Source organism: Cetobacterium sp. NK01, from assembly GCF_024506395.1.
Lineage (GTDB): Bacteria > Fusobacteriota > Fusobacteriia > Fusobacteriales > Fusobacteriaceae > Cetobacterium_A > Cetobacterium_A somerae_A.
The window spans coordinates 230,227-345,569 of sequence record NZ_JANIBO010000001.1 but is presented as its reverse complement, the minus strand read 5'-3'; the positions used below and the strand labels follow the sequence as shown (position 1 = coordinate 345,569).

Genomic DNA, 115,343 nt, shown 5'->3' with positions numbered 1-115,343 from the left:
GGGATAGGAAATATGATACCATATGTGGGATCCATTGTTGCAGGGACAATAGCAACTTTTTTAATATTATTAGCAGCACCTTTAAAAGTAATATATCTTTTTGTGGCGATTGGAATAGGTCAAGCAGTAGATGGATTTATAATAGGTCCTAAAATAATGGAAGAGTCAGTTGGAATGAGTAGTTTTTGGACTATAGTAGCTGTTATGGTTTGTGGAAGTTTTTTTGGACCTTTAGGAATGTTTTTAGGGGTTCCAGTATTTGTAATAATTAAATTTATATATTTAGAGTGTTTAAAAAAAAGGAGTGAGTAATGAATAAAAAATATAGATTAATAGCATCAGCAACAATGGGATTAGAAAGTGTTGTTAAAGATGAATGTAAAGAACTAGGGTTTCAAAATGTAGAAACATTTAACGGAAGAGTAGAATTTGATGGAGATGAAAAAGATATAGTAGAAGCTAACTTACATCTTAGATGTGCAGATAGAGTTTTTATAAAAATGGGAGAGTTTAAAGCATTAACATTTGATAATTTGTTCGAAAATATTAAGAGGCTACCTTGGGAAAATATTATATCAATTGATGGTGAATTTCCTATAAGTTGGGTAAGTTCTGTAAAATGTAAGTTATTTTCAAAATCAGATATTCAAAAAATAGTTAAGAAAGCAATAGTTGAAAGATTAAAGGTAGCTTATCAAACACAAAAACTTGTTGAAACAGGAGCTCACTATAGAGTTAAAATACAAGCACATAATGATATTTTCTTAGTTATGATTGATACAAGTGGGGAAGGGTTACATAAGAGAGGATATAGAAATTTAATTAATGAAGCACCATTAAAAGAAACAATGGCAGCTGCTTTAGTATTGTTAAGTCGTTGGAAGGGTGGAGATAGACCTCTGATAGATCCTATGTGTGGAACTGGAACTATAGCTATTGAAGCAGCTATGATTGCTAGAAATGTAGCTCCAGGAGTAAATAGAAATTTTGCATCAGAAAAATGGAATATTATACCTGAAAATCTTTGGGTTGATTTAAGAGACGAAGCTTTTTCAAGAGAGGATTACGATAAAGAAGTGAGAATTTTTGCTTCGGATATAGATGCAGAAACAGTAGAAGTTGCTAAATTAAATGCAATAAGAGCTGGAGTAGAAGAAGAGATAGAATTTAAATGTATGAACTTTTTAGAATTAGAGAACATGGCTGAAAAGGGATGTATAATATCAAATCCGCCTTATGGAGATCGTTTGTTAGACGAAGATGCAGTTGAAAGATTGTATGGTCTTATGGGAGATATATTCCAGATGAGATTCCCTAAGTGGTCATATTATATAATTACATCTTATGAAAATTTTGAGAAGGCTTTTGGAAAAAAATCTACAAAAAATAGAAAGTTATATAATGGTGGAATAAAGTGTCACTATTATCAATATTATGGTGCAAGATAATGAATAGATTTGATTTAATAGTTGTTGGAGGAGGCCCTAGCGGTATTTTTGCAGCTATTACTGCAGCTCAAAGAGGATTTAAAGTGGCTTTATTAGAAAAAAATAAACGTATTGGAAATAAGATTTTAGTTGCTGGTAGTGGGAAATGTAATTTAACTCATACTGGAAAGCCAAAAGAATTTTTAGATAAGTATGGAGCAAATGGAAAATTTTTAAAAGAAGCTTTAAATAAGTATTCTCCAGATGCTTTAAAAATCTTTTTTAAGGATAATGGATTACCATTAACTTTAGTAGAGGAAAGTGGAAAATATTTTCCTCATACATTTAGTTCTTTAGATGTTCTAAATTTGCTAAAAAAACAGATGTTAAACTTAAAAGTTGAAATAATAGAGAATATAAAAATTCAGAAAATTGAAAAAAACTTAGAGGAATTTTGTATTCAAACAGATTCAGAGACTTATTTCTGTGAAAATTTAGTTTTATCTACAGGAGGGAAATCATATCCAGGAACAGGCACAACTGGAGACGGCTATATAATTGCAAAAGAGCTAGGCCATAAAATAGTACCTCCTAGACCTGCATTAACACCACTATACGTAAAAAACTATGTTTTTCAAGATCTTTCAGGAATAAGTTTTCAAGATGTAGAGATTGTAATTTGGAAAGATAATAAAAAAATAGTTGAAAAAAGAGGGCCTGTGTTGCTAACACACACAAATTTTAGTGGGCCAGGAATTCTTGATAATTCAAGGTATGTTGAAAATGAAAGTTATTTAGAAATAAACTATGTTAATAAAGAATATGAAAGTTTAAATAGAGAGTTAATAGATGAAACAAATATAGATGGGAAAAAAAATGTAAAGAAGTTTTTATTAAAATACTCTTTACCTGAAAGATTTGTAAAAATAGTTTTAAAAGAGATTGAAATAGATGAAGCTTTAAAGTTAGCGGAACTTTCAAAAGAAAAAAGAGAAAGTTTAGTGAGATATTTGACATCGTACAAAATGGAGATAACTAAAGTAGGAAGTTTTGAAATGGCTATGGTAACTAAAGGTGGTATAGCCTTGGATGAAATTAATTCTAAAACTATGGAATCGAAAAAAGTAAAAAATCTTTATTTAGTAGGAGAGATTGTAGATATAGATGGAGATACAGGTGGCTATAATATTCAAGCTGCATGTTCAATGGGAGTTTTAGCTGGAAAATCTATGAAAAGAAAGGAAAGAGATTAAATGAAGAGAGATGAATTTATACTGTATGCTCAAGAAGTTATTTTAACTGTTTTAAAAACAACATCTTTACAATTGGATAAATTAAAAGAAATAGGAGATTTATCTGGAGTAGAGATGTTGGAAGAAAAAGTTTTAGTTCCGTACGAAAGAATCTATGGAGCACTTTTAGAAATGAAAATAGATAAGATGGATAGTAAAGAGTTTGAAGCTTTTGAAAATATGATAGAAGAGATTAGAGAAAAAAATAATCTGTCAATAGACGTGGTTAAAGAAAATTTAGAAAAAAGAGAAAAACTTGAAGGTAAATCTGGAGCTATAGTTGTAAAAAGATTTTTTAAATATAATTTAAATAGACTCTTAGATAGAAAAGATAAAATAGTTGAAAAATACAATAAGTTAGCAATAGAAGAACAAAAATTAGAAAACTTATTAAAAGATACTATACAAGAAGAGGAACAATTTGATATAATTTATAAACTGCAACCAGTTAGAGAAAAACTTAGAAATATAGAGGATAAGTACTTATTAGTTGAAAAGGATATCAATCAATTAAAAAAGAAGTTAGAATCTAAATGGCCTTATGAAATTTACGGGGTTGTTTCAGAAGAAGAACTTCTAGAAACTTATAAAGAAGCTTTTAAAATGGAGGACTAGTTAAGAATGGAAAAAGGATTCAAACAGATTTTAATTTTATTGGCAGTATTTATTGTCTTTTTTCTTTCAAAAAAGATGTTTGCAAAACCAAGGGTTGTTTTAGGAAAAAATATGGAGGTAAAAAATATGAAACAAGTAAAATTAAATGCTAAAATAGTTACAGCAAGAGGGGATATTAATTTAGTACTTTTCCCAGAAGTGGCACCAGTAACAGTTTTAAACTTTGCTCATTTAGCAATGAGAGAGTATTACAATGGAATAAAATTCCATAGAGTAATTGAGGATTTCATGGTTCAGGGTGGAGATCCTACAGGAACAGGAACAGGTGGACCTGGATATCAATTTATAGATGAGTTTAAAGAAGGAGTTGTATTTGACAAAAAAGGAATCTTAGCAATGGCTAATGCAGGTCCAGAGACAAATGGATCACAATTCTTTATTACACATGTTGAGACTCCATGGTTAAATTACAAACATACAATTTTTGGAGAAGTTGTATCTGAAGATGATCAAAAGGTTGTAGATTCAATAAAACAGGGAGATATTATTGAAAGAATAGAAATTACAGGTGATGTAGAAGAGTTCTTAAAAAATGAAGAAAATGCTGAATTTACTGCTCAAATGGATGAAATTCTAGATTCTCAATTTCCAAATTTAGTACAGTACTAATTTCAATGTAGGGGGAGGAGATCTCATGATAAAAATTGAGAATGAAAAATTAGTTGTTTTAATAAATAAGTTCGGTGCGGAATTAAAAAGTGTAGTTAATAAAGAAAATAACATTGAATATATTTGGCCAGGAACTGACGGAAGTTTTAAAAAGAGTGCTCCCAATCTTTTTCCTTTTATAGGTAATATATTAAAAGGTGAAATAGATTATCCTTTAGGCAAAGATGAGAGAGTATCTTTGCCAATGACAAAGCATGGATTTGCTAGAGATTTAGATTTTGAAACTTTAGAAATAACAAAGACAACAGCAAAGTTCCAATTGAAACCAAATGAATATATAAAAGAAAAATACCCTTATAACTTTTCTTTAATAATAGAGTACATATTAGAAAATGATACATTACATCATAATTATGTAGTAAAAAATAATGGTATAGTTGAAATGTATTATCATATAGGTGGACATACAGCTTTTTATTGTAACTATAATGGAGACAGTAAATTTGAAAATTATTATTTAGAATTCAAAGAAGAGAAGTGTAGTTTTTATAAAATTGATGAAACTAACAATTCTTTTTTATCTGAAATATCTGAAGAGTTAATCGTAACAGAAAAGTTTGTTTTATCAAAAGAAAAATTTTCTAAAGATGCAATAGTGATAGATGGATTAAAAAATAATGTTGTAAATTTAAGACATACTAAATCTAATCATGGATTAGAGTTTAAATTTGAAAATTTACCGATTTTAACTTTATGGACAAGTACTGATTCTAGTGAGTTCATATGTTTAGAGCCATGGGCTGGAATTACTGATTTTACAAATGGATCAAATAGAGTTGAAGATAAAAGGGAAATTCAGAAACTGAATTCAAATGAACAAAAAAAATATTCGCAAATAATTAGATTTTATTAAAAATGAGAGTCTAATCTAGAAATTTAATTTTTAGATTAGACTCGTTTTTTTTATAATAAAAATTTATTTTCCAAATGAACAATGAGGAAAAGTACATACAGGACAATCTAAGCATAATCCTCCATGACCATACGAAGCAATATCATCAAAGTTAACTCTTTCGTCGGCTAAAATTCTAGGGAGAACTAAATCAAATGCTGTTCTTTTGGAATGCATAACGCAACCAGGTAGCCCTAAAATAGCCTTTTTACCATGATATGCTAATAGGAGCATAGCACCAGGTAGGACAGGAGAACCATAAGTTATTAGTTCACCGCCCATTTCTCTAATAGCAAGAGGCGTTCTATCATCAGGATCCACTGACATACCGCCAGTACAAAGAATTAATTCAGCATCGCTATTTAAAGCTTCTTGTATTTTTTCTTTTATCATCTCTTTATCATCTGATGAAAAAGCATGATAAATAACTTCGCAGCCGTATTCTTCAACTTTTTTAGTTAAAATAGGACCAAATTTATCCTGAATTCTTCCATAAAAAACTTCGTTTCCAGTAGTAATAATAGCTATTTTTTTTGGTTTTATAGGTAAAATTTTAATAATTTCTTTTTTTGCAATCTCTTCCATTTGAATTATTTTATTTTCATCAATAACTAAAGGTATAACTCTAGTGCCTGCAACCTTAGTTCCCTTTTTTATAGGTGTATTATTATGAAGAGTCGAAACAATAATCTCTCTTAAGCTGTTTATTTTGAAGAGTTCAGTTATATCGATTTTTAAAAGCCCGTCCATGTTGGCAATAAAGTCTATTTTTCCCTCTTTAATAGTAGAGAAATCTAGTCCGCTGCCAGCAATATGATCTTTTATTCTAATAGCAGCATCATTTTCGTGAAGTGTTCCCTCTTTATGCTCCCATACATAAAGATTATCTTTTCCAAGTTTTAAAAGTTCAGGAATGTCCTCCTTTTTTATAATGTGTCCTTTTTTAAAGGCAACACCTTTAAATTCTCCAGGAACAATTTTAGTTATATCATGGCATAAAATCATTCCAGTTGCGTCAACAGTTTTAACCGTTTTCATAAAAACCTCCCTAAGTATATTGTTTTATAAGAATTTTAAACTTTCCCTTTTTATTTTCCCCCAGGTTTTTGTCTAAAATAAATTTACCTTTTTTTCTAATTGTAATAATAGATCCTATTTCTACTTGTTTGTTTTTGCTTTTTTCAACATTATAGTTAATAAAAACTTCTCCAGAGTCAATTAAATCAATGCTAATACTTCTAGAAATATTAGCAATAGAAGCTACTATAGAATCTAATCTAAAAGATGAGACTGTATCTGTAAATTCTTTAAATTGAATGTTAGGAATATCGTTAGAAGAAACCTTACTTATTTTACTTGGAATACTATTTATTTGTTTAAGGTTGGTTTCGATAATTTTAAAAATTTCTTTTGTTGAAACACAGTAACCGATATTATCCTTTACTAAAATATCTCCTAAAGTTTCTCGTTTTAATCCTAAACTCATAATAGTTCCTAAAAAATCTTTATGATGTAAGGTTTTAAACTTATTAGAACAATCAATTTTAAAGTGCGTTACAATAGGTTCTACATTGTTAAGATCGAAATTTTTAGGAACAAAAACAATTAGTTTTTTTTCACTAATTTCTGTTAAACCAAAAGTTAAAATATTTAAATTTGTTGTTTTTAAAAACTCAGAAATTTTTATCCAAATATGAGGTGGTAAAAATACCGTTCCATATACAGGATAATCAATATCTAAGCATAGTAAAATATCTTCCCAAATAGATGCGATTAGATATTCATCCTCTTTTGGAAAAAGATTAAAAAAATAGTTTTTATTCATATATAACTCTCTTTCAATTGGAATATTTTGAAAAACATAGATATATTGATTTTATATTATATATGTGATAAAATCAAATAGATTTGTAAAAATAGGGAGATGATTAAAAATGGTAGAAAGAAAGTATATTGCACCTAATGCAATTACAGCAGCGAATATGTTTTTAGGATATCTAAGTATCACAGCTTCCATTGCGGGGGATTTCTCAAAAGCTATTTGGTTTATAATATTAGCTATGGTATGTGATGGTTTAGATGGAAAAACAGCAAGAAAACTTGATGCATTTAGTGAATTTGGAAAGGAGTTTGATTCTTTCTGTGATGCAATATCTTTTGGATTAGCACCAGGAATATTGGTTTATTCGGTTTTAAAAAGTTCTGACGGGATGAAATCTTTTGTGATTCCAATTTCATTTATATATGCATTATGTGGAGTTATGAGATTAGTTAAATTTAATATAGTAACGACAGCGTCAAGTGAAAAAGATGACTTTAGTGGAATGCCAATACCATCAGGAGCATCGGTTGTATGTTCTTACCTTCTGTTTGTAGAAGTAGTAAAAACAAACTTTGGAATGAACTTATTTTCAATAGAGGTATTTGTAGGATTAACATTATTAGCTGCTATTTTAATGGTTAGTACGATACCGTTTAAAACCCCAGATAAAGTATTTGGATTTGTTCCTAAAAAAATGACAATACCATTTATCGTATTGATTTTAGCAACATTAAAGTATAGTATGTTTATTGTGACATGTTACTACATACTAGTTAATTTAACAAAATTTTTTACAGAAAGATCAAAAGAAGAAGTTGAATAAAAAATAATTGATTATGATACCCGATAAAATCCAAAAAAACTATTGGAAAATCGGGTATTTTATTTGAATAGTCATATAATTATATGGTATAATTTTAAAGGAGTAAAATATGAGTATATTAGATAAATTAAATGAAAAACAAAGAGAAGCAGCTCAAAAAATCCAAGGACCACTTCTAATTTTAGCAGGAGCAGGATCTGGAAAAACTAGAACGATAACTTATAGAATAGCGCATATGATAAATGAAAAAGGAATTTCTCCATATAAAATTTTAGCTGTTACATTTACTAATAAAGCAGCAAGAGAGATGAGAGAAAGAGTTGAACTTTTAATAGGTGATGATGCACATAAAGCTATGATCTCAACATTTCACTCATTTGGAGTTAGATTGTTAAGAGTATATGGAGATAAATTAGGTTATAATGCAAATTTTACAATTTATGATACAGATGACCAAAAAAGAGTTGTGAGAGGTATCATGAAAGAATTAGTTGTCAATGATAAATCTTTAACTGAGGGTGCAGTAGTTTCTATAATATCGAAACTAAAAGAGAATGGTGTAACTGTTTCTGATTATGAAAAAGAAAATAGATTTGATGCTAATTATAAAATAGTTTTAGAATGTTATAGAAGATATAATAGTATTTTAAAAGAAAATAATGGTATGGATTTTTCAGATATTTTAGTAAATCTTCATAAATTATTAGAAATTCCAGAGGTATTAGAAAAACTACAAGAAAAATTTCAATACATAATGGTGGATGAATACCAAGATACAAACAATATACAATATAATATTATAACAAAAATAGCTTCTAAATACAGAAATATATGTGTAGTTGGAGATGAGAATCAAAGTATATATGGATTTAGAGGAGCTAATATAAAAAATATTCTTGATTTTGAAAAAGAGTATAAAGACGCTCTAGTAGTTAAATTAGAAGAAAATTATCGTTCAACATCAGCTATCTTAACTGCAGCAAATGAAGTTATAAAAAATAATAAAACTGCAAGAGATAAAAATTTATGGACAAAAAAACCTCAAGGTGAACTAATAACTGTAAAAGAGTGTTTAGATGGACGTGAAGAGGTAAACTATATAATTGAAGAAATTGTAAAAAGAAAAAATATGGGAAAAAACTATAAAGAATTTACAATTTTATATAGAACAAATGCACAATCAAGACTTTTTGAAGAAGGATTATTAAAATATAATATTCCATATAAAGTATTTGGTGGAATGCAATTTTATCAAAGAGCAGAGATTAAAGATATAGTAGCTTATTTAACAGTTATTAATAATCCTCAAGATACGATAAATTTAAATAGAATAATAAATGTTCCTAAAAGAAAAATAGGAGATAAAAGCATTGAAAAAATAAGAGATTATTCAAATGAGATGGAAATATCTATGTTTGAGGCCTTAGGAAAAGGTACAGAGATACCTGGGTTAACATCTGGAGTAAAGATAGCATTAGATGAACTTTACACAATATTAAATGATTTAATAGATTTAAGTAGAGAGGGAAGTGTAAGTGAAGTATTTGATGAATTAATAAAAAGAATTGGATACTTTTCATATTTAAATGCATCTTATGGAGTAGAGGCTGAAGGAAGAATTGAAAACGTAGAGGAATTAAAAAACTCAATAGTAGAGTTAGAAAAAACAGTAGATTTTTTAACTTTAAGAGAGTATTTAGAAAATATATCTTTAGTAAGTGCAACAGATGAGTTAGAGGGAGAGGCTGATTATATTAAACTAATGACTATCCATAATTCAAAAGGATTAGAATTCCCAGTAGTATTTTTAACAGGAGTTGAGGATGATATTTTTCCAGGATCTAAAAAAGTTTTATTTAATCCAGAAGAATTAGAAGAGGAAAGAAGATTATGCTATGTTGCAATAACAAGAGCAGAGGAAAAATTATATATATCTCATGCAAAAAGTAGATTTGTATATGGTGAGTTTTTAACAAAAATAAAATCAAGATTTATAGAAGAGTTGCCAGAAGAAGTTTTAGAAAGAGTTGAAAAACCTAGTGAAACGTTACCAAAATCACGAATTTCGTCAGAAACTAAAAAAATAACAGGATTTAAAAATATAATAGATGCAGAGGATTTGAAAAAGATGAAAAATATTTCGAATTCACCGTTTGCTATGGGAGAAAAAGTAATTCATACAAAGTTTGGATTAGGAAAAGTAATTGAAATTTCAGAGAAAAAAATTGGAGTTCAATTTGTGGATGGGAAAAAGGATATTGCTATAGTTTTAGCTACAAAGTTTTTAACTAAAGCATAATTTAAAAGGAGAGAGAATTTATGAAGAGAAAAACTCTTAATAAAGAAGTTCAATATAATGGAATTGGCTTACATAAGGGAGAAGAAATAAAAATGAAGTTAATTCCTTCTAAAGATGGTGGAATAATCTTTAAAAGAGTGGATTTAGAAGATGGAAAAAATATAATTACAATGGCAATAGAAAATACATTTGATTTAACAAGAGGAACAAATTTAAAAAATGAATTTGGAGCAACAGTTTATACAATTGAACATTTTTTATCTGCTTTATATGTAACTGGAATTACAGATTTAATAATAGAGTTAGATGGAAATGAACTTCCAATTGGTGATGGGAGTGCAAAAGTTTTTCTAGAGGTTATGGAGAATGCAGGTATAATAAATTTAGATGAAGAGGTTAAAGAGATTGAAATAAAAGAACCTCTAAATTTAACTGTCGGTGATAAACATATCATAGCATTACCATTTGATGGATATAAGATAACATATACTATAAAATTTGATCATACATTTTTAAAAAGTCAAATGCTAGAAGTTGTTGTAGATTTAGATTCATATAAAAATGAAATAGCAAATGCTAGAACTTTTGGATTTGATTATGAAATAGATTATTTGAAAAAAAATAATTTAGCATTGGGTGGAACATTAGAAAATGCTATTGTTATAAAAAAAGATGGAGTTTTAAATCCAGATGGTTTAAGATATAGCGATGAATTTGTAAGACATAAAATATTAGATTTAATAGGAGATTTAAAAGTTTTAAATAGACCTATAAAAGGACACATAATAGCTATTAAAGCAGGACATGCTTTAGATATAGAGTTTGCAAAATTACTTAAAAAGCAGGAGGAAAAAATATGTTAGATGTTATGGAGATAATGAAAAGAATACCACACAGATATCCGTTTTTATTAGTTGATAGAGTTTTAGAGATGGATAAAGAAGCGCAAAAAATAAGAGGATTAAAAAACGTAACTGTAAATGAGGAGTTTTTTAATGGACATTTTCCAGGACATCCAATTATGCCAGGAGTTTTAATAGTTGAGGGAATGGCTCAATGTTTAGGTGTATTAGTTCTGGATGATACAGAGGGAAAAGTGCCTTATTTTGCTGCGATAGAGAATGTTAAATTTAAAGCTCCAGTTAGACCAGGAGATCAATTAATATATGAAGTTCAAGTTGATAAATTAAGAAGAAACATAGTTAAAGCTACAGGAGTAGCAAAAGTAGATGATAAAGTGGTTACAGAGGCATCATTTACATTTACTATTATGGAAAAATAGAGAGTAGGGTGAAAAAATAGTGATTGAAATTCATAGCACTGCTATAGTTGAGGATGGAGCAATACTGGAACCAGAAGTAAAGATAGGTCCTTTCTGTATAGTAGGAAAAGACGTAAAAATTGGTAAAGGTACAGTATTACAATCTCATGTTGTAGTTGAAGGAATAACTGAAATTGGAGAAAACAATACAATTTATTCATTTGTTTCTATTGGAAAAGCTTCACAAGATCTAAAGTATAAAGGTGAACCAACAAAAACTATAATTGGAGATAATAATAGTATTAGAGAGTTTGTAACAATTCATAGAGGAACGGATGATAGATGGGAAACAAGAATTGGAAGTAATAATCTATTGATGGCTTATGTACATGTTGCTCACGACGTTATTGTTGGTAATAATTGTATATTAGCAAATGGAGTTACTTTAGCAGGTCATGTTACAGTAGATGATTTTGCTATAGTTGGTGGATTGACTCCAGTACATCAATTTTGTAGAATAGGATCTTATTCTATGACTGGTGGAGGAAGTGCAATAAACCAAGATATTTGTCCATTTGTTATGGCTGAAGGAAATAAAGCTGTTATAAGAGGATTGAATACAGTAGGACTTAGAAGAAAAGGATTTACTGAGGAAGACCGTTCGAACTTAAAAAAGGCATATAGAATTATATTCAGAAATGGAAACCCTTTAAAAGATGCTTTAGTTGAACTTGAAAATGAATTTCCTAATGATAAAAATATAAAATATCTTGTAGAATTTATAAAAACTAGTAATAGGGGGATTACAAGATAATGAAAAAAGTTGGAATAATAGTAGGTAACGGTAAGTTACCTCTATATTTCCTTAAAGAAGCGGAAGCTCGAGGGATAGAGGTATACTTAATAGGACTTTTTGATACCATTGAAGAAGAGATAAAAAAGCATAAAAACTATAGAGATTTTAATATTGGAGAAATTGGAGAGATTACAAGATATTTATTATTAAATGAAATAAAAGAAGTTGTTATGCTTGGAAAAGTTGAAAAATCAATACTGTTTAAAGAGATGAAACTAGATTATTTTGGTGAGAAATTAATGGAAAAGCTTCCAGATAAAAAAGACGAGACTCTTTTATTTGGAGTTATATCTTTTTTAAGACTAAATAAGATAAAAGTTTTACCTCAAAATCACTTATTAGGAAGTATGATGTTTAATGAAAAATGTTATACCAAAAATGTTCCATCTTCAGATGATAGTAAAACAATAAAAATAGGAATAGAAGCAGCTAAAGCATTAAGTGAAATAGATGCTGGACAGACAGTTGTGTGTAAAGATTCCTCTGTTGTTGCATTAGAAGGTATTGAAGGTACAGATAAAACTATTGAAAGAGCTGGAGAGTATGCAGGAGAGAATTGTATAATCATAAAAATGGCAAGACCTCAGCAAGATATGAGAGTAGATATACCTGCAATAGGAATAGAAACAATTAATAGAGCAATTGAAATAAAAGCTAAAGGGATAGTAGCTGAAGCAAATAAAATGTTATTTTTAGATATGAAAAATTGCATTGAGTTAGCAGAAAGAAATAATATCTTTATTATTGGAGTGAAAATATGAAAATATTTGTTTCAACAGGAGAGGTATCTGGAGATTTACATTTATCCTATTTGGTAAGAGAAGCTAAAGAGTTAGATAAAAATGTGGAGTTCTATGGAGTTGCTGGAAAGCACTCTAAAGATGCTGGAGTTAATGTAATTCAAGATATTGATGAGTTAGCTATTATGGGATTTACAGAAGCTATAAAAAAATATAGCTACCTAAAAGAGAAAGCTCAAGAATATCTTAATTTTATAAAAGAACAAAATATCAAAAAAGTAATAATGGTAGATTATGGAGGATTTAATCTTAAATTTTTAGAACTTTTAAAAAAAGAGATAAAAGATATTGAAATTTTTTACTATATTCCTCCAAAACTTTGGATTTGGGGAGAGAAAAGAATTGATAAACTAAAATTAGCTGACCATATTATGGTTATTTTTCCTTGGGAAGTTGATTTTTATAAAAAACATAATGTAAATGCGATTTACTATGGAAATCCATTTACAGAGAGATATAAAAAAATAGATAGAACTGGAGACAAAATTTTATTGCTTCCAGGTAGTAGAAAACAGGAGATAAAATCTTTAATACCTGATTTCATGAATCTTGTAAAAAAGAATCCAAATGAGAAATATCTTCTAAAACTTTCTTCAAAAGAGCATTTAAAGTGGATAGATGAAAACTTAGCAGATTTAAAAAATTTAGAAATTTGTTATGATATATCTTTAAATAAAAGTGTTAAAGAGAGTAAAATTGCGATAGCTGCATCAGGAACAGTTACTTTAGAGCTAGCTTTACTAGGTATTCCAACAATAGTAGTTTATAAAACTAGTTTTATAAATTATGTAATAGCTAAATATATTTTAAAAGTTGGTTTTGTATCTTTACCAAATTTAACTTTAAATGAAGAGGTTTTTCCAGAGTTATTACAAAAAAGATGTAACTCTGTGGAAATAGAAAAAAGTATGAAAACTGTTTTAGAAAATTTAGACTCTGTTCAAGAAAAAATTCAACGAATAAGAGAGAAGCTTTCTGGAGTAGATATTACAAAAAGATATGCTGAATTTTTATTGAAAGGAAAATAAAATGGAAAAAATTAATGAATTAGATAGGAAAATAATGGGGTTTTTTAAAAATAAATCTTTAAAAACTTTCTTAAAATATAGTTTGAAATATAAAACAGCTATGTTAGGAGTAATATTATTATCTACTGTAACATCTTTGATGAGTGCAGTGCCTGCATGGTTAAGTAAATATTTAATAGATGATGTTTTAGTGAAAAAAAATGCAAAAATGATGATGATTGTTATTGGAGCTATTTTTGCATCTACTATTTTGAAAGTTATAACAAACTATTTTGCAGATATTTCATCAGGATATATAACAGAAAAAATAAGAAGAGATATTAAAATAGATGTATTCTCACATTTACAAAAGTTACCGATAGCTTATTTTAAACAAAATAAGTTAGGGGATTTAATGGCTAGACTTTCAGGAGATTCAACAACTCTTGGAAGAATAGGATTTATGTTATTTGATATGTTAAAAGAGTTTGTAACTGTAATAGCACTTTTATTTAGAATGTTTCAAGTTGATTTTATATTAGCGTTAATATCTTTAACAGTTTTACCAGCTATACTTTCTATGGTAAAAAAATATACTAAAAAAATTAGAAAATCAGGTAGGGTTAGACAAGATACAGTTGGAGATGTAACAGCATTTGTTCAAGAAGCTTTGTCAGGTATATCTGTTATAAAAGGATTTAATAGAAGTGATAAAATTATAGATAAATATATGGATGTAACTCAAGAAGAGTTTGATAAAATTTATAAAACTACAAAAATTAAAGCTAAAATATCACCAATTAATGAGGTCTTAGCAACAATAATGATTCTTTTAGTTGCAGGATATGGAGGTTATCAAATAATAGTAGCAGAAACTATGACTCCTGGAGATTTAATATCATTTATAACTGCTATTGGACTTATGCAGCAACCTTTAAAAACATTAATTAAAAGAAATAGTGAACTACAAGAAGCTTTACCATCTGCAGATAGAGTAATTGAAATTTTAGATGTGGAATTAGAACCAGACCATATAGGAGATACAGTAAAAGAGGTTCCAGAAACTATAAATACAATTGATTTTATAGATGTAGATTTTAAATATGATGATGGAGATGAGAAGGTTCTTAAAAATTTTAACTTAAATGTTAAAGCAGGAGAAGTTATAGCTTTAGTTGGAAAAAGCGGAAGCGGAAAAACTACTTTAGTAAATTTATTACCAAGATACTATGATATAACTTCAGGAAGTATAAAAATAAATAATATAGATATAAGAGAGATATCATTACAAAAATATAGAAATCATATAGGGATAGTGCCTCAAGAAACATTTTTATTTAGTGGAACTATAGGAGAAAATATAGGATTTGGAAAAGATAATGTTTCTGAAGAAGAGATAATAAAAGCGGCTAAAATGGCAAATGCATATAATTTTATAATGGAATTACCAAATCAATTTGAAACAGAAGTTGGAGAAAGAGGAGTTTTATTATCTGGAGGACAAAAACAAAGAATAGCTATAGCTAGAGCACTTATACAAAATCCAAGTATAATGATTTTAGATGAAGCCACATCTGCTCTAGATACTGAATCAGAGAGATTGGTTCAGGAAGCTTTAGATACACTTATGAAAGGAAGAACAACTTTTGTTATAGCTCATAGATTGTCCACAATAATAAATGCTGATAAAATTGTTGTAATGGAGAATGGAGAGATAAAAGAGGTTGGAACTCATCAAAAATTACTAGAAAATAACGGAATATACAGAAAGCTTTATGAAATTCAATTTGGGAAGATAGAACCAATAGAAACAGTGGATTTAATTGAAACTCAAAAACTGGAAGAGTTAGAGCAGTATATATAGAAAGGAAGAGAAATGATAAGATTAGACGGAAGAAAAACAAATGAAAAAAGAGAAGTAAAAATTACGAGAAACTACACTATGTATGCTGAGGGATGTGTTTTAATAGAGGTTGGAAATACAAAAGTTATTTGTACTGCAACTGTTGTAGAGAAGGTACCACCTTTTTTAAAAAATCAAGGTAAAGGATGGATAACAGCGGAATATTCAATGTTACCAAGAGCAACAGGAGAGAGAAACCAAAGAGAAGCTGCCAAAGGAAAATTAGGTGGAAGAACAATGGAGATTCAAAGACTTATAGGAAGAGCTTTAAGAGCTTGTATTGATCTTGAAAAATTAGGAGAAAGAACAATAACTATTGATTGTGATGTTATTCAAGCAGATGGTGGAACAAGAACTACATCAATAACAGGTGGATTTATAGCTTTAGAAATGGCAATGAGAAGACTTATGGAAAAAGGACTATTAGCAGAAAATCCTATTATAGCTAATATTGCAGCAATATCTGTAGGAACTGTAAAAGGAACTCCAGTACTTGATTTAATGTATACTGAAGATTCAGAAGCAGAAGTAGATATGAATGTAATTATGAATGATAAAGGAGAGTTTGTAGAGATTCAAGGAACTGGAGAAGAAGCGACATTCTCGAGAAAAGAGTTAAATGAATTATTAGATTTAGCTGAAAAGGGAATTTATGAGTTAATAGATATTCAAAGAAAAGAGATAGAGGAGGAGTTTTCTAAGTAATGAAAATATTTTTGGCCACAGGAAATAAGAAAAAAATAGATGAAATGTCAAAAATTTTATCTGGATTAGATTTTGAAATACTTTCTATAAAAGATGGAATAGAAATTCCTGAGGTTATAGAAGATGGAAATACTTTTGAAGAAAACTCAAAAAAGAAGGCATTAGAGATAGCAAAGTTTACAAATATGATCACAATTTCAGATGACTCTGGCCTTTGTGTTGAGGCTTTAAATGGCGAACCTGGAGTTTACTCTGCTAGATACGCTGGAGAAGATGGGAACGATTTAGCAAATAATAAAAAGCTAATAGAGAACTTACAAGGGATAGATAATAGAAAAGCAAAGTTTGTAACTGTGATAACTTTAGGAAAACCAAATGGAGAGTATCACTCATTTAGAGGTGAAATAGAAGGGATAATTATAGATGAAGCCAGAGGAAAAGAAGGTTTCGGATACGATCCTCATTTCTATTTACCAGAGTACGATAAAACATTTGCTGAAATGCCTGAAATAAAAAATCAAATTAGCCATAGAGCAAAAGCCTTAGAAGCTTTAAAAAATGGAATTGATAAAATATTAAATATAGGCTAACCTAAATGGGTTAGCTTTTTTTAAGACAAAAGTTATTAGGGAGAGAGAATGTATTTAAAAGGTGTAGAAATTTACGGATTTAAATCCTTTGGTGAAAGAATAAGAATAGATTTTGATGGAGGAATAACCTCTATTGTTGGACCAAATGGAAGTGGTAAATCAAATATATTAGATGGAATATTATGGGTTTTAGGTGAACAGTCATATAAAAATATAAGAGCAAAAGAAAGCAAAGATATTATATTTTCTGGAGGAGAGGGAAAAAAGCCAGCAAATTATGCAGAAGTATCACTTTTTATAGATAATAGAGATAATTTTTTTCCAATTGAAGCAGAAAGTATAAAAATAACAAGAAAAATGTCTCAAAATGGAGATAATGATTATTTAATAAATGATAAAAAAGTGAGATTGAAAGATATAGGAGAACTATTTTTAGATACAGGAGTAGGTAAAAGTGCATACTCAGTTATAGGGCAAGGTAAAGTTGAAAGAATAATATCTTCATCTAATAAAGAGATTAAAAGTATAATAGAAGAAGCAGCAGGAGTAAAAAAGTTTCAACAAAAAAAATTAGAATCTGAAAAAAGATTAGAGAAGGTTCAAAATGAGCTGGAAAAAATAGAGCTTGTATTAAGTGAAATCGGTGAAAATAGATCTAGAGTAGAAAAGCAATCTAAAAAGGCAATTGAATATTTATCTATTAAAGATGAAAAAAATCTCTTACAAAAAGGAGTTTTAACTTTTGATTTGAATTTAAAAGAAGAAATTTTAAAATCGGGAGAAAAAGAAAAAGAAAGATTAGCAGTAATAACTAATTCTTTAGAAGAAGAGTTGAAAAAAACAGAATTAGAGTTAAATAATATCGAAAATAGACGAAAAGATTTATATTCAAAAATAGAAAATTTCTCAGAAAATAACACTACTTTAAAATCTGAAATAGAAATGTTAGAAAAAGAAGAGATTAGGACAAAGGAAAGAATCACATCTTATTTAAGAGAGTTAAAACAAAAAGAGGAAGAAAAAGTATCTTTAGAAAAGGTATTTGATTCTAAAAAAGAGATCCTAATAAAATTAAAAGAAGAAGAAGAAAGAGTTAAAAAAAGAGTTTTAGAGATAGAGGGAAAAAATAAGGTTTTTGAAAAAAGTATAGAAGAAAAAGAGACATTAAAAAGAGATAAAGAGATAGGAATTGAATTAAAAAAAAGAAAAATAATGGATTTAGAAGTTGAAAAATTAAAACTTTTAAATGAAATAGAAAGTTCTACAAGAAGAATGAAGGGAAGCGAATTTAAAATTTCATCTCTAAAGGAAGAAAAGGAAACTTTTCATATTAAAATAGATGAAAATTTAAAAGAGCTAGAAAAAGCTTTAAAAAACAAAGAACTAAAAGCAAAAGAATTAAAAGAAACAGAAGAAAGACAAATAAAATTAGAACAAGAGATTACTGAATTAAGTAGAGATATGAATAAAGCAGCAGAACTAATAAGAAATGCTGAATTTGAAGAGAAAAGAGCAGCTGCTAAATTACAAGGTCTCTATAGAGTTCAAGAAAGTAATGAGGGATTCTATAAAGGAGTAAAAGAAGTTCTAAATGCTAAAATACCAGGAGTTGAAGGAGCAGTAATATCACTATTAACAGTTCCAGAAGAATATCAAAAAGCTATTGAGGCAGCTATACCTGGAAATTTACAAGATATAGTTGTGTCTACAAGTGACGTAGCTAAAAAAGGGATAGAAGTTTTAAAGGAAAAAAAAGCAGGAAGAGCTTCATTTTTAGCATTAGATACAATTAAAGTAGGTTCTATGAAAGAGGTTCCTAAAAAAGATGGTGTTATAGGAAGAGCCTCAGATTTAGTATCAGTTGAAAAAAAATATTCTAAAATATTAGATATGCTACTTGGAAATATTTTAGTTGTAAATGGAACTGATGTAGCTTTAAAAATTTTAAAAGAAAATAGTTATAATGGAAACATAGTTACACTTTCTGGAGAGCTACTTAGTTCTAGAGGTAGAATAACAGGTGGAGAGAACTCAAACTCTATTGTAAGTCAAATATTTGAAAGAAAAAAAGAGATAAAAGTATTAGAAGATAATATAAAAGATATGTCTAATAAGCTAAAAGAGTGGAACGATAAAGTTCAAATTATGAGTAAAAAATTAGAGAAATATGAGGATGAAATAGGTGGAATAGACGCCTTAGAGGATTCTTTAAGAAAACAAACTAAATTAGCAGAAGAGTTATATTTAGATTTAAAATCTAAAGGTGAAAAATTAGAGAAAGAAAAAAGAGTCGTTGATATTGAAATACAAGAAGAAGAAAATTATAGTAAAGAATACGCTAAAAGAGTTGAAAGTTCACAAAGTGAAAAAGAAATAACTGAAAAAATTGTACTAGAATTAAAAAATGAATTAGATAGTGAAAATTTAGCTATTCAAAATTTAAATGAAGAGATAAATAATTTGAAAAATCAATTCTCAGATATAAGAATATTATATTTAAACAGTAAAGATAGGTTTGTTCAAATTGAAAAAGAAAAAGAAAAAGAAATATTTGAACAAAAAGAATTTAAAGAAAAAAAGGAAAAAGTTTCAAATATTTTATTAGAAATAAAAAAAGAACTTGAAAAATTAGAAGAAAAGGCTCATACTATAGCAGAAGATATAAAAAATAAAAATATAAAATTTGAAAATGAAAATCAAGAACTAAAAGAGATGAAAAAAGAAGATCATTTATTAGAAGAGAACTCTAAAACCTTAATGAAAAACTCTAGAGAAATAGAATCTACTTTATTTAAAGAAAGAGAGATTTTAAATAGAGAGATTGAGAGAAAGGAAAGAATATCAAAAGAAGTAGAGGAAATTTTAATTCAGTTAGAGGAACTTTCAGAAGTTTCATTATCGCTTTTAAATGAAGATGAAATAAAACTTGCTAGAACAAAAGTAAGAGAGTTGGAGTTAAGATTAAAAGGTTTTGAATCTGTAAATTTACTTTCAATTGAAGAATTCAAAGAATTAGATAATAAATATAAATTTATTGATCTTCAGAGAGAAGATTTAGTAAAAGGAGAAAAGAGCTTATCTCTTTTAATAAAAGAGATTGACGAAACAATAGAAGAAAAATTCTATGAAGCTTATGAAGAAATAAATAAAAACTTTAATGAGATGTGTATAGAGACATTAGATAACTCTGAAGGAAAATTATCTTTACATAATGGAGAAGATTTTTTAAACTGCGGAGTTGAAATATCAGTAAAATATAAAAATAAAAAAAGACAAGCACTTTCACTACTATCTGGTGGAGAGAAATCTATGGTTGCAATAGCTTTTATAATGGCGATATTTATGTATAAACCTAGCCCATTTACATTTTTAGATGAGATTGAAGCAGCTCTTGATGAAAAAAATACAAGAAAATTAATTGGTAAATTAAAAGAATTTACAGATAGATCTCAATTTATTTTAATAACACATAATAAAGAAACAATGAAAGCTTCAGATTCTCTATATGGAGTAACAATGAATAAAAAAATTGGAATTTCTAAATTAGTTCAAGTAAAAATTTAGTAAAGAGAGGAAAAAATGAAACTTTTATCGTATATATATTTTTTAATAACCTCAATACGAAATTGGCTTTACGATAAAAGGTATCTTAAAATAAATGAGATACCAGATGTTGATATTTTATGTATAGGAAATATAACTGTTGGAGGTACTGGAAAAACTCCAGCAGTTCAATTCTTTGCAAAAAAACTTTTAAAAATGGGAAAAAAAGTTGCTATAGTATCAAGAGGATATAGAGGAAAAAGAAAAGTAGATCCATTAATAGTAAGTGATGGAAAAAAAATTCTAGTAACATCAAAAGAGAGTGGTGATGAACCATATATTCATGCTTTAAATTTGAAAGTACCAGTAATTGTGGGAAGAGATAGGTATGAAGCGTGTAAATTAGCAGTAGAAAAATTTGGTGTGGATACTATAATATTAGATGATGGATTTCAGCATAGAAAATTAAAAAGAAATAGAGATATTGTTTTGATTGATGCAACAAACCCTTTTGGGTGGGGTGCTTTATTACCTAAAGGAACTTTGAGAGAGGACTTTCAAAAAGGTGGAGAGAGAGCAAGTGAATTTATAATAACAAAATCAGACTTAGTATCTGAGAGCGATTTAGAAACACTAAAAAGATTTTTAAAAGTAAAGTTTAAAAAACCTGTTTCAGTTGCAAAGCATGGAGTAACATCTTTATGTGATATAAAAGGAAATGCAAAACCTTTATTTTGGGTTGCGGGAAAAAGAGTTCTTCTTTTTTCTGGACTTGCAAATCCACTTAATTTTGAAAAAACAGTAATCTCTTTAAATCCAGAGTATATTGAGAGAGTTGATTTTATGGATCATCATGATTTTAAAGAGAAAGACTTTGATACTATAAAAAAAAGAGCTAAAGCTATGGATGCAGATTTTATAATAACAACAGAAAAAGATTTAGTGAAACTTCCAAAAGATATAGAAATAGATAATTTATTCGTTCTTAAAATAGAGTTTACAATGTTAGATGACAATAGTTTAAAAGGAATTGGTGAAATATATGATAAATAAGATACAAGAAAGAGTTGCAAAAGTAATTGAAAGTGCAGAAATTCTTGATAAAAGAGCCTATTTGACAATAGATAGTGAAGGTGTAATAAAAAGAAAATGTGCAAATTTAACAATCCCAGCTATGGTATTTTGTAAAGATGATATTATTTTTTATGAAACTTTAGAAAAAGAAAGTAATAAAGTTGAAAGAGTTAAAGAGAAAAAAATTGATCGATTATCAAATGTATCAATAGATAAGTTAAAAGAAAATTTTGTGAAGTTAGTTATAAAGGGTGATTTAGAATTCTCTAAAAAATATGGTAAGGAATTAGCTTTAAAAGATAAAGAGGAATTTTTTAAAACTTTATTTAATTTAGCATTAATGGATAATATAGATTTTAATAAACCTTTAATGGCATTAGCTATAAGAGAGATTGTAAATACATTAGGTTGGATTGATGAAATAGGATATCTTGTAATTAGTTATTTTACAAAACAGAGATATGATTTAAATGGATTAGAATGCGCAATAGAATTAGAGGAAGAAGTAGATGAAGTTCCAGAAGTATTAGAATTAATAGCATATAAAAAAGTTTTAGAAAGTTATTCTTATAAAAATGAAAAAAAATACAAAAGTATTTTATTGCAAGGGATAAAAGAAAAGAAAGAAAAAAGCAACGATCAAGTTAAAAATGAAATTTTGAATAGTATAAAGCTTTAAAAGGGGGCAACAAGTGTTAAATTATTTTAATGTAAAAATGATTAACATTCTAGATAATAAATCTGTATCAAAAGATGAGATATTAAAAAAATTAGTGTTTAATATGAGTGAAAATAGTAATTTGATTGTAGATAGAGATATTTTTTATAAAGAGGTTTTGCAAAGAGAAAATGTAGGAACTACAGGAATTGGTATGGGCGTTGCGATACCTCATGCTAGAACTGAAGTAGTAAAGGATATAGTTGTATCAGTTGCACTTTTAAAAAATCCCATTGATTTTAATTCATTAGATGGTGAAAAAGTAAAAATAGTTATATTAGTAGGAGTACCTAAAGGTGAAAGCAAAAAATATTTAGAATTACTATCATCACTCTCTAGAATATTTAGAGATAAAAAGATAAGAGAGAGTATTTTAGAAAGTACAACAACAGAGTGCTTAATCGAAGCTATTGCGGAGATAGGATAAAATGAAAATTGGGATATATGGTGGGAGCTTTAATCCTATACATAACGGACATATATATATGGCAAAATTTATTATAGATTATTTAAAATTAGACAAACTTCTTATTATACCTGTAGGTATTCCATCACATAGAGAAAAATTAATGGTAAGTGGGGAATTGAGGCTTGAGATGTGCAAACTTGCATTTAAATTAGATCCTAAAATAGAGGTTTTAGATTTAGAAGTTAAATCTAATAAACTTTCATTTACTTATGATACTCTTTTAAAAATTATAAAAAAATATCCTAATAATGAATATTTTGAAATTATTGGAGAAGATTCAGGAGCATATTTTCATAAATGGAAAAAATACCAAGAAATTTTAAAATTATCAAAAGTTGTTGTTCTACAGCGAGAAGGATATACTACACTTTTAAAAGATCCAAATCTTTTGCAAGTTAAAAATCCATTTTTAAATTACTCTTCAACAAGAGTTAGAGAATCAATAATGAATGGAGTATCTATAGATAACATGGTGCCAAAAGTGATAGCAGAGTTCATAAAAAGTCATAATTTATATCAAAAGTAAAAGGAGGTAGCATAAAAACTACCTCTTTTGTTCACTTAGAGATCATTTTTTTTATGGAAAAAATGTTCTAAATATGGTAAAATTTAGTGATTTATCGAGAGGAGAAAAAAATGAAATTAGATATACCAAATCATATAGCGATAATTATGGATGGAAATGGTCGTTGGGCAAAAGAGAAAGGTATGCCTAGAACTTACGGACATAAAGCAGGAGCAGATACTTTGAGAAAAATATTAACCTCTTGTGGTGAATTAGGTGTTAAATACTTAACAGTTTATGCTTTTTCAACAGAGAATTGGAAAAGAGCAAAGGAAGAAGTAGACACTTTAATGTTTTTATTTAAAACTTATTTAAAAAATGAAAAAAAATTATTAATGAAAAATAATGTTAGATTTATAGTATCTGGAAGAAAAGAGGGTATTAGTAAGGATCTTTTAAATGAAATTGAAAAGCTTGAAAATGTAACAAAAGGAAATACTGGAATAACATTGAATATAGCTTTTAACTATGGAGGAAGGGCTGAGCTAATAGATGCTATAAAAGAGATTATAAAAAATGATGAAAAAGAGATAACAGAGGAGATTATAGAAAAATATCTATACAATCAGTTACCTGATCCAGAGTTACTAATAAGAACAAGTGGAGAAATGAGAATTTCTAATTTTTTATTGTGGCAGATAGCCTATTCTGAGATATATGTAACAGATACCTATTGGCCAGATTTTAATAGAGATGAATTAATGAAGGCTATAGAAAGTTATCAAAAAAGAGATAGGCGTTTTGGAGGAGTAAAATAGATGTTAAATAGAATATTAGTAGCTTTAATAGGAATTCCACTTTTAATGATGGTATTATTGAAGGGTGGATTTTTACTATTACTATTTGTAAACTTTGTTATTTTAGTAGGGCTTTTTGAGTTTTATAAAATGGCAGAAATTGGTGGAAAAAAACCTGATATAAATTTAGGATATATTGCAGGTTTATCAATACCAAATATAGTATACTTTGCAGATGTAGATAACTCTACTTTGATATTTATGCCAATTACATTGTTAGTGATAGCATTGATAGGAAAGAAGGTTTTACAAAATAAAGTAGAAAATTCAAGCAGAGATATTGGAGTAACACTGTTAGGTGTAGTTTATGTTTCAGGGTTATTTACGCACCTATTGCTAATGAATTATCTTCCAAACGGAGGGAAATGGTTATTAACAATTCAAATATTAGTTTGGGTTTGTGATTCTTTTGCATATTTTGTTGGAATGGGAATTGGAAGAAAAATATTCAAAAAAGGTTTTAGTTCTATAAGTCCTAAAAAATCCATAGAAGGATCTATTGGAGGAACAGTTTTTACAATGGTAGCCATCTATTTAATCAACAAATATTTTAATATTTTTGGAACTGAAGTAAATATATTTATAGTACTGTTGTTTGGATTTTTAATTAGTATTGTTGCGCAAATTGGTGACTTAGGTGAATCGATGTTTAAAAGAGAGTTTAAAATAAAGGATTCAGGAAAGTTATTAGGTGAACACGGTGGCATACTAGATCGTTTTGATAGTATGTTATTTGTAGTTCCAGTTGTATATTATTTATTAAAATTTATTTAGAAGAAGGTAGCTTAAAAAGCTACCATTTTTTTAGAGAAAATATATGTAAATTAAGGAGAGGGAAATGAAGAAGATAACTATTTTGGGATCTACTGGGAGTATTGGAACAAATGCGTTAAAGGTTATAGGTGCAAAACAAGAAGAGTTCCAAGTGTTAGGAATATCAGGTTATTCAAATTTTGAATTGTTAAAAGAACAAATTGAAAAATTTGATCCTAAATATATTTGTATAGGTAGTAAAGATAAGGCAGATATTTTAAAAAATTTATATCCAGAGAAGGTTGTTTATTTTGGTGATGATGGCTTAAAAACTATGGGAGGACTAGAGGAAGCCGATATTGTATTGACTGCAATTAGTGGAGCTATCGGGATTGAAGCAACAGTAGAAGCTATAAAAAAAGAAAAAAGAGTAGCACTAGCTAATAAAGAAACAATGGTAGCAGCAGGAGAATATATAAATAATCTTTTAAAAAAATATCCAAAAGCAGAAATTATACCAGTTGATAGTGAGCATTCAGCTTTATTTCAAAGTATACAAGGTAGCAATTATAAAGAGATAAAAACGCTAATTATAACAGCTAGTGGTGGAACATTTAGAGGAAAAACATTAGAAGATTTAAAAGAGGTGACTGTAGAGCAAGCATTAAAACATCCAAACTGGTCTATGGGAAGAAAGATAACTATAGATTCATCAACTTTGATTAATAAGGGGCTAGAAGTTATTGAAGCACATATGCTTTTTGGAATAGACTATGACAATATAGAAGTACTGGTTCATCCACAGAGTATAGTTCATTCGATGGTGGAGTTTGTAGATAACTCTATAATTGCTCAAATAGGAGTACCAGATATGAAACTTCCAATTCAGTATGCGTTTACATATCCTAATAGAGAAGGTAGTTGTGAATTAGAGAGATTAAATTTAAAAAAATTAAAAGAATTAAGTTTTGATCAAATTAATAACAATGTTTTTAAAGGGGTTGAGTTAGCATTTTATGCTGGTAAGACTGGAAAAACAATGCCATGTGTATTTAACTCTGCTAATGAAGTAGCTGTGGAGTTATTTTTAAAAGGGAAGATAAAATTTTTACAAATATATGAAATAATAAAGAAAGCTATGGAGCAGCACTCTATAGAAGAAGCAGATAATTTAGAGACAATAAAAAAAGTAGATAAAGAGACAAGAAAGTGGGTATATGATAATTATGGAGAAGATTAAAAAAGGGCGATTAATAGTAATAGAAGGAACAGATTCAAGCGGGAAAGAGACTCAAACGGCTATTTTGTATGAAAGACTATGTGAAAAAATCAAAAAAATCAAAAAAATATCTTTTCCTAATTATAATAGTCCAGCATGTGAACCAGTTAAGATGTATTTAGCAGGAGAATTTGGAAAAGATGCAGAAAAAGTAAATCCATATCCAGCATCGACAATGTATGCTATAGATAGATATGCCTCATATAAAACAGATTGGGGAAATTTTTATAATGAGGGCGGAATTATTGTAACAGACAGATATACAACTTCAAATATGGTACATCAAGCATCAAAAATAAATGATAAAAAAGAAAAAGAAAAATATCTAGATTGGTTAGAAGATTTAGAGTATGATAAAATGGAAATCCCAAGACCGGATTTAGTAATATTTTTAAATATGCCAACAGAAACTGCTCAAGAATTAATGGCGCAAAGAAAAAATAAAATAACTGGTGAAGATAAAAAAGATATCCATGAAAAAAATATTGAATATTTAAAAAAATCACATGAAAATGCCTGTGAAATATCTAAAAAGTACTCTTGGTCAGAAATAAAATGTGTTGAAAAAAATAGATTGAAAACAATAGAAGAGATTTCAGATGAAATATTTGAGCTTGTAAGTAAAGTTTTATAACAGGAGGAATAATGGATATAATAATAGCGTTGTTATTACTAGGAGTAATAATTTTTATACACGAGTTAGGACATTTTCTAGCAGCTAGATTTTTTAAAATGCCTGTTTCAGAATTTGCAATTGGTATGGGACCGGAGTTATACTCTTACTACAATGGAAGAACTTTATATTCTATAAGAGTTATACCAATTGGAGGATTTGTAAATATTGATGGAATGGAAGTTGGAAGTAAAGTTGAAAATGGATTTAATAGTAAATCTCCTTTTGCAAGATTTATAGTTTTATTCGCAGGAGTTTTTATGAATTTCATGCTTGCTTTATTAGTAATTTTAGGAATAACTTTCACAAGTGGAAAAGCGATTCAAAATACCAATCCAGTAATTGGAAATGTGATTAAAGAAGCTAAAGCATCAACTGTTTTAAAAGAAAAAGATATTATAAAAGAGATTGATGGAACAAAAATATCTACATGGTCTCAAATAGGAGAAACAATATCAAAAGATTCTAAAGAGAGAGAAAAATTGAATGTAGTTATTGAAAGAGAAGGAAAAGAACTTAATCTTTTAGTACCTTTAACAAAAATAAGTGATGATAAGGCTCCAATGATGGGAATAATTCCAGAATATAAGTTTGAAAAATATGGACTAATAGACGGAGTTAAGCAATCATTTAAAATTTTTATAGGAGTTTTTGAAGATACATTAGGTGGAGTAAAAATGCTTATAACAGGAAAGGTAAAAGCTAAAGATATAAGTGGTCCTGTAGGTATTGTAAAAGTAGTTGGAGATGCAAGCAGAAGTGGAAGTTCAGGAATTTTAATTTGGTTATTAGCTATTTTATCAATAAATGTAGGAATATTTAATTTACTTCCTTTTCCAGCTTTAGATGGAGGAAGAATAATATTTGTAATTTTAGAGTTAGTTGGAATAAAAGTTGACAAGAAATTAGAAGAGAGAGTTCACACTATAGGAATGATAATGTTATTTGGTTTAATTATATTTGCAACAGCTAATGATATATTTAATATTTTTAAATTTTAATAAAAACTAAGGACGTGAGATTGTGACGAAAAGAGATCGTATAAAAAGAACTGCAACTATTTTATTTGCAGCTAATGGAATTAGAAACACAAAAATAGAAGATATAGCTAATGTTTTAGGAATGGCAAAGGGTGGGTTTTATTATTATTTTAAAAGTAAAGAAGAGCTACTATTAGAAATTATGGATAACTCTGTAATAAGTAGAAAAGAGTTTTTAAAAGAAGTTGGAGATTTAGATGTATCTTTTGAAGAGAAATTAAAAATGATTGTTAGAAGAAGACTAACATTAAAAGATGATAGATATAATTTATTTTTATTTGCTAAAATATATGAAAATGGAGAGATTGGCTTAACTCATGATGATTATATGAAAAGAGATATTATATTTAGTGAATTTTTAACTGTTAATAGAGAACATATAAAAGAAGAATATAGAAGTGAAATAGAAAAGATAAGAACTATGTTGAGTGCATCTTTAACAACGCTTTTACTTTACTTAATAACACAAACAGGAATTGAAGTAGTAGATGAAGAAAGCTATAAGAGAATGGTTGAAAAATATTCAACAATTGATATTTCTAGAGAAATAGAGATGTTTTATAATCTGTTTTTAAAATCTATGTTGAAATAATATATATAAAAAAACAAACATAAATTATAAAATATATTAAAATTAAAAAGGAAAAAATGAGAAAAACTAGAACTAATGTTTAGAGTGAAACTCTTTGAAATAATCTAGAACAGAATTTTTAAAAAAAGTCTTGAAAAATAACAAAATATCAATTATAATACATTGTTAACGAAAATAGAAAGTAGGAGGAAAGGGATGAAAAAATCAATATTAGTAGTTTCAGAAAGAAAAGAAACTTTAAAACAAGTAAGAAAAGCTTTATCAGAAGTTTATGAAATAATAACATTTAATAATTTATTAGATGCGTTAGATATGTTAAGAGAGAGTGACTTTGATGTAGTTTTATTAGATGAGTACTTAACTTGGTTTAATTTCTCAGAAGCAAAAAGAAAATTAAATGGTATAGGTAAAGATTTTGTAGTTATTGGATTATTAGATGAAGAGAATGAGACTTTAATTCAAGAGATGAAGGAAGCTGATATTTATAACTATTTATTAAAACCAGTAGATGTTAAAGAGATGAATAGAATAATGATACCAGCTCTAAGAAACTTAGAGATAGTAAAAGAGAAAAGAAAGTTAGAAGAAAAGCTTTCTGATACAGAAGACGAAAATGAAATTATAGGTCAGTCTGCAAGAGTAAAAGAAGTAAAAAATTTAATAGAAAAAGTAGCTGAAAGTGATTTAACTGTTTTAATAACAGGAGAAAATGGAGTAGGAAAAGAATTAATTGCTAAAGAGATATTCAAAAAGAGTGATAGAAGAAAAGAAAACTATATTACAATATCTTGTGCTTCATTACCAGAAGATTTAATTGAAAGAGAACTTTTTGGTTATGAGAGAGGTGCTTTCTTAGGTGCTACAACAAGTAAAAAAGGAATTTTAGAAGAGGCAGATGGAGGAACTGTATTTCTTGATGAAATATCAGCAATGGATTTAAAGGCTCAATCTAAAGTTTTAAGAGTTATTGAGTATGGAGAGTTTAGAAGAGTTGGAGGAAATAAATCAAGAAGAGTCGATGTAAGATTTATAGTTTCAACAAACAAAGATCTAAAAGAAGAAACTGAAAAAGGAAAATTCAGAAAAGATTTATACCACAGATTAACAGCTTTCCCTATTGAGGTTCCACCTTTAAGAGATAGAAAAGATGATATTCCAATGTTAGCTAACTATTTCTTAAATAAAATTGTAAAAGATTTAAGAAGAGAAATACCTGTTATTTCTGGAGATGCTATGAAATATCTGATGGAATATTCATACCCTGGAAATATAAGAGAGTTAAAAAATATGATAGAAAGAATGGTAATTTTATGTAACGATAGAAATATTGATGTTGAAGATTTACCATTAGAAATAAAAATGAAATCTGATACAGTTGAAAATAAAACTGTTATCGGAGTAGGACCTTTAAAAAATATATTAGAGCAAGAAATTTATGCTTTAGATGAAGTTGAAAAAGTTGTAATAGCAATGGCTTTACAAAAGACAAGATGGAATAAGCAAGAGACTTCTAAGCTTTTAGGAATTGGAAGAACAACTCTTTATGAGAAAATCAGAAAATATGGTTTAGATACAAAATAATAATCTTACAAAATTTTTCGGAGGGTTTAAGTATGGCAATTAGAAAGTTTAGAAGAAACATGAAACCTGTAATTTGGGTAGTAACAATATTCTTTTTCATAAGTTTAATAGCCGGTTATGCGATGTCGTTTAAGAATACTTCATCTAATTCACAATTGGCATTTAAATTGAACGGTAAAAAAGTTACTATGGTAGAAGCTCATAGATCAATGGCTATAATGTCAGAAAATTATAAAAGATATTTAGGAGCTAATATAGATCCAGAGTTAATGAATACAATTGCTTTTAATGAACTTATAAATAAAAATCTTTTGTTAGAGATGGCAGATAAATTGAAAATTAAAGTTTCTAATTCAGAAGTTGATGCTCAGATGGATCAAATAAAAGCAGCTTTTCCAGATAAGGAGCAGTTCAAAAATGCACTTCTAAGTCAAGGATATACAACAAAGACTTTAGAAAAAGAGATAAAGGAAAATTTGATACTCCAGAAAGTTTCAGAAGCTATAACTGGAAATGTAAATATTACTCCTGAAGAGATTAACGAATACTATTCAGACTATAAGTATACAATGTTTCAAGGAAAACCTTTAGAAGAAGTAAAGGCTCAAATTGAACAAGCTTTGAAAACTCAAAAGGGAGCAGAAGTATATGCAGAAGATATGACAGAAGCTAGAGCTAAAATGAAACTTCAAGATTTAGATAAAAATTTTGATGCTTATGTAGAAAAAGAAGCTTTTGAATTTGATGGGGTTAAAGTTAATAATGTAGAATATGCAAAGAGAGTATTAAATGCATTGACTATGACAAAAGGAGATTTAACTCAAGCAAAAGAGTTAGCAAAATCTTCAATTGAGTCAGAGATAAAACTTTTAAAAGCTGCAGAAGCTAAAGGAGTAAAAGTAAATGAAGCTTTACCATTAGATCTTCAGGTTGCAAATGCAGTAAAAGAACTTTATAGTAAGTTAAAATCAGAAATTACTTATACTCAAAATGATTTAAAAGATTTTTTCCAAGAAAATCAAATAAATTATGATACTTTAAAAAGTGCTGATGCAAATATAGCAATTTTAAAAGTTCAACCAACTGAAGAAGATGATGCAAAAGCAAAAGTTAGAGCAGAAGAGTTATTAAAAAAAGTAAATAAGGAAAATTTTGCAGAGATGGCTAAAAAATATTCTGAAGGACCAAGTGGACCAAATGGTGGTGCATTAGGAACATTTAAAAAAGGAGATATGGTAAAGCCTTTTGAAGATGCGGCATTTACAGGAGTAGCTGGTGAAGTTTATCCAGAAGTTGTAAAAACTCAATTTGGATATCATATAATTTTTGTTGAATCTAAAGATAATAAGAATGAAACAGTTACAGCTAGTCATATTCTAATAATTCCTGAACCTTCAGAAGAGACATTAAATGCAAAAGATGCTCAGGTTTCTGAAATAGTAAAGGATTTAAACAATAAAACAATAACATTTGAAGATTTAAAAAATGATAAAGATATTGTTTTCTCTGAAAAAATAGATGGAATAACAGAAGAGGGATATGTACCTGGATTAGGATATAATGAAGAGTTAGCTAAATCTATATATGATTCTAAATTAGGAGAAGTAGGATTTATAAAGGAACAAAAAGATTTTATAATTTATAGAAAAGACTCTCAAGTAGATGAGAAAAAAGCTAATTTTGAAGAGTTTGAAAACCAAGTAAAAGCTGATTATGTTAATACAAAAGCGCAAGAAGCTTTGAAAGAGATTGAGTTAAGTACTCAAAATACAGAAAATTAAAAATTTGAAAGAAGGATTTTTTAAATCCTTCTTTTTATTTTTAAAAAAAAATTGCATATTTACTAGAAATATAATATAATTTAGGATAGAGCGGTTTGCTCTTAAATATTTTTTACTTAAAAATCTAAGAGATTAGGAGAATATTAATGAAATATAAATCAGAAGATATTGATTTATTGTTACAACAATTACATATTGAAGAAGTTGTAGGAGAGTTTGTTGATTTGAAAAAGGCAGGAGCTAATTATAAAGGTTTATGTCCATTTCATCAAGATAATCATCCATCATTTGTAGTTAGTCCAAACAAAAATATTTGTAAATGTTTTGTTTGTGGTGCTGGTGGAAATCCTATTAAATTCTATTCAGAATATAAAAAAATATCTTTTGTTGAAGCAGTTGAAGAATTAGCAAAAAAATATAATATTCCAATAACAAAAGTAGGAAATAGTAAAATTAATGAAAATAAAGAGTATTATGATATTATGGAAGAAGCTCATAATTATTATAAAAATGAGATATTCAAAAATACAGCTAGAGATGCTTTAGAATATTTATCAAAAAGAAAAATAAACCCAAAATTAATAAAAGAAAATGAAATTGGTTATGCGCCAAATATATGGACAGGACTTTATGATTATTTAATAACAAAGGGGTTTGAAAAAGAGAAAATATTTATTTTAGGATTAGCTAAAGAGAGTGAAAAAGGTATATATGATACCTTTAGAAATAGAGTAATATTTCCAATATACTCAATAGCTGGTAAGGTTATAGCTTTTGGAGGTAGATCATTAGAAGATAGTAAAGAGATTCCCAAATATATCAATTCTCAAGAAACTCCTATTTTTACAAAAGGAAGAAATCTTTATGGTTTCATTCAAAAAGGAAGTAATATTAAAAAGAAAAACTATTCTATATTAATGGAAGGTTATATGGATGTTTTATCAGCTCATTCATATGGTTTTGATGTAGCCTTAGCTCCTTTAGGAACTGCTTTAACAGAAGAGCAAGCTCAGCTTTTAAAAAAATATACAAATAATGTTATATTATCTTTTGATATGGATGAAGCAGGACAAAAAGCTACAGAAAGATCAATTTTAATATTAAAATCTGAAGGATTTAATATTAGAGTTTTATCATATAAAGATGCTAAAGATCCAGACGATTATTTAAAAAAATATGGTAAAGATGCATTTTTAAAAGTTGTTAAAGAATCTTTAGAAGCTTTTGATTATTTATATTTAAGATATTCATCAGAGTATAGTTTAGAAGATCATATGTCAAAACAAAACTTTATAAATAGGTTTAAAGGGTTTTTTCAATGTTTAGATAGTGATTTAGAAAAAAGTTTATATATTGATAAGTTGAGTAAATCATTAAATATAGATTTAGAAATACTAAAAACAATTTTAATAACAAATAATAATAAAAAAAGAATAAAAAATACTTACGAAAAAAAAGAGGAAAGTAAGGATTTAGACGAAAAAGGACTATATAATCTAGAAAAATTAACATTAGCATTAATTCTTTCTCATAATGAATATTTTATAGACTTTAAAAATAAAGAGATTGTAAGTAGTTTAGGAAAAAAAATATTTCAATACATAGAATTTCTACAAGAAAATGCAGAAAAAAGTACAAATATAATAAAAGATATAATTTTAACAGGAAATCTGACACAAGATGAAGAAAAGGAGTTGGTAAATATATCCTTACTTTCTATAGATGATTTTTCAAATAAATTAGATATTGAGAAGGGATTCCAGATTATTTTTATGTCGTGGTTTATATTAGAATTAAAAGAAGCGTTAAAAGAAAGAAGTAACTTATTAAAACATATTAAGCTAAAAAAAATAGAGGATAAATTGAAACAACATATTGAGTTCAATGACCTTCGTGCATTGTATAGTGAGTTTAAAAATATCAATGCTTAAAATTTTGAAAGATAATTTATTCAATAGAGGAGGCTTCAACTAATGAAGGAGTTTATAAAAAATGAAAAGGTTTTAGCTTTATTAAGAAAGGCAATGGAAAATAAAGTAATAAGCTATGAAGAGATTAATAGCCAATTAAGTTCAGATTTTCCACCAGAAAGAATAGAGTTTTTAATAAATGGAATGACAGAACAGGGAATTAAAATAATTTCCCAAGAAGAAATTAAGAAACAGGAAAATATTAAGAGAAAAGACGAAGGAAGAAAAGATTTAAAAAAAGTTATAACTCCAATAGTAAAAAGACCTGTTGTTGAATTAGATGAAGAAGAAGAGGAAGAAGAAAAAGCAGCAGATTATTCAGAGGAATTTGATTTTAATCCAGATGATATAGAAGAAGTTAGTGAAGATGACTTAGTAAATGATGATTTGTTTAGTATTACAGGAGAGATGGAAGTAGACGAGCCAATTAAAATGTATTTGAGAGAAATTGGACAAATTCCTCTATTAACTCATGAAGAAGAGTTAGGTTATGCTAAAGCGGCATTAGAAGGAGATGAATATTCTCAACAACAACTTATAGAAGCTAACTTAAGACTAGTTGTAAGTATTGCTAAAAAGCATACAAACAGAGGATTAAAACTATTAGATTTAATTCAAGAAGGAAATATAGGATTAATGAAAGCTGTTGAAAAGTTTGAGTATAGTAAAGGATATAAATTTTCTACTTACGCAACATGGTGGATAAGACAAGCTATAACAAGAGCAATAGCAGATCAAGGAAGAACTATACGTATTCCAGTTCATATGATAGAAACAATTAATAAAATTAAAAAAGAAGCTAGAATTTACCTTCAAGAAACAGGAAAAGACGCTACTCCAGAAGTTTTAGCAGATAGATTAGGGATGGAAGTTGAAAAAATAAAAAGTATTCAAGAGATGAATCAAGATCCAATATCATTAGAAACTCCAGTTGGAAGTGAAGAAGATAGTGAATTAGGAGATTTCGTAGAAGACAATAAAATGCAAAATCCTTATGAGTTAACAAATAGAACTTTACTTAGAGAGCAATTAAATGATGTGTTAAAAACTTTAAGTAGTAGAGAAGAACAAGTTTTAATCTTTAGATATGGATTAAATGATGGTGCACCTAAAACTCTAGAAGAAGTAGGAAAAATCTTTAAAGTAACAAGGGAAAGAATTAGACAAATAGAGGTAAAAGCACTTAGAAAGTTAAGACATCCAAGCAGAAGAAAAAAACTAGAAGATTTTAAAGTATAAGACAATATGGGGGTAGTTAAAACCCCCATTTTATATTATTTATATTAAAAAAAGGGGATAAAAATGAAAATAAGAGAATTTGAAAAAGAAATATTAAAAAACTGTATTGAGGATAAAGACTTTATAAAATTTTTAAAGCAAAATTCAGCTTTAAAATTAGAGTTTGAAAATATAGATATAAGAAAAGAAGAAAAAGTTGAGGATAATAGCTATGTTGTAGAAGGAATTGTAGGTGAATATTTAGAAGAGATATCTTATATTCAGCCTCTTTCAAAAGAAGAGATAAGTAATCTTTTAGAAACTTTAGATGAAGAAGAAAGTGTTCATAAATTAGTAGAAGGTAATTTAAGAGAGGTTGCTAATATCGCTTTTGATTATTTAATTGCAGGAATTGATTACTTAGATTTAATTCAAGAAGGAAATATAGGAGTTATAAAAGCTTTAGAAGAGTATAGACCATCGAATGGAGATGTATTAGAATACATAAAGTTATGGGTAAGAAGAGAAATGATATTATTCATTGATGAAAAAGTTGAAACAGAGAAATACATGTATAAAGGGTATTTTTCTAAAAGAAAAGAGGAGTTACTAGAGCATGAAATAGTAGCAGAGTTAGAAGAAGACGATGAAATTCCTTTAGATGAAAAATCAGAAATTATTGAAGAGAAAATAAATGAAGTTGAAAAACTAGATTTTACATCTGTTCCTAAAAAATTATCTCAAATGGAAGAGGAAATTTTAAAAAGATACTATGGGTTAATAGGAGAAAAAAGAGAATCACTTTTTGAAATTGAAAATGAATTAGATTTAAAAAGAGGAGAGGGAGAAATACTTTTTGAAGAAGCATTAACAAAAATATCTTTAGGAGGAGGAAGAAGTTTAAAAATATGAAATTAAGCAAATTAATAAACTTTTTAGAAGATAAATTTCCAATGTTTTTAGCTGAGGAATGGGATAATGTAGGTTTACAAATTGGAAAAAGAGATTCTAAAATTAATGGAATTTTATTATCTTTAGATTTAACAGAAAAAGTTATAGATAAGGCCATAGAAATAGGAGCTAATTTGATTATAACTCACCATCCTCTAATTTTTAAGCCATTAAAAAATGTATCAAGTGATACTTTAATAGGACGAAAAGTAATAAAGTTAATTGAAAATGGTATTTCAGTATATTCTATGCATACAAATTTAGATTCTGGAAAATCTGGATTAAATGATTTTTTAGGTGAAAATATATTAGGATTAAAATTAGGAAAAATACTAAATCCTTTAGAACAAAATGGTAGAGAGTATGGAATTGGAAGAATATATAAGCTAGATGAACCTTTAAAATTGGAAAAAATATCAGAAATATTGAAAGAAAAACTAAAACTGCACAGTATAAATGTAGTGAAATCAGATGATGATAAAGAGATAAAAAAGGTAGCAATAGTTACTGGTGCAGGGGTATCTTATTGGAGAAAAGCTAAAAAATTAGGAGCACAGGTTCTAATTACAGGAGACATAAAATATCATGAGGCTATGGATGCACGAGAAGAGAACTTTAACTTAATTGATATAGGTCATTTTGAAAGCGAATGGATTTTTTCAAATTTATTAGAAAACTTAATAAGAAAAGAGTTTGAAATAACCATCACAATTTATAATGACGGTCCAGTATTTGAAAAAATGTAAGGAGAACAACGGATGCTAAAACAAGTGGTAATAGGAACGATAATATTTTCTACTTTGGTCCTTGGAAAACTAAATGATTATAGAAATGTTTTTACTGGAGACACAAAGGAAAAGATAGCAGAAGCTATAGAAAACTTTCAAGATAAAACAGGAAATAAATTATATTTAAATACTTTAGAAGAAAATGAAGGTTTTGAAGCAGAAGAGCAGGAAAAAGCAGTAATAATAAATTTAATAAAAAATAATGATAGTGAAAATGGAGTGTTGAAGGTTCAATTAAAAATTTCTCAAGATCTAAATCCAGAGGATATTTCTTCAGATTTATCTCTTTTATTAACAAATGTTGAAGAGTATGTAGGGGAAAAAGATGAGGGACTTGTGGCAATAAATTTAGTTGAAGGTCTTCAAGAAGTTTTTATAACAGTATCTGATTCTCAAGAGGATAGTAAAGATTTAGAACAAATGACCCTAGGCACTAAGGTATTTTTAGGAATTTTATTGACATTTTTAGTATTATCTATTAGAATAATACAGGTAAAACAAAAAAAAAGAAAATATAAGTTAAAAAATGATAGGTATTAGAGTTAATCGCTTGCATTAGTAAGAGGAAAGTCCGGGCTCCGCAGAGCAAAAGGGTAGCTAACGGCTACTAAAGGAAACTTTAAGGAAAGTGCCACAGAAAATAGACCGCTGTTTTATACAGTAAGGGTGAAAAGGTGGTGTAAGAGACCACCAGTTCTTTAGGAGACTAAAGAAGCTAGGTAAACCCCCTTTGGAGCAAGACTAAATAGGAGAGAAATAGGGGTTGCTCGTCCTCTCTCAGGGTAAGTTGCTTGAAGCTATAAGCAATTATAGTTCTAGATAAATGATTGACAAATACAAAACCCGGCTTATTTAATGCCTATCAATAAGAAACAACTGAGTCAAGAAATTTTGTGAAAATTCCTTGACTTTATTTTTTATATAAAATCTTATTAGGAGAAGTATGAGTATGAAAAAGATGAAAATAGTAGTAGGAATTATATTATTGAGTTTAATAGGATGTACACCTTTAGAAAAGAAAATGAGTGAAGAGGATCGTATCCTGTTGCCTACAGTGACAAAACAAGCTTATGATGTGAGTATATCGACTATGTCAGAAGGAGAATTTATACCGCAAACTGATATAATTCATACAGGACAAAATGTGGCCTTAGCAGAAAGTGCAGTAACTGAAATAACATTAAATGGTATTGATCAGGTTAATATAGGAAAGAAACAAGTTAGAAACAAAATAGCGTATAATGGAAGCTCTACAGTACCATTTACAGGAACTTTTGCTGCTGTTGTAGGAGTTCATAAACATTATACAGAAGAGTATAAAAATGGTAAGTTAAATGGTTATAAAACTTGGTATTCAGAAGCTGGAAGAGTTGGATTAAAAGAGATGTATGTAGATGGAGTTAGAAACGGATTACAAGAAAGTTACTATAGAAACACAGGAAATATTCGTTCTAGAATATCGTATTCAGGTGGAAGAGTCTCAGGACCTGCAACTTGGTATGATAATGCAGGTAAAATATTACATCAAGAAGACTTTAAAGGTGGAAATGGAGAATGGGTAGCATATTGGGATAATGGTCAAATAAGAGAAAAAGGAAGACTTGCAGGAGGACTTCCTAACGGAGAATGGAGAAATTATACATCTAAAGGTGAATTAGAAAAAATTACAATTTTTAGAAATGGATCCCCAGTATCACAAGAGTGGTTGAAATAAATAAGTTGACAAAATATGAAAAAAATGATATGATAAACAGTAGATTAAGCTTGGATAAGGTCGTCAGCAACCGAATCTAGCGATCTTTATACTTTTGGAGGTGTTAGAATGTACGCAGTTATAAAAACTGGAGGAAAACAGTACAAAGTTGCAGTAGGTGAAGTATTAAGAGTTGAAAAACTAAATGCTGAGGTTAACACAACTGTAGAATTAACAGAGGTTCTTTTAGTATCAAACAATGGAGAGGTTAAAGTTGGAACTCCTGTTGTTGAAGGTGCTAAAGTAGTTGCAGAGGTTGTTGCTCAAGGTAAAGGAGCTAAAGTTGTTAACTTCAAATACAAGCCAAAGACTGGATATCACAGAAAGAAAGGTCACAGACAACTTTTCACTGAGATCAAAGTTACTGCAATCAATGCATAATTAATTTATGACAAAGATTGAAATAGTTAAAAAAAATGGTAAAGTAGTTAGATACAGAGCCAATGGTCATGCTGAATATGCTGAGTACGGGCAAGATATTGTTTGTGCTGCAATTTCCATGGCAATGCAATTCCCGTTAGGAGGATTGCAAGAGATTTTGGATATTACACCAAAATTTGAAATTGACTCCGATGGGTACTTAGACGTTGATATGAGGGGAATGGATTTTTCAAATAAAGAAAAAGAGGTTCATGTATTATTAGATACAATGGTATTAATGTTGAAAGAACTATCTAAGGGTTATCCTAAACACATAAAGCTTGTAGAGAAGGAGGAAATTTAGATGCTATTTACATTAAATATACAATTATTTGCGAAGAAAAAAGGACAAGGTTCTGTTAAGAACGGAAGAGATTCTAATCCAAATTACCTTGGAGTTAAGAAGTATGATGGAGAGGTTGTAAAAGCTGGAAACATCATCGTTAGACAAAGAGGAAACAAATTCCACGCTGGAAACAACATGGGATGTGGAAAAGATCATACTCTATTCGCATTAATCGATGGATACGTAAAGTTCGAGAGATTAGGAAGAGACAAGAAGCAAGTTTCAGTTTACGCTGAAAAAGCTAACTAAGATTTCAAAAGGAGAGATTAATAATCTCTCCTTTTTTTCATATAGTATTATTTTTTACTAAAAATACCAAGTAATCCTCCTGATATTAAAAGAGCGATATCTTTAAGTAAAGAAGCTAAATTAAAGTGTCCTGAATAAGCAAGATATTTTGATTCCCAGTGGGGAGCAAATTTATCTTTAAATTGTTTTAAACCCTCAAAATTATAAAAGTTACCACCATGATTAAATAGAAATACACTTAATCTATTCCATAAAGGAGCTAAATCACCACCATAGATACCAGCTAGTGGAGCCATTCCTAAACTAAAGTAGTTATATTCATTCTCCTTTGACCAATTTATTATTTTAATAAATAGATATTCCATAGTTCCTGATGGTGCAGAATCAACATATCTCATTAAATCAATAGCTATTTCATTTTTAGTATCAGTTGTTAATAAGTTAGAAAAGGCAATTAACTCGTTATTTTCATTATACAAAAGAGCTATTTTAAAATTTTTAAGATAATCTAAATTAAAGTTCCCTAAAGAAAATCCCTTCTCCTTAGCTTTTTTATTTTTCAACCAATTATCTGAAACTTTTTTTAGTTGAGATTCTAGGCCATCTATAGAGTCAACAACTGTAAATGTAAAGTTTAATTTTTCAAATTTATTAAATGTATATCTTATTTTTTTATATAAAGGTGTAGAAATATCGTATTGTTTTAAATCAACAATAGCTTCTTCTCCTATTTTAATTATTTTAAGACCTAATTCTAAATATTCAGAAAGATGATCTTTAGAAATTTCATAAAAAGCTATATTTTTTCCACTTTGTTTTCCTATTCTATAAAAGTCTTGTATAATCTCACGAAAATGTTTTTTATCACCAATAGGGTCTCCCATAGATATTAGATTTCCAGAAGTATTTCCATACATAATATATGAACTTTTACTTTTATCAAAAATAATTGATTTGTCAGGAAGTAAAGCTAAAGATGAGTAACTATTATCACTGGTTTTAATTATTTTTTTTATTTCGTTTATAACTTTAGAGCTTGGAACTTTTTCAACACTTAAAACAGTATTAAAAAAGTTAAAAACTAAGAAAAGACAAAATATAGATAGTGAGATAAAACTATTTCTTAAAAAAATAGTGTAGTGTCTATTTAAAGCAATATGCCACCATACTTCTTTTTGATATTCAACAGTTTTAAAGGAATAAAATCCAAAAAATATACTTAGCAAAATAACAAATAATGTAAAAAGAACCCAACTTATAGAAAGTTTATCTTTTAAAATAGATGATTTTCTATAAAATCTATCTTTAGATGGAATCAATAAAATAAGAATAAAACTAAAAAAAGCTGCTTCTAAGTAGTTAAAGCCTTTGAAAAAACTAAAAAATATAGCAAAAATAAAGGCGATGACAGAGAGATAGTATGCGCTATCTAACCTTCGATAGATTCCATAGGCTAATATAAGTAAAAAAGTTCCAATTATATTAGAGGAAAGATGAGACAAAGTTATAACATCTCCTGGAAGGATGGAATAAATAAATTTAATATATCTTAAATCTAGTTTAGATGAATTTGAAAACATAATAAGTGATCCAGATAGAAAAATTAGAATACTTAGAATGTCTGGAAAAATTCTTTTCAAAATAAAGTGTAATTTTTTCATAAAATAAAAAACCCCTCCTTAAAATAAAAGGTGAGCTATATTGCTCACCTAAAAAATTATTAATCATTAAGTTTAAGGACAGATACGAATGCCTCTTGTGGAATTTCAACGTTTCCAATTTGTTTCATTCTTTTCTTTCCTTCTTTTTGCTTTTCTAAAAGCTTTTTCTTTCTAGAGATGTCTCCACCATAACATTTAGCAAGAACGTTCTTTCTGTAAGCTTTAATAGTTTCTCTAGCTATTATTTTGGCACCTAATGCAGCTTGAATAGGAACTTCAAATTGTTGTCTAGGAATAATCTCTTTTAGTTTTTCACAAATAGCTCTTCCTCTTGAAGCTGCATGATCAGTGTGAGCTATAAACGAGAACGCATCAACAACATTTCCAGAAACAAGAATATCTACTTTAACAAGAGAAGATTCTTTATATCCAATCATCTCATATTCAAATGAAGCATATCCTTTAGTTCTTGATTTTAATTTATCATAGAAGTCGATAACAATTTCCGCAAGAGGCAACTCATAAATTACCATTGTTCTATTATCATCTATGTACTTCATATCAATGTATGTTCCTCTTTTTTCTTGACAAAGTTCCATAACATTTCCAACGTAATCTTTTGGAGTAAGAATACTTCCTTTTATATAAGGCTCTTCTACACAGAACTTAGCTCTTCCACCTTCAGGGAAATCACAAGGGTTATCTATAACATAAGTTTCTTTTCCTTCTAAAGTTATTCTATACTCAACTGACGGAGAAGTAGAGATTAGATCAATGTCATACTCTCTTCTAAGTCTTTCAACTATAATTTCCATATGTAGTAATCCAAGGAATCCACATCTAAATCCAAATCCTAAAGCAAGTGATGTTTCTGGAATAAATGTTAAAGAAGCGTCATTTAATTGAAGTTTTTCTAAAGCTTCTCTTAAATCTTCATAGTCATCTGTAGAAATAGGATATAATCCTGCAAAAACCATTGATTGAGCAGGTCTAAACCCTTCTAATGGCTCAGCACAAGGTCTTTTAGCATGAGTTATAGTATCTCCAACCTGTGTATCTTGAATTGTTTTTATTCCAGTAATGATGTATCCAACTGATCCAGAACTTAATTCAGGTTGCTCTTTTTTTGTTGGAGCAAAGATTCCACACTCAAGTACATCAAACTCTTTTCCAGTAGACCAAATTTTAATTTTATCTCCTTTTTTGATAGAACCATCAAGAACTTTAACATAAGTTATAACTCCACGATAATCATCAAATAAAGAGTCAAAAATCATAGCTTTAAGAGGCGCATCTTCATCAAACGTTGGAGCAGGAACTCTTTCAACAATAGCTTCTAAAAGCTCAGCGATTCCAATACCAGCTTTAGCAGAAACTAAAACGGCATCATCAGCAGGTAATCCAATAATATCCTCAATTTCGTTTTTAACCTTATCTACATCTGCTGCAGGTAAGTCGATTTTATTAATAACAGGAACAATCTCAAGATTATTTTCAAGAGCTAAATAAACATTAGCAAGAGTTTGAGCCTCAACTCCTTGAGCAGCGTCTACAACTAAAAGTGCTCCTTCACAAGCAGATAGTGAACGTGAAACTTCATATATAAAGTCAACGTGTCCAGGAGTATCAATAAGATTTAATTCATACTCATTTCCATCATTAGCAGTATACTTTAAAGTAACAGCTTGAGCTTTTATAGTAATTCCCTTTTCTCTTTCTAATTCCATTGAATCAAGAAGTTGTTCTTTCATTTCTCTTTCAGTAACAGTACCAGTAGCTTGAAGTAGTCTATCAGCTACAGTTGATTTACCGTGATCTATATGTGCTATAATTGAAAAGTTTCTTTTAAATTTTTGTAACACAATATCCTCCTCTAAATATATTTCTTCACACTATATTATAAAAGAATTATCAAAAAAAATCAATCTAAATTAAATTATAGCTTGACTTTATGAAGGGGTTTAGAATATCATTAAAGATGATAATAAAAAATAAGGGGGATTAGAAATGATCTTTGGACAAATTAATGAATTGAAGTTTTATAAAGGAATCTCTAAGGGCTTAGATATGGCGATAGAGGCTATTGAAAACGGAAGCTACAAAACTGGGGCAATAGGTAAAAATGAAATTGATGGAGACAATGTATTTTTTAACTTACAAGAGTGTAAAACTAAGGTATTAAACGAATGCTTTTTTGAAGGACATAAAAAATATATAGATATTCATGTGGTGATTGATGGAGAAGAAGGAATTGGATATTCATTAAAGAACTCTTTAAAAGAAAAGACAGAGTATAATGAAGAGAGTGATTTCCAAGTTTTAGAAGGTGAAGAGGAGTATAGATTAAATATGAATAAAGATAACTTTTTAATAGTATTTCCTGATGAACCTCATATGCCGTTAATTTCAAAAGATGATAAACCAAAAGAATTAAAAAAAGCAGTATTCAAAATAAAGTACTAAGAAGAAGGTAGAGATGGAACAAATTAATAAAAAACTGTTTTTATGGATAAGTTTATTAGCTTTTTTAGGTGGAGGAATGAATGCTTTTGCAATATTGCAGTTTTCTTTAACAGCTAGCCATATAACAGGAAGTGTTACAAGAATCTCTACAGATTTAGCTTATTATAATATACCGCATTTAAAGATAATGATAGGATTAGTAATCTCATTTTTTAGTGGAGCAATAGTTTCAGGAGTTATTATAGGATCAGGAAGAGATTTTGAGCTTAGAAAAAGATATGGAGATACTTTTATATTTATAGGAGTGCTTCTTAAATTTTTAGAGATGTATCTTTATACTGAAGTTCTATTTGTTTTTATCCTTGCTTTTTCTTTAGGTTTGCAAAATGGATTATTTATACGTTATAGAGGTATGGTTATAAGAACTACCCACATGACAGGAACAGTTACAGATCTTGGAGTTGTAATAGGTCATTATTTAAGAGGAAATCGAGAGATTACATGGAAGATGAAATATTATGCAATGAATATTCTTTCTTTTATAACAGGTGGACTTTTAGTGGGATTAGGTTTAAAATATTTAGGTAGAAATACTATAAACTATATGTCAATAGCTTATATTTTAAGTGGTGCATTCTATTTCTTATTAAGAGATAAATATTATAAAATGAAAAGGTAGGAGAAGATAAATGGAAAAATATTTTATAACAGAAGAGGAAAAAAAAGAGATTATTGAGCAATATCCAACGTTAGAGTGTAAAAATTCAATAGGAGTAATGATAGAGGATTATATGTCTATAAAATGTAAAATTTTATCAGGAACATGTACTTATAGATTAGGACAAAAAAATGAATATAAAAATTGTAAATTACTAAATAAATAGTAAAAAAAGTTTATGAGGTGAAGTAAATGGATATGAAAACACTTTATTCAGCAGGAATGAACTTTGACGCATTTATGGGAACTGGAATAAAAAGTGAAAGAGATAGAATACCTAAAAATTATTCAAGAATTATAATGAGCGAAGAAGAAATAGAAACAGTAAAAAATATTGAGAGAAAAATAAATTTTTTAGTTTCAGGAGAACCTTGGTGCATGGATTTTCAGTTAAATGTAACTGTTTTAAAAAAATTTTGTGAACTAAATCCAAATTTTGATATGACAATTATAACTAAAGCTAGAGGAGAAAAATTTTTAAAGCCATTAATGGAAGTTGAAGAGTTTAAAGTTCCATTCATTGTTCCTCTAACAGAAGAATATGAAGTTTGTGGTGAGATTTTTGTTGAAAGACCAAAAGAAGTAAAAAAATATGTATATGAAGACGTAAAGATGGATTATTTAAAAGGGCAGTATTTACAATATACTGTTAAAGATTTAATTGAGATGATAACAAAAAAGTAGATGTTATTTAACATCTACTTTTTTCATATTTTCATAATAGTTTCTCATACTGGCTTTATTATATTCAAAATTTTGAATTTTTTTACTAATTCCAATCCCATCAATTTTGTAAACTATAGGAATTATAGGATTTTCTTCTAAAATTAATTCTTGAATCTCTTGATAATAAAATTTTCGTTTTTTAGAGTCAGTTGTAGACCTAGCTAAATCTATAAGGTCATCTAATTTTTTATTGCTATAAAAAGAACGATTTCCTTCTGCGCCTATAGAATTTGAATGAAAAAGTGTAGTCACAACAGTGTCAATATCGCTAACTCCTAAAATCCATGTTGTTAAAAGAATATCATGAGCTCCTTCAGAAGTCTTTTTTAAAAAAGTTCCCCATTCTACGATCTCAATATTAGATTCAATACCAATCTCTTTTAAATTAGCCTGTATAATTTGTGCTATTTGAACTCTTATAATATTTTCACTTGTCCAAATTTTTAAGGGGGCTAATTTTTTATTTTTTGTTTCATTAGCTACGATTTCTTTTGCCTCCTTTAAATTTCTATTTAAAAGAGGTAAATTCTGATAACTTCCAAAGATGTTTGGATTTATTGGTGAAGTCGCAATAGAGCCTTTATTTAAAAAGATTGCTTCTAAAATACCAGATTTGTCAATGGCTAGATGTATAGCTTTTCTAATATTTTTATTATCTAAACCTGGTTTTTTTACATTTAAAACCATAAGCTCTGTAGTTGTAGTGGTTTTATGTAAAAGATTTAAATTAGGATCCTTTTCAACAATTTGAAAGTCAATGGGAGAAACAGCATAGATAATATCAACTTCTCCAGTTTCTAAAGCAGCTAAACGACTAGTGTTTTCAGTTATAATTTTAAAAATCAGACCATCATTTTTAGGTTTTCCCTTAAAGTAATCATTAAAACTTTTCATAACTATTTTATCCCCATCACCCCAATTTGTAACCATGTAAGGACCAGTTCCCACTGGATTTAAAGCAACATTATTTCCTTCTACTATATATTTTTTATTCATAATAGCAGCAATAGGAAGAGTTAAGTTAGCTAAAAAAGGAGCTGAAGGTTCATATAAAGTTATTAAAACTTTATTATCTTTAGTTTTTGTGATATTCTTAATATCTTTTAGTATAACTCTGCTTCCAGGTTTTTCCATCATTCTTTCTAAACTAAATATAACATCATCAGTATTTAAAATTTCTCCATTATGAAATTTAACATTATCTCTAATTGTAAATAAAATTTCTGTGGGTGATAGATAAGTAAAATCTTTTGCTAGTTCAGGGACTGGAATTCCTTGATCATTTAAAGTAACAAGAGTATTAAAAATATGTTCTGTTATTCCCAAAGTAGGGAATTCGTTAAAAGTATGTGGGTCTAAAGATTTTGGTTTAGAACCTTGGGCTACAATGATAATATTGTTTTCTTTACTAAAAGAAGTAGTAAAGAATAAGTTTAAAATTAAAAATAAAGTAAAAAATTTGTAAATAGTATTTTTCATAAATTCTCCTAAATAAGTTATTGTAAAATTCCTAAATGTAAATTGTAATAGAATCCTTTTTGAGCAGCTAATTCATCATGAGTTCCTTTTTCAATAATACCATCATCAGTTATAACAACAATTGTATCGGCATTTTTAATAGTAGATAATCTATGAGCTACGACTATCGTAGTACGATTTTTAGAAAGCTCATCTAAAGATTCTTGAATAAGTTGTTCAGTTATATTATCTAAGGCAGAAGTAGCTTCATCTAAAATCAGAATAGGAGGATTTTTTAGAAAAATTCTACCTATAGCAATTCTTTGTTTTTGACCACCAGAAAGTTTAACTCCTCTTTCACCAACCTCAGTATTATACCCCGCAGGTAATGTTTCTATAAAATCATGAATATTAGCTTTTTTAGCAGCTTCTATAATTTCTTCATCAGTAGCATCTGGTTTTCCAATAGTTAAATTCTCTTTAATACTTCCAGTAAAAAGAAATGGATCTTGTTGAACTATACCAATATTTTTCCTCAGTGAATCAATTTTAAAATGATATATGCTTTGTGAATCAATTTTAATATCACCGCTATCAATATCATAAAATCTTGGAATTAAATTACATATTGTTGTTTTACCTCCACCTGAAGGTCCAACAAGAGCTAAAGTTTCACCCGCTTTTATATTGAGAGAAAAATCTTTTAAAATAATTTTTTTATCATGACTAAAATACACATTTTCAAATTTAATATCTCCTTTAATACCTTTAATTTCTTTAGCATCTATTGAATCTTTTTCTGTATCTTCATCAAGCATTTCTTTAAAACGTTTAAAACCACTCATCCCATTTTGATATTGTTCAACAAACCCTACAAGTCTTTTTATAGGTTGACTGAAAATTCTGATATATAAAAGATAAGCTAAAAAATCTCCAAAGTTGATTTTTCCTTGATAAGTAAATATAGCACCAAAAATTAATACAAGGTAATCTAACATATCTGTAAGAAATGTCATACCAGAAACATATTCAGCCATAACTTTATAGGCTCCTTCACGAGCTTTTTTAAATTCAATGTTGCTTTTTTTAAATTTTTCTAATTCATCTTCTTTATTGACAAAAGCTTTAGAAACTCTAATTCCACTGATACTATTTTGTAAAGTTGAATTAATCGTACCTATTTTTTCACGTGTTTCTAAAAATGCATCAGACATTCGTTGCCTTCGATTAATTGTAAACCATACAATGAATGGAATTACTGAAAAAACAATAAGAGTTAAAGGAATATTTATATTTAAAAGAAGAATGAATGACCCTAAAATCATTATAATAGAAATAAAAAGATCTTCAGGACCGTGGTGAGCAAGCTCAGAAACTTCTTGTAAATCATTAACAATTCTAGACATAATACTACCTGTTTGGGTATTATCAAAATATTTTATGGGAAAATTTTGAAGTTTTGTATAGACATCTTTCCTCATATCACCTTGCATTCTAACACCAACAACATGTCCCCAATAATTCATAAAGTAGTTACACAAAAGTTTAACTAAATATATAACAAAAAGAATAACAGCCAAAATAAGAATATTTTTATAATGTCTATTAGGAATATAATCGTTTACAGCAATTCTACTTAACATTGGATATATTAAATCACACATAGAAACAGTTATGGCAGCTAATAGATCTAAAAAAAACAGTTTTTTATAAGGTTTATAATAACTTATAAATTTTTTTATCATATTTTACCTCCAAAATTTATATATTCTTCTAAAAAGAAATGATTGTTTCCAAAATAAGAGATTTCATAGCAAGTAGAAAAAGACGCAATATTAGTTGGCTTTTTTAAATTAATAAAAAAAACAGCATCATACTTAGGAACAGTGATTTCCCAGTTAATATTTTGAAAAATATTGATTAAAGTTATATTTTTAACACCATAGTTTAAAGTAATAAAACTTTTTAAATTTTCACTAACCCATAAATTATAGCTAGAATCAACAAGAAGAATATTTTTTTCTTTTCCATATTGATACATATATTTTCTTTTTAATGTTTTTAGAAAAAATGAGAAAGTAATAATATCATTGTAATAAATAGCATTTTTTTCTTTGTTTATTAAAAAATCAACTTTTGATATAAAATTTAAATCATCATTTGATAAACTTTTAGTTGGAAGAGAAAAATGTAAAAGTTCATACTTCTTTTTAAAGAGATATGTTTTTAACATATTTTTTAAAGTTAATTTATCTTCATCAGAAAAATTAATTTTAAATAAATTTTCTAATTTTAAAATAATATCAAAAATATACGGATGGAAAAATTTATGTGTTTTAAGAGCATTAACAGTATTTCCAACTAATAAAATAGCCAAAAACTCTAAGTTTAATTTATTAACAAGATCAAAATTTTCAAAATTTTTAAAAATATAGAAATATTTATCTACATCTTTTTTTAATCGTTTTCTCTTATTATAAAAATTGCTTGGTAATTTATAAGTATTATGAATATGGGAAAAAATTAAGGCGGCATAAAAACTTTGAAAACTAAAAATATCAGAATTTAAATTAAGAGTTTTAACCAATGTTTTTAAAAAGAAAATCATATTTTTTTGTGTTTTTAAATCAACAAAACAATTAAAGTATTCAAATAAATTAGGGTTTGTAATATTAGAGTATTGATTATTTATATCAAGAGTTAAAGATTGTTCAAAGAGTATTTTTGTAATATATTCTATTGAAAAGAAACAAAAACGATCACTATTAGAATTTAAAGATATTCCTTCCCATTGTTTACTTTCTAAAATTAAATCATAAGTTTTTAGAATAGCTTTAACTTCTTTTAAATCGTTGCTTATAGTTAATCTAGTAACATTAAATATTTTAGCTATTTCAGTTATCTTAACTTTATTTTGAAAAATTAAATTCATAAGAATATAATCAATTCTAATTTTTTTTGTTGAGAGATAACTAGTTGTTAAGTTTTGTGAAAAATCTTCAAAGAAAATATATTTTTTATCAGAAGGAAATTGGAAATATTTACCAGTTTTTATAATTTCAAAGTTATAATTTAATTTTAAATAAGTATTTATTTTTTTTATAGATTGTCGAACATAGACATCACTCAAATTAATAAATTCAGTAATTTTTTTAATAGTACAGTTATTGTTATAAATAATGTATCTTAAGATTTTCAAATCATTATCTTTTAAAAAAATGTTCATTATTCCTCCCTTGAATTTCATATTTATGTCCAATTAGTTAATTTTAAAAGAAAAAAGCTTAAAAGTCAAAGAATATTAGAAAGTATATGTATAAAAAAATTTAAAAAAAATAAAATAAAGTTATAAGTGTCATAAGTATTACAAAAATAGTATAATTAATGGTTAAAATCAATTTAAGAAAGGAGAATAATGAATACAACAGTAACAAATATTTTAAAACTTTTAAGTCAATCAAAAATGAGTATAGAGGATATACTTCATTATGTAGATGTAGAAAAAAGTGCTGTTCAAAAAAGCATTAATCAATTGAATGAATTTTTAGGAACTCTAAATTTGAATACAATAAAAAAAGTTAAAGAAGAATATGTATTAAAGCTTCAAAAAAAAGAGTTAGAGTACTTGTATTCAAAAATGAAATTTTTAACTGCAGATGAAAAAATAGATTACTTATATTTAAAATTCATATATAAAGGATTTCTTAATTTAGAAAAAGAAAAAGAAGTATTAGATATTTCAAGGAGTACAATATTAAGATGTTTTAAAAGAGTTAAAGAAACTCTTGATAAAAATGGATCAAATTATGATTATGTATGTGGAAAAGGGTTAAAATTAAAAACTATAGGTGAGAAAGAAAAAGGATATTTTTGTAAAAAGTTAATGAAATATTTTATAGAAAATAGTTACTTGTCATCACCTTTAAAAGATCTAATAGAAGAGATTAGAGACGTCAATATAGATGAAAGAATTCATAAAATAAATATTATTTTGGAAAAATTAAATATTGTATCAACATATCCTTTTATGGCATTTTTGGCTTCATTAGAACCTTGTGTAAAAATTTTTAATGGTTTTAAGAAATATAGTAAAGAGATTAATTGTGACAACATATTTTATGATATTTTAAATATAGTAACAGAAGTAGGAGATGATTTTAATTTAGAGTATAAAAATCAGATGGCTTGTTGTTTAAGAAGTTATGTTTTTAATGATTCTTTAGAATACAATTTAAAAGAAAAAGCAGATTTAATAATAAACGAACTAAAAAAATATTTGAATATAGATAATTTAGAAAGAGAATTAGAGGAAGTTTTATATTTTAAAATATATATTGCTCTTTTTAAATATGAAAATAAAATTTTAAAAATAAATAGAGTTAATTTCAATACTAATAAAAGAAAAGTTTTAAATGTATTGAATTTAATTTTAAAGAAATTTAATGCGGAAGTTTATTATTATGACAAATATTTAATTGTAAATATAATAAGAGATATTATTATTACCAAAAAAATATTGGAAATAAAAAAAGTTTTAATTGTTTTTAATGAGTTAGCTTTGGTAGAAAAATCATTTTTTCAAAGTGGATTGAAAAAAATTTTACCACATATAGAGTTTAATTTCCAAACAAGTTTAATGTATAAAAATAGAGTTGAATTTTATAAAAATAATTATGATTATATTATAAGTGACGAAATACATGATGAAAATATTATAAAAATAGATTTTTTTGATAAACTTTTAATAAGTGAAGTTTTAGAAAAAAAGACTTTTGAGAAGGCGTTAAAAGATTTAAAATAATATTAAAGAAAGAAATCCTCTAAAAAAAAAGTAGAATATTACATGAAGAAAGTTTAATGTTAGGAGGATTTAATTTTATGAATAATATAGGATTAGTTTTAGAAGGTGGAGGACTAAGAGGAGCCTATACTTCAGGAATTTTAGATTATTTTTTATCGAAAAAATTATATTTTAAATATACTATTGGAGTTTCAGCGGGAGCAATTTATTCAGCTTCTTACGCTTCTAGGCAAAAACGAAGAAATATAGATATAATTTTAAAATATTTAAATGACGAAAGATATATGGGGTACAAGTATTTAATAAAAAAGGGGAGTTATATAAATATAGATTTTGCTTATAAAAAAATGACTTATGAGTTATCTCCTTTTGATTTTGAAACTTTTCATAGTTGTGATTTAGAGTTTAAAGTTGGAGCGTTTAATTGTATAAAGGGAAAAACTGAATTTTTTAGTAAGAAAGATTTTAAAAGAACAGATGATTTACTTGAGTCATTAATAGCATCTGGAAGTCTTCCTTTTTTTTCAAAAGAAACAGTTATAAATGATAAAATTTATTTAGATGGAGGTATTGCTTCACCTATTCCTATAATGCAATCAATATTAGATGGTAATAGTAAAAATGTAATTATTTTAACAGAGGATGAAAGCTATAAAAAAGAACCATTAAAACTTCATCCATTAATAAAGTTATATTATAGAAAATATCCTAAAGTAGCTGATGCTTTAATAAAAAGACATTTAGTTTATAACAAAACATTAAAAGAAATACGAGAACTTGAGAAAAAAGGTGATGTTTTTGTATTTAGACCAAGTAAAATTGTTGTAGTTGATAGATTAGAAAAAGACTTAAATAAAATCAAATCTTTATATAATCTAGGAATAAAAGATGCAGAGGAAAATTATGAAAGATTAATAGAGTGGTTATATGAAAACTAAGAGAGCCTATTAGGCTCTCTTTTAAAATTTTATTGTTGTTTAGTAGGTTCTGCAACAGGAGGATTTTTCATCATATCGTAATTTTTTTTCATCATTTCTGTTTGCATTTTAGCTCTAATTTCACCAATTTCTTTATTAAGTTTTTCCACTTTGTTCCAATCTACTTTATCATCTAGCATAGCTTTTTTTATATCTAATTCTTTCTGTTCAATATCAATCATATTTTTTTGCATTTCAGGAGTAGCATACATCATATTACTTTTCATCATTTTTTTATCAGCTTTCCATCCAGGCATTTGTGACATGTTTTGCATCATATTACATTTAGGGCAGTTTTCTTGGGATTGCATCATAGGCATATTATTATCATTCATCATATTTTGTTGAGAATGATTTTGATGACTATCATGAGATGCAGCAAAAGTAAAAGCGGAAATAATAAAAGATCCTATTAAAAAATATTTTTTCATAAAAAACCTCCTGAATATAGTTTATAATAAATTATATTTCTATTATTAAGAAAAAGTTTAATAATTCCTTTAATAAAGTGTTAAATAACTTTATATTCTTTTAATAAATCTTTAAAAAATTCAACACCATGTACAAGAGCTTCATTATCAAAGTCAAATCTATTATTATGAAGTGCGCAAACATGACCTTTTTCTTCATCTCGAGTACCAATTAAAACAAAAAGTCCAGGGGTTCCATTTTTGGAATAAAAAGAAAAATCTTCAGATCCACTTAGTGAAATATCTGTAAAAACTTTTTTGTTTTTTAATACATTTAAAGCTTTTTCAAAAAGAGAGGCATTATTAAATATAGGTGGGTAAAAAGGTTGAAAAGTCATCTCTATCTTAACATCAAAAGCGATTTCAAATCCTTTATTAATGTGCTCTATCCTTTCTTGAATAAATGGAATTAAAGAGGTATTCTCAAGTCTTATAGTTCCTAACATACTTAGGCTGCCTGGAATTATATTTCTTACTGTTCCTGCATGAAAAGATCCTATTGTTAATAAAAAGTGCTCATATGAAGGGATATTTCTAGATTTAATTGATTGATAAGCTTCAACTAATTTAGCTCCAACTAAAATACAGTCTGTTCCTTTATGAGGTTGAGCGCCGTGACATCCTTTTCCAGTTAAAGTGATATCTAAGTTTATATTTTGAAGAGAAACATACCCTGTTTTTACAGCAAATTCTCCTACATTTATTTCAGGATAAACATGTAAGGCAAAAATTGCTTCAATTTGCTTAGATTTATAAAAATCATCAGCTATTATAAAACGTGCCCCTCCTGCTCCCTCTTCTCCAGCTTGAAATATAAAAAGTAAAGATTTATTTAATGTTGTTCCATGAAGCATTAGTTTTTTAATCTCTTGAATAAAAGTTAAAAGAATAGAAGTATGACCATCGTGTCCACACGCATGCATCATTCCTGGAATTTTAGATTTAAAAGGATTATTACTTTCTTCTTCTAAAGGAAGAGCATCAATATCAGCTCTAAAAGCGATACAAGACTCACTTTCTCCTGGGATAAAAGCGATTGTACTCGTACCAACATTATGATATTCCACTTTCTCTTCATCTAAAATTTTTCGAATATATGCTGCAGTTTTAAACTCTTTTAAAGCAATCTCTGGTATTGTATGAAGATAGTTACGATGGTTATTTAAATTGTTTATCATAAAATCACTCTCCTAGAATTGTTAATAAATTAATACCATATTTTTTATACTTTTGTCATATTTATTTTTTGAATACCTTAAATATAATAATGGAAAAAATTTAAAATTCAAAAGAAATTAATCTCTCTTTTGGTAGTATAATCATATACAAATAATTAATAAAATATAAAGGAGATAAAAAGATGAAAATTATTATAATTATTTTAGCAATTATTTTATCGGTAACATCTTTTTCTACAGATAACACACCAACTACAAATACAACGAATACAAAAGGTCCAACTGTAGATAATATATCAATATCAAATATAGCAAATGAAGAACTTATACAAAATGTAATGGGAAGTATTGATGAAAATTCGGAAGAGATGAATAAAATGAATGAAATAGGAGATTTAGTTGATGCAGAAGTACAAAAACCAAATCCAGATTGGGTTAAAGTTGAGCAGCTATATAATGAACTTTCTATGTACACAAACAAGTTAGCTGTAAATATGATGAAAACTTTAAAAGAGGGTGGCTTAGATAAAACTGAGCCTGATTTCGAAGAAGAAATAAACAATGAGTTAATGTCAGATATGGTCCTAGATGAAGATACTTCAAGTAATAGTTTAGATGAAAAAGAGATAATGAAAGCTATAAAAAAAGAGATACCAGATAGAGAACTTGAACGAATGGAATATTTAAGTTCAAAAATAGCAAAAGAAATAGAAAGACCAAATCCAGATTGGGTTCAAGTGGAAAAAGATTACAATGAATTATCAAAATATACAAATAAGGTAACAGTAATAATAATGAAGGTTGAAAAAAATAAAAATGGAGCTAAAGAATAGCTCCATTTTATTATTATTATCCTAAAGCAACATCTAAAAACATCATAACAGCAAAACCGAGCATAACGCCAATAGTTCCAGAGTCATCATGTCTAATCTCTTTAGCTGTTGGAATAAGCTCTTCAGCAACTACGTATATCATAGCTCCAGCAGCAAATGCTAAAGCATAGGGAAGTAAAAAAGTCATTTTTATAACAAAGATAGCCCCAATTACTCCAGAAATTGGTTCTACAATACCAGAAGCTTGTCCATAAAAAAAAGCTTTTCTTCTACTCATTCCATCTCTTCTTAAAGGTATAGAAACAGCAGCTCCCTCTGGGAAATTTTGAAGCCCTATACCAATTGCTAAAGCAATTGCAGAAACTAATGTAGAGGAAGATTCAGGTCCAGTGACAGCTAGAGCACCAAAAGCAACTCCGACAGCCAATCCTTCAGGAATATTGTGAAGAGTTATAGCTAGAACCAAAAGAACGCTTCTTTTCCATTTTGTTGAAATACCTTCAGCATTGGATATGTGTTGATTTTGATGCAAATGTGGCAAAAATTTATCAATACACCAAAGGAAAATTCCACCTCCAAGAAATCCAATAACTGCAGGTTTCCAACCAGGTAATCCAATATTTTCAGCCATTTCAATTGCAGGATTTAATAAGGACCAAAAGGAAGCTGCAATCATGACACCAGAAGCGAATCCAAGCATTCCATTTAAAACTTTTTGATTTATAGTTTTAAAAAAAAATACCATACCTGCTCCAAGCATCGTAACAAAATATGTAAATAATGTTGCTAAAAGAGCTTGTAAAACAGGATCTAAATTTTTTAAAGTTTCGTACATAAAATCCTCCTTAAGATGTAAAATGTCTTATATATTTTACTTTTACAAACTAATTAAGAAAATCCTTTAAATTAAAAAGGAATTTAGACAGTTTGATATAATAATATGTTACATACTTTAGTACAAGGAGGGTTAGAAAAAATGGATTTTAAAAATATAAATATAATGGTAGGAATAGCAGCACTTTTTTCAACAGTTTCTTTAAATTCACCAGGAAGTGATTTAAATGAAAATCATAGTCATAAAATGTCTAATTATGAAATAAAGTCAGATAGCAAAATCTACACAGTACTCACTCCTTTAAAAGATATTATTCCACAAAATTTGAGAGGATTTAAAGAGTATGATGAATATGCACATAGTTTAATGATGTCAAATAGCTCACAGATATTCTTAACAAAAGATGTAGGAAATAACTTTGTAATATATATGATACCACATCATGAGGCAGCAATTATAACAAGCATTGGAGTTGTAAAATATACACAAAATTTAGAAGTTAAAAACTTAGCAAATAGAATAATCCATGCTCAAGAAAAAGAGGTTGAATTTATGCAAAAATTACTTGAGACTGGAGAACTAAGAGGAAATGATAATGCTCAATTTTTAGATAAAATGAAGAAGATAATGATAAAAATGATGAAAAATATGAAGCCTTATAGTGATCATGGTAATAATTCAGAGGAAATAACAAAAAATTATTTGAGAAATATGATTATTCACCATGAAGGTGCTGTTAGTATGGCAAAAGAATATTTAAAATATGGTAAAAATCAAGAATTAATAAAAATGTCTCAGAAAATTATTTTAAGTCAAGATGAAGAGATAAAAGAAATGAAAAAAATATTAAAAAAGGCAAACTAAATTGTTTGCCTTTTCTTTTATTAAAAATTTTTTAGATCTTCTTCTACACTACTAATAGTTCCTAAATTAAAGTTATCAATTAGAACTTGAAGAACATTAGGACTCAAAAACGCAGGAATAGTCGGTCCAACATGAATATTTTTAAATCCAAGATATAGTAAAGACAAAAGAACTAAAACAGCTTTTTGTTCATACCATGCAATATTAAATACAATTGGAAGATCATTTACATTATTTAATCCAAAAGCTTCTTTTAATTTTAATGCAATTACAGCTAGAGAATAGCAATCATTACATTGTCCAGCATCTAAAACTCTTGGAATACCATCAATATCTCCTAAGTCTAATTTATTATATCTATACTTAGCACAACCAGCAGTTAAAATTACAGTATCTTTAGGTAGAGCTAAAGCAAATTCAGTGTAGTATTTTCTATCTTGCATTCTAGCATCACAACCACCCATAACATAGAATTTTTTTATTGCTCCAGATTTAACAGCATCAACGATTTTATCAGCTAAAGCTAGAACTTGATTGTGAGCAAAACCAGCTATGATTTCACCATGTTCAATTTCAACAGGTGGCTTGCATGCTTTTGCCTTTTCAATAATTTCTCTGAAGTCTTTATAACCTTTCTCATCAGCAAGAATATGTTCACATCCTTCCATTCCAGCAGAGTTTGTAGTATAAACTCTTTCAAGATATTCAGCTAAAGTTCCTCTAGGAGGCACTAAACAGTTACTTGTAAATAGAATAGGACCATTAAAATCAACAAACTCTTTTGTTTGATGCCACCAAGAACCGCCATAGTTACCTACAAGGTTATCGTATTTTTTAAAGAATGGATATGCATGACCAGGAAGCATTTCTGAGTGAGTATAAACATCAACACCAGTACCTTTAGTTTGCTCTAAAAGCATTTCTAAATCTTTTAAATCGTGTCCAGATATTAAGATTCCAGGTTTATTTCTAACTCCAATATTAATTTTAGTTATTTCAGGATGGCCATATGACATTGTATTAGCTTTGTCTAAAAGAGCCATTGCATCAACACCAACTTTACCAACATTTAAAACCATTTGAACTAGTTCTTCACTAGATAAAGAATCATCATCAACATTAGCGAGTGTTTCCTCGATAAATTTATATATGGAAATATCCTCATAACCTAAATTAAAAGCATGCTCAACATAAGCACACATTCCTTTTAAACCATAAATTATAGTTTCTCTTAAAGAACGAACATCTTCATTTTCAGTTCTTAAAACACCAACTTTTTCAGCATAGTCTAAAAGAGTGTCATCAGAACTTAAATCAGTCGGACAATTAACATATTTTGCATATTTTTCAGGAACAGAAATTTTATGATTTAAGAGTTCGATTTCTAAAGCAGCTCTATACATTTCTCCTGTTTCAATCTCTCTTATAATAGCATCATCATGGAAGTTAGCATTAGTAATAGTTATGAAAAGAGCATTTACAATCCATCGGTGTAAGTCATCAGTTATAGGAATTTTATCATTTAAAAGTTCAACATAAGCAGAAACAGTTTTAGCTGTATGAATTAATAAATCTTGTAGATTTGCAGTTTCAGAAGTTTTACCACAAACTCCTCTAACAGTACATCCCTTATTCATTGCAGTTTCTTGACACTGAAAACAAAACATAGACATAAATAACCTCCTAAAAAATTTCTTTATATATTTAACAGTAAAAAAAACTGAGGTATTGAAAATTACCCCAGTAAAAAAAAGTTATTCTTTTTCAAATTCGTCTTTTCCAGCTCCACAGATAGGGCAAACCCATTCTTCAGGAACTTCTTCCCAAGTTGTACCTGCAGCAACTCCATTATCAGGATCTCCTGTAGCAGGGTCATAAATCCAATCGCAAACTTTACATCTCCATTTTTCCATAAAAAATACCTCCTATGTATAGTTAATGTATCTGTGATATTTCTACAAAAAAAAAAAGAATTTCCTTTAAAATTAAAAAAAATTAAAGGATATTTTTGATAAATCTATAATATAAATTACATAGGAAGTATGTTTTGGGAGGAGTTAATTATGGAAACACTTAATAGTTTATTACAAATTAAAAATAGTTCAGGAGAGCCTTTACTACAAACTTTAGGCCACGATGCGATTGAGTTTTTAATAAGAGTATTTGTATTTGTAATTATTTTATATTTAGGATCATATTTTACAAAAAAAGTAGATAAATACATTGATAAAATTCCAGTTGTAAATCAAGATATAAATACAAAACAATTTACTAAGTCTGTTACAAAGCTAGGATTAAATGTTACATTTTTCTTAATTGGATTATTAGCTTTTGGATTTAGTGAAGCTTCAATAGCTACTATGATTAGTGCTATCGGATTAGGTGTAGGTATATCACTAAAAGAATTTCTATCAAATTTAGCAGGAGGAGTAGTTCTATTTTTTACAAGACCTTTTAGTATAGGAAACTTTATAAAGATAAATGGTGTAATGGGTGAAGTAGCTAAAATAGAGGTTTTCTCAACATACATAACTAGTTTAGATGGTAGAAGAATAATCATCCCAAATAATGTAATGATTAGTGGTAATATTATAAATTATGATGCAAATCTTTTTAGACGTATAAAATTAATGTTATCTGTATCTTATGATTCAGATATGAAAAAAGTATTAGCTATATTGGAAAATATAGCTAATACTTATGAAGGATTAAGTAAAGATAGAGAAAATTTTATCCATACGATGGAATATGGAGATTCTAGCATAAATATTTTATTTATGGTATGGACACCAACAAAAGGTTACTATAAAGTTAGAGGAGAGCTAATGGCATACATATTAGAGGTTTTTAACAAGGAAGGAGTAAATGTTCCATTTAATATTTTAGATGTGAATGTAACTGAAAGCAAATAGAGAGGAGGAGTATATGAAAGACAGAATAGTGAGAGCTCTATTTTTTTCAGTATTTTCAATTTTAACAGGATTAATTGTAGGATTAATAGATGTATTTTTTTCAAAAGGATTGATATTAGCAGCAAATTTGCGTGTGGAATATTTTAATAAACTAATTATTTTTTTACCTTTTGTAGGAGTTTTAATGATATTTTTATATAAAAAATATGGAAAAGGTTCTTTAAAGGGAATGGGATATGTATTTGAAGCGGCACATATGGAAAATGTGATTATTCCTAAAAGATTAATTCCGTTTTCAATTGTGTCAACATGGGCTACACATCTTTTTGGAGGTTCAGCTGGTAGAGAAGGAGTAGCAGTGCAAATTGGAGCAACAGTAGCAAATACAATAACAATATATATTGAAAGAAAAATTAAATTGAATATAAATGATCTAAAGAAAATTTTGATTTCAACAGGAATTTCAGCAGGATTTTCAGGACTTTTTGGAACTCCTTTTGCAGCAACTATTTTTTCTTTAGAAATTTTAAATATGGGAATTGTAGAATATAAAGCTTTGTTTCCTGCATTTTTAGCAGCCTATACAGCTTTTGGTGTATCTGAATATTTTGAGATGAAACATTTTCATTTTTTAGTAGAAAAGTTTCCTAAAAATGATATAAGAAATATAACTTTATTTTTAATGGCAACATTTATTTTTGCAGTTGCAGGTTATTGTTTTGCTTTTTTCTTAAAAAAATTTAAGAAGAATAGATATATGATTGGTTTAGATCCTATAAAAAAAATATTTTTCGGAGGAATAATATTAGGTTTTTTAATCTGGTTAGTTTATGGAGGGAGATATAGTGGACTAGGAACTAATCTAATTGATATAGCTTTTTCAAAGGAGCAGTTATATTCATATGACTGGATATTAAAGATGTTCTTTACTGTATTCACTTTAGGAATAGGATTCCAAGGGGGAGAGGTTACACCAATTTTTGCTATAGGAGCATGTTTAGGAGGAGTATTAGGAGGTTGGTTTGGTATTCCTGTGGAGTTTTTAGCAGCAATTGGATATTGTGCTGTATTCGCATCTTCTACAAATACATTTTTAGCCTCATTTTTAATAGGAATAGAGATATTTGGTTATAATATGGCAGGTTATCTTTTTATAGCTTGTGCAATGGCTTATCTATTTAGTGGAGAGTTAAGCATATATGAAGGACAAAAAAAAGAGCATTTAAAAATTTAAATGCTCTTTTTTTATTTTAAAGTTTCAATAATATTATCTATATCATCAAAATTCATATTATTTTTAAGGTATATAGCGTATTCTAAAGATGTCATTCCCCAACTATTTTTAATATCTAAATTGGCACCATTTTCTTTTAAAAAATTTACCATTTGTAAATCTTTATTAAAAATAGCAAGATTAATAGGTGTATTACCTTGTAGTGGTTCTTGGATATTAATATCTGCATTATAATCTAAAAATAGTTTAACAATATCAATATCTTTTAATAAAACAGCTTTATGTATAGGATATCTGTACTCACCACTTCTATCATTAACATCAATTCCAGATTCTAATTTGGCTTTTAATTTTTCTAAATCTCCATTTTTTAATGCGTTTTTAAATTCAATCATAAAATCCCCCTTAATCAGTAAAACTATTCAGAACAAACACAAGGATAATTTGGTGTAGGTTCATCACTTAAGTATTCTTTAATTTTTTCAATTCCAACGTAGTTCGTAACACTTTCCCAATCTTCAACTACTAAAGTAGGAGCAGTAGTAACATCAAGTTTTTGTGCTAACTCTTTAGCTTCAGTTAAATCATAGATAGCTAAATCATGTCTATTATTGAATAAACTTTTAACTACATCACAACTATCACAATTTTTAAGTATAAACAGTGTTTTTTTCATAATAGTCTACCTCCGTTATTTAATAAAAAAATTATAACATATTAATAGAGATTTATATTAAAATTTTTAACTAAATTTTTTAAAAAATTATTCTCTGGATTTACTGATACAATGAAGTTAACTTGATTTAAGTCACAAACTTTATAAAATTTAGAAGTATCGAACTTTTCATCTGTAACTAAAAAAATATTTTCTAAAGAGTGTTTTAAAGCAGTTTTAGTAACTAATGCTTCATCGTGATTGTGTGAAGTAACACCATTTTTTAAAGATAAACCATCTAAGGTTAAAAATGCTTTATCAAAAAAATAGTTACTAATATCTAGAGATGTTTTGACTCCAGATGTTGATAAAAGATTTAGTTTAACCTTTCCACCAATTAGAAATATAGAGTGAGTATGGTCAATACTACTGAAAAAATTTACAAACTCATTGATAACAGAGAGAGAAACAGTAACAATTTTAAGATTTTTTTTACTTTTTAAATAAGGAATCATTTTAGAAATTGTAGTTCCAGTATCTAAAAAGATTGAATCACCATCATTAATAAGGGAAACACCTTTTTTAGCTAAAATATTCTTCTCGTTAAAAAAAAGTTCATTTCTTAAACTATAACTTTCATCAACTATGTTAGAGGAGCTTTTTAAGGCTCCTCCATAAACTTTTCTAATATCACTATTTTCATTTATAATATCTTCTAAATCTTTTCTGATAGTTTCCATAGTCACACTATATCTTTTTGCAAGCTCTTTAACATAAACTATATTTTTAATATTTATTTCATCTAAGATAAGTTGCCTACGCTCTTCCATTAACATATATTATCTCCAAAACATAGAGTTTTTGATAGAGTTGATTAAAGTATCAATATCTGTAGGATAAACCTCTCCAATATTACCAATTCTAAAACTCTCCTCTTTTGTTAATTTACCAGGATATATAACAAATCCTTGCTCTTTAAGTTTTGAATAAAAATTTTCAAACTTATAATCAGGATGATTTGGAGCATAGAATGTAGTTATAATAGGAGATTGTTTTTCTAAAGTGATAATAGCTTTAAATCCAAGAGTGTCCATACCTTTAACAAGTTTATCTTGGTTTTCTGTGTATCTTTTTTCTCTAGCTTTAACTCCACCTTCAGCTTCTAATTCTAAAAGGGCTTGATAAAAAGCTCTTACAACATGGGTAGGAGAAGTGAATCTCCATTTTCCATTTCCATTTTCCATAACTTTCCATTGATCAAATATATCTAAAGAGTGAGAACGAGCCTTTCCTTCACATTTTAAAAGTTCAGATTTTCTAGCTATAATAAATCCAAAACCAGGAACTCCTTGGATACATTTGTTAGATGAACTAATTAAAAAATCAATTTGGTACTCAGGAATGCTAAAATGAATTCCCCCAAAACTAGACATAGCATCAACTATAAAAGTTTTATTGTGGTTTTTAACAATTACTCCAATCTCTTTAATTGGATTTAAAATTCCTGATGTAGTTTCACAGTGAACAACAGCAACATGAGTAATCTCTTTATCTTCCTTTAAAATAGATTCTAAATGAGATAGATCATAAGTTTCAGTTTGTTCAATTTTATAGATAGTATTTTTAACTTTTGCTGTATCACAAATAGTTTTCATTCTATCTCCATATGCACCGTTTGAAAGAATTAAAACTTTTTCATTCTCTCCAATAACACTAGTCAAAACAGCCTCAACAGAGAAAGTTCCACTTCCTTGCATAGGAATCATAGTATAGTCATCTCCAGCTTCAGCAACATCTAAAACTCTTTTTCTCATATCTTGAACTAAAGAGTTATACTCGTTATCCCAAGTACACCAATCTTTAAGCATAGCTGATTTAACTCCAGAAGATGTTGTAAGTGGCCCAGGTGTTAAAAGAATATATGGTTTATCTGTTAAGTTATTGTTATTCATTGTTGTTTCCTCCAAATAGTTTTATATTTTCAATTTTTATGCTTTTTTCAAGAATTTCAAGAGCTTTTTCAAGTTCATGTTTTTCAATAATAAGTGGTGGTGATAGTGTTAATATTCCACTAGAAACTTTGAAACTAAGACCTAAATCAAGGCAATTATAAAGAATTTTATCAGCTTCAGATTCAGCTTTTTCTTTTGTTTTTCTATCTCTTACAAGTTCAATTGCAAAGAGTAGTCCAATAGCTCTTACATCACCGATAATTTCATATTTATTTCTTAATATATTTAATCTATCTAAAATAAATTTCTCCATATTAGATGTTTTTTCTAAAATATTATTGTTATCAATAAAATCTATGGCAGCATTAGCAGCAGCACATCCAACAGAGGATTTCTCATGAGTATAGTGTCCTAAAGATGTATATTGACCAATATTAAATTCATCTTTTGTTAAAAGAGCAGAGATTGGAAATATTCCACCGCCAAGTCCTTTTCCAATGACAACAATATCAGGGTCAATACCATAGTGTTCAAAGGCGAAGAATTTTCCAGTTCTTCCCATAGCAATTGCAGTTTCATCTAAAACTAAAAGGGTATTGTGTTTAGTACAGATATCTCTTATTCCTTTCATAAGTTTATATGATGGAATCTCCACTTCAGTATTTCTAATAGTTTCCATAAAAAAAGCTGCAATATCTCCATGCTTTTCTAAAGTATAATCTAAAATAGTTAAAAAAGTATCTTCATCAAAAATGGGTCTATAGCTATTATAAGGGATTAAATGCTCGCACCCAGTTAGAAGACTTCCAATACCATTTCTAAAATGAGCAGTTCCTCCTAAAGAGATAGCATCTATTGAAGCTCCATGGAAAGAGTCCCAAAAAGATAGAAAACCATCTTTTCTAGTTACAAGTCTAGCTAGTTTCATTGCTATTCCAATAGAAGAGGTTGCTCCTGGTGAAAATAGAACTTTATTTAAAACACCATTTGTTTTATCAGAAAGCTTTTGAGCTAAAATTATAGCAGAGTTATTTGTATATCTTCTAGGAGAAAATGGAAGTTCTTCCATCTCATTAATAATGGCATTTTTAACGTCTTCATTTCCAAATCCAACTTGGTGTACATTATTTCCATGAAAATCCATATAGATTTTTCCAGAGATATCTTCTAGGTAGATACCCTTAGATTTTTTTAAAACATTTAAACAAGGAGTTGAAAGAGATTGATGAAGAAAGATATCTTCATCATCTCTAAGAACACAACTAGTTTCATAGTTTATATTTTTATCTTGCCAATTTTTACGATTTGAAGAGGTATTCACATCCCCTTCAGATGTAATTTTATTCATTTTAAATAACCTCTTCAGAATTCATTCTAGCATTTATAACATCAATTATATGTGGTAAATCACCAACTTGCTCAACAACATAGTCAGCTCCAGCAGAGTATAATCTCTTTGCAGTTGCATCCATTAATTTTTTTAACTGAGCATGGTCCATAGTTTCAACCTCTTTTTGTGAAAGACCAAGTTCACTTCCACCCTTTAAGATACCAACAGTCCAAACACCAGCATTTTTACCCTCTTTCATATCAACAGTTGTATCTCCAATTTTTATAATAGAGTTCCTATTTGGAATTGCTAAGGTAATCATATTTTGATAAATCATATATGGATATGGTCTACCAGCAGGAACTTCAGTTGATGTGATTCTAAAATCTGGACAGTATCCAAAAGCTTTAGCTTTTGGAGCAACAATATCTAACATCTCTTTTGTATATCCAGTTGTGCTTCCAATTTTTAATCCTCTCTCTCTTAACTCTTTTTGAAGATCCAACATTCCAGGAACAGGTTCAGAAAAGTTTTCTAAAGAAGCGAATAAAACTTTTTCAAATCTTTCGTATAAAGAGTTAATATCCTCCATAGTGTAATCTCTATTAAATTTTTCTAACCATAAAGAGTGTATTCTTTCCATCTTTAATAGTGCTTTTATGTGATCTATTTTTAACATTCCCATAGGTTTTCTAGCTTCTTCATAAGTAATCTCAATACCAATCTCTTTAAAAACTTGAACAAAAACATCAAGTGGTGCGAAACATCCATAATCTACTGTAGTACCTGCCCAATCAAATATAACTGCCTTAATCTCTTTTCTCATTATTTATTCCTCCCAAAATTTCTTTTTTTAATTATTTCATAAATTGTTTTTACTAAAAGATTTGTTCCAACAATTAAAATTCCCATTGCTGCTGCTTTAGCTTGATCTCCAACTTCATCAAGGTTAACCATTGCAATAGATGCAAGAGTTGTTTTTGAAGTATATAGGAAAACAGCTGCTGAAACTGTAGTCATACAGTTTACAAAGTAATATATGAATATCTCTCCAATAGTGTGTTTAGTAAGTGGTAGAGTTACATTGAAAAATGTTTTATACCAAGGAACACCCATAGATAGAGATACAATTTCAAACTCTTTATCTAACTTTTTCAAAGATGTTGACGCTGTCATAAAGGCAACTGAGAAAAAGTGAACAATGTTTACAAGAACTAAAATCCAAAGAGTTCCATATAAACTATTGAATGGATTATTTACCCAACCAATTAGTGGAATTCTAATGTAGTTCATATTGAAGAAAAAGATATATCCTAAACCTAAAACCATTCCTGGAAGGGCTAAAGGTACTATTGCGAAAAACTTAATAACATTTCTAAGCTTAGTTAAACTCTCAGTTTTTAAACATATATATGCTCCAAGATATGCAATAATAGTTCCAAAGATAGATGATAATATTGCTATAGTTATTGAGTTTTTATAAAAATGGAAAGCTCCACCATTAAAGTCAAAGAATTTATAGTTATTTAAAGTAAGTTCAAAGTTATATGGCCACATCTTAACAAAAGAAGCGACACCTGCTGTAATAAAAAGTCCTAATATACCAAGACCAATAAACCAACAGAAACTGTAGAAGAAAATATCTCTACCAGTTGAATTTTCAATTCGATAGTTCATAGATTTTGCATTAAAGGTATCTCTTTGTTTTTTCTCTAAAGATTTTTCAAAGAAAAATGAGATTACTGCAGGAATAAGCAGAAGAATGCTAACAACTGCACCTCTTCCTAAATTTTGTTGTCCAATAACTTGCTTATAAATATCTGTAGCTAAAACATTATAGTTTCCACCAACAACTTTAGGTGCTCCGAAGTCAGTGAATGCAAGAATAAAAGAAACTGTAGCTGTGGAAAAAACAGCATATTTACAAGATGGAAGAGTTATTGTAAAAAATTGCTTTACTTTACTTGTTCCAAGAGTTTTAGCAGCTTCATAGAGTCTATAGTCACTATTTTGTAGTGCCATAGAGATAATTAAGTAAGCTTGAGGTAAAGTATATATAACTTCACTAATTACAATACCAGTTGAACCGTATAGATTTATATCTGTTGCAAGATTAGGAAATCTACCGAAGAATCCAGTAGTTATAACTCCCATTCTTCCAAATAGATAAACTAGTGAGATACCATGTAGCATAGTTGGAGCAAATATAGGTAGAAGAATTAAAAATTTTAAAATACCTTTTCCCTTTATATTGCTTCTAGCCATTCCATAAGAGTAACCAAATCCCAAAATTAAAGTTATAACCATAGTTAAAGTTGCTATTTTAACTGTATTGAAAAATGAGGATACTACTCCAGGGCTAGTAAGATATTGAATAAAATTTTGTAGACCAATGAAGTTTCCAGCATTGTCCTCTGTTGCTTTTATACTTAAAGAGATAAGTGGAAAAAGAAGAGTAACAACGAAAAAGATTGCAATTCCCCAAACGATAATATCTCTAACTTTTTCTGAAAGAAGTTTTTCAGTTTTTTTAAAAACTAGCTCCATTCAACTCCTCCTCCTAAAGTTCTTTCAACTTTAAGAAAGATGTGTTGATCTTTTTTTAATGGAATATGAGCAATTTTATTTCTACAGATATCAACTTCAATAATGTAGTTCTTTTTATTAACTTTTAATCTATAGTACGATCCCATATACTCCCAAGACTCTAATGTTCCCATAAAGAAGTTATCTGTTTGCTCATCAGCAAGAGAGATATCCTCTGGTCTAGCCATAACTTTTGTTCCATTGATTTCAAACTTATTAACTTTTCCAATAAAATCTCCAATGAAATTGTTAGCTGGCTTCTCATAAATATCTTGAGGTGTTCCTACTTGAACAACTTTAGCATTATCCATAACGATTATTCTATCTGACATTGAAAGAGCTTCCTCTTGATCATGAGTAACCATTATAGTTGTAATTCCAAGTTTTTTTTGAAGATTTTTTATATCATTTCTAAGTTTTTCTCTTACTTTAGCATCAAGAGCTGAAAGAGGCTCATCTAACAAAAGAATATCTGGCGAGTAAGAGATTGCTCTAGCAAGTGCAACTCTTTGCTGCTGACCTCCTGAAAGTTCATTTGGATATTTATTCTCTTGACCTCTTAAACCAACAAGCTCAAGTGACTCATCTATTTTCTTTTGAATTATATCCTTTGGTATTTTTTTATTTTTCATTCCGTAAGCAATATTTTCTCCAACTGTTAAATTTGGAAAAAGAGCATAAGATTGGAAAACGATTGACATATTTCTCTTAGCTGGATGCTTTTTTGTAATGTTTTCATCCTTTAAAAAAATTTCACCACTATCGACATTTTCAAGTCCAGCAATAATTCTAAGAAGTGTTGTTTTACCACAACCAGATGGACCTAAAAAACAGATAAACTCTCCTCTTTCTATTTCAAAATTTATATTGTTCAATGCTTTAAACTTACCAAAAGTTTTTTCAACATTTTTTATCTTTAAATAACTCATTAACTCCTCCTCGTTTTCATCATCTAAAGATATATTACATCATCTAAGTTAAAAACAAATTAAAACCAAGTAAACTAAGAGTAAAACAAAGGTTAAGAAATTGTAAAAAATAAAAAGCTACAGATTTCTCTGTAGCTTTATAAAAAAGATATTATTTTTTCTCAGTTTTAGAACCAAATTTTGTTTCCCAAGTAGTCAAAATACGCTCTTTGTTAGCAGCAGCCCAAGAGAAATCATTAGCAATTAGTTGAGTGATAGGATTTTCAGGAAATCCCTTTGGTGGAGCAACATTGATATCTCTAGAAACAATAGCATAAGATTTAGCGTACATTTTCATAGCATCTTCAGAGATAGCCCAATCTAAAAATACCTTAGCTTCATCTTTGATATTCTTTTTATTTATTAAAGCATTAGCTTCAGAATCCCAACCAGAACCTTCACTAGGGAAATAAACATTTATAGGAGCTCCATCATTTTTTATTTTTATTCCAGGATATCCATAAGATATTCCAATTGGATACTCTCCAGATGCAGCTGTTTTAGCAGGTTTAGATCCTGAGTGAGTATAAACACCCATATTATTATCTAAGCTAGCCATATATTCCCAAGCTTTTTCCTCTCCTAAAAGTTGAACTAAAGCAGAGACTGTTAGAAATCCAGTTCCAGAAGAAGCTGGGTTAGGCATAGAGATTAAACCTTTATATTCAGGTTTTAAAAGATCTGAGAAATTTTTAGGTTCCTCTAGTCCTAGTTTTTTCATTTCAATAGTATTAACTGAAATAGCTGTCATCCAAGCATTGTTTCCAACCCATTTAGGATCTTTACCTGTGTTATCTTTAAATTTTGGATTTATTTTTTCAATATCTTTTGGAGAATATTCTTTTAAAAGATTAGCTTCATCTAAAACTAAAAGACCAGTAGCAGCAGTTCCCCAGATAACATCAGCTTGTGGATTATCTTTTTCAGCTAAAACTCTTGAAACGATAACACCTGTTGATTCTCTAACAATATTAAGTTTTATGTTAGGGTATTGCTCTTTAAAAGATTGAAGATACTCAGGAATTTGCTCATTTTCTAAAGCAGTATAAACTGTGATCTCCTTTGTTTTATTTTCTTTAGATACAGGTTTTTCAGAAGAACCACAACTAGTTAAAAGTGTTGTTAAAACTAATGAACCCAATATTTTTTTATTAAATGTCATAAAATCACCCCGTTTTTAAATTTAATAGTATTATAAAGCATGAGTGTAAAGGTAAAATAAAAAACAGGTAAAAGACAAGTAAAACCAAAAAATAAAAAATAGAAAGGAATTTTTAGTTTTTTCTAGAAAAAAAATGGAAATCAAGATATAATTTAAAGAAAAAACTATTAAATCATTTATAGGGAGGGGAATATGAACTATAAAGATATGAAAAATGAGAAATTTGGATTTGTATATATCTATGATGAAACGAAAAGTTGCTGAGTTGATGGTGTTATGCTCCCTAGGTTAGAGGAGCTTTCTAAAGAGTATAAAAATTCTAAATTTTTTCCAATAGATATAAAAAAGAATCCTGAAGTGGCAGGAGAATTCTTAGTTTTTATAACACCTGTTTTAATTATTTATTATGATGGGATAGAGATACTAAAAAGAGCAAGATTTTTTTCTATTTCTGAAATAAAAAATGAACTTGAAAAATTTTTAGAAAAAATCTTATAATTTTTAAGGGGGATACATGATTATAAAAAGAATACTGTTAGTTTTCTTTTTAATTTTTAAATTTATAGTCTCAATGGACATATATATTCCTAAAAATCAAAGCGAGAAAAAATATCTTGAAAAGATAAGAGAAAAAAAATTAATATTAGGAATAAAAAATGATTATTTTGCTGATGATAAAATAGGAAATGAATCGTTAAATGATATTATAGAGGAATTATTGAGGGATTATTTACAACTTAATATAGAAATAAAAAAAGGAAATTGGAATACAATTTATGATGAGTTTAAAAATCATAATATAGACATAATAAATTTTTTAACTAAAACTGAAAATAGAGAAAAGTTTGCAGTTTTTTCAAATAAAATTTTAGATGAAGAGCTAGTTGTAATATCTAAAGATAAAAATCTAAATGCACCAGAAGATTTAAATAAAGTAGAGGTATATGTAACTAAAAATACAATTTATGAAAAGTTTTTAGAAAGATATAAAAGAAAAAATGAACTTTATAATATGAAAATAATACGTGTTGATGATGTGAATACACAAAATGTAAAATATATAGCAGATACAAACTTAAACGCAGTTGGAGAGTCTAATAAATTAAATATAAGTAGACTTCCAGAAACATCAATAGCAATAAGAAAAGAGCATGAAAAATTAAAAGATATAATAGATAAAGCATTAGAGGAAAAATATAACAAAAGAATAGATGATTGGTTAAAAGCACGTAGAGAGTTTGTCTTTAAAAATAAATTTTTAAACTCCTTAACAGCGGAAGAGAAATATTACTTAGAAAATTTAAGTCCTTTAAAAATAGCTTATGGAAATATTGAAAATGTAAGTAGTTATTCTTTTAAAGATAAAAAATATGTTGGAGTTTTACCAAGTTTATTAAATTGTTTATTTAAAAAGTTAGGTATTAATATAGTTCAAGAGGAGAGTTTAAAAAAATTAGAATGGACAAATGTCTATGAAAGTTTTAATAATGGAGAGGTAAATATACTCACTCTTTCTAAAACAGCAGAAAGGGAAAAAAAGTTTATATTTACTAAAAAAATATATGATTTAAATGTTTATCAAATAGAAAATTTAAAAAACTCTTTAAAGAAAAGAAAAATTGGTGTTATAAAAAATTCTATAGAAGAAAGTGTTGCTAAAGATCACTATTTAAAAGATAGTATTAAAGTTTATTCAAATAGAGATAGAATGATTGCAGATTTAAAAAATAATAGATTAACAGCAATACTATCATTAAATTCAGATATTTATGATAAAATAAAATATAATATTAAAATATTTGAAAGTGTGCCAATAAATCTTGCCTTGGCTAAAGATAAGGTAGTTTTAAGGGATATTTTAAATAAAGCTATATTGGAAATGGTTGATTTAAAAGACATTTTAAAGATATCGGATTTAAATAGAAAAAAAGAGATATTACATGAACAAGAAAAACATAAAAAATTAATCAGTTTAGTCATTTCAAGCTGTTTGATTTTACTTATACTAGTAGCTTACCAAAGTTTTAAAGTTATAATACATAAGAAGAAAAATAATGAACTATTGAAAGATGAATTAACAGGTCTTTATAGTAGAAGGCTTTTTAATGAGTTTTGCAAAAAGAATAGTAATTTGTCAGGATGTACTCTTCTTTTGGACCTAAATAATTTTAAAACTTTAAATGATACATATGGACATGACTACGGAGACCAAGTTTTAGTGGAAGTTGGAAAACTTTTAAAAGACTCTTTTAAAAATGATTATATCTTTAGAATTTCAGGAGATGAGTTTTATATATTCTCTTGTTATTCAGTGAACATAAAATTTAAAATAAAAAAATTAGAAACTCTTTTTAAAAATTCAGAATTGATGAAAAAATATAATATATCATTTAGCCTGGGATATTATATAAAAAGAGAGAAGGACTCTATGAGTTATGCTTTTAAGTATGCAGATCTTGCAATGTATTCAGCAAAGAAAATGAAAAAGAATTGGTCAGAGGAAGCTACATATGACTTTATAAAAATAAATAAAAGAAAAAAAATAATAGAAAATATGATGAATATATCTATTGATACAGAGTTTTATCCAGTATTTCAAGAAAAATATGATTTGAAAAATGGTAGAATAATAGGTGCAGAGGCTTTGACAAGATGGGAGAATAAATTATTAGGTCAGATATATCCAGATGAATTTATTCCTATAAGTGAAACTTTGGGTTTAATTTATAAAATTGACTATAAAATAGCAGAAGAGGCTATAAAAAAGACTAAAGAACTTCTTACAGAGAAATTAATAGAGAAAGATTTTAGAATGTCTTTTAATATGTCTATTGAGACTTTAAAGAGAAAAGATGTTGTAAAGTATATATTTGATTTGTTAGGAAAATATTCTTTAAGCGGAGACAATCTTGAAATAGAGATAACAGAGAGTACATTTTTAGAGGATGTAGAGGATGTTGTAGAAAAATTAAATAAATTTAGAAAAATGGGAATTTATATATCTATTGATGACTTTACAGCGGGATATTCAACAGTAGGTTTACTTACAACTCTTCCAATAGATGTCGTTAAGTTTGATAAGTCTTTAATTTCAAGTATTAATGACGACAGTGAAAGAGGAAAAAATGTTTATTTAGGTTTGAATAATATGATAAAAAGTTTAAAGCTTAAAGTTGTAGCAGAAGGGATAGAAGAAAAAGAGCAATTTGAATTTTTAAAAAAAATAGGTGTTAGCTACGGTCAAGGATATTATTTTGGTAAACCGCAGAGGAAACTAAAAAATATTTAAAGGAGAGAGAAAATGATAGAAATTAAAGAGTTTAAAGCAGGAGATTTAAATATTCTTTGGAACATAAATAGAAATGCATTTAGAAGAAGTTTAATAAAAGAAACATATGAAGATTTTAAAAATATAGCAGAAAATAGTGTTGGAAAAGTTATTTTTTTAGAAAAAGAGATTATTGGTGCAATATTTTTAAAAGAGCAAGATAATTGTGGAACATTTAAAGTTAAAAAACTTTTTATTTGTCCAAAATATCAAAATAGGGGGTTAGGATATTTTATTTTAACTCACTTATCTGAAGAGGATAACTCTATAAAAAAAATAGAGTTAGATATAGATGAAAGCAGTTTAAAAGCAAAAACATTTTGCGAAAAAATGAAAAAAGAGATTTAGATGGTAATACCTTTTAACTTATTTTAAGTTTAGGAGGTAAAAAATGAAGATATTTAAAATTTTAGGACTATGTACACTTTTATCAGCAACACTTTTAGGAAAAGAGATTCAAATTGTAGCTTATGATTGGGGATATGAGCCAAAAGAGATTGTTTTAAAAAAAGATGAACCTGTAAAATTAACTTTAGTAAGTAAAGATGGCGATCATGGACTTGGGTCAAAAGAGCTAGGATTTAATCTAGAAGCATCTCCAGGAAAGCCAGAATCAGTGGAGATAAAACCTACTAAAGTTGGAGATTATACAGGGAAATGTACAGTTCCATGTGGATCAGGACATAAAAAAATGCTTTTAAAAATAAAAGTAGAATAAAAATATAAAAGAGGTAAAAATGAAGGAAAAAATATCTGCTTTAGGGCAATATATAGTAAAACAAACAGGAAAGAATTTTAATTTTAAAATGATAAAGCCAGATGGTTATTATAAAGGAGTTTTATTTTCACATGGTACAGATGATTATTTAGTATCAAGTGACAGAGTTGAGCTTCTGAGCACAATTGAGTTAATATCTATTAAAACTTCAAAAGATTATCCAGCTAAATTAGCGAGAAGATATACTCATAGTAAATTTGATAAAATTAATAGAAAAAAAGAGGATACAGTTGTAGTAAATGGAGTAAAATTTTATATTATAAAGCTGTAACTATATTTAGTTGAAAAATTCTAAAAGAGATGATATACTTTTTGAGAATTAAATTTATAAAAAAAGATGTTTGGGAGATCCATCTGTAAAAAAAACCAGCAAAAGGGCTAGGTTTATTCTAGCCTTTTTTATTTGCATGGAGCCCAAAAAGGGAGAGGTTATGAAAAGAATAATTATTGATTGTGATCCAGGAATTGACGATTCACTGGCACTTATTTTAGCACTGAAATCACCAGAGCTAGATGTTATTGGAATTACTATTTGTGCTGGAAATGTTCCAGTGGAAATTGGAGGAGTTAATGCTTATCGAGTTTTAAAGTTGCTAAAAAGAGAGGATATTCCTATTTACTTAGGAGATAATAATCCGATTAAAAGAGAGTTAGTAACAGCTCAAGATACTCATGGAGATGATGGAGTTGGAGATATTTTACCAGAAGTTAATATTCCAAAAGATACCATTAAATTAGGAGCTGTGGATTATCTTATTGAAACTTTAAAAGACAGTGATGACATATCTATAATAGCATTAGGTCCAATGACAAATTTAGCAAAGGCTGTGGAGAGAGAAAAAGATATTTTAAAAAGAGCTGAAAGAATTGTTTCCATGGGAGGTGCTTTTAGAACTAATGGGAATTGTTCACAAGTAGCTGAATTTAACTACTGGGTAGATCCAGAATCAGTAAATATTGTTTTTGAAAACATAGATAAGCCAATAGAACTTATTCCGCTAGATGTAACTAGAAAAATAGTTTTAACGCCGAACTATAGAGAGTATTTAAAGCTGATGAAAAATGAAATAGCTGATTTTATTTATAATATAACAGGATTTTATGTTGACTTTCATTGGATGCAAGAAAGAACTTTGGGGTGTGTTATAAACGATCCTTTAGCAGTAGCTTATTTTATAGAACCAAATCTATGTAATGGAGTTTTAACTCACTTAGAATGTGTTGAAAATGGAAGAGCTATTGGGCAAACACTTATAGATATTGGAGATTTTTATAGAAAAACACCAAATGTATTTATAAATACAGAGGTAGATGAGAAAAGATTTTTTGAGCTTTTCTTTAATAGAGTTTTTCCTGAAAATAAAAAAGATAATGAAATAGTGTTAAAGGGGTATTAATATGATGATGAATGGAATGTTACTACAAAATGAGATGTTATGGATAATAAAACTATTTTTAAGTTTTATAATAGTTTTAGGTGCTTATAAATGTTTTGGAAAAACGGGACTTTTTATTTGGATTCCAATATCTATGTTTATAGCAAGTGTTGAGGTAATGGTTTTAGTTAAACTTTTTGGTCTGCATGCTTCACTAGGAAATATACCTTATGCCAGTGCATTTTTAGTTACGGATATACTTTCTGAAAAATATGGAGAAAAAGAGGCTAAGAAAGCTATTTGGATAGGATTTTTTACTAATATAGTTATAGCATTTATGATAAACTTTGCTCTTATGTTTACTCCAGAAGCTGACGGATTAGAAATGCATAGTAATCTAAAATCAATCTTTGGATTATTTCCAAGATTTATGATAGTAGGACTTGTGTCTTATGCAATATCTCAACATGTGGACATATATTTATATAAGGTTTTAAAAGAGAAGTTTCCAAAACATCTATGGGTTAGAAACAATGGAAGTACTATGGTAAGTCAACTAGTGGATAATATTTTATTTACAACTTTAGCTTTTACTGGAATTTTCTCTTTTGAAGTTATGTTTGAGATATTTTTAAGCACATATATATTAAAATGGATAGTTGCAGCTATGGATACACCGTTTTTATATTTAGCAACTAAGATGGATTCAAAGAAGAGTTTGTGTTAAAAAAGTTTTAAATTCAATCATTTGTTGTAAATGTTTCTTATACGGGGTATAATATAAGTAAAATCAAAAAATATTTGATTTTTTTGGAGGCAATAATGAAATCTCACTCAAAATTAAACTGTCCAGAAGTTATTTACAATGAATTAGAACAATTTATCCATTCTAAAAATTATGTTTTTTTAACTCGTAAATTAGATCATAATATTCAAATAAGAAAATACAATATTAATGATTCTTTTGAAACTGTTGCAAAATATATAGACTTACACGGTGGAAAAATTGTATATGGAGTATCGATTTTAGAGTCAGATATTCTTTTTGAAAAACAAGCTTTTGCAGTTTGGGAAGCACCAGATAAAACTTTACATCATGTAACTAGAGGATCTAACATGAGAATTATGTTTATTCCAAATGAAAATCCATATGTTGCTCCTAAAGATTATGTAAGTGATTTTTATAATCTGTTCTCTACGAAAGAGGAAAGTTGCATAGAAGAATTTATATCTAATAAAAGACGTTTTCAAGAGTTGATGTCAAAAACAACAAGTACTCTTACAGAAAGCGAGATGAATGATATCTGTCGTTATGGAAATCTATCTGCTTTAGAAAGACTTACTAATAAAAAGATAGAGAAAGATATTGATTTAAAAGATAGAATTTTAAAAAGAATAAAAAAATAAAAAATTTTAGGTATTAATTTTTATCATTTAGTGCTATAATAGTGCTAAAAATAGTGTTTTAAAGATGATAAAAATTAAATAGAAAAGTTTAGAAAAAATATAAAAAAGATTAAAGGACTAATTTTTATCAAAAATTAGTCCTTTTTTGTCTTTATTGGGAGAAAATAATGAAAAATATAACTTATTTTGACAATGCATCAACATCTTATCCTAAATTTAAAAATTTTTATGAGGATACTATGAATATTTATGAAAAGTATGGAGTTAATTTTTCACGAAATAACTCAGAAAAAAGTAAAGATGCAAAATCTATAAAAGAGAATTTGATAAAAAATATAAAAACAATATTTAAGACTAAAAATGAAGTAATACTAAATTCATCTGCTACATTTTCATTAAACGAAATTATATTGGGATTAGATTATACTAATATAAAAACAGTTTACATATCACCTTTTGAACACAATTCAGTCTATAGAGTTTTAAAAAGAGTTATAAAAGAGAAAAATATAGATATAAAAGTTTTAAAATTTCATAGATTTGATTTAGATTTTGAAAATATGAAACTTCAATTTATGTCAAAAAAACCAGATTTAATAATATGTAATCATGCATCAAATGTTTTTGGAAATATTTTACCAGTAAAAGATATATTTGAAGAGGGAAAAAAATATGATGCTATAACAATTTTAGATGCAACGCAAACTGGAGGAGTTTTAGATTTTTCAGAAATCTCTATTTCTTCAGATTTTATAGTTTTTGCAGGACACAAAAATTTATATGGGCCGTCAGGAATAGGAGGATATATCTATAATAAAAATGTTCATCTAAAACCACTATTATATGGTGGTACAGGAATTAATTCTGAAGATGAAGACATGCCAGAGGAGCTTCCAGAGAGATTTGAAGCGGGAAGTCCAAATATATTAGGGATAATTGGTCTTAAGATATCAACTGATGAACTTTTGAAAATTGGGATAGAAAATATAAAAAATAAAAAGCAGAAAAACATAAGAGATTTATATGATCTTTTAGAAGAATATTCATATGATTTGAAAATTTTATCAGATAGAGAAAATAATGTTGGAGTTATCTCAATAGAAGCTAATGATTATACCCCACAAGAATTAGAAAATATTTTTAATGATGGGGGAATAATAACGAGAAGAGGTCTTCACTGTGCTCCTTTAGCCCATAAACATATGGAGACCGATAAAAACGGAACTTTAAGATTATCAGTTGGATATTTTAATGATGAAGAGGATTTATACAAACTAACAGAGGTTTTAGAAAGTATATTTTAGGAGAGGCTATGAAAATATTGAAAGAGTTGTTTCGAGATAAAAAGTTGGAAGAAGATTTAGATGAATCAATAGAAAAATGTAATTTTTTAAAAAATGAACTTGCTCGTATATTAAAAAATAATGAGATTTTACAAGAAGAGTTAAAGAATTTTGAAAGTTTAAAAGAAAAAATTCAAATGAAAGATAAAGATATGAAAAATTTGAAAATTGAAAATGAGAATCAAAAAGATGAATTAATAAAAATTAAAATTATCCAAAGAGAATTAGAAAATGAAAAAAAATTATTATGTGAAGAGAAGAAAGAATTAGAAAAAGAGCTATTAAAAAAAGCAACGTTAGATTTAAGATGCCAAGAACTTAAATTAACATTAGAAGATTTAACGGAAAAATCAACTAAAGATAAAGTAGAAAAGAAAAAATTATCAGAAGAAGTGTTAAAAGTAGGAGAAGAAAAAAATGTTTTAGAAAAAGAGTTAAAAGAATTAAAAAAAGTTAATGAAGTGGAAAAAGAAGAAAAAGAAAAACTATCAAAAGAGATAGTTTCGTTGTGTGAAGAGAAGAAAGAATTAGAAAAAGAGCTGTTAAAAAAAGCAACGTTAGAGTTAAGATACCAAGAACTTAAATTAACATTAGAAGATTTAACGGAAAAATCAACTAAAGATAAAGTAGAAAAGAAAAAATTATTAGAAGAAGTGTTAAAAGTAGGAGAAGAAAAAAATGTTTTAGAAAAAGAGTTAAAAGAATTAAAAAAAGTTAATGAAGTGGAAAAAGAAGAAAAAGAAAAACTATCAAAAGAGATAGTTTCGTTGTGTGAAGAGAAGAAAGAATTAGAAAAAGAGTTGTTAAAAAAAGCAACGTTAGAGTTAAGATACCAAGAACTTAAATTAACATTAGAAGATTTAACGGAAAAATCAACTAAAGATAAAGTAGAAAAGAAAAAATTATCAGAAGAAGTGTTAAAAGTAGGAGAAGAAAAAAATGTTTTAGAAAAAGAGTTAAAAGAATTAAAAAAAGTTAATGAAGTGGAAAAAAAAGAAAAAGAAAAACTATCAAAAGAGATAGTTTCGTTGTGTGAAGAGAAGAAAGAATTAGAAAAAGAGCTGTTAAAAAAAGCAACGTTAGAGTTAAGATACCAAGAACTTAAATTAACATTAGAAGATTTAACGGAAAAATCAACTAAAGATAAAGTAGAAAAGAAAAAATTATCAGAAGAAGTGTTAAAAGTAGGAGAAGAAAAAAATGTTTTAGAAAAAGAGTTAAAAGAATTAAAAAAAGTTAATGAAGTGGAAAAAGAAGAAAAAGAAAAACTATCAAAAGAGATAGTTTCGTTGTGTGAAGAGAAGAAAGAATTAGAAAAAGAGCTGTTAAAAAAAGCAACGTTAGAGTTAAGATACCAAGAACTTAAATTAACATTAGAAGATTTAACGGAAAAATCAACTAAAGATAAAGTAGAAAAGAAAAAATTATCAGAAGAAGTGTTAAAAGTAGGAGAAGAAAAAAATGTTTTAGAAAAAGAATTAAAAGAATTAAAAAAAGTTAATGAAGTGGAAAAAGAAGAAAAAGAAAAACTATCAAAAGAGATAGTTTCGTTGTGTGAAGAGAAGAAGGAATTAGAAAAAGAGCTGTTAAAAAAAGAGATGTTAGGGTTAAAATGCCAAGAGTTAAAAATAAAGATAGAAAATTTAGAGAAAAAAATAACTGAAGAAAAAATAGAAAAAGCAAGAGTGTCAAAAGAGTTATTAAAGATGCAAGAAGGTAAAAGTAATTTAGAGAAAGAAAAAGTAATGGTAGATTCAATTGAAAGGTCTAGTACATGGAGTTGTACAGATTACAATGAGTATTTAAAAAATAAAGATAGGTTAAGTGAATATTTATCTACTTTTTCAGAAAATGATTTTAGAAAAATTGTTTCTTTAGGGAAAGAAAAAAATATTTTTAATACATTTGATGAGAGACAAATTTTAACTGTAATAACTTGGTTAAAATGGGGAACTCCATTATCAAAATTAAATACTGATAAAATAAATGAATTATACATAAAATTTATGGAAGGATACCATAAAACTCTATTTAATAAAGTTGAACAAAAAGAAGTAATAAAAGAAAAAGAAGATGTATTAGAAGAAATTAAAATAGATTTAAAAGAAAATGAAATACAAGAAAATAAAAAGGAGCTTAGATTAGTTGGTAAATGGAGTGATTATGAAAAATTTTTAGAAAATAAAAATGATTTAATTCCATTATTAAGAAATTTCACAGAATCTGATTTTAAAGAAATTTATATAGAGGGTAAAAAAAGAAAAATCTTAAAACCATCTCAAGAAAGAGATTTTTCAAATATAATGACAAGATTAAAATTAAAGTTACCATTAACAGATATGAGTTTGGAAAAAATAGAATTATTTTATGAAAAACTTATAGAGGATATGTATAAAGATAAGGTTCAAAAAGTAGATAACTCCTTAAATAAAAAAATTAATGAAATTCCACTAGAAGTAAATTTATTAGAAGAGGAAATAACATTTAATGATTTAGAAAATTATAGTGCAAATGATTGGTATGAGCTTTATGATTTGTCTAAGAAAGATGGAAATATAAGTGAATGGTTAAGAAAAAAGATATTTACTTTAGGAAAATATATTGAAAATAATTTAGAAGTAAATAAAAGTCAATATCAAATTATAAAAAATAATTATTCAGAATTATATCCTTTAATAAAAAAGATACATGAGAGTAAGAATAATTTAAAGATTAAAAATTTAAAAGTTATTGAAGATAAAGAAGTACAAGATAGCGATTTAAAAGTAGAATTAGATAAAACTATTGCAGATATATTATTCTAATAAAGAAAGGGAAAAATAGAAATGTTTGAAATATTAGATTTAAAAACATCGTATAGAAGTGATAATGATGATATTTATTGTGATTTTTTTGAAAAATGTTTAAAAAATTCAATTTCTTATGATAGAGCTGTAGGATATTTTACAAGTGATAGTTTATGCTTATTGTTAGAAGGAGTAGAAAATCTTATAAAAAATAATGGTTTAATGAGAGTTGTAACGTCTCCTAAATTATCTGAAAAAGATTTGGAAACTATAAAAAAATTAGATGATATAGAAGTAATTAATTTGAAAATAGAAAAAGAATTGGAAAAATTTTATTCTGGAAAAGAAGAAGATATTACAAAGATATTTTCTTGGTTACTTAGTAAAAATATACTTCAATTAAAGATAGCTTATCAAAAAAATCATTTTGGAATTTATCATGAGAAGTTTGGGATATTTAGAGATATAAAAAATAATAAGATAGCTTTTTCAGGATCAGTTAATGAAACTATTGGAGGAATGAGTAGAAATTTTGAATCGATAGATGTTTATTCATCGTTAGATGGAAAAAAAGATTTGGAAAGAGTAGAAAATAAAGAGAAGGATTTTGAAAAACTTTGGGCTAATGAAACAAATAAAATCGAAGTAATTGATTTAAGCGAAGCAATCAAAAAAAATATAATTTCAAAAGCTCCAACAGATGAAGAAATAAAAGTAATTTTAAATAAAAAATATAAAAAAAACTTATTAAAAGGTTTATCTAAACCAGAGTGGTTAATAGTTAGAGAGTATCAAAGTGAAGCTTTTAAAAATTGGAAAAATAATAATTTTAAAGGAATATTAGAAATGGCGACTGGAAGTGGAAAAACATTAACAGCTTTGAATATAATGACAGAAATATCTAAAGAAAAAAGAATGTTTTTTATAGTAGTTTGTCCTCAAACATATTTAGTAAGACAGTGGTCAGAGGAAATTAAAGAATTTGGAATAAAATCTATAATTTGTAATTCAGAAAATAAAAATTGGAAAGATGAAATAAATAGAAAACTATTTTTACTAAATGAAAATCAAGAAGATGTTGTAGTTGCAGTTGTGACAAATAAGACATTACAAAATATCTCTTTTTTGAGAGCAGTAAGAAGAATCAAAAAGGAGATTATGATCGTAGTAGATGAATGTCATAATATTGGAAGTTCTAGTTTTGAAGAGTTTTTAGAAAAAGAAGAATTAAAAAAAATATCTCTGAGGCTTGGATTATCAGCTACACCAGATAGACAAGGAGATCAAAAAGGAAATGAAATTATAGAAAAATATTTAGGAAATGTTGTTTTTCAATTTTCTTTAGAAGATGCTATAAAAGGTGAATTTTTAACAAATTACAAATATTATCCTTATTTTGTAACTTTAACAGAGGATGAAGAGAGAGAATATATAGAGCTGAGTAAAAAAATATCTTCAATGAGTTTTTCTAAATCTTCAAATATAAAGGATAAGAAAAAAGAGTCAACTCCTTTAGAGATGCTTTTATTTAAAAGAGCTAGATTATTAAATTTAACGAGCAATAAAATAGATAAATTGTTAGAAATTATTGATGAAGATAGTTTTAATAATCTTATATATGTTGGAGCTGGAAAAAGTAAAAGTGAGTATGAGGATACCGAACAAAAGTTTATAGATAAAACAATGGATATCATATCGAAAAAATTAAATTTTAAACTTATGAAATTTACATCTCAGGAATCTAAAGAGGAGAGAGAAGAGGTAATTGGAAAATTTGTTAAAAAAGATATAAATGCAGTTGTAGCTATAAAATGTTTAGATGAGGGAATAAATATTCCGTCAATAGAAAGAGCTTATATTTTGGGAAGTACAGGGAATTATAGAGAATATGTTCAAAGAAGAGGAAGAATATTAAGAAAAGCCAGTGGTAAAGATATAGCAGAAATACATGATTTTTTAATAGTTCCTAGAAGCTATGAAAATTATGAACCTATACAGGACTCTAATTTTAACTATGAAAAAAAATTAGTCGAAGGTGAATTAAAAAGACTTCAAGAATATAATTCGTTAGCTTTAAATAAAAATAGAAATGAAAATGAATTAAAAAAAATAAAAGAGTTTTATGGAATATGAGGAGAGGATAGAATGAGTGCAAAATCAAAAGGACAAGAATTCTTTGCAAGCTTAAGTAAAAATGAGCAAAATACAATAATTGCAATAATCAAATTAGAGAATAATCCAGATAGATTAATTAAAAAAGAAAGTGCTGTGACAGTAAAAGAAATTAAAGAGATAATCGGACAATATTCAATGGAGTGGAGCGACTAATGATATTTAAAAGTATAATCTTAGAAAATTTTAGACCATATTATGGAAAAGTAAAATTAGAGTTTTGTAGTGGAGAAAAAAATATAACGCTTTTAAAAGCTGAGAATGGTTCTGGAAAAACAACTCTTTTAGAAGCTATTAAATGGGGATTATATGGAGGGAATTTAGATTTAACATCAGCAGATCCTAAAAAATTTGGAGCGAGTAGTTTTGTAAATAAAAAATATTTAGATGAAAATAAAAATAAAGTGTCAGCTAAAGTAATTTTAAATATAGTTGGAAAAGTGTCAGAAAATAGTATAGAGCAAGAATACAAAATAACAAGAGAAATAAGTTTTGAGAACGATATATTTAAAGGTGTAAGATTGGATATAGAATCTAGAGATGGGAAAATAACAAGTGAGAATTCAGCTATACATTGTCAGGAGATAATAAATCGTTTATTACCGAAAGAAATTAATTTTTTTGTTGATGGAGAAAGATTAGAAAAAATAGCTCCAGAAAAAGAGAATCAAAAGAAAGCAAAAAAAGAAAGTATAGAAGCAATCGAAGAATCTATAAACAGAGTATTAGGAATAAAAAGTTTAGAAAATGCTGTTTTAGATACATCAAAAGTTTACAAAGAGCTAGAGAAAGAATATTCTGAAAGCAATAGTTCTAATAAAAATATTGTGGATTTAGAAAAAAAAGTTAGCGCAATAGAGAATGAATATAAAAGTAAATTAGATACAAAAGCAGAAATAATAAAAGAAATTGAAGTTATAGATATAGAAAAAGAAGAGTTAAATAATAAAGTAAATGAGCTCATGATGATAAGTCAGGAAGATGAAAAAAATAAAAAAAGAGTTGAGTTTTTACAAGCTGATAAAAAACAACAAGAAAATTCGAAAGAGCTAATTCAAAAGAGATATGAACAATTTTTATCATTAAAAGGTGTTGAGATTATTTCATCTCAAATATTAAAAAATGGTTTTAGAGTAATTGAAAGAAAAAAAGAGAAAGGAGAAATACCGTCAAGATATGAGAAAGAATTTTTAGAAGAATTACTAAATCTAAAAGAGTGTATATGCGGAGCATCATTAGCTAGTCATACGGATAACTATGCTAAAATAGTAGCAAAATTAGAAAATGCTGCAACAAAAGAGAATAGAGAAAAAGTAAGTGAAGTATATTTTATGTTAAAAAATAGAGAACAAAAGAATTTTCTAGAAATTATAAATTCGATAAAATTAGAAAATAATAAGATTCAAAATAAAATAGATAGTATTGAAGATGAGTTAGATGTTTTATTAAAAGAATCTAATTATGATCTTCAAGTTGAGTTGCAAAATATAAAAACAACAATTACGAATAAGGATGAGATAAAAAATAATCTTCATAAAAAAATAGGAGCTTTAGAATTAGAGATAGAAAGAATTGAAAAAGAATTAACTTCAGTTAGAATTGAAAAAGTAGAGGCTGAGAAAAGAGATACAAAAAATAAAAGAGCAAGAATAAAAAGAGATTTTGCAGAAAAAATAATGTTAAATCTTGAAACTTTGAAAAAATATAAAGAAGCTCAAGGAAGAGAAGGATTAAAGCATAAAATAGAAGAGGTTTATTCTCGAATAAATAAAAAGAGATATAGTGTTGAATTGACAGAAAATTTTGAATTCAAAGTTTTTGATACAGATGGGAAAGAAGCTGGAACGTCAAAGGGAGAAGCAAAAAATAAAGCTTTAAGCTTTATTGGAGGATTAGTTTATTACGCAAAGGAATTAAATAAAGAAAAAAATAAGTCTGAGTTAGATTGTGATGGTGGAATATACCCTTTAGTGTTAGATGCTCCATATGGTGATTTAGATAATGACTATAGATTGGACTTTACTAAAATGTTACCAATTTTATCGGAGCAGGTCATTGTAATGGTTTCATCAGGACAATGGAATTCTACAATAGAAAATGTTGTTAAAGATAAAATAGGGAAGATATATACATTAGAAAATGAAAGAAGAACAGGAATAGACAAAAGATATGATGTTACAAGAATAAAAGAGGAGATTTAATATGAATGAACTATTTCAAGAAGAGATAAGAAAAAGAAGAGAAGTGAGTAATGAACTAAATGGATTTGGTTACGAAAAGGAATTTGATAATATATATAATGAGTTATTAAATCAAAGAGGAGATGGTTTCTTTGATACAAAAAAAGATATATATGTGTTAGCAGCATTAATAGGATTTAATTTATATTCAAATCAACCTCTAAAAATTGAAAAACATAGTTTAGTAAAAAAAGAATTTAGACCTTTATCACCAGTTGATTTTAGTGAATATTACCATTTAATATATTCAGTAGCATTATCTTTAAATAATAGTATTGAAGATATATTAGACAATAAAAGAATAGTAGATATATTTAATAATTGTGCCAGTTTAGGAATAGAAAAGTTAAAAGAGATATTAACAAAAGATGGAGAAGGATATATAAGAAACTTTGAGGATTTTTTAGAAAGTCCAGAAAATTTTTTAGAGAATATGTTTGATGAGGAAAGAGAAGAGAGAGAAATAAACGAGGTCATGAAAATAATCGTATAATTTAGGGGGATAAGTAATTGAAAGTAAAAAAACTAAGGGAAATATTTCAAGAAGAAGAGGAAAAAAAGCTTATTCTTCCAAATTTTCAAAGAGAATTTGTATGGGATTCTAAACAACAAAAAGAACTACTTGCAACATTTTTAGTTGAACTACCAATAAGTAGTATTCTATTATTAAAAGGTACTTCAAGTGATTTTAATTATAGAAAACTATGTTATTCAGATGAAGTAGAAGAGGCTAAAGATGAGTGTTTATATTTATTAGATGGACAACAAAGAATGTCGACTTTAAAAGCCATATTTACAGATCTTTTTAAATTTAACGAAGAAAATAAAGGGGAGTGGGAAAAGAAATATTCTAGTACTTATGGAAAAATAAGAAATAGATGGTTTTTAAAGGTTCAGAGTGGAGATTCTGAAAATCAAGATATTTTTGGATATGAAAACTTAGATTTTAGTTGTGAAAATTTGAGGAAATATACTCCGAGTGAAATCATCGATTTTATACAAGATTATAAAATAAATGACAAAACAACAAATAAAATATCAACTAAAACTATATGGTATCATCCAAAATATAGTTTTCAAAAAGTAAGTGAAGCAGCTAAAGTTAATGAGTTTGCAAATCTTTGTAGTGAAGAAAAATTAATACCTTTATTTGGTCTAAATGAAGGGAAAAATTTACAAAATAAAGTTGTAGAAAAAATAGCCAATAAAAGAGCTGATGAAATAGTAGATGAAATTGATGAATATGAAGAAGAAGAAAAAATAAAGCAAATAAAATATTATTTTAAGGATATCGATCCAGAATTGAACGACGAAGAGGTTTTAGATGAATTTGATGAGAGGAAAAGTAATCTAAAATCAGCCTTGGCAGCTGAGTGGAAAACAAAAATTACTAATTTTCTAGATAAATTGATAGAGCAGGAGATTTCAGTAATTGAGATAGAAAAAAATGAGATCAGTAGAGGAATAGCAATTTTTGAAACAATTAATAAAGGTGGGACACCATTAGATAATTATGATTTGATTGTAGCGAAAGCTGCTAAGGATTCAAAATTAGAATCTTTAACTCAAAGAATAAAAAAACTTGTAGAAGAAGGAATTAATATTCCTAAGAATATTTTACCTCAAGAAAACACTATTTGGAATGGATTAAATATTGGAGTAATAGAAGGTCAGGATGAACTAAATAAAAGATTTAAAAATCAATATTTAAACTTAATGTCAATTTTTTCTCATGTAGAAGATCCATTAAACTTAAAGTTAGATCATATAAAAAGAGATAAAATGTTTGAAATGACAACGGACCAGATTAATAGTTTGACCCCTAAGACAATCAAATCTTTATTAAGAGCGTTAGCATTTGCCAACTATAGACTAGGGGTTATAAAATTAGGAAACATATCATTTGAACTAATGTTATTACCGATTGCATATATTTTATCTGATGATGATAATTGGAAAGATAAAAGAGTTTGGGATAAGATTGAATATTGGTATTGGACATCGATATTTATAGGAAGATTTAGGGAAAGACAAAATATAAGATCTGTAGAAGATTTAAAAACTCTTCATAAATGGATAAACTTAAATAAATTAGATGATCTAAAAGTAAAAGAATTAATAGAAGATAATATAGATAAGGTTTTAAATGTAGAAAGTTATTCTGATTTAGAAACTTTATTAAACGATTCAAAAACTCCGAGTCCTGTTAGTAGAAATCTATTAGGTTATATATTAAGTCTAGAGCCTTATGATTTATTGCCTGGAAACCATTCAGAAAAATTAAAAACATTTGAAATAACTGAAAGTTCAAAAGAATTAGAAGATCATCATTTAATTCCTTTAGGAACAGGAACTAAATATGGAGAATTAAGTTCTAAAATAAGAAATGATAAAACACATATATTAAATAGTATATTAAATAGAACTTTAATAAGTAAAGAAGCTAATAGAAAAATAAGAGATATGGGGTTTGATAAATATATGAGTGATGTTCAAGATATGTCTAGAATAGGACAAATGATAAATAGAAATTTAAATCAAAAGTGTAATGAGAATTTGGATGAATATTATAGAAGAGTTTTAGAAGAAAGGTACAACACTATAAAAGATACTTTATTAAGAGAACTTCATCAATTAAGCGATAGATAGAAATAGAGGAAATAATATGAAAAATGAAGATTTAAAAATGTATTGGGACTTTGAAAAAAATATTCCTTTAATATTAGAAGAAAATAATGATTTCTTAGAAGTAGCAAAGGATTTAAGGCCAGTATTTTTACAAGAAAAATGGCTTTTAATAAATTTATTTTCACAAAAATTAGATAATAATTTTTTAGGAAAATCAGTATGGGCAACAAAACAAAATAGATATATTGTAGATGGGAAAATGATTGATGTAGTCCCGACATCTAAATTCAAGAGTATGAAACAAGATGAGTTAGAGAATGTTAGAAAAAATATTTTATCATTTTCAATAACTGAAGAACATATAAAAAAAGAAAAAGAAATATTTGAAGCTTTTATAATAGCTAATAAAAATAGATTTAATTATCTTGTAAAAAGTGAAGCAAAAGACAATGAGGGGCAATTTATTGGGGCAATACCTTTTATAGTTGAAACTTTTGAAAAATATAAAGATAGAATAACTTTAGTTTCTTTTTCTGGAGGAAAAGATTCAACAGTAGTTTCACATTTAGTTAGGTTAGCATTAAATAATCCAAGTATTTTACATATATTTGGAGATACAACTTTAGAATTACCTAAATCATATGAATATGTAAAAAGATTTCAAGAAGATAATCCTTTTACACCTTTTTTTGAAGAGAGAAATGAGGAAAATAATTTTTTTGAAATGTGTGAAGAAATTGGCCCGCCAAGTAGAGTAAAAACATGGTGCTGCTCAATTTTTAAAACAGGACCTATGGGAACAACATTGGCAAATTTTGATGAAAATATATTAACGTTTTTAGGATTAAGAAGAGGGGAGTCAGCCTCAAGATCAAAATACAAAAAAGTATCCCAAAGTCCAAAAATTCTAAAACAGATAGTAGCATCTCCAATTATTGATTGGACTGATTTAGATGTTTGGTTATATATATTATCTGAAAATTTAGATTTTAATGATTCTTATAGACAAGGATTTGCAAGAGTAGGTTGTTGGGTTTGTCCAAATAATGGAACTTGGTCAGAGTTATTATCATCAATTTATAATTCGGAAGAGTATGATAAATGGTATAGATTTTTAGTTGATTTTTCTAAAAAAATAGGGAAAATCGATTATGAAGATTATGTAAAAGATGGAAAATGGAAAGCTAGACAAGGTGGAGAGGGATTAGAAAAAAGTACAGATATATTAGTTGAATCTAAAGAATGTGTAAATGAAAAAAATTCAAAAACATTTATTCTTAACAAATCAGTTAATGAAGATTTTGTACAACTTTTTAAACCATTTGGAACTTTAAAAATTATGGGGAAAAATAGAATGTCTGAGCTTATTATTTTAGATAGAAAAAATAATCCATTATTTAAAGTGATGTATAAAGATGATGATAATGAAGTTAAAGTAACTATAATGAAAAGTAAGGATAAATACATATTTAATAAAATTCAAAAACAATTTAATAAATTTAATAGTTGTTTATATTGTCAGGGATGTAATTCTGCTTGTCCAACAGGAGCTATTTATGTAAGTAATGGAAAATATATAATTGATGATAAGAAATGTGTGAATTGTTTAAAATGTATAGATAAATTTGATTCAGGTTGTTTAATTGCGTCAGCATTAAAGATAAAAAAGAGGTAAAAATGAAAGTTATAATAAGTGGTCATAGTTCTTTTTATATAAGAGAAAATTGGATAAATAAATTATTTTATAAGGTTTATGAAAAAGATATAAATAAAAAAATAGATAAGTCATTTTTTTCAAAAAATAATTTATCAGTAGCAATAGATACTTTAGGTGTCGGAAGCAAAATGGTTGAATCAATAAAATATTGGATAGATATTTTAGGAATTATAGAAAAAAATGGAGATGATTTAGAATTAAGTGAAAACTCAAAGATTATATTCCAATTAGATCCATATTTAGAGAACTTAAATAGTTTATGGTTGTTACATTCTAATATTTTAACTAAAAAAAATGAAAAAGTATTAATATGGGATTTGGTTTTTAAAAATCAAGAAAATAATAGTTTTTCAAAAGAAAGTTTGGAAAAAAAAGCAGAGCTTTTTTGTATTGAAAATAGAATAAAATATTCTAAAAAAACTTTAGAAGATACAATAAATGTTTTTATTAAAACTTATTTAAAAGATGAGAAAACTTTAAATAATCCTGAAGAAAATATGGTTTCCCCTTTTGTAAAGCTAAATTATTTAAAACAAGCTGGTGGAGTTTATAAGTTTATAAATGTAAATAGAGAAAGTATCTCTGATTATTTAATTTATTACTTACTTTTTAAAAAAATCAAAAATCAAGGTTTAATAAATCAACTTTCAGTAATAGATGCATATGATTATGTAAATAAAATTATAAGAATTAGCTATCTAGATTTTGAAAAAATAGTTCAAGAGTTAGAACTACAAGATGAAATTCATGTAGATAGAGCAGCAGGACTGCAAAATATAACTCTTGATATAAAAAAATACTTAGAAAAAGATATAATTAAAAAAATTTTAGAAAGTGAGCTACTTCAATGAACAAAGGAATACAGATAACAAAAGTTGGGTTTTCAGTAAATATTGAAAATGATTACAAAAAAAATGAAAAAATAAATGCATATATACCTACTGAAAAAAATATAAAACTGTTAGCTAAAATAAGTGAATCTATATTAGGGAAAAAAAATGGGTCATATATTTTATCTGGAGCATATGGAAGTGGAAAATCATTTTTCATGTCAGTTTTATTAAATTTATTATCAGTTGAAAATCAAGGAGAAATTGATGTTTTTTTAAATAGAGCCGAAAAACGGTTTCAATTAAAGAAAACATATGAAAAACTAAAAGATAAAAAATATTTAGTAGTTTTTGCAAGAGATAGATTTAAAAGTTATGAAAAGGCAATTTTACATGGAATTCTTGATTCTATAAAAAAAGAAAAATTAGATATAAGTTTAAATTTAGAAAGCGAAATAATTCTAAAAAAAATACAAGATTGGGATAAAGAATATCCTAATATAATAGAGAAACTTTCACAAATTTTATCAGAAAAAAATATAGGTTTAGAAGAGTTTAAAAATCAATTAGAAAAAAATAAACCATTCTATATAGAACTCTTTAAAGAAGTATACAAAGAGATTTTTTATGGAGAAGAGTTTATCAATTATGAATCTAGTTTTGATATAGTTAAATTAATTCAAAATTTTGAAAAAGAAGTGTTAGAAAAAACAAACTATTTAGGAGTAGTGTATGTATTTGATGAGTTTGGAAGATATTTAGAAACTAATATAAATAAAGTTGATGTTAAAGAGATTCAAGATATGGCAGAATACTGTAACAGTGACAATAACTCTATTATGTTTTTAATAACTCACAAAGATATATTTCAATATACAAATAAATTAAATAAACAAGATAATATATACGAATGGGAAAAAGTATCTGGAAGATTTAAAAAAGAGCATTTATTTTATGATAAAGTGACATCTTTAAGTATTTTATCTCAAGTTATATATAAAAATGATAAATTTAAAGAATATCGAGAATTAAACAAAGAAAAATTTGATAAATATAAGACTAATTTATCAGAAAGTAAATTCATATTTCAAGATATAGATAAAACTATAGATGAATTTTATCCTTTAAATTATTTATCAGCATATATATTACCAGAATTATCACAAAAAGTTGCTCAAAATGAAAGAACAATGTTTGCTTTTTTAAGTTCGAATGATGAAAAAGGCTTAGAAAGTATATTAGAAGATAGATTTTTAATAGGATTAGATAAAATTTATGATTATTTTGAAGAAAATTTTAAGTTTCTGAATCATGAAACTACAGAATATAAAAGCTTTTTTAATACAAAAAGAGCTTTAAATTTAATTAGTGATACTGAAGAAGTGAGGTTTCTAAAAACTTTAGGAATTATAGAAATTTATAATAGATTCTCTGATATCCAACCAAACAAAGAGATACTGAAATTAGCTCTTGATTTAAATGAAAATGAAATGGATTTATTATTAAAAAGTCTTCAAGAAAAAAACATTATTTCTTATAAAAGAAACAAGAATTATTACAAGATAGTTGAAGATGCTGAAATAAATATAGAAAATGAAATTAAAGAATATATCCAAAATAAATTGCATTCTATAAGTTATACAACATCTTTAAATAAATATTTAGAATTAGATTACTATTATCCAGTAAAATATAATTATGAAAAAGATATAACAAGATATTTTAAACAGATTTATCTAGATGTTACTCAAGTAGATTATTTAGATAAAATAAAAGAATATTCGGATGGGATTATAGTTTATTTGACTAATATAACTAAAGCATTCAATTTTGATTCTATTAAAAATATTTTAAAAAATAAAGATATTATTTTAGTTGTTAATAAAAATGACAAAAAACTTAAAATAGGTTATTTGTTAAAAGAATTAGAAGCAATAGATTGTTTAGTTCTAGATGAGAAATGCTCCACAAATCTATCTCTTAAAGAGGAATATTTATTATATAAAAATGAATTGATTTCAATTATAAATTTAGAGTTAAAAGAATATTTTTCTATAAAGGAAATTGAAATTATTTCTGAAAATAAAATATTTGTTGATAAAAAAATATTAAATGTAACCTATGATTATTTAATTGATAAGTATAGGAATTATATTGAAATAAATTATGAATTAATGAACAAAGAAAAAATAAGTACTCCTATGAAAAAAGTAAGGTTAACTTTATTGGAGATGTTAATAAAAAATGATAAAAACTTAGAATCAAAAGAGTTTTATAAAAATACAGGAGCTATTAACTCTGTAGCAAGAACAGTTTTGAAAAAAATATGTTCTTTAAATTTAGGGGATATAATTCTAGATTCTAAATGGGAAATTTTAGAGAGAGAAATTTTAGAAAAAATAAAGTTAGAAAATTATTCTATAAGGAACTTATATGAAGATTATACAACTAAAGTAAAAGGTTATGGATTAAGAGCTGGGATTTTTACTTTATTTTTAGGTATTGTATTAATAAAGAATAAAAAATGTATAGCTATAGTAGATAAAACAACTAAAAGAAAGCAATTATTAAGTAATGATATAATTGAAAAGTTAGAAAAAAATCCAGAAAACTATTATTTAAGTTATGTTAAAAAGACCGCTGTTGAAGAGGAATATTTAGAAAATTTAAAAGAGTTACTAGGAGTTTATTATTCTGAAAATTCAGAGATAGAGATTGGAATTGTAGAAGGATTTAAAACATATTTTTATTCATTAAATAGATTTTTAAATAATTTATCATTAAAAAACTGTAAAGTTTTATCGAAGATATTTAATATTTTATTCCAAGATAAGAATGCATATGAATTTTTATTTGAAGAATTATCAAGAAGAGCAAAGACTAAAGATTTAAAAGAAATTGTAAAAATTATTTCAGAGGATATGAAGTACTTAGAAGATGAAAAAATAAGAATTGAATTACAGATTCACGAAATAATTTTAAATATTTTAAAAACAGGACAAAATTTAAAAGAAGCTTTAGAAAAGTGGCAAGAACAAACTAAAGTTTTTGATAATGGTATAAAAACTTGGTTAAAGAAATATATTTATAAAAATGATAAAATATTTTTATTAGATTTGACAACTAAAATCAAAGGTTTTAGTTTTGAGAATTGGTCGAATTTAAATGATATAGAAGACTTTAAAGAAAGATTAGAAAAGTTTTTAGTTACAAAAGAATTGGAAAGAGAAAATGTAAGTGAAGTAATTGAAGTTATATCAAATGGAGAAAGTTTAATTATACCTTTGGTAGAAACTCATAGTCAAATGGGAAAAATGTTAAAGATAAAATTAGAAGCTACTATAAAAGCAATGGGATTATCAGTCAAAGAAGAAGAAAAGAAATCAATATTATTAGAGATTTTAAAAGATATGTAATACAAAACGTAATACATTGTAATACATTAATTTTAGACACCTCTGTGAGACATTTAATGCAGTTTAAATGGATTTTACAGGGGTGTTTGTACTTATGAGTCCAAAATGAAATAAGACGCTTAAAATTAAAATAAGAGAGTCAAAAAAATGGACTATTGTTAAAAAAATAGTAAAAACAAGTATTTTTTATGAAAAAAGACATTGAAGACTTTTATTTTGGTATTTTATTTATTAAAGTCTTTAAAAGATGATATGAAAAGAGAGGCTAAAATAGTTTAGAATATATTATATTTTTGAAGGATTTTAATATTTTTTTAGTATATTTCTACAACCATATTAATTAGGAGGTTTAGAAATGATACTTTTTTATAAAAAAAATTCAAAAGAATCTGAAGAGGTTATTGAGATTTTAAAAGACTTTGAAAATGTTAAATATGTAGATGTTGAACAAAATAAATCGCTTGCAGAAGAGTATTCTGTTAAAGTGTTTCCAACTTTAATTGTTTCAACTGATGATGATATTAGTGAAGAAAATATATTTGTTGGATTAAAAGAGATTGAAAATTTTCTTGAAGTTGAAGAGGAAGATTTTTAAAAAGAGTAACATATGATACATATTTTATTTTCATATTGAGGTAAAATTCATTTTAGATAGTTTTAATTTTTATTTAATGAAAAATTGAGGTGAAATAAAATGAATGCAATAAGAAATATGGAATTTAATAAAGTTATAAATTTAGAAGATTTAGTTCCTTATGGAGAGAAAACAATAAATAGTATGATGATTGCTTTAAAAAATTCTTTGAATTCAGCTGTTTTTGCTTTTGATAAAGAAGAGATGTTAAGTGAACATAGTGCTCCAGCAGACGCTTTAGTTTATGTTTTGGATGGAGAGTTTGAAATTTCTATAAACAAAATAGCTCACAAAGTAAAAAAAGGTGAGATGATATTAATGCCTGCAAATATTCCTCACGCTTTAAAAGCTTTAAAAAAGGCTAAAATGTTATTGATAATAGTAAAAAAACATGAAGATATAGGCGGGTTTATAAATTTAGAGTATTCAAAAGAACTTTTAATGAAAGATATAGTGATTGGATTTAAAGGTGGAATTGTGAGTAAAAGAGTTTTAAATTTAGAAAATCTAACATCATTAATGTTTGCTATATCTAAAAATGAAGAGATTGAGCACAATAAAACTGAAGGTGAACTACTTATTTTAAATTTATATGGAGAGCTAGATATTGCTATTAATAATCAGAAAGAGATTTTAAAAGAGGATCAAATTATAGTAATTCCTCCTAATGTTCTGTATGAAATAAAAGCTAAAACAGACAGTAAATTTCTATTAATTGAAATTAATTAGACTTAAAATAAATATATTAAACTCCCTCTTACTTATATTAAGTAGGGGGGAGTTTAAATTTATAATTTTTAAAAACATTTTTCTAATGTTGTGACTGATATAATAAAAAAATGATTGACGTTCATAATTGTTATTCACTTCTATAAAAAATCTAGTTAAAGGATTAAATATTTCATCTGCCAAATTTTCTTTTATTTTAAATTTTCCCTATACTAATTTATTTTAATGTTGTTTCTAGATGTTGTTTCTAGAATAGTATTACAATGTAGTTTAAAGAAATTATATTAATAGATCAGTATTTTCAGTACATTGTGTAAAATAAAAAAACGATGTAAAAGGGCACAGGTATTAAAAAAAAATTACATTGTTAACTTTGTATAAACTTTGATATAATATTTTTTGTTAAAAAATTGTTATAAATTAGGAGGTATAAAAATAATGTTTAGAAAATTATTTGCAGAGTTTTTAGGAACTTTTTGGTTAGTTTTAGGAGGGTGTGGAAGTGCTGTTTTAGCGGCAGGATATCCAGAGCTAGGAATTGGGTTTACTGGAGTGGCTTTAGCTTTTGGATTAACAGTTTTAACTATGGCATTTGCAATAGGACATATATCAGGATGTCATTTAAATCCTGCTGTTACAATAGGATTATTTACAGCTGGGAAGTTTGATAAAAAAGAGGTTATTCCATATATATTAGCTCAAGTTGTAGGAGGATTTATTGGGGGATTAGTATTACTTGCAATAGCTTCAGGTTCTTCAACTTTTATTTTAGATAACGGATTTGCATTGAATGGTGTTGGAGCTCTTTCTCCAAATGGGTACTCATTAGCTTCTGGAGTATTAACAGAAGTAGTATTAACAGCTATGTTTTTATTTATAATATTAGGATCAACATCTGAAAAGGCTCCAAAAGGATTTGCTCCAATAGCTATTGGATTGGGATTAACTTTAATCCATTTAATTAGTATTCCAGTTACTAATACATCTGTAAATCCTGCTAGAAGTACAGCAGTTGCACTTATTGCAGGAGGAGAAGCACTTAATCAGCTATGGATATTCTGGGTGGCTCCATTAGCAGGTGCTATCATTGCAGGAGTTATTTATAAATTAATTTTAGATGAAAAAAATTAAAAATTATTAAAAAAGTAACATAATGAAATAAAAGCTAAAATAGATAGTAAATTTCTATTAATTAAAATTAATTAGACTTAAAATAAACATATAAAATTACCCCTTACTTATATTAAAGTAGGGGGTAATTTTAATTTATAATTATTTAGATAAATATTTATAAATACCTCTTATCCAGTTATCAAAATACATATGCTCAGAAGACATAACATCATACATTTGAGGAGCGATAGTTTGAAAGTACTCTTTAAAAAGCTCTAAATCTAAAGCTTGCATTCCAGTTTGTTTTTTAATTTTTAAAAACATTTTTCTAACGTCATTAGGAGAATAACCAGTATTCTTTTTTCCTAAGTTAATAGGTTCATTATTTTTTTTTAGTTTATTTTTTTGACAAAGTAAAAAAGCGGCATGTTTTACAGCAAATACTCTATCAGTTAAAGCTAATCTAATAACAAGTGCTTTTATATGAAAATACTGTTCATCATTTAAATCATAATCTTTAATTTTATCTAAAGCTTCTAATCTAGTTTTATAAGATAACTCATTTTTTAAATCTTTTATAATTATTTCCATTTATTTTCTCCTAGGTATATTTTATCAATATAGAATTTTTAAGACTATAGAATATTATATAACTTTTTTCAAAGAAGCACAATAGATATTAAATAATTTTGATTGCTTCAAAAAAATAAATTTTTCAAACTTTTATTTAAGAAATAAACGTCTAAAAGTTATAATAATAGTTAGAAGGTAGAAAAGGATTTAATATTTAATTTTAAAGTAGTAAAATAGCCATCACACAGTTTCAAAGATGTTTTAATTTTTAAAAAATGAAGAAAAATAGTATTTTAATTAATTTTAACAAATCATGAAGTTGTTTTTCTAACTATTATATGAGGTAATAGATTTAAAGTCAGTAAACTGTTTTACTTTTAAGAGATTTAAAAAGTTTTTTAAGAAAATGATTGAAAGTTTTAAAGTTATTAGAAGGTGATTTAGTAGTTAAGTAGAGGGATTTGTGATGGTTGCCCTCTACTTTTTTATTTATAAATTATTTACTATTCATAAATCATTTTTTTAGTTATGCCACCATCAATGACTAAATTTGTAGCATTAATAAAATCATTTTCAGGATTAGCTAAAAATAAACAAGCATTAAGGATATCTCGAGGAATACCCACTCTGCCTGAAGGATGTTGAGAGTGATCGGCTTCTGTTAAATCATCATAATTATCTACTTGTATCCATCCAGGACTTATTGCGTTAACAGTAATAGGTGTTCTAGAAAGAGAGATAGCAAGAGTGTTACTCATAGAGATTAATCCACCTTTTGAAGCACCATAAGCTTCCCAGTTGGCTTCATTTTGATTCCATCGAGTAGAGGATATATTTATTATCCGGCCATAGTTTTGTCCTTTATTTACTTTTATAAACTCTTTACAACAAATAAAACTTCCACGAAGATTGACATTTATAACATCATCAAATTCATTGATAGAGATATCTTCGATACTTTTACTAAAATTTGAAATAGCTCCATTATTTATGAGTATGTGAGCAGTTCCATATTTTTCAATAATTTGAGAAAAAGCATGTTTTATATCATCTTCAAATCTTAAATCCACTTTAAGAAAGTCGATACCTTTTGATAGCTCTTTGTGTTTATTAATATCTAAAACAATTACTTTATATCCTTTTTTTAAAAATCCTTCTGAAAGATGGTAACCAATGCCACCAGCTCCTCCAGTGATAATACAAATCTTTTTTAACTTATCGTTTTCCATAATTCACCTAACTTTTTTAATTTTTTATATCAATCCAAAATCATTTTCAATATATTGAAAATCGCACTTTAAAACTTTATTTTTTTCCAACTCAATAAGCTCTTGCTTTAGACAATAAATTAATTCAGAAATGAGATAATTTTCATGTCTATTCTCAACAGTATGTAAATAAAATATTTTTCTTTTGGGAATACTAAAGTTTATTTCATGAATTTTTATATTTGATTTTTTTGCAAGCATTTGAGCAACGGTATTTGGTACAATACACCAACAATCTTTATTTGTGAGCATAAAATCTATTTGGTGTACTATTTGAATTTGAATATAAGGTTTGAAGTTTTTTCCAAAATAAATTTGGCACCATTGTTCAAATTCTAAAAACCAAGGACAATAGATAAATTTAGAAGGATTTAGTTCTGATAAATCAATATTATCAGAAAAATTAGAGTTATTTCCAGAGATTATTACCATTTTTTCTGAGAATAATGGATTACAAGAAACATTTAAAGAGTATCTTTGATCAACTACAATAGCAAAATCGACAGTTCTATTTTCAATGGCATCGTAAGAGGCATAACTAGATAAATCCTCTGTTTTTAAAAAAACTTTACTATTTCTTTCTAAAAAATTTAGAAAAACTTGTGGAAGAAGAGAAGTGCTAATGCTATTCAATGCAGAAACTACAAAAGAAATATCAGACACTGTAGATTTAATATTAGACATCTCAAACCAAAGCTTATTCCATCGATCAATTAAATTTAAGAAATCTTTTCCAGCTTTGGTAAGTTCAACATATCTTACACCTTTTTTTCTATAAAAAAGTTTACAATCAAGTTCCTCTTCAAGATTTTTAATTTTTGAACTTAAAGCAGATTGAGTAATAAAAAGTTTTTCTGCAGCTTTAGAAAAACTTCCTTGTTTAACAACTTCTGAAAAAGCTATTACATCAGTATTATTCATATTAACTCCGTACAATTGTAATTGGTGTTCTAAAATACAATTTTTTTCTATATTATATATCGATATATTCAATTTTACAACTATATTATTTTATGTTAATATCTGGTCACAAACTACAAAAGGAGTTGAAAACTAGAAGATGAAATATAATTTTGATGAAGTAATTTCTAGAGCAAATACTAGATGTGCAAAATATGATGAACGAATAAAAAAATTTGGAACAGATGATTTAATACCACTTTGGATAGCAGATATGGATTTTAAAACTGCTCAACCAATTATAGATGCTTTAAAAACTAAAGCTGAAGAAGGGATATTTGGGTATGTTTCAAGACCAGATAGCTATTTTAAAGCTGGATGTGATTGGCAAAAGCGAAGAAATGGATGGGAAATTAATAAATCATTATGCTCATTTTCTGTGGGAGTGGTTCCTGCTATGACAGTGATGGCTGAAATTTGGTGTAAAAGTGGAAGTAGCATTTTAATTCAACCACCAATTTATGGAGAATTTTATGAAATAGTTGAAAATTCAGGTAATCGTGTATTAATAAATCGTCTTGTAGAAAAAGATGGGAAATGGTCTGTTGATTGGGAGGATTTTGAAAATAAGATAAAAAAAGTATCTATGTTTTTATTTTGTAATCCCCACAATCCATTAGGTATAGTATGGAAAAAAGAGGAGATTGAAAAGATTGTAAATCTTTGTGCAGAGAATGATGTTTTATTAATAAGTGATGAGATACATTCGGATCTAATTTTTCATAACAAGAAATTTATTCCAACAGCAACAGTGAGTGATTTAGCTAAAAAAACAGTGGTAACTTGTTTTTCAGCAACAAAAACATTTAATTTAGCAGGACTACAAGCTTGCACTATTGTTTTTCCAAATAATAAGTTGAAAGATGAGTTTGACAAATGGTGGTTCTCAAAAGATATTCATCGTAATAACTCTTTTTCATCTATTGCTATGGAAGTAGCTTACAACGAAGGAGAGGAGTGGTTAAATCAATTGTTACCTTATATTAGCAGTAACTTTGATTTTGTAGTTGAATATTGTAAGAAAAATATTCCAAAAATTAAAACTTATGCTCCTGATGCAACATATTTAATGTGGTTAGATTGTAGAGCTTTAAATCTGAGTAGTACAGAATTAGAGAAATTTATGATTGAAAAAGCAAAACTTGGTTTAAATAGTGGAACAGCATTTGATAAAGAGTTAAATGGATTTATGAGATTAAATGTTGCTTGTCCAAAAAGTGTTTTAAAACAGGCATTAGAACAATTGAAAAAAGCGGTTGACAAATTATAAACTGAGGGAGGTAGTTAAAAATGGAAAGATCAAAATTTTGGGGAAATTATGGAAGTTCAATTTTACTTTTATTGGGAATTATTGTAGGTAGTATTGTAGGCGTTATTTTAGGAGAAAAGGCTATGATTCTTTCACCAATTGGGGATATTTTTCTAAATTTAATGTTTACAATTGTTGTTCCAATGGTTTTTATATCAATTTCAACAGCAGTTGGAAATATGTTAAATATGAAAAGACTTGGAAAAATTTTAGGAAGTTTAATGGCTATTTTTATAGGAACTGGTATAGTAGCAGCTATTTTAATATTTGTGGTTGTTAATATTTTTCCACCTGCAGTCGGAGCAAAAATTGTTTTAAATTCTGGGAATATGGGGACTCCTAGTAGTGCAGCAAATTTAATAGTAAACTCTTTAACGGTTAATGATTTTAGTGGGTTATTTAGTCGTAAAAATATGTTACCTATTATTATTGCTTCTATTGGATTTGGATTTAGTGTATCTGTTTGTGGTGGAGAGGAAAGTCCAGTTGGAAAACTATTAAATAATATGAACAATATTATAATGAAACTTGTTGAATTAATTATGAAATTAGCTCCAATTGGTTTAGGAGCATATTTTGCAAGTTTAATTGGCGAGTTTGGACCTAAATTATTAGGTGATTATGGAAGAGCGATGTTAATATACTATCCAACTTGTATCTTATATGCTGTATTAGCATTTCCATTATATGCTTATATTTCTGGAGGAAAAGAGGGAGTAAGTAGAATGTCAAAGTATATACTGACACCAGCTCTTACAGCATTTGCTACACAAAGCTCAGTTGCCACATTACCAACAAATATGGCAGCATGTAAAAACATAGGTGTTCCAAAAGATGTATATGAAATTGTGTTACCTATGGGAGCAACAATGCATATGGATGGATCAGTAATTTCATCTATTTTAAAAATAAGTTTTTTATTTGGAATATTCGATCTTGAATTTGCAGGAGTAGAAACATATCTTATGGCATTAGTTGTATCAATACTTAGTGCATTTGTATTATCTGGAGCTCCAGGAGGGGGATTAGTTGGTGAAATGTTAATAGTGAGTCTATTTGGATTTCCACCTGAAGCGTTTCCAATTGTTGCTACACTAGGATTTTTAGTTGATCCAATGGCAACTTGTCTAAATGCAGCTGGAGATACAATTGCTTCTATGATGGTTTCTAGAGTTGTAGAGGGAGAAAAGTGGATTGAGGAAAATAAAGAAGAGATTTTAACAGTTTAAAATAAAAACTAAAGTATAAAAGGAGAGTTTTATGAAAATAATAGTTATAGGTAGTCATTTATGTCCAGATACAATTTACGCTGTATGTAAACTTAAAGAGAAAAAAATAAATTTTGATTTTAGAGATATATCATCAAATTTTACAGCTTTAAAGGAATATTTAAGTCTTAGAGAAGCTAATCCTATATATGAGGAAGTAAAAATTAAAGGTGGACTTGGAATTCCTTGTTTTTTAAAAGGCGAAGAAATCACATTGAATTTAGATGACGTTTTATAGGGGTTAGAGATTAATGAATAAAATTGAATTACTTGAGCTTTTACACCAAGAGGTTATACCAGCCCTAGGTTGTACAGAACCTGTGGCAGTAGCTTTATCAACTGCTGCAGTTACTGAAATAATAGATGGAACTATTGAAAAAATTGAAGTTGCTGTTAATCCTAGCATATATAAAAATGGAATGGCTGTAGGAATACCTGGTTTTCAACATGTAGGATTAAATTATGCAGCTGCTTTAGGAGCGCTACTTTCAAATCCAGAAGATAAACTTCAACTTTTTAATAAAATAACAGATGAAATAAGTAAAAAAGCAATGGAGTTAGTTGAAAAAAAAGTAGTTACTATTACTATTGATAGATCAAAAGAGGCACTTTATATTGAAGCTTTTATTAAAACTACTAAAGAAACTGGAAGATGCATAATTAAAAATTCTCATGACAATATTTTTTTAATAGAAAAAAATGGTGTTTTATTAAGTGAAGAAAAAGAAATAACTGCTTTAGAGAATAAATTACATAAGAGATTGTCAAATTTAAAAATAGAAGAAATAGTTAATCTTATTGAAAGTTGTACAGAAGATGAGCTTTCATTTATGTATGATGGAGTATTAATGAATACTGCTTTGGCAGATTTTGGATTATCAGAACAGAATAAGGATGGACTTGGAATAGCGCATAGTTTAGAAAAACTTACAAAAAATGATATTTTAGGAGATACTCTTTTTAGCAGAATAATGGTCAAAGTTGCGAGTGCATCAGAAAGCAGAATGTCAGGATGTCCATATTCTGCTATGAGTAGTGCGGGAAGTGGAAATCATGGATTAACAACTATAATACCTGTTGTTGAGTTTGCAAAATATGTGAAATCTGAAAAAATTAAACTTTTGAAAGCTTTGGCTATAGCACATACTTTAAATGTTTATATTAAACAATTTTCAGGAAAACTTTCTGCGACATGTGGATGTGGTGTTGCAGCGGCTACTAGTGCTTCAAGTGCAATGGTTTATCTTATGGATGGAAGTATAGAACAAATGGGAAAAACAATTATTAATATGATTGCAAATCTTACAGGAATGATATGTGATGGTGGAAAAATAGGGTGTTCATTAAAACTTGCAACAGCGAGTAATGCGGCAGTGATGAGTGCATATCTAGCTTATTCAGATGTGGTAATTCCTTCAAGCAATGGAATTTGTGCATCTACTCCAGAAAATACTATAAAAAATTTGGGTCGAGTTTCAAAATTAGGAATGCAGACTACTGATAAAGTTATATTAGATATTATGCTTGAAAAAGAATTAAATAATTAGCAATTAAAAAGAGAAGTAAAGTTTTAAACTTTACTTCTCTTTAGATAAAGATTTTATAAAATAATTTGATAATATAGAACCTAAATTTTTGTTAAATAAACAATTCCAAGTAATAAAACAAAAAGTTTCAGAAAATAGTGGACTTAACCAGACTCCATTTAATCCCCAAAAATGACTACTTATAAAAATAGTTATTGGAAAAAATATAAATGATCTTAAAAAAGATATAATATTAGAATTTTTAGGATTATTTATAGCTTGATAGTATCCAGATTGAATAACATTTATTCCTATAACAAAAAATGAAAGATTAAAAAGAGTAAGTCCTATGTATGTTTCATTTAAAATGTTTGAATCTTTAGTAAATAATCTAATGATATCGTATCCTCCAAAATAAGAGACTATAAAATAGAGAAAATTAATAATTATAGAGGATACAATTGTAAATTTATAAAATTTAAAAACATTTTCATGATTTTTTGCTCCATGATTAAAACTGAATAAAGGTTGTACACCGAAAGATAATCCAAGTAGAAGCATGTAAATTATAGTCGTTAAGTAGTTAATTATTCCAAATGAAGCTAATTGACTATTGTTCCCAATTTTAGAGATTGCTATATTCATACAAAATACCATTATAGAAAAAGTAATTTCCATAAAAAATGATGGAAATCCAAGAGTAATAAATCTTAAAATATTTTCTTTGTGAAGCTTGGTGTTTCCAAAAGATAAATACCCTTTTTTTAATATAAAATGAAGTAATATAATTAAGACAGTTAAAATCTGTCCAAGTCCAGTAGCTATTGCTGCTCCTTTTATTCCCCATTTAAAAATAAAAATAAATATATAATCTAAAATTATATTTAAAAAAGCTCCTGAGATAGTAGCAGTCATAGCAAGTTTAGGGTTACCATCATTTCTTATAAAGCTGCTTAAAGATATTCCTAAGATATTTGGAATACAAAACATAACATAATATTTTAAATAAATATTAGCCTCTTCTAAAATATTTCCCTTAGCTCCTAAGAGAACAACTATCTTTTTTGAAAAAACAACAAATATAAAACTTAGAAAAAAACTTAGTATTAAAAGAACAATAAAAGCTTCTCTAAAGATATGAATTCCTTTCGCTATATTCTTTTTTCCGAAATTTTCAGAGATAAGAGTACCTCCTCCAACAGCGAACATTGTAGCTATTCCAAAAAAGAAAATTGATACAGGCACAACTAAATTAACAGCAGCAAGAGCTAAATTTCCTACTCCTTGACCAACAAAAATTCCATCAATAATTACATAAAGTGATGATACAAACATAGCAAAAACAGATGGTACAGCATAATTGATAAATTTTTTTAACATTTTACTTCCTCCTTTACTAAGGAATAGTATATACTCTATTGTAACAATAGAGTCAAAAAAAATTGGAGGAAAATATGATATTTTCAATAGGAGAGACATCGAAATTAACAAAAATTTCTATACAAGCTCTACGCCATTATGATAAAGAGGGACTTTTGAAACCTATTTATGTTGATGAAGAGACAAAGTATAGATATTATTCTATAGATCAATTTTTACAAATAGATTTTATAAAAAGATGCAAATCTTTAGGGTTTTCTTTAGAAAAAATAAAGGAAATTTTATATGAAGGAAATAATTTAGAGAATATTTTAAAATCAATTACATTTCAAAAAAGTATAATTGAAAAAGAGATTAAAAATTTAAAAAATATAAAACTTAATTTAAATAGATTAGAAAATACATTAAATCATGCAATGAACAGTTTAAATAAAGCTTTAGAAATAGAAGACGTAGAATTTTTTATTTTAGGAAGTTCAAAAGGAGAGATAAAAGATAATAATGATATTGAAACTCATATAAGAAAAGTTCTAAAAAATATAGATCTTTACTATAATCTGAGTGATACTTTTATTATTTTGAAAACAGATGAAGAAAATTACAATTTTTATCAAGAAGTTATTGTGGCTTCTAAATCTATAAAAAGTGATAAGATTTATAAAAGGAAAGGAGTCTCTTTGTATGTGGAAGGAGCTGCATTTAAAAATAAAGTTTATTTTGAAAAAATAATAAATTTTGAAAATGAAAATAAATTGACCAATTTTAAAAGTTTTCTTGAAATATATTATATTTCAAAATTAGATAATAAAAATGAGGAGTACTCTTTGATAAATATTTTTCACCCATTTGAATTAATGTAAATAATTAAAAATAGCTTTCTTTAATAATATGAAATTATTAGAGAAAGCTATTTTGATGATATATTACAGTATAAAATTATTTGCTAAACTGATGACTGGTTAGTCATAAAAATATTGACTATTTATATAAATAAGTGTAAACTTATTTTTATAACTTATAATTAAAGGAGTTGTTAATGAAAAAAAGTACCATTTTTGTTTCAATGCTTTTTTTTACGAAGAGTATTTTTTCTTTTGCCCAATGGGAAGGAGAAAATTATAAACCTGTAAAAGTAATTGAAAAACAAAAAGTTTCGTTATCTAATTTAAAAGAACAAAAAACACAAGATTTGTTAGAGAGATTAAAAAAATTAAAAAACGGTGAAAAATTGGTCATACCTAATGGAGAATATAAAGATCTAGGGATTATTAAAATTAAACAAAATAATATAAAAATTTCAGCAGAAAATCCAGGTCAAGTAATTTTTTCTGGAAAAGTTCAAATTCTTATATCTGGAGATTGCAATGTTTTTTCAGATTTTATTTTTGTAAAAGGAGGACCTGCAAATTCATCGGGAATTATATGCCTCTTAGGAAATGAAAATAAAATTGTTAACAATTCTTTTATAAACTTCAATATACATGATGAAAAAGAAAGTGACTGGATAACTTTAAAAGGTTCAAAAAATAAAATTTTAAATAATTATTTTGAAGGAAAAACAAAGAGAGGACAAATTATTGTAATAAATAAAAATTTGAAAAAACAAGATAAGCATATCATAGCACAGAATATATTTAAAAATCATAAATCAGAAGATTCTATTTTAAAAAATGAGGCTAATGGTTGGGAAGCTATAAGAACAGGAACAGGAAAAACAGCATTACATAGAAATTCTGAAATTGAAATTTTATACAATCTTTTTATAAATATGGATGCTGAACCTGAATTGATTTCAGTAAAATCTTCGAATACCTTACTAAAGGGAAATACTGTTATTTCTAGTATTGCAGGAATAACTTTAAGACAAGGAAGAGATAATGTTGTAGAAGATAATGTTATTTTAGGAATGGAAAAAGAAGGCACACGGGGCATAAGATTTTATGATAAAGGTCACGTTATAAGAAATAATTATATAGAAGGACTTAGAGGAAAAGGTAATGCCACAGGAGGACTTGTATCAGCTACGGGAGTTATTGATACGAAAAATGGAGAAGAATCTCAAAATAAAATAATTAGTCAGTGGACACCTAATAATATACTTATAGAAAATAATTCTTTTATAAATTCAGAGCAAAACATTTTATATAGTGATAAAATACATTCTCCAAATAAGCGGGATAATCTTGTTGTAGAGAAAGTTTATCCAGGTTATAATCTATATTTTAAAAATAATCTTTCTTATGAAGAGAATCCTAATAATTATGCATTAATAGGAGCAGAAGATATGAATCCTTTGGATTCTGAATATGAAAATGAAGTTTATTTTGGAAAAATAAAGGGAGTTTTAAATCTTCCAAAAGGAATTGATAGAAATAAACCTTTTTTAAAAAGAAAACAAGGGATTTTAATTGAAGAAAATAAAAATATAGGTGCCAAAAATCTATTGATTTTAACAGAAAATATAATTGGACCTAATTATAAAATAGAAAATTAAGTATAGTTATATATAGAAATACAATATTTTTAAACTAAAGTGCTAAAAAGTGTTATAATAGTCATGGGAAGAGTATTTTATACAAATAAAAGTTTAGTATTTAAATTAGAAAAAGTTTAAAAATCGTTTTATGGGAGAGAAAATATATGGAAAAAATTAGAGAAATTTTTTATAAGCATTGGACTAAAGAAAAATCTGACAAGTTTTATGAAACTTTAAAAAGTTCAGTTTTAAGTTATAAGATTGATTGTTTGGAAAAGTTTATAGAAGACATTTTTAAAGAAAATCCTAATGTGAAAAGAGATGAAATTCTAAGATATACTAGAAATATGGATTCTTTTACAGATGCAGAAGAATTTTTGGTGGAATTTTTCAGTACAGATAAAACTGCTGAAGGAGAAGGTGTCTTAGCTAAATTAGAAGAAGATCCAGAGGAGATAAAAAAAATCTTGAATAGACTTTTAATGTCAAAACAAGTAAAAATTAAAGAAACTAAAAATGAATTTATAGTTTGGTATTATTCGTTATAAAATATCTAAGTGAATAAGTTTTTCGAAAAAACTTTTTGTTTGATCAAGTTCAGATAAAAAAGTAATCAGTTAATTTTTGTACAAATAGACATTTTTTCGGTACAATAAATTAACTGAACTTTTAATAATTTATTTGACTACTCACAAGTTAAATAAAACAAAAAAACAGGTGCTGAAAAAGTATCTGTTTTTTTTGTTTTATAAATAGTAGCCTATTCTTTTCTTTTCAATATTCAGTAGCTAAAAAAATAGAAGAGCTATTTTTGGAGAAAAACAATGAAGTGATATATAAATTATATGTCACTTTTTTTTATTATTTAAAAAATATAAGTTTAAAATTAAGATAAAATGTTGTTTTTTGGCAATAAATATATTATTATAAATATACTAGTATGTGAAAAAATATTTTAAAATAGAAATTAGAATAAAAATAATTAAAAAGCGAATTAAAAAAACATTAAAAGATTAAATTGTGAACAAAAAAAATAATACAAAAACATATCATTGACTAATTATGTTATAAATATATAAAATAAGTTATAAAAATAATGAAACACGAGGGAGAGTAAAAAGAATGGAAATGTTTTATTTTTTAGTTTGTTTAGGAGCATCGATTTTAGGTGCTATAAGTGGTATCGGTGGAGGAGTTATTATTAAGCCAGTTCTTGATGCAATGGGGACAATGAATGTATCAGCAATTAGCTTTTTGTCAGGATGTACAGTACTTGGAATGACAAGTATGACATTATATCGTAATAGTAAGGCGGGAATAAAGCCAGAAAAGAAAAGAGGAACATGTTTAGCTATTGGAGCGTCAGTAGGAGGACTTTTAGGAAAGCAACTTTTTGATTGGGTTAAAGTGGCTAGTGGAGATCCAAATATGGCAGGAGCTGTACAATCTTTTGTATTAGCAGTTGTAACTGTTGGAGTTCTTATATTTACAATTCAGAAGTCAAAAATAAAACCTTTTGATATAGAAAGTGAAGTTGTATCATTAATTATTGGATTTTTTCTAGGAGCATTATCATCATTTTTAGGAATAGGAGGAGGACCAATTAATCTTATGGTTTTATATCTATTCTTTGGACTTAATTCTAAAGAGGCAGCTATAAACTCGATCTATATAATATTATTCTCTCAAGGAATAAGTGTTATTCAAACTTTATTTAAAGGTATGCCAGAATTTGTTTGGTTAGCTTTTGTTATGATGGTAGCAGGAGGAATCTTAGGAGGTACTGTTGGACCTATAATTTCAAAAAAACTATCTTTAAAGGGAGTAGATAAAATATACCTTTGTATGGTTGTTGGAATAATATTAATAAGTGTTTATAATGGAATGAACTATTTAGGAGTTTTATAAATATTAAAAATAAAAAAACAATGAGTTAGGAGAGAAAAAATGAGTATTTGTGCAAAATGTATGACAAGAGGTTGTTTATCAAAGGATCAAGAAAAGATGCCAAAGGTATTTTGTCCTAGTAGAAATGAGGAAATGCAAAATAAAGCAAAGGAGCTACACGTGGGAGACGACTTAACAATTGCAGTTCAGTCAGCACTTGTTGAAGCTGAAGGAAATACAAATTGGACTCGTGTTCAAGAAACTATAGCTTTTGCTAAAAAATGTGGTTATGAACGTATAGGATTAGCTTTTTGTACAGGATTACATGAGGAGGCTAAAACATTTGTAAAAATATTAGAACATCATGGATTAAAGGTAGTTTCTGTAATTTGTAAAAATGGAGCTATTTTAAAAGGATTCTTAGGAATCCCTCAAGAGGAAAAAGAAACATATGTAAAAAATGATATAATGTGTAATCCGATAGGTCAAGCTTTACATTTAAATGAAGAGAAAACAGATTTAAATATTTTATTTGGTCTTTGTGTAGGACATGATACATTATTTATTAAGCATTCAGAAGCACCGGTTACTGTATTTGCAGTAAAAGATAGAGTGTTGTGTCATAATCCAGTGGCAGCTATATATCAAGCTGATGCATACTATAAGAAGAAACTATTTTAATAAACTAGAAACATTTTTCAAAATTAAAAAATCTTAGTTCTATATTTAATAGAACTAAGATTTTTTTTATTACATAATTATTTTTTTCTTTTTTCGTAATGATGAACAATTAAATATGATATTATAGAAAATATAACAGGTCCAATTATAAATTCATCATAAACTCCTGGAATATTTATACCAAAAATACCTACATCTGAGCCATTTAAATCCATTACTGAAAAGATATTACCAAATGCTACCACTAAAGTAACAATCCAACCAGCAAAGACACCAAAACTTTTATTTTTAGATAAAACTCTAAATGGTTTTTCAATACTATCGTTGTTTAAAAATCTTATATAAGCGTATGAAATAAATATATAAGGAAGAGTCATAGCAATATTTGTCATTCCTTGTAAAGTAGCAAAGAATTTAGATGCTCCTGAACCACCAAAAGCAACAAGGGCAATCATAACTATTACAAAGATAGCTTGCATTGTTAAAGCTTTTTTAGGAGTTTTAGTAACTTCATCATCCTTTCCAATTCCATAAGGCCATAGCTCTTCTGGAGTACCATCAATCATCTGCTTCAATGGAGCATAAACTAAAGTAAAGAAAGCTCCAACATATGCAAAGAACATACCAAATCCAGCAAATCTGGAGAAAATAACTTGTAAAACTTCAGGATGACTCATATTAAATACTTTTCCAAGAGTATATCCCAATTGACCAACAATAACATAAGTTACAGTGGCATAATTTACAAGAGCTTCGCCGTTGATATCTTTAGCAGCCATAATATCAGACCAGTTTGTAAAAGTTCCTACTAAAAATACTCCAATAGCATATCCAATAGAGATAATTGCTCCTGCAAAAGTAAGTCCACCAATATATGATTTTTTATCTTTTACATTGTCAACTAATCCACCAGATGCTTCCATTCCACCAAATGCAAAAATAGAGTAAACTAAGAATCCTAAAGCTGCTACAGGAGTTCCAAAGTTAGGATTAGGAGATTGAAATAAATTAAAGTTAGTTTCACCAAGAGTTAATCCCTTCGTAATAAGTACAATAACTCCACCAATAAAAAGAAGAATGTTAAGTGCAATAACGGCTATACCACCAATTGATGCAACTTTAGAAATACCCTTAATACCTTTAATGGCAACATAAGTAGTATAAATCATGAATACAATTCCAATAATTCCGAAAAATTGAGAAGATTTTAAACCTGTCCATGCCATAACGTTGGCATCAGTGAAGATATTTTTACCAAAGATACCAAAGGATAATGGAATCCACATATTAGTGGCCTTTCCAACCATCCATACAACGTAGGATATCCACCACATAAAAATTCCTGTGAATGCCCATTTTATACCAACGGATTTCTCCATCCAGGTATAGATACCACCATGGTCATTTCTAAAAGCTTGTGCCATCTCTGCAATTATTAAAGAGAATGGAACGAAATATAAAACTGCGGATAAAAGAAAATATGGAATAGCAGAATATCCCATATTAAAGAAAGAAAGCGCTATGTTGGCAAATCCATAAACTGAAGTGAAAATCATCAATGCAAGTGCCATCATTCCCATTTTGTTCTGATCTGTTCTAGTGTGATTACTCATTAGTTTCCTCCTTATATTAAAGTGATAATTTTATTCTATCACTAGCATTATGAGGTGTCAAATAAATAGAAATATAAGTAATTAAAACAGGTGAAAAGTTCTGTTATGGTTAAAAAGTGACATTTTTAGAGTTGTTATGCTATAATAATAAATTATGAAGATACGTAAATTTTTAAGAAAAAAAGATATTGAATTATCTGGAAAAAAATATTTTGTAGAAGCCCTAAGTGCTATGGCTTTAGGTATGTTTTCAACTTTAATAACAGGTTCAATTTTAAATATGATTGGTCAACAATTAAATATTAAATTTTTAACAGATATTATTTGGCCTATTTCAAGGGATATAACTGGTGCCGGAATAGGAGTAGCCATTGCTTATGGATTGAAAGCACCACCTTTAGTTTTATTTTCATCAACTTTTACAGGTATGATTGGTTATTCTCTAGGTGGACCAGTTGGAGCGTATATAACCTCTTTGATAGCAACTGAGTTCGGAAAGGCGATTTCGAAAGAAACTAAAATAGATATTGTACTTACTCCAGCAATAACTATTTTAATAGGAGGTTTAGTAGGAACAACGATTGGTCCAATTTTAGGAAAAATAATGACAGGAATAGGATTTTTGATAATGGAATCAACAGAATTACATCCAGTTTTAATGGGAATAGTGATATCTGTTTTTATGGGAATGGCTTTAACTCTTCCTATTAGTAGTGCAGCAATAGCCATGATGTTGAAATTAGAAGGAATAGCAGCTGGTGCAGCAACTTTAGGATGTTGTACTCAGATGATAGGCTTTGCAGTTACAAGTTATAAAGATAATGGATGGGGAGGGGTAATAGCCCAAGGCCTTGGAACTTCTATGCTTCAATTTTCCAATATTGTGAAAAGTTGGCGAATATGGATTCCACAAATATTAGCGTCAATTATATTAAGCCCTTTAGTAACTATAGTTTTTAAAATAGAAAATAGTTCGGCTGGAGCTGGAATGGGAACAAGTGGATTAGTTGGAGTATTAGAAAGTTATATAACAATGACAAAAATAGGAAGAGGAGGATTAGAAACAATTATTTTAATAATTGTTATATATATATTATGTCCAGCTTTAGTGACTTATTTAATATATATTTTTATGAGGAGAAAAGGTTTTATAAAAGATGGAGATATGAAAATAGAAAAATAAATAAAAAGCCTCATGACTGATCAGTCATTTTTTTTCTTGACTATTTTTAATAAAAGGTGTAAGCTCATTATTAGGACTAAAAAAATAAAGGAGTGTAATCTTAGAAGATAAAAATATGAGTGAAAAAAATATGACTTTAAAAGATGGAAATATAAAAAGCCTGTTACTTAAATATTCTGTACCAGCAATAATAAGTATGTTAGTAAGTGCCCTATATAATGTAGTTGATAGAATCTATATAGGAAATATGCCAGAAGTTGGAACGTTAGCTATAACAGGAGTAGGAGTTACTTTGCCATTAGCTAATATAGTTTTAGCTTTCTCAATGTTAATAGGAATAGGTGCTACAGCAAATATATCTATAAAATTGGGAGAGGACAGAAAAAAAGATGCAGAAAAAATAGTAGGACATATAATAACATTATCTATAATTCTAGGAATAGGGATAACAATTTTAGGAATATTTTTTATCGATCCCATATTAAAAATATTTGGTGCTAGTGATATAACATTTAAATATGCTAAGGATTATATTAGTATTATTTTATGTGGAACGGTATTTAATATAATGGGATATGCTCTAAATAATATTATCAGAGCTGATGGGAGTCCCAAAATTTGTTCGGCTATTATGGTTTTTAGTTGTTTAGTAAATATTATTTTAGATCCAATATTTATATTTGTATTAAATTTAGGAGTAAAAGGAGCTGCTTATGCAACGATACTTTCTCAAATTGTAACACTAGTTTTATCGTATTTATATTTTAAAAGTGAAAGGTCAGAGTTAAAGATAAGAAAAAAGTATTTTTCTTTAGATTTAAATATTATAAAATTGATTTTATCGATTGGAATATCACCATTTGTAATGCAATTAGCAACAAGTATGGTTCAAGTTATAAATAATAATGCTTTAAAAACTTATGGTGGGGATTTAGCTATTGGAGCGATGACGACAGTTAACGCTGTGGCATTACTTTGTTTTATGCCTGTGTATGGAATATCTCAAGGAGCTCAGCCTATTATTGGGTATAACTATGGTGCAAAACAGTTCCATAGAATGAAAGAAGCTTTAAAAATATCTATGGGAGTTGGAACTTTAATATTTCTTATAATTTTATTTTTTATAGAAAGTTTTCCAATAACAATAATTAAAATGTTTAACAGTGATCCTACAATAATTAAAATGTCTGTTGAAGGAATGAGAATATATTTAATAGCAATGCCGGCAATTGGATTGGCAATGGCTGGAAGTAATTATTTTTTAGCAGTTGGAAAGGGAAAAATGGCAATGTTTTTAAGTTTACTGAGACAAGTTATTTTATTAATTCCTTTGATAACGATATGTTCAAAGCTTTTAGGATTACGTGGAATATGGTTAGCACAGCCTATTTCAGATACAATAAGTTCTATTATTACAGTTATAATGTTAAAAAGAAATTTATCAAAACAAAAGACAGCGATTTAAAATGCTGTCTTTTTATTTTAATATATTATTTTAAAAGTTTTAAAACCTCTTTAACTAAAGGAAGAGCTGAAGCTGGATTTTCTCCAGTTAATATAATTCCATCTTGGACAGTATAAGGAGCAAATAAAACATCACTTTTTTCATAGTGCCCACTTAACTCCTGAAGTTTATCCTCTAAAAGAAATGGAACAACCTTATCTAAACCTACAGTTTTTTCCTCCTCGTTAGAAAAGCCAGTAACTTTTTTATTTTTTAAAATAGATTCTCCAGAAAGAGTTTTTCCTTTTAACAATGCAGCAGGACCGTGACAAACAGCAGCCACAATTTTACCATTATTATAAAAATTTGAAACAAGTTCAGCATTTTTTTCATCACTAGATAAATCCCACATAGGTCCGTGCCCACCTGGATAGAAAATTCCGTCGAAATCTTTAAAATCAATGTCTTTAATAGGAAGGGTGTAATCTAAAACTTTTTTGTCAGAGTTAAAATATTTTTCAGTACTCTCGTCAAGAGCTTCTTTATGAAGACTATTAGGATCTATAGGAGCAACGCCACCATGAATAGAAGCAACAACTACGTCAATACCGTTTTCAATAAGAGCAAAATAAGGCTCAGTAAATTCAGATAGCCATATTCCAGTTTTCTTATCAGTATCTCCAAGAGAACTATGAGATGTTACAACCATTAAAATTTTTTTCATTAAAAAACCTCCTAAATCTTGTTAAATAAATTTACTAAAAATAGATTCTTATTCCTTCTTGGTTTATAAAAAATAAATTTGAAATAAAATTTTAAAAAATAAAAAAATAAAAAAATATTTGCAAATTTTGAAATAAACATGTATAATCTTTTTAAAATTTCAATAGGGGGATGATAAAAATGTTTTTATACATTTTAAAAAGAGTTTTCACAACACTTTGCACACTTTTTTTAGTTATCACGTTAACCTTTTTCTTAATGCGACTTATGCCTGGAGGTCCTTTTGATGGAGAAAAAAATATTCCTCCAAAAATTAAGATGAAATTGGAGGAAAAATTTGGTTTAGATAAGCCTCTTGGAGAACAATATATAGGATATATAAAAGATCTTTCTAAAGGTGACTTAGGACCTAGTATGAAAAGGGAGGGACGAACAGTAAACTGGATTATTGGATATTCTTTTCCAACGTCAGCAAAATTAGGTTTAGTAGCGGTGGTATTATCTTTAATTATAGGTATATCTTTGGGAATTTTAGCAGCATTAAATTTTAATAAATGGCCAGATTCTATGTGTATGTTACTTTCAACTTTTGGGGTAACTATTCCAAGTTTTGTTATAGGAGTTTTTCTAATGTATATTTTTGGAGTAAAATTAAAAATTTTTCCAATTGTAGGTCTTAAAAGTTGGCAATCATATATTTTACCAAGTATAGCTTTATCTGGTTATTCAATTGCTTTCATAGCAAGATTGACAAGATCTAAATTAATAGAGGTTATGAAATCAGATTATATAAGAACAGCAAGAGCTAAGGGGTTAAGTAGGGGAAGAATAATAATGAAACATGCCTTAAGAAATACTCTTATTCCAATAGTGACTTATTTGGGTCCTTTAGTAACAGGTATTTTGACAGGAAGTTTTGTAATAGAAAAAATATTTGCAATTCCAGGTTTAGGAAGTGAATTTGTAACAACAATAACAAATAGAGACTATACTGTTATTTTAGGAGTTACTATATTTTATAGTGCATTTTTAATGATTTGTAATTTGATTGTGGACTTGCTTTATGTAGTTATTGACCCAAGAATTAAGTTAGATAAATAAGGAGGAACTATGGTTTACAGAAATATAGAAGTAGATTTTGCTAACTTTAGAGAACAAACGTTTGCGCCAAAAGCAGTTAAATATAGTAAT

109 protein-coding genes and 1 other RNA gene (2 of these 110 only partly in view) are annotated in these 115,343 nt (G+C 27.2%); 83 read left to right on the top strand and 27 right to left on the bottom strand.

Annotated elements, in window-relative coordinates; genetic code table 11:
• The 6 genes from NON08_RS01715 to NON08_RS01690 form a co-directional block, all read left to right on the top strand.
• Window positions 1-312, top strand: the final stretch of a protein-coding gene (locus tag NON08_RS01715; protein WP_256689807.1) for an AI-2E family transporter. It extends 768 nt beyond the left edge of the window; 312 of the gene's 1,080 nt are visible here — the last part of the coding sequence; its start codon lies beyond the left edge, outside the window; the stop codon is at window positions 310-312.
• Entirely contained in the window at window positions 312-1,448 is a 1,137-nt protein-coding gene (locus NON08_RS01710) for a THUMP domain-containing class I SAM-dependent RNA methyltransferase (RefSeq protein ID WP_256689806.1), read from the top strand. The genes NON08_RS01715 and NON08_RS01710 overlap by 1 nt, the downstream gene beginning before the upstream one ends.
• Window positions 1,448-2,680 (top strand): NAD(P)/FAD-dependent oxidoreductase, encoded by a 1,233-nt coding sequence (locus NON08_RS01705; RefSeq protein WP_256689805.1) that lies wholly within the window; start codon window positions 1,448-1,450, stop codon window positions 2,678-2,680. Before NON08_RS01710 ends, NON08_RS01705 begins: the two co-directional genes overlap by 1 nt.
• Window positions 2,681-3,334: a hypothetical protein gene (locus NON08_RS01700; RefSeq protein ID WP_256689804.1), complete on the top strand. Its 654-nt coding sequence runs from the start codon at window positions 2,681-2,683 to the stop codon at window positions 3,332-3,334.
• A 75-nt stretch (window positions 3,335-3,409) separates the two neighbouring features.
• Complete coding sequence (locus NON08_RS01695; protein ID WP_413774040.1) at window positions 3,410-4,003, top strand: peptidylprolyl isomerase; 594 nt, start codon at window positions 3,410-3,412, stop codon at window positions 4,001-4,003.
• Window positions 4,004-4,028: 25 nt separating this feature from the next.
• On the top strand, window positions 4,029-4,916 hold the full coding sequence (locus NON08_RS01690; protein ID WP_256689803.1) for an aldose 1-epimerase family protein: 888 nt from the start codon (window positions 4,029-4,031) through the stop codon (window positions 4,914-4,916).
• A 63-nt stretch (window positions 4,917-4,979) separates the two neighbouring features.
• On the opposite strand, the gene NON08_RS01685 is transcribed toward NON08_RS01690, so the two are convergent.
• On the bottom strand, window positions 4,980-5,993 hold the full coding sequence (locus NON08_RS01685; RefSeq protein ID WP_256689802.1) for a molybdopterin-binding protein: 1,014 nt from the start codon (window positions 5,991-5,993) through the stop codon (window positions 4,980-4,982).
• Window positions 5,994-6,003: 10 nt separating this feature from the next.
• Entirely contained in the window at window positions 6,004-6,780 is a 777-nt protein-coding gene (locus NON08_RS01680) for a YlmH/Sll1252 family protein (protein WP_256689801.1), read from the bottom strand.
• 109 nt (window positions 6,781-6,889) lie between these two features.
• Between NON08_RS01680 and pssA the strand changes: the two genes are divergently transcribed.
• From pssA to rpmA, 33 genes are all read left to right on the top strand, one after another.
• Window positions 6,890-7,600, top strand: coding sequence for a CDP-diacylglycerol--serine O-phosphatidyltransferase (gene pssA / locus NON08_RS01675; RefSeq protein ID WP_256689800.1), 711 nt, complete (start codon window positions 6,890-6,892; stop codon window positions 7,598-7,600).
• Window positions 7,601-7,709: 109 nt separating this feature from the next.
• Complete coding sequence (locus NON08_RS01670; protein ID WP_256689799.1) at window positions 7,710-9,899, top strand: ATP-dependent helicase; 2,190 nt, start codon at window positions 7,710-7,712, stop codon at window positions 9,897-9,899.
• A 20-nt stretch (window positions 9,900-9,919) separates the two neighbouring features.
• Window positions 9,920-10,762: a UDP-3-O-acyl-N-acetylglucosamine deacetylase gene (gene lpxC / locus NON08_RS01665; protein WP_256689798.1), complete on the top strand. Its 843-nt coding sequence runs from the start codon at window positions 9,920-9,922 to the stop codon at window positions 10,760-10,762.
• On the top strand, window positions 10,756-11,181 hold the full coding sequence (gene fabZ, locus NON08_RS01660; protein ID WP_023049909.1) for a 3-hydroxyacyl-ACP dehydratase FabZ: 426 nt from the start codon (window positions 10,756-10,758) through the stop codon (window positions 11,179-11,181). The genes lpxC and fabZ overlap by 7 nt, the downstream gene beginning before the upstream one ends.
• Window positions 11,182-11,200: 19 nt before the next feature.
• Window positions 11,201-11,974, top strand: a complete 774-nt coding sequence (gene lpxA, locus NON08_RS01655) for an acyl-ACP--UDP-N-acetylglucosamine O-acyltransferase (RefSeq protein WP_256689797.1) — start codon at window positions 11,201-11,203, stop codon at window positions 11,972-11,974.
• Window positions 11,974-12,777: an LpxI family protein gene (locus tag NON08_RS01650; RefSeq protein ID WP_256689796.1), complete on the top strand. Its 804-nt coding sequence runs from the start codon at window positions 11,974-11,976 to the stop codon at window positions 12,775-12,777. The genes lpxA and NON08_RS01650 overlap by 1 nt, the downstream gene beginning before the upstream one ends.
• A complete protein-coding gene (gene lpxB / locus NON08_RS01645) occupies window positions 12,774-13,844 on the top strand; it encodes a lipid-A-disaccharide synthase (RefSeq protein WP_256689795.1) in 1,071 nt (356 codons plus the stop codon). The genes NON08_RS01650 and lpxB overlap by 4 nt, the downstream gene beginning before the upstream one ends.
• 1 nt (window position 13,845) lies before the next feature.
• On the top strand, window positions 13,846-15,687 hold the full coding sequence (locus NON08_RS01640) for an ABC transporter ATP-binding protein (RefSeq protein WP_256689794.1): 1,842 nt from the start codon (window positions 13,846-13,848) through the stop codon (window positions 15,685-15,687).
• A 12-nt stretch (window positions 15,688-15,699) separates the two neighbouring features.
• The gene (gene rph, locus NON08_RS01635; protein WP_264759764.1) at window positions 15,700-16,431 is read left to right on the top strand and encodes a ribonuclease PH; all 732 of its coding nucleotides are present in this window, start codon (window positions 15,700-15,702) and stop codon (window positions 16,429-16,431) included.
• On the top strand, window positions 16,431-17,021 hold the full coding sequence (locus NON08_RS01630) for an XTP/dITP diphosphatase (protein WP_256689793.1): 591 nt from the start codon (window positions 16,431-16,433) through the stop codon (window positions 17,019-17,021). Before rph ends, NON08_RS01630 begins: the two co-directional genes overlap by 1 nt.
• Before the next feature lie 48 nt (window positions 17,022-17,069).
• Entirely contained in the window at window positions 17,070-20,585 is a 3,516-nt protein-coding gene (gene smc / locus NON08_RS01625; protein WP_256689792.1) for a chromosome segregation protein SMC, read from the top strand.
• Window positions 20,586-20,600: 15 nt separating this feature from the next.
• Window positions 20,601-21,617 carry a tetraacyldisaccharide 4'-kinase gene (gene lpxK / locus NON08_RS01620; protein WP_256689791.1) on the top strand — a complete coding sequence of 339 codons (1,017 nt, stop codon included), beginning with the start codon at window positions 20,601-20,603 and terminating at the stop codon, window positions 21,615-21,617.
• The gene (locus NON08_RS01615) at window positions 21,607-22,317 is read left to right on the top strand and encodes a hypothetical protein (protein WP_256689790.1); all 711 of its coding nucleotides are present in this window, start codon (window positions 21,607-21,609) and stop codon (window positions 22,315-22,317) included. The genes lpxK and NON08_RS01615 overlap by 11 nt, the downstream gene beginning before the upstream one ends.
• Window positions 22,318-22,330: 13 nt before the next feature.
• On the top strand, window positions 22,331-22,783 hold the full coding sequence (locus NON08_RS01610) for a PTS sugar transporter subunit IIA (RefSeq protein WP_256689789.1): 453 nt from the start codon (window positions 22,331-22,333) through the stop codon (window positions 22,781-22,783).
• A 1-nt stretch (window position 22,784) separates the two neighbouring features.
• The gene (gene nadD / locus NON08_RS01605; RefSeq protein ID WP_256689788.1) at window positions 22,785-23,351 is read left to right on the top strand and encodes a nicotinate (nicotinamide) nucleotide adenylyltransferase; all 567 of its coding nucleotides are present in this window, start codon (window positions 22,785-22,787) and stop codon (window positions 23,349-23,351) included.
• 110 nt (window positions 23,352-23,461) lie between these two features.
• Window positions 23,462-24,148, top strand: coding sequence for an isoprenyl transferase (locus NON08_RS01600; RefSeq protein ID WP_256689787.1), 687 nt, complete (start codon window positions 23,462-23,464; stop codon window positions 24,146-24,148).
• Window positions 24,149-24,961 (top strand): phosphatidate cytidylyltransferase, encoded by an 813-nt coding sequence (locus tag NON08_RS01595; protein ID WP_256689786.1) that lies wholly within the window; start codon window positions 24,149-24,151, stop codon window positions 24,959-24,961.
• A gap of 64 nt (window positions 24,962-25,025) precedes the next feature.
• Window positions 25,026-26,180, top strand: coding sequence for a 1-deoxy-D-xylulose-5-phosphate reductoisomerase (gene dxr / locus NON08_RS01590; RefSeq protein WP_256689785.1), 1,155 nt, complete (start codon window positions 25,026-25,028; stop codon window positions 26,178-26,180).
• Window positions 26,167-26,853 (top strand): dTMP kinase, encoded by a 687-nt coding sequence (locus NON08_RS01585; protein WP_256689784.1) that lies wholly within the window; start codon window positions 26,167-26,169, stop codon window positions 26,851-26,853. Before dxr ends, NON08_RS01585 begins: the two co-directional genes overlap by 14 nt.
• 11 nt (window positions 26,854-26,864) lie before the next feature.
• Window positions 26,865-27,893 (top strand): M50 family metallopeptidase, encoded by a 1,029-nt coding sequence (locus NON08_RS01580; RefSeq protein WP_256689783.1) that lies wholly within the window; start codon window positions 26,865-26,867, stop codon window positions 27,891-27,893.
• Between the two features lie 22 nt (window positions 27,894-27,915).
• Window positions 27,916-28,524, top strand: coding sequence for a TetR/AcrR family transcriptional regulator (locus NON08_RS01575; protein WP_256689782.1), 609 nt, complete (start codon window positions 27,916-27,918; stop codon window positions 28,522-28,524).
• 195 nt (window positions 28,525-28,719) lie between these two features.
• Window positions 28,720-30,105, top strand: a complete 1,386-nt coding sequence (locus NON08_RS01570; protein WP_256689781.1) for a sigma-54 dependent transcriptional regulator — start codon at window positions 28,720-28,722, stop codon at window positions 30,103-30,105.
• Between the two features lie 32 nt (window positions 30,106-30,137).
• Entirely contained in the window at window positions 30,138-31,886 is a 1,749-nt protein-coding gene (locus tag NON08_RS01565; protein WP_256689780.1) for a peptidylprolyl isomerase, read from the top strand.
• Between the two features lie 146 nt (window positions 31,887-32,032).
• Window positions 32,033-33,817: a DNA primase gene (dnaG, locus tag NON08_RS01560; RefSeq protein ID WP_256689779.1), complete on the top strand. Its 1,785-nt coding sequence runs from the start codon at window positions 32,033-32,035 to the stop codon at window positions 33,815-33,817.
• 42 nt (window positions 33,818-33,859) lie between these two features.
• A complete protein-coding gene (gene rpoD, locus NON08_RS01555) occupies window positions 33,860-35,095 on the top strand; it encodes an RNA polymerase sigma factor RpoD (protein WP_256689778.1) in 1,236 nt (411 codons plus the stop codon).
• Between the two features lie 63 nt (window positions 35,096-35,158).
• A complete protein-coding gene (locus NON08_RS01550) occupies window positions 35,159-35,986 on the top strand; it encodes a sigma-70 family RNA polymerase sigma factor (RefSeq protein WP_256689777.1) in 828 nt (275 codons plus the stop codon).
• Window positions 35,983-36,771, top strand: a complete 789-nt coding sequence (locus NON08_RS01545; protein ID WP_256689776.1) for a Nif3-like dinuclear metal center hexameric protein — start codon at window positions 35,983-35,985, stop codon at window positions 36,769-36,771. Before NON08_RS01550 ends, NON08_RS01545 begins: the two co-directional genes overlap by 4 nt.
• A gap of 12 nt (window positions 36,772-36,783) precedes the next feature.
• A complete protein-coding gene (locus NON08_RS01540; protein ID WP_256689775.1) occupies window positions 36,784-37,353 on the top strand; it encodes a hypothetical protein in 570 nt (189 codons plus the stop codon).
• Window positions 37,343-37,680: RNase P RNA component class A (gene rnpB / locus NON08_RS01535), an RNA gene on the top strand. Before NON08_RS01540 ends, rnpB begins: the two co-directional genes overlap by 11 nt.
• 82 nt (window positions 37,681-37,762) lie before the next feature.
• Window positions 37,763-38,527 carry a toxin-antitoxin system YwqK family antitoxin gene (locus NON08_RS01530; RefSeq protein ID WP_256689774.1) on the top strand — a complete coding sequence of 255 codons (765 nt, stop codon included), beginning with the start codon at window positions 37,763-37,765 and terminating at the stop codon, window positions 38,525-38,527.
• A 108-nt stretch (window positions 38,528-38,635) separates the two neighbouring features.
• Complete coding sequence (gene rplU, locus NON08_RS01525) at window positions 38,636-38,947, top strand: 50S ribosomal protein L21 (RefSeq protein WP_023049935.1); 312 nt, start codon at window positions 38,636-38,638, stop codon at window positions 38,945-38,947.
• A 7-nt stretch (window positions 38,948-38,954) separates the two neighbouring features.
• Entirely contained in the window at window positions 38,955-39,290 is a 336-nt protein-coding gene (locus NON08_RS01520) for a ribosomal-processing cysteine protease Prp (RefSeq protein WP_256689773.1), read from the top strand.
• On the top strand, window positions 39,291-39,581 hold the full coding sequence (rpmA, locus tag NON08_RS01515; RefSeq protein WP_023049937.1) for a 50S ribosomal protein L27: 291 nt from the start codon (window positions 39,291-39,293) through the stop codon (window positions 39,579-39,581).
• A 47-nt stretch (window positions 39,582-39,628) separates the two neighbouring features.
• On the opposite strand, the gene NON08_RS01510 is transcribed toward rpmA, so the two are convergent.
• Both NON08_RS01510 and lepA read right to left on the bottom strand, forming a co-directional pair.
• Entirely contained in the window at window positions 39,629-41,242 is a 1,614-nt protein-coding gene (locus tag NON08_RS01510; RefSeq protein ID WP_256689772.1) for a phosphatidylglycerol lysyltransferase domain-containing protein, read from the bottom strand.
• Between the two features lie 59 nt (window positions 41,243-41,301).
• Entirely contained in the window at window positions 41,302-43,104 is a 1,803-nt protein-coding gene (lepA, locus tag NON08_RS01505) for a translation elongation factor 4 (protein ID WP_256689771.1), read from the bottom strand.
• A gap of 145 nt (window positions 43,105-43,249) precedes the next feature.
• On the opposite strand from lepA, the gene NON08_RS01500 reads away from it, so the two are divergent.
• Genes NON08_RS01500 through NON08_RS01485 form a run of 4 tightly spaced genes read left to right on the top strand, consistent with a single transcriptional unit; the run spans window position 43,250 to window position 45,107 of the window.
• Entirely contained in the window at window positions 43,250-43,705 is a 456-nt protein-coding gene (locus tag NON08_RS01500; protein WP_256689770.1) for a YhcH/YjgK/YiaL family protein, read from the top strand.
• Window positions 43,706-43,718: 13 nt separating this feature from the next.
• Entirely contained in the window at window positions 43,719-44,384 is a 666-nt protein-coding gene (locus tag NON08_RS01495; protein ID WP_256689769.1) for a YoaK family protein, read from the top strand.
• A 10-nt stretch (window positions 44,385-44,394) separates the two neighbouring features.
• The gene (locus tag NON08_RS01490) at window positions 44,395-44,589 is read left to right on the top strand and encodes a hypothetical protein (protein WP_256689768.1); all 195 of its coding nucleotides are present in this window, start codon (window positions 44,395-44,397) and stop codon (window positions 44,587-44,589) included.
• 26 nt (window positions 44,590-44,615) lie between these two features.
• The gene (locus NON08_RS01485; RefSeq protein ID WP_256689767.1) at window positions 44,616-45,107 is read left to right on the top strand and encodes a thioredoxin family protein; all 492 of its coding nucleotides are present in this window, start codon (window positions 44,616-44,618) and stop codon (window positions 45,105-45,107) included.
• A gap of 3 nt (window positions 45,108-45,110) precedes the next feature.
• On the opposite strand, the gene NON08_RS01480 is transcribed toward NON08_RS01485, so the two are convergent.
• From NON08_RS01480 to NON08_RS01470, 3 genes are read right to left on the bottom strand one after another with little or no spacing between them, the layout of a single operon-like run.
• A complete protein-coding gene (locus NON08_RS01480; RefSeq protein WP_256689766.1) occupies window positions 45,111-46,628 on the bottom strand; it encodes an ABC transporter substrate-binding protein in 1,518 nt (505 codons plus the stop codon).
• A 17-nt stretch (window positions 46,629-46,645) separates the two neighbouring features.
• Window positions 46,646-48,352: an ABC transporter ATP-binding protein gene (locus tag NON08_RS01475; protein WP_256689765.1), complete on the bottom strand. Its 1,707-nt coding sequence runs from the start codon at window positions 48,350-48,352 to the stop codon at window positions 46,646-46,648.
• Window positions 48,349-49,833, bottom strand: a complete 1,485-nt coding sequence (locus tag NON08_RS01470) for a helix-turn-helix domain-containing protein (RefSeq protein ID WP_256689764.1) — start codon at window positions 49,831-49,833, stop codon at window positions 48,349-48,351. Before NON08_RS01470 ends, NON08_RS01475 begins: the two co-directional genes overlap by 4 nt.
• 189 nt (window positions 49,834-50,022) lie before the next feature.
• On the opposite strand from NON08_RS01470, the gene NON08_RS01465 reads away from it, so the two are divergent.
• Together NON08_RS01465 and NON08_RS01460 are read left to right on the top strand one after the other, a co-directional pair.
• Window positions 50,023-51,408 (top strand): hypothetical protein, encoded by a 1,386-nt coding sequence (locus NON08_RS01465; protein WP_256689763.1) that lies wholly within the window; start codon window positions 50,023-50,025, stop codon window positions 51,406-51,408.
• Between the two features lie 77 nt (window positions 51,409-51,485).
• Complete coding sequence (locus NON08_RS01460; protein WP_256689762.1) at window positions 51,486-52,346, top strand: patatin family protein; 861 nt, start codon at window positions 51,486-51,488, stop codon at window positions 52,344-52,346.
• A 29-nt stretch (window positions 52,347-52,375) separates the two neighbouring features.
• On the opposite strand, the gene NON08_RS01455 is transcribed toward NON08_RS01460, so the two are convergent.
• Both NON08_RS01455 and NON08_RS01450 read right to left on the bottom strand, forming a co-directional pair.
• Window positions 52,376-52,816, bottom strand: coding sequence for a hypothetical protein (locus tag NON08_RS01455; RefSeq protein ID WP_256689761.1), 441 nt, complete (start codon window positions 52,814-52,816; stop codon window positions 52,376-52,378).
• An 80-nt stretch (window positions 52,817-52,896) separates the two neighbouring features.
• Window positions 52,897-54,033 carry a M20 metallopeptidase family protein gene (locus tag NON08_RS01450; RefSeq protein WP_256689760.1) on the bottom strand — a complete coding sequence of 379 codons (1,137 nt, stop codon included), beginning with the start codon at window positions 54,031-54,033 and terminating at the stop codon, window positions 52,897-52,899.
• Window positions 54,034-54,215: 182 nt separating this feature from the next.
• Here NON08_RS01450 and NON08_RS01445 point away from each other — a divergent pair, with 182 nt between their 5' ends.
• Complete coding sequence (locus NON08_RS01445) at window positions 54,216-54,866, top strand: hypothetical protein (protein WP_256689759.1); 651 nt, start codon at window positions 54,216-54,218, stop codon at window positions 54,864-54,866.
• 16 nt (window positions 54,867-54,882) lie between these two features.
• On the opposite strand, the gene NON08_RS01440 is transcribed toward NON08_RS01445, so the two are convergent.
• Window positions 54,883-55,701: a ZIP family metal transporter gene (locus tag NON08_RS01440; protein ID WP_256689758.1), complete on the bottom strand. Its 819-nt coding sequence runs from the start codon at window positions 55,699-55,701 to the stop codon at window positions 54,883-54,885.
• 141 nt (window positions 55,702-55,842) lie between these two features.
• On the opposite strand from NON08_RS01440, the gene NON08_RS01435 reads away from it, so the two are divergent.
• A complete protein-coding gene (locus NON08_RS01435) occupies window positions 55,843-56,565 on the top strand; it encodes a DUF305 domain-containing protein (protein ID WP_256689757.1) in 723 nt (240 codons plus the stop codon).
• Between the two features lie 20 nt (window positions 56,566-56,585).
• Here the strand turns inward: NON08_RS01435 and hcp are convergent, their stop codons facing one another.
• Window positions 56,586-58,238 carry a hydroxylamine reductase gene (gene hcp / locus NON08_RS01430; protein ID WP_256689756.1) on the bottom strand — a complete coding sequence of 551 codons (1,653 nt, stop codon included), beginning with the start codon at window positions 58,236-58,238 and terminating at the stop codon, window positions 56,586-56,588.
• An 81-nt stretch (window positions 58,239-58,319) separates the two neighbouring features.
• The gene (gene rd / locus NON08_RS01425) at window positions 58,320-58,478 is read right to left on the bottom strand and encodes a rubredoxin (protein ID WP_256689755.1); all 159 of its coding nucleotides are present in this window, start codon (window positions 58,476-58,478) and stop codon (window positions 58,320-58,322) included.
• Between the two features lie 150 nt (window positions 58,479-58,628).
• On the opposite strand from rd, the gene NON08_RS01420 reads away from it, so the two are divergent.
• Together NON08_RS01420 and NON08_RS01415 are read left to right on the top strand one after the other, a co-directional pair.
• Window positions 58,629-59,477, top strand: a complete 849-nt coding sequence (locus NON08_RS01420; RefSeq protein ID WP_256689754.1) for a mechanosensitive ion channel family protein — start codon at window positions 58,629-58,631, stop codon at window positions 59,475-59,477.
• Between the two features lie 13 nt (window positions 59,478-59,490).
• On the top strand, window positions 59,491-60,711 hold the full coding sequence (locus NON08_RS01415; protein ID WP_256689753.1) for a chloride channel protein: 1,221 nt from the start codon (window positions 59,491-59,493) through the stop codon (window positions 60,709-60,711).
• An 11-nt stretch (window positions 60,712-60,722) separates the two neighbouring features.
• Here the strand turns inward: NON08_RS01415 and NON08_RS01410 are convergent, their stop codons facing one another.
• The 9 genes from NON08_RS01410 to NON08_RS01370 form a co-directional block, all read right to left on the bottom strand.
• Window positions 60,723-61,106, bottom strand: coding sequence for an ankyrin repeat domain-containing protein (locus NON08_RS01410; RefSeq protein ID WP_256689752.1), 384 nt, complete (start codon window positions 61,104-61,106; stop codon window positions 60,723-60,725).
• 23 nt (window positions 61,107-61,129) lie between these two features.
• Complete coding sequence (locus NON08_RS01405; RefSeq protein WP_256689751.1) at window positions 61,130-61,387, bottom strand: hypothetical protein; 258 nt, start codon at window positions 61,385-61,387, stop codon at window positions 61,130-61,132.
• Window positions 61,388-61,428: 41 nt separating this feature from the next.
• Complete coding sequence (locus NON08_RS01400) at window positions 61,429-62,202, bottom strand: DeoR/GlpR family DNA-binding transcription regulator (RefSeq protein WP_256689750.1); 774 nt, start codon at window positions 62,200-62,202, stop codon at window positions 61,429-61,431.
• Between the two features lie 3 nt (window positions 62,203-62,205).
• Window positions 62,206-63,318 (bottom strand): 2-aminoethylphosphonate--pyruvate transaminase, encoded by a 1,113-nt coding sequence (locus tag NON08_RS01395; protein WP_256689749.1) that lies wholly within the window; start codon window positions 63,316-63,318, stop codon window positions 62,206-62,208.
• Window positions 63,311-64,666: an aspartate aminotransferase family protein gene (locus NON08_RS01390; RefSeq protein WP_256689748.1), complete on the bottom strand. Its 1,356-nt coding sequence runs from the start codon at window positions 64,664-64,666 to the stop codon at window positions 63,311-63,313. Before NON08_RS01390 ends, NON08_RS01395 begins: the two co-directional genes overlap by 8 nt.
• Before the next feature lies 1 nt (window position 64,667).
• On the bottom strand, window positions 64,668-65,474 hold the full coding sequence (phnX, locus tag NON08_RS01385) for a phosphonoacetaldehyde hydrolase (RefSeq protein ID WP_256689747.1): 807 nt from the start codon (window positions 65,472-65,474) through the stop codon (window positions 64,668-64,670).
• On the bottom strand, window positions 65,474-67,195 hold the full coding sequence (locus NON08_RS01380) for a putative 2-aminoethylphosphonate ABC transporter permease subunit (RefSeq protein WP_256689746.1): 1,722 nt from the start codon (window positions 67,193-67,195) through the stop codon (window positions 65,474-65,476). Before NON08_RS01380 ends, phnX begins: the two co-directional genes overlap by 1 nt.
• A complete protein-coding gene (locus NON08_RS01375) occupies window positions 67,186-68,163 on the bottom strand; it encodes an ABC transporter ATP-binding protein (protein WP_256689745.1) in 978 nt (325 codons plus the stop codon). Before NON08_RS01375 ends, NON08_RS01380 begins: the two co-directional genes overlap by 10 nt.
• Before the next feature lie 151 nt (window positions 68,164-68,314).
• Entirely contained in the window at window positions 68,315-69,364 is a 1,050-nt protein-coding gene (locus tag NON08_RS01370; protein WP_256689744.1) for a putative 2-aminoethylphosphonate ABC transporter substrate-binding protein, read from the bottom strand.
• A 276-nt stretch (window positions 69,365-69,640) separates the two neighbouring features.
• On the opposite strand from NON08_RS01370, the gene NON08_RS01365 reads away from it, so the two are divergent.
• From NON08_RS01365 to aqpZ, 21 genes are all read left to right on the top strand, one after another.
• Entirely contained in the window at window positions 69,641-69,862 is a 222-nt protein-coding gene (locus NON08_RS01365) for a thioredoxin family protein (RefSeq protein ID WP_256689743.1), read from the top strand.
• Between the two features lie 16 nt (window positions 69,863-69,878).
• Window positions 69,879-72,653: an EAL domain-containing protein gene (locus tag NON08_RS01360; RefSeq protein ID WP_256689742.1), complete on the top strand. Its 2,775-nt coding sequence runs from the start codon at window positions 69,879-69,881 to the stop codon at window positions 72,651-72,653.
• Window positions 72,654-72,665: 12 nt separating this feature from the next.
• Window positions 72,666-73,040 (top strand): GNAT family N-acetyltransferase, encoded by a 375-nt coding sequence (locus NON08_RS01355; RefSeq protein ID WP_256689741.1) that lies wholly within the window; start codon window positions 72,666-72,668, stop codon window positions 73,038-73,040.
• A gap of 43 nt (window positions 73,041-73,083) precedes the next feature.
• The gene (locus NON08_RS01350; RefSeq protein ID WP_256689740.1) at window positions 73,084-73,410 is read left to right on the top strand and encodes a cupredoxin domain-containing protein; all 327 of its coding nucleotides are present in this window, start codon (window positions 73,084-73,086) and stop codon (window positions 73,408-73,410) included.
• Between the two features lie 19 nt (window positions 73,411-73,429).
• The gene (locus NON08_RS01345; protein WP_256689739.1) at window positions 73,430-73,741 is read left to right on the top strand and encodes a hypothetical protein; all 312 of its coding nucleotides are present in this window, start codon (window positions 73,430-73,432) and stop codon (window positions 73,739-73,741) included.
• Window positions 73,742-73,901: 160 nt separating this feature from the next.
• Window positions 73,902-74,867, top strand: a complete 966-nt coding sequence (locus NON08_RS01340) for a nucleoside hydrolase (RefSeq protein ID WP_256689738.1) — start codon at window positions 73,902-73,904, stop codon at window positions 74,865-74,867.
• Between the two features lies 1 nt (window position 74,868).
• On the top strand, window positions 74,869-75,573 hold the full coding sequence (locus tag NON08_RS01335) for a queuosine precursor transporter (RefSeq protein ID WP_256689737.1): 705 nt from the start codon (window positions 74,869-74,871) through the stop codon (window positions 75,571-75,573).
• 95 nt (window positions 75,574-75,668) lie between these two features.
• Window positions 75,669-76,253, top strand: coding sequence for a hypothetical protein (locus NON08_RS01330; protein WP_256689736.1), 585 nt, complete (start codon window positions 75,669-75,671; stop codon window positions 76,251-76,253).
• Window positions 76,254-76,420: 167 nt separating this feature from the next.
• Window positions 76,421-77,557, top strand: a complete 1,137-nt coding sequence (locus NON08_RS01325; protein ID WP_256689735.1) for an aminotransferase class V-fold PLP-dependent enzyme — start codon at window positions 76,421-76,423, stop codon at window positions 77,555-77,557.
• A gap of 8 nt (window positions 77,558-77,565) precedes the next feature.
• Window positions 77,566-80,400 carry a hypothetical protein gene (locus NON08_RS01320; protein ID WP_256689734.1) on the top strand — a complete coding sequence of 945 codons (2,835 nt, stop codon included), beginning with the start codon at window positions 77,566-77,568 and terminating at the stop codon, window positions 80,398-80,400.
• A gap of 21 nt (window positions 80,401-80,421) precedes the next feature.
• Window positions 80,422-82,515 carry a DEAD/DEAH box helicase family protein gene (locus NON08_RS01315; protein ID WP_256689733.1) on the top strand — a complete coding sequence of 698 codons (2,094 nt, stop codon included), beginning with the start codon at window positions 80,422-80,424 and terminating at the stop codon, window positions 82,513-82,515.
• A gap of 12 nt (window positions 82,516-82,527) precedes the next feature.
• A complete protein-coding gene (locus tag NON08_RS01310) occupies window positions 82,528-82,710 on the top strand; it encodes a hypothetical protein (RefSeq protein WP_256689732.1) in 183 nt (60 codons plus the stop codon).
• Window positions 82,710-84,755, top strand: coding sequence for an AAA family ATPase (locus tag NON08_RS01305; protein ID WP_256689731.1), 2,046 nt, complete (start codon window positions 82,710-82,712; stop codon window positions 84,753-84,755). The genes NON08_RS01310 and NON08_RS01305 overlap by 1 nt, the downstream gene beginning before the upstream one ends.
• Window position 84,756: 1 nt before the next feature.
• Window positions 84,757-85,287: a hypothetical protein gene (locus NON08_RS01300; RefSeq protein ID WP_256689730.1), complete on the top strand. Its 531-nt coding sequence runs from the start codon at window positions 84,757-84,759 to the stop codon at window positions 85,285-85,287.
• A 17-nt stretch (window positions 85,288-85,304) separates the two neighbouring features.
• Window positions 85,305-87,443 (top strand): DUF262 domain-containing protein, encoded by a 2,139-nt coding sequence (locus NON08_RS01295; RefSeq protein ID WP_256689729.1) that lies wholly within the window; start codon window positions 85,305-85,307, stop codon window positions 87,441-87,443.
• A gap of 16 nt (window positions 87,444-87,459) precedes the next feature.
• Window positions 87,460-89,097, top strand: a complete 1,638-nt coding sequence (locus tag NON08_RS01290) for a phosphoadenosine phosphosulfate reductase family protein (RefSeq protein WP_256689728.1) — start codon at window positions 87,460-87,462, stop codon at window positions 89,095-89,097.
• 2 nt (window positions 89,098-89,099) lie between these two features.
• Entirely contained in the window at window positions 89,100-89,990 is an 891-nt protein-coding gene (locus tag NON08_RS01285; RefSeq protein WP_256689727.1) for a DUF4007 family protein, read from the top strand.
• Window positions 89,987-93,385, top strand: coding sequence for a hypothetical protein (locus NON08_RS01280; RefSeq protein ID WP_256689726.1), 3,399 nt, complete (start codon window positions 89,987-89,989; stop codon window positions 93,383-93,385). Before NON08_RS01285 ends, NON08_RS01280 begins: the two co-directional genes overlap by 4 nt.
• Before the next feature lie 355 nt (window positions 93,386-93,740).
• Window positions 93,741-93,980: a thioredoxin domain-containing protein gene (locus tag NON08_RS01275; RefSeq protein ID WP_256689725.1), complete on the top strand. Its 240-nt coding sequence runs from the start codon at window positions 93,741-93,743 to the stop codon at window positions 93,978-93,980.
• 99 nt (window positions 93,981-94,079) lie between these two features.
• The gene (locus NON08_RS01270) at window positions 94,080-94,748 is read left to right on the top strand and encodes a cupin domain-containing protein (protein ID WP_256689724.1); all 669 of its coding nucleotides are present in this window, start codon (window positions 94,080-94,082) and stop codon (window positions 94,746-94,748) included.
• 438 nt (window positions 94,749-95,186) lie between these two features.
• A complete protein-coding gene (aqpZ, locus tag NON08_RS01265; RefSeq protein WP_185891439.1) occupies window positions 95,187-95,879 on the top strand; it encodes an aquaporin Z in 693 nt (230 codons plus the stop codon).
• Between the two features lie 141 nt (window positions 95,880-96,020).
• Here aqpZ and NON08_RS01260 read toward each other — a convergent pair whose 3' ends face one another.
• From NON08_RS01260 to NON08_RS01250, 3 genes are all read right to left on the bottom strand, one after another.
• Window positions 96,021-96,452 carry a HEAT repeat domain-containing protein gene (locus NON08_RS01260; RefSeq protein ID WP_256689723.1) on the bottom strand — a complete coding sequence of 144 codons (432 nt, stop codon included), beginning with the start codon at window positions 96,450-96,452 and terminating at the stop codon, window positions 96,021-96,023.
• A gap of 485 nt (window positions 96,453-96,937) precedes the next feature.
• Window positions 96,938-97,663, bottom strand: coding sequence for an SDR family NAD(P)-dependent oxidoreductase (locus tag NON08_RS01255; protein ID WP_256689722.1), 726 nt, complete (start codon window positions 97,661-97,663; stop codon window positions 96,938-96,940).
• A gap of 24 nt (window positions 97,664-97,687) precedes the next feature.
• Window positions 97,688-98,623 carry a LysR family transcriptional regulator gene (locus NON08_RS01250; protein ID WP_256689721.1) on the bottom strand — a complete coding sequence of 312 codons (936 nt, stop codon included), beginning with the start codon at window positions 98,621-98,623 and terminating at the stop codon, window positions 97,688-97,690.
• A gap of 139 nt (window positions 98,624-98,762) precedes the next feature.
• Between NON08_RS01250 and NON08_RS01245 the strand changes: the two genes are divergently transcribed.
• The 4 genes from NON08_RS01245 to NON08_RS01230 are packed head-to-tail and all read left to right on the top strand — an operon-like array spanning window position 98,763 to window position 102,786.
• A complete protein-coding gene (locus NON08_RS01245; RefSeq protein ID WP_256689720.1) occupies window positions 98,763-99,932 on the top strand; it encodes a MalY/PatB family protein in 1,170 nt (389 codons plus the stop codon).
• 20 nt (window positions 99,933-99,952) lie between these two features.
• Window positions 99,953-101,200, top strand: coding sequence for a dicarboxylate/amino acid:cation symporter (locus NON08_RS01240; protein WP_256689719.1), 1,248 nt, complete (start codon window positions 99,953-99,955; stop codon window positions 101,198-101,200).
• A gap of 31 nt (window positions 101,201-101,231) precedes the next feature.
• Window positions 101,232-101,477, top strand: coding sequence for a glutaredoxin (locus tag NON08_RS01235; RefSeq protein WP_256689718.1), 246 nt, complete (start codon window positions 101,232-101,234; stop codon window positions 101,475-101,477).
• A gap of 13 nt (window positions 101,478-101,490) precedes the next feature.
• Window positions 101,491-102,786 (top strand): serine dehydratase subunit alpha family protein, encoded by a 1,296-nt coding sequence (locus tag NON08_RS01230; RefSeq protein WP_256689717.1) that lies wholly within the window; start codon window positions 101,491-101,493, stop codon window positions 102,784-102,786.
• A gap of 30 nt (window positions 102,787-102,816) precedes the next feature.
• Here NON08_RS01230 and NON08_RS01225 read toward each other — a convergent pair whose 3' ends face one another.
• Window positions 102,817-104,145, bottom strand: coding sequence for an MATE family efflux transporter (locus tag NON08_RS01225; protein ID WP_256689716.1), 1,329 nt, complete (start codon window positions 104,143-104,145; stop codon window positions 102,817-102,819).
• A gap of 74 nt (window positions 104,146-104,219) precedes the next feature.
• Between NON08_RS01225 and NON08_RS01220 the strand changes: the two genes are divergently transcribed.
• From NON08_RS01220 to NON08_RS01200, 5 genes are all read left to right on the top strand, one after another.
• Window positions 104,220-105,005, top strand: coding sequence for a MerR family transcriptional regulator (locus NON08_RS01220; protein WP_256689715.1), 786 nt, complete (start codon window positions 104,220-104,222; stop codon window positions 105,003-105,005).
• Window positions 105,006-105,208: 203 nt separating this feature from the next.
• Window positions 105,209-106,639, top strand: a complete 1,431-nt coding sequence (locus NON08_RS01215) for a polysaccharide lyase 6 family protein (RefSeq protein ID WP_256689714.1) — start codon at window positions 105,209-105,211, stop codon at window positions 106,637-106,639.
• Between the two features lie 146 nt (window positions 106,640-106,785).
• A complete protein-coding gene (locus tag NON08_RS01210) occupies window positions 106,786-107,169 on the top strand; it encodes a hypothetical protein (RefSeq protein WP_256689713.1) in 384 nt (127 codons plus the stop codon).
• Window positions 107,170-107,743: 574 nt separating this feature from the next.
• Window positions 107,744-108,529 (top strand): sulfite exporter TauE/SafE family protein, encoded by a 786-nt coding sequence (locus tag NON08_RS01205; RefSeq protein ID WP_256689712.1) that lies wholly within the window; start codon window positions 107,744-107,746, stop codon window positions 108,527-108,529.
• A gap of 39 nt (window positions 108,530-108,568) precedes the next feature.
• Window positions 108,569-109,189, top strand: coding sequence for a DUF1847 domain-containing protein (locus tag NON08_RS01200; RefSeq protein ID WP_256689711.1), 621 nt, complete (start codon window positions 108,569-108,571; stop codon window positions 109,187-109,189).
• Between the two features lie 77 nt (window positions 109,190-109,266).
• On the opposite strand, the gene yjeM is transcribed toward NON08_RS01200, so the two are convergent.
• Entirely contained in the window at window positions 109,267-110,802 is a 1,536-nt protein-coding gene (gene yjeM / locus NON08_RS01195; protein WP_256689710.1) for a glutamate/gamma-aminobutyrate family transporter YjeM, read from the bottom strand.
• A 154-nt stretch (window positions 110,803-110,956) separates the two neighbouring features.
• Here yjeM and NON08_RS01190 point away from each other — a divergent pair, with 154 nt between their 5' ends.
• Together NON08_RS01190 and NON08_RS01185 are read left to right on the top strand one after the other, a co-directional pair.
• The gene (locus NON08_RS01190) at window positions 110,957-111,985 is read left to right on the top strand and encodes a PTS transporter subunit IIC (RefSeq protein WP_256689709.1); all 1,029 of its coding nucleotides are present in this window, start codon (window positions 110,957-110,959) and stop codon (window positions 111,983-111,985) included.
• A 115-nt stretch (window positions 111,986-112,100) separates the two neighbouring features.
• On the top strand, window positions 112,101-113,450 hold the full coding sequence (locus tag NON08_RS01185; RefSeq protein ID WP_256689708.1) for an MATE family efflux transporter: 1,350 nt from the start codon (window positions 112,101-112,103) through the stop codon (window positions 113,448-113,450).
• Window positions 113,451-113,475: 25 nt separating this feature from the next.
• On the opposite strand, the gene NON08_RS01180 is transcribed toward NON08_RS01185, so the two are convergent.
• Entirely contained in the window at window positions 113,476-114,153 is a 678-nt protein-coding gene (locus NON08_RS01180) for a type 1 glutamine amidotransferase domain-containing protein (protein ID WP_256689707.1), read from the bottom strand.
• Between the two features lie 179 nt (window positions 114,154-114,332).
• On the opposite strand from NON08_RS01180, the gene NON08_RS01175 reads away from it, so the two are divergent.
• Window positions 114,333-115,253, top strand: coding sequence for an ABC transporter permease (locus tag NON08_RS01175; protein WP_256689706.1), 921 nt, complete (start codon window positions 114,333-114,335; stop codon window positions 115,251-115,253).
• 9 nt (window positions 115,254-115,262) lie between these two features.
• Window positions 115,263-115,343, top strand: the start of a protein-coding gene (locus tag NON08_RS01170) for an ABC transporter permease (RefSeq protein ID WP_256689705.1). It continues 918 nt past the right edge of the window; only the first 81 of its 999 coding nucleotides appear in the window; it begins with the start codon at window positions 115,263-115,265; its stop codon lies off the right edge, out of view.

Coding starts and splice junctions, on each gene's coding strand:
- NON08_RS01710 (WP_256689806.1), top strand. CDS start 312: ATGAATAAAAAATATAGATTAATAGCATCAGCAACAATGGGATTAGAA.
- NON08_RS01705 (WP_256689805.1), top strand. CDS start 1,448: ATGAATAGATTTGATTTAATAGTTGTTGGAGGAGGCCCTAGCGGTATT.
- NON08_RS01700 (WP_256689804.1), top strand. CDS start 2,681: ATGAAGAGAGATGAATTTATACTGTATGCTCAAGAAGTTATTTTAACT.
- NON08_RS01695 (WP_413774040.1), top strand. CDS start 3,410: ATGTTTGCAAAACCAAGGGTTGTTTTAGGAAAAAATATGGAGGTAAAA.
- NON08_RS01690 (WP_256689803.1), top strand. CDS start 4,029: ATGATAAAAATTGAGAATGAAAAATTAGTTGTTTTAATAAATAAGTTC.
- NON08_RS01685 (WP_256689802.1), bottom strand. CDS start 5,993: ATGAAAACGGTTAAAACTGTTGACGCAACTGGAATGATTTTATGCCAT.
- NON08_RS01680 (WP_256689801.1), bottom strand. CDS start 6,780: ATGAATAAAAACTATTTTTTTAATCTTTTTCCAAAAGAGGATGAATAT.
- pssA (WP_256689800.1), top strand. CDS start 6,890: ATGGTAGAAAGAAAGTATATTGCACCTAATGCAATTACAGCAGCGAAT.
- NON08_RS01670 (WP_256689799.1), top strand. CDS start 7,710: ATGAGTATATTAGATAAATTAAATGAAAAACAAAGAGAAGCAGCTCAA.
- lpxC (WP_256689798.1), top strand. CDS start 9,920: ATGAAGAGAAAAACTCTTAATAAAGAAGTTCAATATAATGGAATTGGC.
- fabZ (WP_023049909.1), top strand. CDS start 10,756: ATGTTAGATGTTATGGAGATAATGAAAAGAATACCACACAGATATCCG.
- NON08_RS01650 (WP_256689796.1), top strand. CDS start 11,974: ATGAAAAAAGTTGGAATAATAGTAGGTAACGGTAAGTTACCTCTATAT.
- lpxB (WP_256689795.1), top strand. CDS start 12,774: ATGAAAATATTTGTTTCAACAGGAGAGGTATCTGGAGATTTACATTTA.
- NON08_RS01640 (WP_256689794.1), top strand. CDS start 13,846: ATGGAAAAAATTAATGAATTAGATAGGAAAATAATGGGGTTTTTTAAA.
- rph (WP_264759764.1), top strand. CDS start 15,700: ATGATAAGATTAGACGGAAGAAAAACAAATGAAAAAAGAGAAGTAAAA.
- NON08_RS01630 (WP_256689793.1), top strand. CDS start 16,431: ATGAAAATATTTTTGGCCACAGGAAATAAGAAAAAAATAGATGAAATG.
- smc (WP_256689792.1), top strand. CDS start 17,070: ATGTATTTAAAAGGTGTAGAAATTTACGGATTTAAATCCTTTGGTGAA.
- lpxK (WP_256689791.1), top strand. CDS start 20,601: ATGAAACTTTTATCGTATATATATTTTTTAATAACCTCAATACGAAAT.
- NON08_RS01615 (WP_256689790.1), top strand. CDS start 21,607: ATGATAAATAAGATACAAGAAAGAGTTGCAAAAGTAATTGAAAGTGCA.
- nadD (WP_256689788.1), top strand. CDS start 22,785: ATGAAAATTGGGATATATGGTGGGAGCTTTAATCCTATACATAACGGA.
- NON08_RS01600 (WP_256689787.1), top strand. CDS start 23,462: ATGAAATTAGATATACCAAATCATATAGCGATAATTATGGATGGAAAT.
- NON08_RS01595 (WP_256689786.1), top strand. CDS start 24,149: ATGTTAAATAGAATATTAGTAGCTTTAATAGGAATTCCACTTTTAATG.
- dxr (WP_256689785.1), top strand. CDS start 25,026: ATGAAGAAGATAACTATTTTGGGATCTACTGGGAGTATTGGAACAAAT.
- NON08_RS01585 (WP_256689784.1), top strand. CDS start 26,167: ATGGAGAAGATTAAAAAAGGGCGATTAATAGTAATAGAAGGAACAGAT.
- NON08_RS01580 (WP_256689783.1), top strand. CDS start 26,865: ATGGATATAATAATAGCGTTGTTATTACTAGGAGTAATAATTTTTATA.
- NON08_RS01570 (WP_256689781.1), top strand. CDS start 28,720: ATGAAAAAATCAATATTAGTAGTTTCAGAAAGAAAAGAAACTTTAAAA.
- NON08_RS01565 (WP_256689780.1), top strand. CDS start 30,138: ATGGCAATTAGAAAGTTTAGAAGAAACATGAAACCTGTAATTTGGGTA.
- dnaG (WP_256689779.1), top strand. CDS start 32,033: ATGAAATATAAATCAGAAGATATTGATTTATTGTTACAACAATTACAT.
- rpoD (WP_256689778.1), top strand. CDS start 33,860: ATGAAGGAGTTTATAAAAAATGAAAAGGTTTTAGCTTTATTAAGAAAG.
- NON08_RS01550 (WP_256689777.1), top strand. CDS start 35,159: ATGAAAATAAGAGAATTTGAAAAAGAAATATTAAAAAACTGTATTGAG.
- NON08_RS01545 (WP_256689776.1), top strand. CDS start 35,983: ATGAAATTAAGCAAATTAATAAACTTTTTAGAAGATAAATTTCCAATG.
- NON08_RS01540 (WP_256689775.1), top strand. CDS start 36,784: ATGCTAAAACAAGTGGTAATAGGAACGATAATATTTTCTACTTTGGTC.
- NON08_RS01530 (WP_256689774.1), top strand. CDS start 37,763: ATGAAAAAGATGAAAATAGTAGTAGGAATTATATTATTGAGTTTAATA.
- rplU (WP_023049935.1), top strand. CDS start 38,636: ATGTACGCAGTTATAAAAACTGGAGGAAAACAGTACAAAGTTGCAGTA.
- NON08_RS01520 (WP_256689773.1), top strand. CDS start 38,955: ATGACAAAGATTGAAATAGTTAAAAAAAATGGTAAAGTAGTTAGATAC.
- rpmA (WP_023049937.1), top strand. CDS start 39,291: ATGCTATTTACATTAAATATACAATTATTTGCGAAGAAAAAAGGACAA.
- NON08_RS01510 (WP_256689772.1), bottom strand. CDS start 41,242: ATGAAAAAATTACACTTTATTTTGAAAAGAATTTTTCCAGACATTCTA.
- NON08_RS01500 (WP_256689770.1), top strand. CDS start 43,250: ATGATCTTTGGACAAATTAATGAATTGAAGTTTTATAAAGGAATCTCT.
- NON08_RS01495 (WP_256689769.1), top strand. CDS start 43,719: ATGGAACAAATTAATAAAAAACTGTTTTTATGGATAAGTTTATTAGCT.
- NON08_RS01490 (WP_256689768.1), top strand. CDS start 44,395: ATGGAAAAATATTTTATAACAGAAGAGGAAAAAAAAGAGATTATTGAG.
- NON08_RS01485 (WP_256689767.1), top strand. CDS start 44,616: ATGGATATGAAAACACTTTATTCAGCAGGAATGAACTTTGACGCATTT.
- NON08_RS01480 (WP_256689766.1), bottom strand. CDS start 46,628: ATGAAAAATACTATTTACAAATTTTTTACTTTATTTTTAATTTTAAAC.
- NON08_RS01475 (WP_256689765.1), bottom strand. CDS start 48,352: ATGATAAAAAAATTTATAAGTTATTATAAACCTTATAAAAAACTGTTT.
- NON08_RS01470 (WP_256689764.1), bottom strand. CDS start 49,833: ATGAACATTTTTTTAAAAGATAATGATTTGAAAATCTTAAGATACATT.
- NON08_RS01465 (WP_256689763.1), top strand. CDS start 50,023: ATGAATACAACAGTAACAAATATTTTAAAACTTTTAAGTCAATCAAAA.
- NON08_RS01460 (WP_256689762.1), top strand. CDS start 51,486: ATGAATAATATAGGATTAGTTTTAGAAGGTGGAGGACTAAGAGGAGCC.
- NON08_RS01455 (WP_256689761.1), bottom strand. CDS start 52,816: ATGAAAAAATATTTTTTAATAGGATCTTTTATTATTTCCGCTTTTACT.
- NON08_RS01450 (WP_256689760.1), bottom strand. CDS start 54,033: ATGATAAACAATTTAAATAACCATCGTAACTATCTTCATACAATACCA.
- NON08_RS01445 (WP_256689759.1), top strand. CDS start 54,216: ATGAAAATTATTATAATTATTTTAGCAATTATTTTATCGGTAACATCT.
- NON08_RS01440 (WP_256689758.1), bottom strand. CDS start 55,701: ATGTACGAAACTTTAAAAAATTTAGATCCTGTTTTACAAGCTCTTTTA.
- NON08_RS01435 (WP_256689757.1), top strand. CDS start 55,843: ATGGATTTTAAAAATATAAATATAATGGTAGGAATAGCAGCACTTTTT.
- hcp (WP_256689756.1), bottom strand. CDS start 58,238: ATGTCTATGTTTTGTTTTCAGTGTCAAGAAACTGCAATGAATAAGGGA.
- rd (WP_256689755.1), bottom strand. CDS start 58,478: ATGGAAAAATGGAGATGTAAAGTTTGCGATTGGATTTATGACCCTGCT.
- NON08_RS01420 (WP_256689754.1), top strand. CDS start 58,629: ATGGAAACACTTAATAGTTTATTACAAATTAAAAATAGTTCAGGAGAG.
- NON08_RS01415 (WP_256689753.1), top strand. CDS start 59,491: ATGAAAGACAGAATAGTGAGAGCTCTATTTTTTTCAGTATTTTCAATT.
- NON08_RS01410 (WP_256689752.1), bottom strand. CDS start 61,106: ATGATTGAATTTAAAAACGCATTAAAAAATGGAGATTTAGAAAAATTA.
- NON08_RS01405 (WP_256689751.1), bottom strand. CDS start 61,387: ATGAAAAAAACACTGTTTATACTTAAAAATTGTGATAGTTGTGATGTA.
- NON08_RS01400 (WP_256689750.1), bottom strand. CDS start 62,202: ATGTTAATGGAAGAGCGTAGGCAACTTATCTTAGATGAAATAAATATT.
- NON08_RS01395 (WP_256689749.1), bottom strand. CDS start 63,318: ATGAATAACAATAACTTAACAGATAAACCATATATTCTTTTAACACCT.
- NON08_RS01390 (WP_256689748.1), bottom strand. CDS start 64,666: ATGAATAAAATTACATCTGAAGGGGATGTGAATACCTCTTCAAATCGT.
- phnX (WP_256689747.1), bottom strand. CDS start 65,474: ATGAGAAAAGAGATTAAGGCAGTTATATTTGATTGGGCAGGTACTACA.
- NON08_RS01380 (WP_256689746.1), bottom strand. CDS start 67,195: ATGGAGCTAGTTTTTAAAAAAACTGAAAAACTTCTTTCAGAAAAAGTT.
- NON08_RS01375 (WP_256689745.1), bottom strand. CDS start 68,163: ATGAGTTATTTAAAGATAAAAAATGTTGAAAAAACTTTTGGTAAGTTT.
- NON08_RS01370 (WP_256689744.1), bottom strand. CDS start 69,364: ATGACATTTAATAAAAAAATATTGGGTTCATTAGTTTTAACAACACTT.
- NON08_RS01365 (WP_256689743.1), top strand. CDS start 69,641: ATGCTCCCTAGGTTAGAGGAGCTTTCTAAAGAGTATAAAAATTCTAAA.
- NON08_RS01360 (WP_256689742.1), top strand. CDS start 69,879: ATGATTATAAAAAGAATACTGTTAGTTTTCTTTTTAATTTTTAAATTT.
- NON08_RS01355 (WP_256689741.1), top strand. CDS start 72,666: ATGATAGAAATTAAAGAGTTTAAAGCAGGAGATTTAAATATTCTTTGG.
- NON08_RS01350 (WP_256689740.1), top strand. CDS start 73,084: ATGAAGATATTTAAAATTTTAGGACTATGTACACTTTTATCAGCAACA.
- NON08_RS01345 (WP_256689739.1), top strand. CDS start 73,430: ATGAAGGAAAAAATATCTGCTTTAGGGCAATATATAGTAAAACAAACA.
- NON08_RS01340 (WP_256689738.1), top strand. CDS start 73,902: ATGAAAAGAATAATTATTGATTGTGATCCAGGAATTGACGATTCACTG.
- NON08_RS01335 (WP_256689737.1), top strand. CDS start 74,869: ATGATGATGAATGGAATGTTACTACAAAATGAGATGTTATGGATAATA.
- NON08_RS01330 (WP_256689736.1), top strand. CDS start 75,669: ATGAAATCTCACTCAAAATTAAACTGTCCAGAAGTTATTTACAATGAA.
- NON08_RS01325 (WP_256689735.1), top strand. CDS start 76,421: ATGAAAAATATAACTTATTTTGACAATGCATCAACATCTTATCCTAAA.
- NON08_RS01320 (WP_256689734.1), top strand. CDS start 77,566: ATGAAAATATTGAAAGAGTTGTTTCGAGATAAAAAGTTGGAAGAAGAT.
- NON08_RS01315 (WP_256689733.1), top strand. CDS start 80,422: ATGTTTGAAATATTAGATTTAAAAACATCGTATAGAAGTGATAATGAT.
- NON08_RS01310 (WP_256689732.1), top strand. CDS start 82,528: ATGAGTGCAAAATCAAAAGGACAAGAATTCTTTGCAAGCTTAAGTAAA.
- NON08_RS01305 (WP_256689731.1), top strand. CDS start 82,710: ATGATATTTAAAAGTATAATCTTAGAAAATTTTAGACCATATTATGGA.
- NON08_RS01300 (WP_256689730.1), top strand. CDS start 84,757: ATGAATGAACTATTTCAAGAAGAGATAAGAAAAAGAAGAGAAGTGAGT.
- NON08_RS01290 (WP_256689728.1), top strand. CDS start 87,460: ATGAAAAATGAAGATTTAAAAATGTATTGGGACTTTGAAAAAAATATT.
- NON08_RS01285 (WP_256689727.1), top strand. CDS start 89,100: ATGAAAGTTATAATAAGTGGTCATAGTTCTTTTTATATAAGAGAAAAT.
- NON08_RS01280 (WP_256689726.1), top strand. CDS start 89,987: ATGAACAAAGGAATACAGATAACAAAAGTTGGGTTTTCAGTAAATATT.
- NON08_RS01275 (WP_256689725.1), top strand. CDS start 93,741: ATGATACTTTTTTATAAAAAAAATTCAAAAGAATCTGAAGAGGTTATT.
- NON08_RS01270 (WP_256689724.1), top strand. CDS start 94,080: ATGAATGCAATAAGAAATATGGAATTTAATAAAGTTATAAATTTAGAA.
- aqpZ (WP_185891439.1), top strand. CDS start 95,187: ATGTTTAGAAAATTATTTGCAGAGTTTTTAGGAACTTTTTGGTTAGTT.
- NON08_RS01260 (WP_256689723.1), bottom strand. CDS start 96,452: ATGGAAATAATTATAAAAGATTTAAAAAATGAGTTATCTTATAAAACT.
- NON08_RS01255 (WP_256689722.1), bottom strand. CDS start 97,663: ATGGAAAACGATAAGTTAAAAAAGATTTGTATTATCACTGGAGGAGCT.
- NON08_RS01250 (WP_256689721.1), bottom strand. CDS start 98,623: ATGAATAATACTGATGTAATAGCTTTTTCAGAAGTTGTTAAACAAGGA.
- NON08_RS01245 (WP_256689720.1), top strand. CDS start 98,763: ATGAAATATAATTTTGATGAAGTAATTTCTAGAGCAAATACTAGATGT.
- NON08_RS01240 (WP_256689719.1), top strand. CDS start 99,953: ATGGAAAGATCAAAATTTTGGGGAAATTATGGAAGTTCAATTTTACTT.
- NON08_RS01235 (WP_256689718.1), top strand. CDS start 101,232: ATGAAAATAATAGTTATAGGTAGTCATTTATGTCCAGATACAATTTAC.
- NON08_RS01230 (WP_256689717.1), top strand. CDS start 101,491: ATGAATAAAATTGAATTACTTGAGCTTTTACACCAAGAGGTTATACCA.
- NON08_RS01225 (WP_256689716.1), bottom strand. CDS start 104,145: ATGTTAAAAAAATTTATCAATTATGCTGTACCATCTGTTTTTGCTATG.
- NON08_RS01220 (WP_256689715.1), top strand. CDS start 104,220: ATGATATTTTCAATAGGAGAGACATCGAAATTAACAAAAATTTCTATA.
- NON08_RS01215 (WP_256689714.1), top strand. CDS start 105,209: ATGCTTTTTTTTACGAAGAGTATTTTTTCTTTTGCCCAATGGGAAGGA.
- NON08_RS01210 (WP_256689713.1), top strand. CDS start 106,786: ATGGAAAAAATTAGAGAAATTTTTTATAAGCATTGGACTAAAGAAAAA.
- NON08_RS01205 (WP_256689712.1), top strand. CDS start 107,744: ATGGAAATGTTTTATTTTTTAGTTTGTTTAGGAGCATCGATTTTAGGT.
- NON08_RS01200 (WP_256689711.1), top strand. CDS start 108,569: ATGAGTATTTGTGCAAAATGTATGACAAGAGGTTGTTTATCAAAGGAT.
- yjeM (WP_256689710.1), bottom strand. CDS start 110,802: ATGAGTAATCACACTAGAACAGATCAGAACAAAATGGGAATGATGGCA.
- NON08_RS01190 (WP_256689709.1), top strand. CDS start 110,957: ATGAAGATACGTAAATTTTTAAGAAAAAAAGATATTGAATTATCTGGA.
- NON08_RS01185 (WP_256689708.1), top strand. CDS start 112,101: ATGAGTGAAAAAAATATGACTTTAAAAGATGGAAATATAAAAAGCCTG.
- NON08_RS01180 (WP_256689707.1), bottom strand. CDS start 114,153: ATGAAAAAAATTTTAATGGTTGTAACATCTCATAGTTCTCTTGGAGAT.
- NON08_RS01175 (WP_256689706.1), top strand. CDS start 114,333: ATGTTTTTATACATTTTAAAAAGAGTTTTCACAACACTTTGCACACTT.